Annotated in this window: 102 protein-coding genes, 3 tRNA genes and 3 pseudogenes (1 of these 108 running past the window's edge); 42 read left to right on the forward strand and 66 right to left on the reverse strand. The window is 66.6% G+C overall.

The annotated features are described in order from the left end of the window. The 9 genes and pseudogenes from AC1DN2_RS13175 to AC1DN2_RS13215 all read right to left on the reverse strand — a co-directional run. Positions 1–148, reverse strand: a pseudogene (locus tag AC1DN2_RS13175) (3-oxoadipyl-CoA thiolase); the annotation flags it as partial. After that, entirely contained in the window at positions 145–630 is a 486-nt protein-coding gene (gene pcaC / locus AC1DN2_RS13180; RefSeq protein ID WP_476850664.1) for a 4-carboxymuconolactone decarboxylase, read from the reverse strand. The gene pcaC and the pseudogene AC1DN2_RS13175, both read right to left, overlap by 4 nt. Beyond that, complete coding sequence (locus AC1DN2_RS13185; protein WP_230007407.1) at positions 627–1,445, reverse strand: alpha/beta fold hydrolase; 819 nt, start codon at positions 1,443–1,445, stop codon at positions 627–629. Before AC1DN2_RS13185 ends, pcaC begins: the two co-directional genes overlap by 4 nt. Continuing rightward, on the reverse strand, positions 1,438–2,985 hold the full coding sequence (locus AC1DN2_RS13190; RefSeq protein WP_476850665.1) for a lyase family protein: 1,548 nt from the start codon (positions 2,983–2,985) through the stop codon (positions 1,438–1,440). The genes AC1DN2_RS13185 and AC1DN2_RS13190 overlap by 8 nt, the downstream gene beginning before the upstream one ends. Then, on the reverse strand, positions 2,982–3,572 hold the full coding sequence (pcaG, locus tag AC1DN2_RS13195; RefSeq protein WP_476850666.1) for a protocatechuate 3,4-dioxygenase subunit alpha: 591 nt from the start codon (positions 3,570–3,572) through the stop codon (positions 2,982–2,984). Before pcaG ends, AC1DN2_RS13190 begins: the two co-directional genes overlap by 4 nt. Further along, positions 3,565–4,473, reverse strand: coding sequence for a protocatechuate 3,4-dioxygenase subunit beta (pcaH, locus tag AC1DN2_RS13200; RefSeq protein WP_374706709.1), 909 nt, complete (start codon positions 4,471–4,473; stop codon positions 3,565–3,567). Before pcaH ends, pcaG begins: the two co-directional genes overlap by 8 nt. Positions 4,474–4,514: 41 nt before the next feature. Next, positions 4,515–6,488 (reverse strand): bifunctional sugar phosphate isomerase/epimerase/4-hydroxyphenylpyruvate dioxygenase family protein, encoded by a 1,974-nt coding sequence (locus tag AC1DN2_RS13205; protein ID WP_476850667.1) that lies wholly within the window; start codon positions 6,486–6,488, stop codon positions 4,515–4,517. Beyond that, positions 6,488–7,369 carry a shikimate dehydrogenase gene (locus tag AC1DN2_RS13210; protein WP_230007572.1) on the reverse strand — a complete coding sequence of 294 codons (882 nt, stop codon included), beginning with the start codon at positions 7,367–7,369 and terminating at the stop codon, positions 6,488–6,490. Before AC1DN2_RS13210 ends, AC1DN2_RS13205 begins: the two co-directional genes overlap by 1 nt. 216 nt (positions 7,370–7,585) lie before the next feature. Next, complete coding sequence (locus AC1DN2_RS13215) at positions 7,586–8,428, reverse strand: IclR family transcriptional regulator (protein ID WP_476850668.1); 843 nt, start codon at positions 8,426–8,428, stop codon at positions 7,586–7,588. A gap of 225 nt (positions 8,429–8,653) precedes the next feature. On the opposite strand from AC1DN2_RS13215, the gene AC1DN2_RS13220 reads away from it, so the two are divergent. Then, the gene (locus AC1DN2_RS13220) at positions 8,654–9,970 is read left to right on the forward strand and encodes an MFS transporter (protein ID WP_476850669.1); all 1,317 of its coding nucleotides are present in this window, start codon (positions 8,654–8,656) and stop codon (positions 9,968–9,970) included. 125 nt (positions 9,971–10,095) lie between these two features. Here AC1DN2_RS13220 and AC1DN2_RS13225 read toward each other — a convergent pair whose 3' ends face one another. After that, positions 10,096–11,181 carry an ATP-dependent DNA ligase gene (locus AC1DN2_RS13225; protein ID WP_476850670.1) on the reverse strand — a complete coding sequence of 362 codons (1,086 nt, stop codon included), beginning with the start codon at positions 11,179–11,181 and terminating at the stop codon, positions 10,096–10,098. A gap of 118 nt (positions 11,182–11,299) precedes the next feature. Here AC1DN2_RS13225 and AC1DN2_RS13230 point away from each other — a divergent pair. The 3 genes and pseudogenes from AC1DN2_RS13230 to AC1DN2_RS13240 form a co-directional block, all read left to right on the forward strand. Further along, positions 11,300–11,446 (forward strand): annotated as a pseudogene (locus tag AC1DN2_RS13230) (LLM class F420-dependent oxidoreductase); the annotation flags it as partial. Between the two features lie 71 nt (positions 11,447–11,517). After that, positions 11,518–13,251, forward strand: coding sequence for an alpha-amylase family protein (locus tag AC1DN2_RS13235; RefSeq protein ID WP_476850671.1), 1,734 nt, complete (start codon positions 11,518–11,520; stop codon positions 13,249–13,251). Between the two features lie 152 nt (positions 13,252–13,403). Then, positions 13,404–13,640, forward strand: coding sequence for a hypothetical protein (locus AC1DN2_RS13240; RefSeq protein ID WP_018775353.1), 237 nt, complete (start codon positions 13,404–13,406; stop codon positions 13,638–13,640). Positions 13,641–13,644: 4 nt separating this feature from the next. Here the strand turns inward: AC1DN2_RS13240 and AC1DN2_RS13245 are convergent, their stop codons facing one another. The 3 genes from AC1DN2_RS13245 to AC1DN2_RS13255 all read right to left on the reverse strand — a co-directional run bounded on the left by AC1DN2_RS13245 (position 13,645) and on the right by AC1DN2_RS13255 (position 15,402). After that, positions 13,645–13,971: a MoaD/ThiS family protein gene (locus AC1DN2_RS13245; RefSeq protein WP_476850672.1), complete on the reverse strand. Its 327-nt coding sequence runs from the start codon at positions 13,969–13,971 to the stop codon at positions 13,645–13,647. Between the two features lie 15 nt (positions 13,972–13,986). Continuing rightward, positions 13,987–15,111, reverse strand: coding sequence for a WD40/YVTN/BNR-like repeat-containing protein (locus AC1DN2_RS13250; RefSeq protein WP_476850673.1), 1,125 nt, complete (start codon positions 15,109–15,111; stop codon positions 13,987–13,989). 78 nt (positions 15,112–15,189) lie between these two features. Beyond that, positions 15,190–15,402, reverse strand: coding sequence for a hypothetical protein (locus AC1DN2_RS13255; RefSeq protein WP_028277621.1), 213 nt, complete (start codon positions 15,400–15,402; stop codon positions 15,190–15,192). Positions 15,403–15,552: 150 nt separating this feature from the next. Between AC1DN2_RS13255 and AC1DN2_RS13260 the strand changes: the two genes are divergently transcribed. From AC1DN2_RS13260 to AC1DN2_RS13275, 4 genes are all read left to right on the forward strand, one after another. Beyond that, on the forward strand, positions 15,553–16,050 hold the full coding sequence (locus tag AC1DN2_RS13260; RefSeq protein ID WP_476850674.1) for a universal stress protein: 498 nt from the start codon (positions 15,553–15,555) through the stop codon (positions 16,048–16,050). Between the two features lie 214 nt (positions 16,051–16,264). Further along, complete coding sequence (locus AC1DN2_RS13265; protein WP_230012592.1) at positions 16,265–16,624, forward strand: metal-sensitive transcriptional regulator; 360 nt, start codon at positions 16,265–16,267, stop codon at positions 16,622–16,624. 67 nt (positions 16,625–16,691) lie between these two features. Beyond that, positions 16,692–16,922, forward strand: coding sequence for a heavy-metal-associated domain-containing protein (locus tag AC1DN2_RS13270; protein ID WP_028277624.1), 231 nt, complete (start codon positions 16,692–16,694; stop codon positions 16,920–16,922). 149 nt (positions 16,923–17,071) lie between these two features. Next, positions 17,072–19,309, forward strand: a complete 2,238-nt coding sequence (locus AC1DN2_RS13275) for a heavy metal translocating P-type ATPase (RefSeq protein ID WP_476850722.1) — start codon at positions 17,072–17,074, stop codon at positions 19,307–19,309. A 26-nt stretch (positions 19,310–19,335) separates the two neighbouring features. Here AC1DN2_RS13275 and AC1DN2_RS13280 read toward each other — a convergent pair whose 3' ends face one another. Beyond that, entirely contained in the window at positions 19,336–19,608 is a 273-nt protein-coding gene (locus AC1DN2_RS13280) for a DUF2277 domain-containing protein (protein WP_476850675.1), read from the reverse strand. A 119-nt stretch (positions 19,609–19,727) separates the two neighbouring features. After that, positions 19,728–20,681 (reverse strand): EamA family transporter, encoded by a 954-nt coding sequence (locus AC1DN2_RS13285; RefSeq protein WP_476850723.1) that lies wholly within the window; start codon positions 20,679–20,681, stop codon positions 19,728–19,730. Between the two features lie 240 nt (positions 20,682–20,921). Between AC1DN2_RS13285 and AC1DN2_RS13290 the strand changes: the two genes are divergently transcribed. After that, positions 20,922–21,464, forward strand: a complete 543-nt coding sequence (locus AC1DN2_RS13290) for a CGNR zinc finger domain-containing protein (protein ID WP_230007185.1) — start codon at positions 20,922–20,924, stop codon at positions 21,462–21,464. Between the two features lie 96 nt (positions 21,465–21,560). Here the strand turns inward: AC1DN2_RS13290 and AC1DN2_RS13295 are convergent, their stop codons facing one another. From AC1DN2_RS13295 to AC1DN2_RS13305, 3 genes are all read right to left on the reverse strand, one after another. Next, positions 21,561–21,923, reverse strand: coding sequence for a hypothetical protein (locus AC1DN2_RS13295; RefSeq protein WP_079555031.1), 363 nt, complete (start codon positions 21,921–21,923; stop codon positions 21,561–21,563). Positions 21,924–22,006: 83 nt separating this feature from the next. Continuing rightward, positions 22,007–22,600: a hypothetical protein gene (locus AC1DN2_RS13300; protein WP_028277630.1), complete on the reverse strand. Its 594-nt coding sequence runs from the start codon at positions 22,598–22,600 to the stop codon at positions 22,007–22,009. Between the two features lie 59 nt (positions 22,601–22,659). Then, positions 22,660–24,015 carry an MATE family efflux transporter gene (locus AC1DN2_RS13305; protein ID WP_476850676.1) on the reverse strand — a complete coding sequence of 452 codons (1,356 nt, stop codon included), beginning with the start codon at positions 24,013–24,015 and terminating at the stop codon, positions 22,660–22,662. Between the two features lie 149 nt (positions 24,016–24,164). On the opposite strand from AC1DN2_RS13305, the gene AC1DN2_RS13310 reads away from it, so the two are divergent. Further along, positions 24,165–24,599 (forward strand): DoxX family protein, encoded by a 435-nt coding sequence (locus tag AC1DN2_RS13310; RefSeq protein ID WP_476850677.1) that lies wholly within the window; start codon positions 24,165–24,167, stop codon positions 24,597–24,599. 177 nt (positions 24,600–24,776) lie between these two features. Continuing rightward, a complete protein-coding gene (locus tag AC1DN2_RS13315) occupies positions 24,777–25,751 on the forward strand; it encodes an acyl-CoA thioesterase (protein ID WP_476850678.1) in 975 nt (324 codons plus the stop codon). Positions 25,752–25,761: 10 nt separating this feature from the next. Here the strand turns inward: AC1DN2_RS13315 and dnaB are convergent, their stop codons facing one another. Then, positions 25,762–27,147: a replicative DNA helicase gene (dnaB, locus tag AC1DN2_RS13320; RefSeq protein WP_018775337.1), complete on the reverse strand. Its 1,386-nt coding sequence runs from the start codon at positions 27,145–27,147 to the stop codon at positions 25,762–25,764. A gap of 845 nt (positions 27,148–27,992) precedes the next feature. Here dnaB and AC1DN2_RS13325 point away from each other — a divergent pair. Then, on the forward strand, positions 27,993–28,439 hold the full coding sequence (locus tag AC1DN2_RS13325; RefSeq protein ID WP_476850679.1) for a hypothetical protein: 447 nt from the start codon (positions 27,993–27,995) through the stop codon (positions 28,437–28,439). 3 nt (positions 28,440–28,442) lie between these two features. Further along, positions 28,443–29,015: a hypothetical protein gene (locus AC1DN2_RS13330; RefSeq protein WP_476850680.1), complete on the forward strand. Its 573-nt coding sequence runs from the start codon at positions 28,443–28,445 to the stop codon at positions 29,013–29,015. A 56-nt stretch (positions 29,016–29,071) separates the two neighbouring features. On the opposite strand, the gene AC1DN2_RS13335 is transcribed toward AC1DN2_RS13330, so the two are convergent. Continuing rightward, a complete protein-coding gene (locus AC1DN2_RS13335) occupies positions 29,072–29,527 on the reverse strand; it encodes a TFIIB-type zinc ribbon-containing protein (RefSeq protein WP_476850681.1) in 456 nt (151 codons plus the stop codon). An 86-nt stretch (positions 29,528–29,613) separates the two neighbouring features. Further along, positions 29,614–30,240, reverse strand: a complete 627-nt coding sequence (locus AC1DN2_RS13340) for an FMN reductase (protein WP_476850682.1) — start codon at positions 30,238–30,240, stop codon at positions 29,614–29,616. 140 nt (positions 30,241–30,380) lie between these two features. Between AC1DN2_RS13340 and AC1DN2_RS13345 the strand changes: the two genes are divergently transcribed. After that, positions 30,381–30,803 carry a DUF1801 domain-containing protein gene (locus AC1DN2_RS13345; RefSeq protein ID WP_230009171.1) on the forward strand — a complete coding sequence of 141 codons (423 nt, stop codon included), beginning with the start codon at positions 30,381–30,383 and terminating at the stop codon, positions 30,801–30,803. A gap of 172 nt (positions 30,804–30,975) precedes the next feature. Here AC1DN2_RS13345 and rplI read toward each other — a convergent pair whose 3' ends face one another. From rplI to rpsF, 4 genes are all read right to left on the reverse strand, one after another. Beyond that, positions 30,976–31,428 carry a 50S ribosomal protein L9 gene (rplI, locus tag AC1DN2_RS13350; protein WP_018775331.1) on the reverse strand — a complete coding sequence of 151 codons (453 nt, stop codon included), beginning with the start codon at positions 31,426–31,428 and terminating at the stop codon, positions 30,976–30,978. 17 nt (positions 31,429–31,445) lie between these two features. Beyond that, a complete protein-coding gene (gene rpsR, locus AC1DN2_RS13355; protein ID WP_003800144.1) occupies positions 31,446–31,685 on the reverse strand; it encodes a 30S ribosomal protein S18 in 240 nt (79 codons plus the stop codon). Positions 31,686–31,810: 125 nt separating this feature from the next. Continuing rightward, complete coding sequence (locus tag AC1DN2_RS13360; protein ID WP_018775330.1) at positions 31,811–32,386, reverse strand: single-stranded DNA-binding protein; 576 nt, start codon at positions 32,384–32,386, stop codon at positions 31,811–31,813. Positions 32,387–32,441: 55 nt separating this feature from the next. Next, positions 32,442–32,747, reverse strand: coding sequence for a 30S ribosomal protein S6 (rpsF, locus tag AC1DN2_RS13365; RefSeq protein ID WP_026266755.1), 306 nt, complete (start codon positions 32,745–32,747; stop codon positions 32,442–32,444). A gap of 270 nt (positions 32,748–33,017) precedes the next feature. On the opposite strand from rpsF, the gene AC1DN2_RS13370 reads away from it, so the two are divergent. Further along, entirely contained in the window at positions 33,018–33,701 is a 684-nt protein-coding gene (locus AC1DN2_RS13370) for a DUF1345 domain-containing protein (protein ID WP_476850683.1), read from the forward strand. An 11-nt stretch (positions 33,702–33,712) separates the two neighbouring features. On the opposite strand, the gene AC1DN2_RS13375 is transcribed toward AC1DN2_RS13370, so the two are convergent. The 14 genes from AC1DN2_RS13375 to AC1DN2_RS13440 form a co-directional block, all read right to left on the reverse strand. Next, a complete protein-coding gene (locus tag AC1DN2_RS13375; protein ID WP_476850684.1) occupies positions 33,713–35,026 on the reverse strand; it encodes a M18 family aminopeptidase in 1,314 nt (437 codons plus the stop codon). A 62-nt stretch (positions 35,027–35,088) separates the two neighbouring features. Beyond that, complete coding sequence (locus tag AC1DN2_RS13380) at positions 35,089–35,988, reverse strand: intradiol ring-cleavage dioxygenase (RefSeq protein ID WP_476850724.1); 900 nt, start codon at positions 35,986–35,988, stop codon at positions 35,089–35,091. Between the two features lie 295 nt (positions 35,989–36,283). Beyond that, on the reverse strand, positions 36,284–37,747 hold the full coding sequence (locus AC1DN2_RS13385; RefSeq protein ID WP_476850685.1) for an amino acid permease: 1,464 nt from the start codon (positions 37,745–37,747) through the stop codon (positions 36,284–36,286). A 285-nt stretch (positions 37,748–38,032) separates the two neighbouring features. Beyond that, positions 38,033–38,767, reverse strand: coding sequence for a response regulator (locus AC1DN2_RS13390; protein ID WP_476850686.1), 735 nt, complete (start codon positions 38,765–38,767; stop codon positions 38,033–38,035). Continuing rightward, positions 38,727–40,106 carry a sensor histidine kinase gene (locus AC1DN2_RS13395; protein ID WP_476850687.1) on the reverse strand — a complete coding sequence of 460 codons (1,380 nt, stop codon included), beginning with the start codon at positions 40,104–40,106 and terminating at the stop codon, positions 38,727–38,729. The genes AC1DN2_RS13390 and AC1DN2_RS13395 overlap by 41 nt, the downstream gene beginning before the upstream one ends. 49 nt (positions 40,107–40,155) lie before the next feature. After that, positions 40,156–41,040 (reverse strand): ABC transporter permease, encoded by an 885-nt coding sequence (locus AC1DN2_RS13400; protein ID WP_476850688.1) that lies wholly within the window; start codon positions 41,038–41,040, stop codon positions 40,156–40,158. Positions 41,041–41,043: 3 nt separating this feature from the next. Further along, entirely contained in the window at positions 41,044–41,985 is a 942-nt protein-coding gene (locus tag AC1DN2_RS13405) for an ABC transporter ATP-binding protein (protein WP_476850689.1), read from the reverse strand. Positions 41,986–42,149: 164 nt separating this feature from the next. Continuing rightward, entirely contained in the window at positions 42,150–43,646 is a 1,497-nt protein-coding gene (locus tag AC1DN2_RS13410) for a phosphatase PAP2 family protein (RefSeq protein ID WP_476850690.1), read from the reverse strand. A 15-nt stretch (positions 43,647–43,661) separates the two neighbouring features. Then, positions 43,662–44,849, reverse strand: coding sequence for an MFS transporter (locus tag AC1DN2_RS13415; protein WP_476850691.1), 1,188 nt, complete (start codon positions 44,847–44,849; stop codon positions 43,662–43,664). Further along, a complete protein-coding gene (locus AC1DN2_RS13420) occupies positions 44,846–45,619 on the reverse strand; it encodes a DeoR/GlpR family DNA-binding transcription regulator (RefSeq protein WP_476850692.1) in 774 nt (257 codons plus the stop codon). The genes AC1DN2_RS13415 and AC1DN2_RS13420 overlap by 4 nt, the downstream gene beginning before the upstream one ends. Before the next feature lie 135 nt (positions 45,620–45,754). Beyond that, entirely contained in the window at positions 45,755–47,437 is a 1,683-nt protein-coding gene (locus tag AC1DN2_RS13425) for an ABC-F family ATP-binding cassette domain-containing protein (protein ID WP_476850693.1), read from the reverse strand. A gap of 35 nt (positions 47,438–47,472) precedes the next feature. Then, positions 47,473–49,491 (reverse strand): penicillin-binding transpeptidase domain-containing protein, encoded by a 2,019-nt coding sequence (locus AC1DN2_RS13430; RefSeq protein WP_476850694.1) that lies wholly within the window; start codon positions 49,489–49,491, stop codon positions 47,473–47,475. 72 nt (positions 49,492–49,563) lie between these two features. Continuing rightward, complete coding sequence (locus tag AC1DN2_RS13435; RefSeq protein WP_476850695.1) at positions 49,564–50,220, reverse strand: response regulator; 657 nt, start codon at positions 50,218–50,220, stop codon at positions 49,564–49,566. Then, entirely contained in the window at positions 50,217–51,614 is a 1,398-nt protein-coding gene (locus tag AC1DN2_RS13440) for a sensor histidine kinase (RefSeq protein WP_476850696.1), read from the reverse strand. The genes AC1DN2_RS13435 and AC1DN2_RS13440 overlap by 4 nt, the downstream gene beginning before the upstream one ends. Before the next feature lie 196 nt (positions 51,615–51,810). Here AC1DN2_RS13440 and AC1DN2_RS13445 point away from each other — a divergent pair, with 196 nt between their 5' ends. Both AC1DN2_RS13445 and AC1DN2_RS13450 read left to right on the forward strand, forming a co-directional pair. After that, positions 51,811–52,911, forward strand: coding sequence for an FtsX-like permease family protein (locus AC1DN2_RS13445; RefSeq protein WP_476850725.1), 1,101 nt, complete (start codon positions 51,811–51,813; stop codon positions 52,909–52,911). 43 nt (positions 52,912–52,954) lie between these two features. After that, positions 52,955–53,683: an ABC transporter ATP-binding protein gene (locus tag AC1DN2_RS13450; protein ID WP_476850697.1), complete on the forward strand. Its 729-nt coding sequence runs from the start codon at positions 52,955–52,957 to the stop codon at positions 53,681–53,683. A 3-nt stretch (positions 53,684–53,686) separates the two neighbouring features. Here AC1DN2_RS13450 and AC1DN2_RS13455 read toward each other — a convergent pair whose 3' ends face one another. The 5 genes from AC1DN2_RS13455 to AC1DN2_RS13475 form a co-directional block, all read right to left on the reverse strand. Further along, entirely contained in the window at positions 53,687–55,135 is a 1,449-nt protein-coding gene (locus AC1DN2_RS13455; protein WP_476850698.1) for a phytoene desaturase family protein, read from the reverse strand. Then, complete coding sequence (locus tag AC1DN2_RS13460) at positions 55,132–56,610, reverse strand: glycosyltransferase family 87 protein (RefSeq protein ID WP_476850699.1); 1,479 nt, start codon at positions 56,608–56,610, stop codon at positions 55,132–55,134. Before AC1DN2_RS13460 ends, AC1DN2_RS13455 begins: the two co-directional genes overlap by 4 nt. A gap of 270 nt (positions 56,611–56,880) precedes the next feature. Further along, on the reverse strand, positions 56,881–57,015 hold the full coding sequence (locus tag AC1DN2_RS13465; RefSeq protein WP_263407439.1) for a hypothetical protein: 135 nt from the start codon (positions 57,013–57,015) through the stop codon (positions 56,881–56,883). 752 nt (positions 57,016–57,767) lie between these two features. Further along, positions 57,768–58,352, reverse strand: coding sequence for a histidine phosphatase family protein (locus AC1DN2_RS13470; protein ID WP_028277661.1), 585 nt, complete (start codon positions 58,350–58,352; stop codon positions 57,768–57,770). After that, on the reverse strand, positions 58,353–59,831 hold the full coding sequence (locus AC1DN2_RS13475) for a CCA tRNA nucleotidyltransferase (protein WP_223914879.1): 1,479 nt from the start codon (positions 59,829–59,831) through the stop codon (positions 58,353–58,355). A gap of 171 nt (positions 59,832–60,002) precedes the next feature. Here AC1DN2_RS13475 and AC1DN2_RS13480 point away from each other — a divergent pair, with 171 nt between their 5' ends. The 5 genes from AC1DN2_RS13480 (at position 60,003) to trxA (ending at position 65,993) form a co-directional block, all read left to right on the forward strand. Continuing rightward, entirely contained in the window at positions 60,003–60,551 is a 549-nt protein-coding gene (locus tag AC1DN2_RS13480) for an NUDIX hydrolase (RefSeq protein WP_476850700.1), read from the forward strand. A 72-nt stretch (positions 60,552–60,623) separates the two neighbouring features. Beyond that, a complete protein-coding gene (murJ, locus tag AC1DN2_RS13485) occupies positions 60,624–62,687 on the forward strand; it encodes a murein biosynthesis integral membrane protein MurJ (protein WP_476850701.1) in 2,064 nt (687 codons plus the stop codon). Positions 62,688–62,858: 171 nt separating this feature from the next. Next, complete coding sequence (locus tag AC1DN2_RS13490; protein WP_476850702.1) at positions 62,859–64,394, forward strand: ABC transporter substrate-binding protein; 1,536 nt, start codon at positions 62,859–62,861, stop codon at positions 64,392–64,394. A gap of 278 nt (positions 64,395–64,672) precedes the next feature. Further along, complete coding sequence (trxB, locus tag AC1DN2_RS13495) at positions 64,673–65,629, forward strand: thioredoxin-disulfide reductase (protein WP_028277980.1); 957 nt, start codon at positions 64,673–64,675, stop codon at positions 65,627–65,629. Between the two features lie 37 nt (positions 65,630–65,666). Continuing rightward, positions 65,667–65,993 carry a thioredoxin gene (trxA, locus tag AC1DN2_RS13500; protein ID WP_223914875.1) on the forward strand — a complete coding sequence of 109 codons (327 nt, stop codon included), beginning with the start codon at positions 65,667–65,669 and terminating at the stop codon, positions 65,991–65,993. 4,723 nt (positions 65,994–70,716) lie between these two features. Here trxA and AC1DN2_RS13505 read toward each other — a convergent pair. Next, positions 70,717–70,959 carry a hypothetical protein gene (locus AC1DN2_RS13505; RefSeq protein ID WP_230008313.1) on the reverse strand — a complete coding sequence of 81 codons (243 nt, stop codon included), beginning with the start codon at positions 70,957–70,959 and terminating at the stop codon, positions 70,717–70,719. Between the two features lie 1,460 nt (positions 70,960–72,419). On the opposite strand from AC1DN2_RS13505, the pseudogene AC1DN2_RS13510 reads away from it, so the two are divergent. Then, positions 72,420–73,328 (forward strand): annotated as a pseudogene (locus tag AC1DN2_RS13510) (IS110 family transposase); the annotation flags it as partial. Positions 73,329–73,547: 219 nt separating this feature from the next. On the opposite strand, the gene AC1DN2_RS13515 reads toward AC1DN2_RS13510, so the two are convergent. The 8 genes from AC1DN2_RS13515 to rpmH all read right to left on the reverse strand — a co-directional run bounded on the left by AC1DN2_RS13515 (position 73,548) and on the right by rpmH (position 79,266). Then, positions 73,548–74,822: a ParB/RepB/Spo0J family partition protein gene (locus AC1DN2_RS13515; RefSeq protein WP_476850703.1), complete on the reverse strand. Its 1,275-nt coding sequence runs from the start codon at positions 74,820–74,822 to the stop codon at positions 73,548–73,550. Between the two features lie 67 nt (positions 74,823–74,889). Continuing rightward, positions 74,890–75,957 carry a ParA family protein gene (locus tag AC1DN2_RS13520; RefSeq protein ID WP_275450894.1) on the reverse strand — a complete coding sequence of 356 codons (1,068 nt, stop codon included), beginning with the start codon at positions 75,955–75,957 and terminating at the stop codon, positions 74,890–74,892. An 87-nt stretch (positions 75,958–76,044) separates the two neighbouring features. Beyond that, a complete protein-coding gene (gene rsmG / locus AC1DN2_RS13525; RefSeq protein ID WP_476850704.1) occupies positions 76,045–76,695 on the reverse strand; it encodes a 16S rRNA (guanine(527)-N(7))-methyltransferase RsmG in 651 nt (216 codons plus the stop codon). A gap of 16 nt (positions 76,696–76,711) precedes the next feature. Beyond that, positions 76,712–77,302 (reverse strand): Jag family protein, encoded by a 591-nt coding sequence (locus AC1DN2_RS13530; protein WP_476850705.1) that lies wholly within the window; start codon positions 77,300–77,302, stop codon positions 76,712–76,714. After that, the gene (gene yidC / locus AC1DN2_RS13535) at positions 77,302–78,273 is read right to left on the reverse strand and encodes a membrane protein insertase YidC (protein ID WP_223914872.1); all 972 of its coding nucleotides are present in this window, start codon (positions 78,271–78,273) and stop codon (positions 77,302–77,304) included. Before yidC ends, AC1DN2_RS13530 begins: the two co-directional genes overlap by 1 nt. A 15-nt stretch (positions 78,274–78,288) precedes the next feature. After that, entirely contained in the window at positions 78,289–78,684 is a 396-nt protein-coding gene (gene yidD, locus AC1DN2_RS13540) for a membrane protein insertion efficiency factor YidD (RefSeq protein WP_230009110.1), read from the reverse strand. After that, on the reverse strand, positions 78,677–79,087 hold the full coding sequence (gene rnpA / locus AC1DN2_RS13545; RefSeq protein WP_079552763.1) for a ribonuclease P protein component: 411 nt from the start codon (positions 79,085–79,087) through the stop codon (positions 78,677–78,679). Before rnpA ends, yidD begins: the two co-directional genes overlap by 8 nt. Positions 79,088–79,128: 41 nt before the next feature. Then, positions 79,129–79,266: a 50S ribosomal protein L34 gene (rpmH, locus tag AC1DN2_RS13550; RefSeq protein WP_003800212.1), complete on the reverse strand. Its 138-nt coding sequence runs from the start codon at positions 79,264–79,266 to the stop codon at positions 79,129–79,131. 463 nt (positions 79,267–79,729) lie between these two features. Here rpmH and dnaA point away from each other — a divergent pair, with 463 nt between their 5' ends. The 11 genes from dnaA (at position 79,730) to AC1DN2_RS13605 (ending at position 92,120) form a co-directional block, all read left to right on the forward strand. After that, positions 79,730–81,151, forward strand: coding sequence for a chromosomal replication initiator protein DnaA (dnaA, locus tag AC1DN2_RS13555; RefSeq protein ID WP_018775671.1), 1,422 nt, complete (start codon positions 79,730–79,732; stop codon positions 81,149–81,151). A 585-nt stretch (positions 81,152–81,736) separates the two neighbouring features. Then, positions 81,737–82,861, forward strand: coding sequence for a DNA polymerase III subunit beta (dnaN, locus tag AC1DN2_RS13560; RefSeq protein ID WP_018775670.1), 1,125 nt, complete (start codon positions 81,737–81,739; stop codon positions 82,859–82,861). 99 nt (positions 82,862–82,960) lie between these two features. Beyond that, the gene (gnd, locus tag AC1DN2_RS13565; protein ID WP_223915420.1) at positions 82,961–83,845 is read left to right on the forward strand and encodes a phosphogluconate dehydrogenase (NAD(+)-dependent, decarboxylating); all 885 of its coding nucleotides are present in this window, start codon (positions 82,961–82,963) and stop codon (positions 83,843–83,845) included. A gap of 45 nt (positions 83,846–83,890) precedes the next feature. Further along, positions 83,891–85,117, forward strand: a complete 1,227-nt coding sequence (gene recF / locus AC1DN2_RS13570; protein WP_476850706.1) for a DNA replication/repair protein RecF — start codon at positions 83,891–83,893, stop codon at positions 85,115–85,117. Beyond that, entirely contained in the window at positions 85,114–85,671 is a 558-nt protein-coding gene (locus AC1DN2_RS13575; RefSeq protein WP_223914868.1) for a DciA family protein, read from the forward strand. The genes recF and AC1DN2_RS13575 overlap by 4 nt, the downstream gene beginning before the upstream one ends. A gap of 414 nt (positions 85,672–86,085) precedes the next feature. After that, the gene (gene gyrB, locus AC1DN2_RS13580; protein ID WP_374706707.1) at positions 86,086–88,185 is read left to right on the forward strand and encodes a DNA topoisomerase (ATP-hydrolyzing) subunit B; all 2,100 of its coding nucleotides are present in this window, start codon (positions 86,086–86,088) and stop codon (positions 88,183–88,185) included. Between the two features lie 61 nt (positions 88,186–88,246). Further along, entirely contained in the window at positions 88,247–90,985 is a 2,739-nt protein-coding gene (gyrA, locus tag AC1DN2_RS13585) for a DNA gyrase subunit A (protein WP_476850707.1), read from the forward strand. After that, positions 90,982–91,614 (forward strand): DUF3566 domain-containing protein, encoded by a 633-nt coding sequence (locus AC1DN2_RS13590; RefSeq protein ID WP_243178157.1) that lies wholly within the window; start codon positions 90,982–90,984, stop codon positions 91,612–91,614. The genes gyrA and AC1DN2_RS13590 overlap by 4 nt, the downstream gene beginning before the upstream one ends. 98 nt (positions 91,615–91,712) lie before the next feature. After that, a tRNA-Ile gene (locus AC1DN2_RS13595) sits at positions 91,713–91,786 on the forward strand. Between the two features lie 69 nt (positions 91,787–91,855). Further along, positions 91,856–91,972, forward strand: a complete 117-nt coding sequence (locus tag AC1DN2_RS13600) for a DLW-39 family protein (RefSeq protein ID WP_230006372.1) — start codon at positions 91,856–91,858, stop codon at positions 91,970–91,972. A gap of 72 nt (positions 91,973–92,044) precedes the next feature. Beyond that, positions 92,045–92,120, forward strand: a tRNA-Ala gene (locus tag AC1DN2_RS13605). 58 nt (positions 92,121–92,178) lie between these two features. Here the strand turns inward: AC1DN2_RS13605 and AC1DN2_RS13610 are convergent. Then, positions 92,179–92,547: a cupin domain-containing protein gene (locus AC1DN2_RS13610; protein ID WP_028275348.1), complete on the reverse strand. Its 369-nt coding sequence runs from the start codon at positions 92,545–92,547 to the stop codon at positions 92,179–92,181. 131 nt (positions 92,548–92,678) lie between these two features. On the opposite strand from AC1DN2_RS13610, the gene AC1DN2_RS13615 reads away from it, so the two are divergent. After that, positions 92,679–93,608, forward strand: coding sequence for a DMT family transporter (locus AC1DN2_RS13615; protein ID WP_476850708.1), 930 nt, complete (start codon positions 92,679–92,681; stop codon positions 93,606–93,608). A gap of 54 nt (positions 93,609–93,662) precedes the next feature. Here AC1DN2_RS13615 and AC1DN2_RS13620 read toward each other — a convergent pair whose 3' ends face one another. Then, entirely contained in the window at positions 93,663–94,535 is an 873-nt protein-coding gene (locus AC1DN2_RS13620; protein ID WP_476850709.1) for a glycosyltransferase family 2 protein, read from the reverse strand. Positions 94,536–94,723: 188 nt separating this feature from the next. Next, a complete protein-coding gene (locus AC1DN2_RS13625; RefSeq protein ID WP_476850710.1) occupies positions 94,724–95,722 on the reverse strand; it encodes a hypothetical protein in 999 nt (332 codons plus the stop codon). Positions 95,723–95,877: 155 nt separating this feature from the next. On the opposite strand from AC1DN2_RS13625, the gene AC1DN2_RS13630 reads away from it, so the two are divergent. Together AC1DN2_RS13630 and AC1DN2_RS13635 are read left to right on the forward strand one after the other, a co-directional pair. Further along, positions 95,878–96,423 (forward strand): peptidylprolyl isomerase, encoded by a 546-nt coding sequence (locus tag AC1DN2_RS13630; RefSeq protein WP_026538031.1) that lies wholly within the window; start codon positions 95,878–95,880, stop codon positions 96,421–96,423. A gap of 9 nt (positions 96,424–96,432) precedes the next feature. After that, a complete protein-coding gene (locus tag AC1DN2_RS13635; RefSeq protein WP_230008395.1) occupies positions 96,433–97,302 on the forward strand; it encodes a rhomboid family intramembrane serine protease in 870 nt (289 codons plus the stop codon). A gap of 1,105 nt (positions 97,303–98,407) precedes the next feature. Here the strand turns inward: AC1DN2_RS13635 and AC1DN2_RS13640 are convergent. Both AC1DN2_RS13640 and AC1DN2_RS13645 read right to left on the reverse strand, forming a co-directional pair. After that, entirely contained in the window at positions 98,408–99,013 is a 606-nt protein-coding gene (locus tag AC1DN2_RS13640) for a DNA-3-methyladenine glycosylase I (RefSeq protein WP_476850711.1), read from the reverse strand. A gap of 105 nt (positions 99,014–99,118) precedes the next feature. After that, the gene (locus tag AC1DN2_RS13645; RefSeq protein ID WP_028278234.1) at positions 99,119–99,373 is read right to left on the reverse strand and encodes a cell division protein CrgA; all 255 of its coding nucleotides are present in this window, start codon (positions 99,371–99,373) and stop codon (positions 99,119–99,121) included. A 177-nt stretch (positions 99,374–99,550) separates the two neighbouring features. Here AC1DN2_RS13645 and AC1DN2_RS13650 point away from each other — a divergent pair, with 177 nt between their 5' ends. Next, the gene (locus AC1DN2_RS13650; protein WP_476850712.1) at positions 99,551–100,318 is read left to right on the forward strand and encodes a class E sortase; all 768 of its coding nucleotides are present in this window, start codon (positions 99,551–99,553) and stop codon (positions 100,316–100,318) included. 170 nt (positions 100,319–100,488) lie between these two features. Further along, positions 100,489–101,130: an anthranilate synthase component II gene (locus tag AC1DN2_RS13655; protein WP_028278232.1), complete on the forward strand. Its 642-nt coding sequence runs from the start codon at positions 100,489–100,491 to the stop codon at positions 101,128–101,130. Between the two features lie 63 nt (positions 101,131–101,193). Here AC1DN2_RS13655 and pknB read toward each other — a convergent pair whose 3' ends face one another. From pknB to AC1DN2_RS13690, 7 genes are read right to left on the reverse strand one after another with little or no spacing between them, the layout of a single operon-like run. Further along, positions 101,194–103,167, reverse strand: a complete 1,974-nt coding sequence (gene pknB / locus AC1DN2_RS13660; protein WP_476850713.1) for a Stk1 family PASTA domain-containing Ser/Thr kinase — start codon at positions 103,165–103,167, stop codon at positions 101,194–101,196. A gap of 6 nt (positions 103,168–103,173) precedes the next feature. After that, positions 103,174–105,018: a protein kinase domain-containing protein gene (locus AC1DN2_RS13665; protein ID WP_476850714.1), complete on the reverse strand. Its 1,845-nt coding sequence runs from the start codon at positions 105,016–105,018 to the stop codon at positions 103,174–103,176. Then, positions 105,015–106,472 (reverse strand): peptidoglycan D,D-transpeptidase FtsI family protein, encoded by a 1,458-nt coding sequence (locus AC1DN2_RS13670; RefSeq protein ID WP_476850715.1) that lies wholly within the window; start codon positions 106,470–106,472, stop codon positions 105,015–105,017. Before AC1DN2_RS13670 ends, AC1DN2_RS13665 begins: the two co-directional genes overlap by 4 nt. Then, positions 106,469–107,914, reverse strand: coding sequence for an FtsW/RodA/SpoVE family cell cycle protein (locus AC1DN2_RS13675; protein ID WP_476850716.1), 1,446 nt, complete (start codon positions 107,912–107,914; stop codon positions 106,469–106,471). The genes AC1DN2_RS13670 and AC1DN2_RS13675 overlap by 4 nt, the downstream gene beginning before the upstream one ends. Continuing rightward, entirely contained in the window at positions 107,911–109,719 is a 1,809-nt protein-coding gene (locus AC1DN2_RS13680; protein WP_476850717.1) for a PP2C family protein-serine/threonine phosphatase, read from the reverse strand. Before AC1DN2_RS13680 ends, AC1DN2_RS13675 begins: the two co-directional genes overlap by 4 nt. A 2-nt stretch (positions 109,720–109,721) precedes the next feature. Continuing rightward, positions 109,722–110,204 carry an FHA domain-containing protein FhaB/FipA gene (locus AC1DN2_RS13685; protein WP_018775647.1) on the reverse strand — a complete coding sequence of 161 codons (483 nt, stop codon included), beginning with the start codon at positions 110,202–110,204 and terminating at the stop codon, positions 109,722–109,724. Beyond that, positions 110,201–110,950: an FhaA domain-containing protein gene (locus AC1DN2_RS13690; RefSeq protein WP_223914854.1), complete on the reverse strand. Its 750-nt coding sequence runs from the start codon at positions 110,948–110,950 to the stop codon at positions 110,201–110,203. Before AC1DN2_RS13690 ends, AC1DN2_RS13685 begins: the two co-directional genes overlap by 4 nt. 384 nt (positions 110,951–111,334) lie before the next feature. Between AC1DN2_RS13690 and AC1DN2_RS13695 the strand changes: the two genes are divergently transcribed. Then, positions 111,335–111,417, forward strand: a tRNA-Leu gene (locus tag AC1DN2_RS13695). A 224-nt stretch (positions 111,418–111,641) separates the two neighbouring features. On the opposite strand, the gene AC1DN2_RS13700 is transcribed toward AC1DN2_RS13695, so the two are convergent. Further along, complete coding sequence (locus AC1DN2_RS13700) at positions 111,642–112,334, reverse strand: TetR/AcrR family transcriptional regulator (RefSeq protein ID WP_476850718.1); 693 nt, start codon at positions 112,332–112,334, stop codon at positions 111,642–111,644. A gap of 194 nt (positions 112,335–112,528) precedes the next feature. On the opposite strand from AC1DN2_RS13700, the gene AC1DN2_RS13705 reads away from it, so the two are divergent. Together AC1DN2_RS13705 and AC1DN2_RS13710 are read left to right on the forward strand one after the other, a co-directional pair. Continuing rightward, on the forward strand, positions 112,529–113,917 hold the full coding sequence (locus AC1DN2_RS13705; RefSeq protein WP_476850726.1) for a flavin monoamine oxidase family protein: 1,389 nt from the start codon (positions 112,529–112,531) through the stop codon (positions 113,915–113,917). Between the two features lie 54 nt (positions 113,918–113,971). After that, positions 113,972–114,140: the beginning of a universal stress protein gene (locus tag AC1DN2_RS13710; RefSeq protein ID WP_459383496.1), read on the forward strand. Its footprint extends 791 nt past the window's final position; the window shows 169 of its 960 coding nt (coding positions 1–169); its start codon is at positions 113,972–113,974; its stop codon lies off the right edge, out of view.

Raw genomic sequence — 114,140 nt, forward strand, 5'->3', positions numbered from 1 at the left:
CGATCCGCTCCACGTCCAGGGCCGGGGCACGCTTCACGGATTCGCGGATCACGTGCGCGGCGAGGTCATCCGGGCGGATCCCGGCGAGGCCGGAACCGAACTTCCCGAACGGCGTCCTCACAGCGTCATAGATAAATGCCTGATTCATGGGTTCTTGTCCGTTTCTGCTTCGTCCATGGCTGCGTCGTCCATGGAATGGAAGACCTGCTGGGCGGTCTTGAACGCGGTGTTGGCGGAGGGGACCCCGCAGTAGATGGCGGTCTGGAGCAGGATTTCCTTGATCTCGTCCCGGCTCAGGCCGTTGGTGATGGCGGCGCGGATGTGCATGGCCAGTTCTTCCCAGTGCCCGTGGGCCACCATGGCGGTCAGGGTGACGGCTGAGCGCATCTGGCGGCTGATCCCGGGCCGGGTCCAGATGCCGCCCCAGGCGATCCTGGTGATCATGTCCTGGAAGTCCTCCGTGAAGGAATCCTTGTTGGCGTTGGCGCGGTCCACGTGCGCGGCGCCGAGGACCTCGCGGCGGACTTTCATGCCGCCGTCGTAGATCTCTTGGCTGGTCGCGCCGGGCTGGACCACACCGTTGCGTTCGGGCCCGAGGAGTTCAGCACTGCCGGCTTCGGAGAGAGTCATGCTCCCGCTCCCTGGGACTCGGTCCAGGTGATGAGGCCCTTGAGCAGCTCGGCGACGTGACCCGGCGCCTCGAACGGCGCCAGGTGTGCCACGCCCTCCAGGCTGACGGCCGTGGCAGTGCCGCCGCCGGAGGTGATGCCCGCGGCGACTTCCCCGGCCATCGACGGCGGGGCGACGTCGTCCAGGGCGCCCGCCACAACCTGGGTGGGAACGCGGATGGTGCCGAGCTGGTCCCGCACGTCGAAGCCGGCCAGGGCCTCGCAGCAGAAGGCGTAGCTGAAGCGGTCGGCGTCCCTGAGGCTGTGCAGGAGCCGGCTGCTGAGCTCCGGCTGGCTCTCCATGAAGCCCGGCGCGAACCAGCGCTGCGCGGAACCCTGGATCATCACCGGGGTGCCCTGCGTGCGCACGGTTTCTGCGCGTTCCAGCCAGCCCTCGGCAGTGCCGAGCTTCGCGCCGGAACACTGCACGGAGAGGCTCTTGAGCCGGTCGCCGTGCTTGATGCCAAGCTGCAGTCCGGTGGCGCCGCCGAGAGATACCCCGGCGTAGTGGAAGCGCGCGCCCGGGGCGATCGAATCGACCAGGCCGATTACGGCATCCGCGAGGTCGGCGACCGTGAAGGTCTCCTCCGCCGCGGGCGAGACGCCGTGCCCCGGCAGGTCCCAGGCGATGACGTCGACGTCGGCGCCCAGCAACGTGCCGGCCTGGCTCCACAGCAGGGAGGATGTTCCGAGCGAGGGTCCGACGATGAGGAGGGGCTTGTCGCCGAGTTCGCGCTGGGGCGACAGCAGGACTGCTTTGACGGTGGGTCTAGCCACGGGAAGCTCCGTTCTGGATTTGGTGGGCGAGGGCGCCGGCCTGGCCGGTGTATTCCGGATACGCCGCGAGGATGCGGCGGGAGACCTCAGCGGCCTGGCCGAGGTAGTTGGCCGGGTTCAAAAGTTCCTCAAGCCGGGCGTCGCTGAGCAGCTCCTGCGGGACAGCGGCGCGGAGCAGTGCCCGGTAGGTGTCCGCCTGCTCCGCAGCCGGGGCCAGGAGCGTTTCGTCCACGACGGCCTGCAGCCGCTGTTTCCCGGTCCGGGCGGCTCCCGGGCCGGCACCGGTCCCGTCCACAACGGTCCCGTCCAAGAGCGGTGCGACGGCGGCGTTGACGGCTTCGGAAAGCAGCAGCGGGCCGCCGAGCTCGAGGTTGCGGCGCATCGCTCCGGGGAAGACCGCCATCCCTTCGGCCAGTTCGCGCAGCTGCACCGCGGCGCCGAGGGCCAGGCGCAGCAGCTGGCGCAGGGCCGCCCATTCGCTGTGCCAGGCGCCGTCGGGGCGTTCGTCGTTGAAATTGGCGGCCGCGAGATGCAGCTGCGCGGCCAGGGCCGGGGCCTGCAGGGCGGCGCTGCGGATCAGCACGGAGAGCACGGGGTTCTGCTTCTGCGGCATGGCCGAGGACACGCCGCGCCCCGCGACGCGCGGTTCCGCGATCTCGGCAACTTCGGGCCGGCTCAGGAACAGGACGTCTGCGGCCATCTTTCCGGCCGCGTCGGTCACCGCCGCCAGCGCGTCGCCGAGCGAGGTCACGGCCAGCCGGTTGCTGTGCCAGGGGGCAGGAACGGGAGCGAGACCCAGGCGGGCGGCCAGCCGGTCGGCGAGGTCAAACGGGGACAGCGTCCCCGCGGCCGGCCCAGCGCCGTCAGTGAGTACAGTGCCGTCAATAAGTACAGTGCCGTCAATAAGTACAGTGCCGGAAGCCAGGGTCCCGGCGGCGCCGCCGGTCTGTACCGGCAGTTCGAGGGCCTCGAGCCGGCCGGCCGCGGCGGCCAGCCCGCTGAACCATTGCGCGGCCCGCAGCCCGAAGGTGTAGGGAAGCGAGTGCTGGGTCAGGCTGCGGGCCACACAAAGCGTGTGCCCGTGGGTTTCGGCGAGGCCGGCGAGGGCGGCCGTTGCCGACCGGAGCTCCGCGAGCAGTTCGCGGATGGCCCCGGCGGCCAGCACCATCAGGGCAGAGTCGAGCACGTCCTGGCTGGTCAGCGAGGTGTGAACGGCGCGGACGGCACCGAGTCCGGCGGTGTCCAGGTTCCTGACCTGCTCCCGGAGGTCGGCGAGCAGCGGGATGACGGGGTTGCCGCCGCCTTGGGCCCGGACGGCGAGGTCCGCGACGTCGTACCGCTGCACGTCCGCGGCGGCGGCCACCACCGCGGCGGAGCCGGCCGGGGCCAGGCCAGCCTCGTCCAGGACCGCCGCCCAGGCGGCCTCGACCTTGAGGATGGCGGCGAGCACCGCACGGTCCCCGGTCAGCGCCGCCACCAACGGCGACGCCGACACGGGACTGAGCAGGCCGACGTCGCCGTCGGTTTCGAAGAAGGTCACTTGGAGGCACCCTCGGCGCTGCTGAAATCCAGGAACACGGTCTCGCCCTCGCCCTGGAGGCGGATGTCCCAGTTCAGTCCGCCGTCGGGATCCCGGCGTGCGATCAGGGTCCGGCGCCGGTCCGGGTCAAGCGAGCTGAGCAGCGGATCCTTGGCCAGGGCTTCCTCGTCTTCCGGCAGGTAGACGCGGGTGAACAGGCGGTTCATCAGGCCCCGGGCGAAGACGGCGACGGCGATGAACGGCGCCGCGCCCTCCTCGGTGGGGCCGGGGTTCACCGTGGTGAAGGTGAAGGCGCCGGTGTTGCCGACAGCGCTGCGGCCGAAGCCGGTGAAGGTGTAGCCGTCCCGGACCAGGGAGCCCGTGCGGTGCGGGACCTTGCCGTCCGCGTCGGCCTGCCAGATCTCCAGGATCGCGTCCGGGATCGGGTGCCCGGCGCCGTCATAGACGGTGCCCTGGAGCCGGATGGAACCCGGGGATCCGGGAGCCAGGAGCTCGCGGTCCTTGGCGAAGGGCAGGGCGTAGCCATAGAACGGCCCCACGGTCTGGCCCGGTGTCGGGGTGAGTTTACCCACGGCGTTGCTATTCATTCTCATCGCCTCCTGCGCCCAATGCCTCGTTTTCGGTCCAGGTCCGCTTGGACCCGGTCAGGACGATGTCCCAGTTGTACGCCAGAGCCCATTCAGGCTTGGTCTGCTCGTGGTTGTAGGTGGCCACGAGCCGGTCGCGGGCATCCTGGTCCACGATCGACTGGTAGATCGGGTCCAGCGGGAACAGCTGGTCACCGGGGAAGTACATCTGGGTGACGATCCGCTGGGTGAACTCCTGCCCGAACAAGGAGAAGTGGATGTGGGCCGGGCGCCAGGCATTGAGGTGGTTCTTCCACGGGTAGGCGCCGGGCTTGATGGTGGTGAAGCTGTAGGAGCCGTCCGCGCCCGTGATGCAGCGGCCGACGCCGGTGAAGTTGGGATCCAGCGGTGCCGGGTGCTGGTCACGCTTGTGGATGTAGCGGCCGGCGGAGTTCGCCTGCCAGATTTCGACAAGCTGGCCGGCGACGGGGCGTCCGTCGCCGTCGAGCACCCGGCCGGAGACCACGATGCGTTCGCCGAGCGGCTCGCCGTTGTGCGCGATGGTCAGGTCCGCTTCCAGCGCGTGCACGTCCATGTGCCCGAACGCCGGCGAGTACAGTTCGATGGTTTCCGGATCCGCGTGGTGCAGATCCTTGGTGGGGTGGCGCAGGACGCTGCTGCGGTACGGCGCGTAGTCGAGCCGCGGCTGGGTTTCGGCCGGGGCTCCGCCTTTGAGGGCCTGCGCGTACGCTTCGCCGATCGCCTTCATCTCGGCGCTGAGGTCCGCCTGCGACTCCGCGGCAGTATCCAAGGCATGCGCGGCGGGCGCATACGTCTTTGGTGCGGCCTCCGTGGCTTCGTCGGACACGTCCTCGGTGATCGGGTCGGCGTTGAAGACGTCGAGGTTGATTTCTTCAGGCACAGCAGCCTCCTTTCGTTGGTGTGTTTGTTGTTCGGATGGGGTCAGGAAGTACGGGTCAGCTGGTGCAGGTGGTCGTACTGGACGGCGTGCCGCACCGGGGCGTTCGGGGCGCCATAGCCGTCGTAGGCACCGCGGCGCTCCACCATTTCGAAGAACACGCTGCCCACCGTGGCGGTGTAGAAGTGCAGGAACTCGCCGTCGGCGTCGCGGTCATAGAGCAGGTTGAGCTCACGGAGCGTGGCCAGGAATTCCGGGTCCAGAGCGAACCGGGCGTCGAGGTCCTCGTAGTAGTTCGCGGGGATCTGCAGGAAGTCCAGTCCGCGGTCCCGTGCGGCCCGGGCCGTGGCCACGAGGTCATCCACGGCGAAGGCGATGTGTTCCTGGTAGCCGGGGCGGTGGCCGGTGCCGGCAGTCCCTTCCTGCTGGATCAGCGGGGCCAGGTTCAGCACCAGGCGGACGCCGCGGTCCTGCGTCAGCATCACCTGGGACCGGACCAGCCCGGTGGGGCTGGCCACCTCGGCGAACGGCTGCGGTTCCAGTGCGAGGGCGCTGGTGTAGAAGAGCACGGCCTCGTCGAAGTGCTGCCACGGCTGCGCGAGGTTCACGTGGTCGATCACCGCGCCCGGGTGCTCTGCCGGGTCCGCCGCGGCGACGTCCAGGCCGTCGCCGAATTCCCGGGTCCACGCGGCGGTGCCGTCCGGGCTGCCCTGGCAGAGGAAGATTTCGGTGGAGTCCGGCGCGGCGAAGCCCTGGAAGACTTCCTCGTTGGCCTGGCTCTTGCGCGGAACGGCGGGGGCCTTGAGCTGCTGGGCGCGGGCGGCGGCGATAACGGGAGAGTCGACGTCGAAGCCCAGGGCGGAGATGGCAGGGGCGGCGGGAGCCGGCTGGCCGGTACCGGCGGCAGCGGTCGCTGTGCCGATGGCTGCCGGTTCTTCGTTGATGATCACGCGCGCGTGGCCCATGGTCCACAATTGCACATCCTTCGTGCGATGCCGCCCGTTGAACGCAAACCCCAGCTGGCCCAGCAGGGTTTCCAGTCCGGCGGTGTCACCGGCCCGGACCTCGGCGAAGTTGAAGCCGGCGGGCTCGGCCACGCGGGGAAGCGTGGCAAGCTCCATGGGGTAGCGGCGCCGGGCACCGGACACCGGGCCGGCCGCCCCGCTGGTCATCCCGCCTGCTGCATTCGCCGGGTTTGCCTCGAGCCAGGCGGCGCTCTGCTCTTCGAGCCAGATCAGCGACCGCATGGCGTCGACGGCGGTGCGCTCGACGTCGGCCTGGCGGAAGACGTCGTTGAACACTTCCAGCGACACCGGTCCCGTGTAGCCCGCGCGGACCACGTGGCCCATGAACTTGGCGAGTTCGAACTGGCCCTCCCCTGGAAACACCCGGTAGTGCCGGCTCCAGGACAGCACGTCCATGGACAGCTTGGGGGCATCGGCGACCTGGACGAAGAAGATTTTCTCCGGGTCGAAGGCCTCGATCGGCGCGGTATCCCAGTCCCGGGAGAGGATGTGGAAAGAGTCCAGGCAGGTGCCCAGGTTGGGGTGGTCCACCATCCCAACCAGCCGGTGGGCGTGCTCGTAGTCGTTCACGTACTTGCCCCAGGCCAGGGCCTCATAGGCGACCTTGACGCCGTAGTCACCCGCGAGGTCCGCGAGCCGGGAAAGCTGTGCGGCGCGGAGCTCGTCATCGTCGATCGTGGCGGTGCCGACGTTGGAGCAGAGCAGCATGGTGTCCATGCCCAGGCGGGACATGAGCCGGAACTTGGCGTCCGCGCGGCGCAGGTTGGCGGCGAGCAGGTCCTCGGGAACGCTGTCGAAGTCCCGGAACGGCTGGTAGAGATCCAGGTTCAGGCCGAGGTCGGCGGCCAGCTTCCGGACGTCCTCCGGGCTCAGCGGGGACGTCACGAGGTCCTGTTCGAAGATCTCGACCCCGTCGAAGCCGGCCACCGCGCAGGCCTGCATTTTTTCCCGCAAGGTGCCGGCGAGGCAGACGGTGGCGATCCCGGTGCGCATCAGGCGGGCACCTCTTCCGCGGCCACAAGTTCCAGGAAGTGGGAGCGCATGCGGTCGGCGTCGGCCTGGCGCCCGGTGAAGATCCGGAAGGCGTCCGCCGCCTGGCCCACGGCCATCCGGCCGCCGTCGAGCACCTCGCAGCCCTTGGCGCGCGCCTCGCGGACGAGCTCGGTTTCGATCGGCCGGTACACGATGTCGGCCACCCAGTGCCGGGACTCCACGAGGGACATGTCCAGCGGAACCCCCGGATGGGCGGCCATGCCCACGGGGGTGCAGTGCACCAGGCCGTCGGCCTGCGGCATGAGCTGCGGGAGCTCCGCCGTCGTCCGGGCCGTGACGGTCCGGTCCGGGAAGAACCCGGCGAGCTCGGCCGCCCGGGCGGCGGACCGGGCCGCGTCGGTGTCCACGAGGTCCAGCTCGCGGACCCCCGCGGTGAGCAGGGCGTAGGCGACGGCGGAGCCGGCGCCGCCGGCCCCCAGCTGCACCACGCGATCCAGGGTGGCGCCGGGAAGCCCCGAGGCCAGCGCCGCGGCGAAGCCGGAGAAGTCGGTGTTGTGGCCAATGAAGCGGCCGTCGCGGATCACCACGGTATTGACGGCGCCCAGGCGCCGGGCGTCGGCGGAGACCTCATCCAGGTACTCGAGCACCAGCTGCTTGCACGGGTGCGTGATGTTCAATCCGTTGAACCCGAGGCTCCGGGCGCCGGAGAGCAACTCCCCCACGGCCCGGCCGGGCAGGCCGAGTTCGGTGAGGTCGATGGGGCGGTAGAGGTACCGGAGGCCCTGCACGTCGCCCTCGCGTTCATGCATGTAGGGCGTGAGGGAGGGCATGACGCCGTCTCCCACGAGGCCCACGAGGAAGGACTCTGCTCGATTGCTCATCCAGTTTGCTCCTTTGACAACGGCACTCGGCGGGCTGCGACGCTTGCGGCGTCCGCGGCGGGCCGGGTGATAGGGATTACATTACAGACTTTGTTCACATGTTGCACTGTTGTTCGAATGACGAACATATTATTACGGCGCCGGCTCGTTTCGGCGCCAGCTTTCATGACGCCCGCTTTCATGACGCAGGCTTTCATGACGCCGGCTGGTCGGCCGTCACCGCTGGGGCAGCCGGGCCGACAGCTCGGCGGCCGCCGCCTGCAGCAGCGGCACGAGGGCCACGAGGGCCTCCATGCTCAGGCGGAAGACCGGGACCGCCGTGGCCAGCGAGGCGAAGGCGTGCCCCTGGGCGTTGAAAACCGGGACGGCGACGGCGCGCATGCCGAGTTCGTTTTCCTCATCCATGGTGGCGAAGCCCTGGCGCCGGACCTGCTCGATTTCGGCCCGGAAAGCCTCGCGGTCCGTAATGGAGAGCGCCGTCAGCGGTTCCAGGGGCAGCTCCTCGACGAGCTGGGCGCGGGTGGCGTCGTCGGCGAACGCCACCAGCGCCTTGCCCACCGAGGTGGTATGAAGTGCCCCGAGATGCCCGGGGTCGCTCGTGACCCGGAAGGTCTGCGGGCCGTCCACCTTGTTCACCGTCAGGTGGTGGATGCCGTCCCGCACGGAGAGGATGGTCGCCTCACCCGTTTCCTCGGTCACGCGCCGCAGGATGGGCAGCGCCGTACCCGCGAAGCCGTGGTGGTTGGAGACGCGCTGGCCAAGCTGGAAGACCCTCAGTCCCAGGTGGTACCGGCGGCCGTCCGGCTCGTAGTCAACGAAGCCGTCCCGCGTCAGGGAGCCGAGCAGGCGGTACGTGGTACTGAACGGCAGATCCGCGCGGCGGGAGATCTCCGCGGCGCTGGCGCCCCGCGGCTCGTCGCCCAGGAGGACCAGCAGGCCCAGGGCCTTGCCCACCATGTCCGTCCGCGAGTCCTCCCTGGCGGCCTTGGCAGGCTTCGAAGGGGCTTCCGCCGGATACCCGGAAACGGCGGGAACATCTGTGGTTTGATTCACACTCATGCATCGATGTTCCCACATAGTGAGAGCTATTTCTAGATGGTGATTATTTTTGTTGACAAGTGACTGCGCTCACAGTCATGATTGCTACATCGCACAAGTAGCTTCCACCATGTGGCTACTAGTCCGGGTCTTTCCACGGACCTCCGGCTGCACCACACTTAAGCAAGCGGCAGCCGAGACCTTCCTGATCCATCCGCGACAACGTCGTCACACCAAAGGAACACCATGAGCCACACTGTCCCGTCCACGACGCCGGGTATAACCACAGGAGGGACGCCGAAGAAGGCGGCCCTTGCCAGCTTCCTGGGCAGCGCCGTCGAGTATTACGACTTCTTCATCTTCGGTTCCGCAGCCGCGCTGATCTTCCCGCATGTCTTCTTCCCCGATGCGGACACCAACGCGGCGATCATGTCGTTCGCCACCTTCGGCTTTGCCTACATTGCCCGCCCGGTCGGCGCCGTTATCCTCGGCCACTTCGGTGACAGGATAGGGCGCCGGAAGGTCCTCATGTTCACGCTGTTGCTGATGGGCGCTTCCACCTTTGCCATCGGCTGCCTGCCGGACTTCAAGACGGTCGGCTGGTGGGCCCCTGTCCTGCTGGTGCTGGCGCGTCTTTGCCAGGGCTTTTCCGCTGCCGGCGAGCAGGCCGGCGCCTCGTCCATGACGCTCGAGCACGCCCCGGACAATCGCCGCTCCTTCTTCACCTCCTGGACCCTGACCGGCACCCAGGGCGGCCAGATCCTTGCCGCCCTCGTCTTCATCCCGGTCCTCGCCCTGCCTGACGACATCAAGTACACGATCGGCTGGCGCATCCCGTTCTGGCTCAGCGCCGTGGTCGTGCTGATCGCGTTCTTCATCCGCCGCACCCTGCACGAACCGCCGGCGTTCGAGGAGGCCCAGAAGACCAAGCAGATCTCCAAGCTCCCCGTCGCGGACCTCCTCAAGAGCCACTGGCGCGATGTCCTCCGCGTCATCGCCTGCGCCTTCATCGCCGCCGTGTCCACCGTCTTCGGCACCCTGGCCATCAGCTACGCCAAGAACGTCGCCGGCGTGGACGGCACCACCACCCTCTGGCTCGTCGTCGGCGCCAACTTCATGGCACTGGGCACCCAGCCGCTCTTCGGCATGCTCGCCGACAAGATCGGCCGCAAGCCGGTCTTCATCTACGGCGCACTGTCCAGCGCAGCCCTGACCCCGGTCTTCCTGTTGAGCCTCGAATCCGGCAACGTCGCGCTGATGTTCCTTACGGCAATCGCGTTCTTCTCCTTCGGCTACGCTGCGGCCAACGCAGTCTGGCCCTCCTTCTACGCCGAGATGTTCAGCACCAATGTCCGCTTCTCCGGCCTCGCAATCGGCACCCAGCTGGGCTTCCTGATGGCCGGCTTCGCCCCGGCGATCGTGGCGGCCATGGGCGGCATCCAGCCCGGCGGCTGGATCCAGATCTCCATCTTCACCGCAATCATCTGCCTCATCGCCACCGTCGCGGCGCTGACGGCCAAGGAAACATTCCGGGTCCCCACCAAGCAGCTCGGCCAGCGGTAGCCCCTCACCGGCAGCGGATCTCAACCGCACTTCCGCACAACTTTCCGCACCGCACGACGGCGGCCCTTCCCTTTGGGGGCGGGCCGCAGTCGTTGATGCGTTGAGCGGGTCAGCGGGCTATCCGGTTAGCGGGCGGCGCCCAGTACCGCGGCGAGATCGAACTTCACCGGTTCCTCCAGCTGGTCATAGGTGCAGGAGCGCGGATCACGGTCCGGACGCCAGCGCAGGAACTGGGCTGTGTGCCGGAACCGTTCGCCCTCCATATGGTCATACTTCACTTCCACCACGCGCTCGGGCCGCAGCGGGGTGAAGGACAGGTCTTTGCCGCCGCTCCACCGGCTTCCCTCGGCCTTCCGCGGAGTGCGCGCCCCCTCCTCCTGCCGGGCCCAGGCCCAGGGGTGGTCGTCAAAACCGGTGACCAGCTCCTGCAGCTCGGCAAACAGCTCCGCGCGCCGGGCCATCGGGAAAGCTCCCACCACGCCGACGTTCGCCAGCACCCCGGCGTTGTCGTAGAGCCCCAGGAGCAGCGAGCCGATCCGGTCCGGACCGGAGGTGTGCACGCGGTATCCGGCGAGCACGCAGTCCGCCGTCCGTTCGTGCTTGACCTTGACCATCGCGCGCTTGTCCGGCTGGTAGCTGCCCTCCAGCGTCTTGGCCACAATCCCGTCCAGTCCGGCGCCCTCGAACTGCCGGAACCAGCGCTGCGCCGTGTCCCGGTCGGAGGTCGCGGCTGTGAGGTGGACCGGCGCCGCGCTGGCTGCCAGTGCGCGCTCCAGCTGCCGGCGGCGCTCGGAGAAGGGTTGGCCCGTGAGATCCTCGTCGCCGAGGGCCAGCAGGTCGAACGCCACGAAGCGCGCCGGGGTCTGTTCCGCGAGCAGCTTCACCCGGCTGGCGGCCGGATGGATGCGCTGCTGGAGCGCGTCGAAGTCCAGCCGGTCACCGGAGGCCGCCACCATGATGATCTCGCCGTCCACCACGCAGCGTTCCGGCAGCTCCGACTTCAGCGCCTCGACAAGCTCGGGGAAATAGCGCGTCATCGGCTTGCCGTTCCGGCTACCGATCTCCACCTCGTCGCCGTCACGGAAGATGATGGAGCGGAACCCGTCCCATTTCGGCTCAAAGAGCCAGCCCGTTCCGGCGTCCGGCGACGGCAGGGCCGGGAGTGCTTTGGCCAGCATGGGCGCAATGGGAGGCATCAACGGCAGGTGCATAGCGCCCATTCTTGCGCCGCGGACCCGGGACCGCCAGCCCCACGCTGTGGGTCCTCGCGAGAGGCTCCTCAACTGGGGGCTCCTCGACACGGCCCGGCCCCGGCGGTAAACATGGGTGATGGCTACCATCGGGTTCCACGCCTCGCATGAGCAGATCAGCCCCCGGCGCCTCCTGCAGGACGTTCAACTGGCCGGGCAGGCAGGCTTCGATGCCGCCATGTGCTCGGACCATATTGAGCCGTCGTCCGCCCGGCAGGGCCACTCCTTCGCCGAACACGTCCTCCCCCAGCTCCGCCCGGCGGCGGGACAGGCTCCGGCCGGAACGGACGGTGCGCTGTGAGAATCGCCGAGACCTCGGACCTCTGGTGGAAGAACGCGGTGATTTACTGCCTGGATCCGGAGACGTTCTTCGACGGCGACGGCGACGGCACCGGAGATTTCGGCGGACTGATCCAACGGGTGGACTATCTTGCCGCGCTCGGCATCACGTGCATCTGGCTCATGCCCTTCTACCCTTCCCCGGACCGCGACGACGGCTACGACGTCACCGACATGTACGGCGTGGATCCCCGGCTCGGAAGCCTGGGGGACCTGGTGGAATTCATCCGCACCGCCAACGACCGCGGCATCCGGGTGATCGCGGACTTCGTCATCAACCACACCTCCGACCGGCACCCGTGGTTCGTCCAGGCGCGCAAGTCCGTGGACAACCCCTACCGCGACTACTACGTCTGGCGGAAGGAGACGCCGCCGGACACCTCGGACCAGGTGGTGTTTCCCGGCGAGGAAACGTCCATCTGGACCCAGGACAAGGCCACCGGTGAGTGGTATCTGCACATGTTCGCCAAACACCAGCCGGACCTGAACGTGATGAATGCCAAGGTGCGGGACGAGATTGCGAAGTCAATGGGATTCTGGCTGCAGCTGGGCCTGGACGGCTTCCGGCTGGACGCGGTGCCCTTCTTCCTGGAGCTAGTCGGCGAGCCCAAGGATGAAGCCGCGAAAATCGACCCGCACCAGTACCTGAGCGCCCTGCGCAGCTTCCTCAACCGCCGCCATGGCAGCGCGGTGCTGCTGGGCGAGGTCAACCTTCCATACAAAGAGCAGCTGAAGTACTTCGGCGGCCCTGCCGGCAACGAGCTGAACATGCAGTTTGATTTCCTCTCCATGCAGAACATGTACCTGTCACTGGCCCGGCAGGACGCCCGGCCGCTGGCCCGGACGCTCGGCAGCCGTCCGAAGGTCAATCCCGACAACCAATGGGCCATGTTCGTCCGGAACCACGATGAACTCACCCTGGACAAGCTCAGCGATGCCGAACGCGAGGAGGTCTTCGCGGCCTTCGGTCCGGATCCCGACATGCAGATGTACGGCCGCGGACTGCGGCGGCGGCTGCCCACCATGCTCGGCGGCGACCCGGCCAGGATCCGCATGGTGTACTCCCTGATGTTCTCGCTGCCGGGCACCCCGGTGCTCTTCTACGGCGAAGAGATCGGGATGGGCGAAGATCTGCGCGCGAAGGGCCGCTCGGCCGTCCGCTCCCCCATGCAGTGGGACCACACCGAAAATGGCGGCTTCTCGACCGCCCCGCCGGGGGACCTCGTCGCCCAGCCCGTGGACGGACCGTACGGGCCCGCGCGCATCAACGCCGCGGCCGCGAAACGGGATCCCGATTCGCTGTGGAACTTCATCGCGACACTGATCCAGCGGTACCGGGAATGTCCCGAGCTCGGCTGGGGCAGGTTTGCCCTCATCAAGCAGGCCTCACCGGCGGTGTTGCTGCACCGCTGCACATGGGACGGCTCTACAGTGGTGGTCGCCCACAATTTTGGCGCCGAACCGGCGTCTGTGACGGCCTCGGTGGTCCCGCCGAAAGGCGAGGAAGGCGGCCCGGAGGGTCCGGACGGGAAGGGCGCGGCGGGGCGGTCCTACGCCGGGGCCGTGCTCCGGGACCTGCTCGGCGGCGAGGACATCCCGCTCTCCGACGACGGCGCCTTCGAAGTCCCGCTGGACCGCTACGGGTACCGGTGGTTCCGGGTCGAGCGCCCGGGCGAACGCCAGCTCCCCTGAGGGCGCCCGCAGCCCTGATGGTGGCCGGTATCCGCTGCGCCCCCGAAATCTAACCGGCCCCTTACCGTGCCGAAACGCGGACGCAACATTGGCGCAGGAGACTGGAAGTGCCGGCAAGAGCAGGCACCGACTCCAGTCCAGGAGGCCCCGCCATGTTGAAGGAAGCGAAAGCCCATGTAACCCGCGTCCGCGCGCTCGACCAGCTGCACCGCGGCGACGAGATCGAGGCCCGCCTGCGGGTGGGCCCGAACTACGATGACGTCGTAATCCGCCGGGGCAGCGTTCAGGAAACGGCCCCCGGAATCGGCGTCGTCTGGATCATGGACCGCCACACCGGCATGCGCAAGGCCATCAATGCCGACGAATGCAGCGTCTGGCGGGTCGCCTGAGGCGTCAGCCTCCGGCCACCGACTGGATGATGAGGACTTCCTGGCCCGGCGCCACGGCAGTCACCAGACCCTGCAGCCGCCGGATTTCATTCCCGTTGACGTATATATTCACGTAACGGCGAACACTTCCGGTCTCGTCCCGCAACCGCCGCGACAGCGCCGGATAGCCCCCGGTCACCGTATCCAGCACCCACTCCACCGTCACCGCTGCCTCGGCGGGCGCAGTCAGGATGGACTGCCCGCCGGCGAGCGGTTGGAGGACGCTGGGCAGGACCACGCTGATCGCCGAGTCTGCCGGCATGGCGTCGCCGCTGATCTCGCCGCTGTTCATGCGCTTTTTACCCCTTCACGCCTGCGCCGGGAGCAGGGCAGTGGAGACCACGGCTGCCCGCACGCACAGCACATCCGGCAGGTGCGAGGCGACCTCGGTGAAGTGTTCTCCCTCGTCAGCGCTGGCGTAGACACTGCCGCCGCGCGTCCCGAAGTAGACGCCCGCAGGCTCCGCGCTGTCGACGCTGGCAGCATCACGGAGCACGGCGTTGTACTCGGCTTCCGGCAGCCCGGCATCGAGCCGTTTCCAGTTGGCGCCGGCGTCATCGGTCCGGTGTACGGCCAGCTTCCCGTCCGGCGGGATACGTTCGCCGTCAGCCTTCAGCGGGACCACCCAGGCGGTACCGGCCCTGCGCGGATGCGTCAGCATCACAAAACCGAAGTCCGCCGGCAGCCCTTCGGCGATCGACTCCCACGATTCGGCGCCGTCGTCGCTGCGGTACACGCCGTGATGGTTTTGCGCGTACAGGCGGCCGTCGACGGCGGCGTCGGCCGCGATCTTGTGGACGCACTGGCCGAATTCCGGGTTGGGATCCGGCATGAAGTACGCGGAAATTCCCTTGTTGCGCGGCTCCCAGGAGGTGCCGCCGTCGAGCGAGCGGTAGACCCCTCCGGTGCTCATGGCGACGTGGACTTTCTCGCCCGTGGGGTCGACGACGATCGAGTGCGCCGCAGCGCCGCCATAGCCTGCGCCCCATTCGCTGCGGTGCGGATGGTCCCAGAGGCCGCGGTTGAGCTCGAAGTGCTCGCCGCCGTCGGTGGATTTCCAGACCGAGATCGGTTCGCAGCCCGCCCACACGACGCCCGGGCGGGAGTCGGCGTCGGGATAGATCTGCCAGATCCGTTCCAGGGCGGCGTCGGTGCCGTCGGGGAACGTGATGGCGCCGTTTTCGGGTTCGGTCCAGGATCCGCCGAGATCATCTGAGTGGAAAACCGTGGGGCCCCAGTGCTCGGAGCGGACCCCCACCAGGATCCGGGTCCTGTCATCGCGGGTATCGATGGCGATGCTGGGCACCTCACTCATCAGAAAATGCGGGCCGGACAGCGACCAGTCCTTCCGGTCCCGGCTGGTCGCCAGCCAAAGGCCTTTCTTGGTCCCGATCGCCAGGACGTAACTCTCTGCAGTAGCCATGGGGTCCATGCAACCATCCCCGCCCGAAGGCCGCAACGGTTTTCTCCCGGCGCCCGCCGGCATGCGCTGCCGCGCCGGTGGCATCTTTCAGTCGACGAACTCCGACTGCGTCTCGATGAAGTCCCAGTCCGCGGCCGTCAATACGGCCGCGCCGGCGGCGGACGGCTCAGCCGGACCGGGCCCGCCGGCATCCGCGATTCCCCGCTGCACGGCCTCGGGCAGTTCAATGGTCCGCAGGTTTTCCCGAAGCCATTCCTTGCTCGCCAAATCCAGATCCAACCACCACATGTAGATCTCCACGGCGGCCACCTCCTCCTGTGTTCTTCAACCGTAGGCCCCACCCCCGGGCTGTTCAAGGGAGGCCGCGGCAAACGGCGCCCGCACCCTCCCGGGCCGGCAGACGGGAAGTAAGCCCCTGTTCAGGGCCGCACCCCGGCGCCAGAATGAAGTATGCCTGACGACTCCGCCCACGGCCCGGCGCCCCTCGTGGTGGGTGTGGTTCCGGGACAGCATCCGGAAGTGCTGCAGACGGCGGCATCCCTCGCGAAGTCCCTCGCCGCGCCCTTGATCTGCGCCTACGTGGACGAGGCCAGCTACCTCGTGGAGTGGGACCCGGCGCGGTCCGCGCACCGCCTGTCTCTGCACCCGGACGCGGACGACGCCCGGATCCGGGCCACCGCCCAGGAGCTGCGTTCCGCTGTTGAGGCACTCTGCGTTCCCCTGGGAATCGACTGGACGCTGCGCACCCTGGCCGGGGATCCCGCCCGGGCGATCGGCAGGCTGGCCGCGGACACCAACGCATCCATGATCGTGGTGGGGACCCCCGAACGCGGCATCGGCCACCGCATCTCCGCCGCGCTGAACGGCTCCGTGGCGGCATGGCTCAGCCACCATCAGGAACGTCCGATCCTGATCGTTCCGGGCGTCGCTCCGGCAGGAAGAAAATAAAGCGAAAGTACTTATTCAGAGCGCTGGTGTTACCCCACTACCGGCGAGTAAGCTCGATCTGTAGGCCGGAGGAACGGCCTACCCCAAAGCTGCTCCGGAGTGCGTATCCCCCAATAACGCACTCCGGAGCTCTTTGTTTTACCCAACATTCCACATGCTGCGCCGGCCGGGCCGCGGGCTTGAAACATACCCCTAGGGGGTATATGTTGAGGGCATGAGCGAGTCAGAAGTCCCCGGCACGGCACGTCTGGACACTGTTCCCCTTGACGCCCCGCCCCATGAACACGGCTACACGTCCAACAAGGACGCCTACCTTCGCCGTCTCAAGCGGATCGAAGGGCAGGTCCGCGGCATCGCCCGGATGGTTGACGAGGACAAATACTGCATCGACATCCTCACCCAGGTCGCCGCCGTCACCAAGGCCCTGCATGCCGTGAGCCTCGGGCTCGTCGAAGAGCACATCGGCCACTGCGTTGTCGGCGCCGCCGCCGAGCCAGACCCGGAGCTTCGGGCGGAGGCCATCGATGTCAAAGTCAAGGAGGCCACCGATGCCATCGGACGCCTGCTCCGCTAGTACCCGTACCACCCACCACACCACCGGGCCGGGGAACCATACCCGGCTCAGCGACAAGGAGCACCCCATGGCCCCCGTTTCCACCACCGTCAACGTTTCCGGCATGACCTGCGGCCACTGCGTGTCCTCTGTCAGCGAAGAACTTGAGGCGCTCTCCGGCGTCGAAAAGATCGACGTCGACCTCAACGCCGGCGGCATCTCCACCGTCACGATCACCTCCAACGAAGCACTGTCCTCCTCCGAAATCGGCGAGGCAATCGCCGAAGCCGGCTACCTCGTGGTCGCCAGCGAAGCCTGAGTGACAACAGCGCCGTCGGGCGCAGACACCGGAACGGCAGAAAACCAATCGAGCCAGAAAAGAAGGGCGCCGTGAGCAGCGAGCAGTTGTTGGACCAGCAGTTGTTGGACCGGGCCGGGAGCCGTGTCATTGACCTCGATATCGAGGGCATGACGTGCGCCTCCTGCGTCAACCGGGTCGAGCGCAGGCTCGGAAAGCTCGACGGCGTCGAGGCCAGCGTCAACCTGCCCCTCGAGTCCGCCCGGGTCAGCGTCCCGGCGGACATCACCGATGACCAGATCACGGCCACTGTCGCGGCCGCGGGCTACAGGGCCACGGTCCGGTCCGCCAGGTACCCGGGCACGCCGGTGGAGGACGCAGGACTCCCGGCCGGCACCGAATTTCCGGCCGGCACAGCCGCACCCTCGCTTCGCCCGCGGCTGGTTCTGGCGGCCGTACTCACGGTCCCGGTCTTCGCGATCTCGATGATCCCGGCATTCCAGTTCCCGAACTGGGGCTGGGTGGCCGCGATCCTGGCCCTGCCGGTGGTTGCCTGGGCGGCGTGGCCGTTCCACCGCGCCGCAGCCATCAACGCGCGGCATCTGGCCTCGACCATGGACACCCTGGTATCCATCGGCGTGATTGCCGCCTACTCCTTCTCGGTTGGGCAACTCCTTGCCGACCCCGGCATGACCGAACATCCCGCAGCGGAGGGCATGGGCTCCGGCGGCCTGTACTTCGAGGTCGCATCCGTGGTCACCACGTTCCTGCTGCTCGGCCGCTACCTCGAGGCCAACGCCAAACGGAAGGCGGGCGACGCCCTCAAGGCCCTCCTGGACCTGGGGGCAAAAGACGCTACTGTCCTGCGCGGCGGCACCGAGCACAAGATCCCGGCCGACCAGCTGGCCCTCGGAGACGTGATAGTGGTCCGCCCCGGCGAGAAGATCGCCGCCGACGGCGTCGTCATCGACGGCGCCTCTGCGGTGGACGCCTCCCTCGTGACCGGCGAATCCGTGCCCGTGGAAGTCGGCCCGGACAGCCAGGTCACCGGGGCCACCATCAACACCTCAGGCCGGCTCCTGGTCCGCGCCACCCGCGTCGGGTCCGAGACCACCCTGGCCCAGATGGGCAGGCTCGTCTCCGCGGCGCAGACCGGAAAAGCACCCATCGCCCGGCTCGCCGACCGCATCAGCGCCGTCTTCGTACCGGTCGTCCTGGTCATCGCCGCCCTCACCTTCGGGGCCTGGCTGATTGCGGCCGCACCTGCCGTCAACGCCGGCGAGGTCCGGGCCGCCTTCACCGCCGCCGTCGCCGTGCTGGTCATTGCCTGCCCCTGCGCCCTCGGGCTGGCCACCCCCGTCGGACTGCTGACCGGCACCGGGCGGGGCGCCCAGCTGGGGATCCTGATCAAGGGTCCGCAAGTCCTCGAGGACACCCGGACGGTGGACACGATCCTGCTGGACAAGACCGGAACCGTCACCACCGGCCGCCTTGCCGTGGACGGCGTCCAAAGTTTCGGGCCGCACAGCGAAGCCAAGGTCCTGCGCCTGGCGGGGGCCGTGGAAAACGCCTCCGAGCACCCGATCGCCCGGGCCATCGCCGCTGCGGCGTTGGGCGCGGCGGCGCGCGTGAACAACGACGGCGCCGGCCTCCCCGCCGTCGCCGGCTTCCGCTCCGCACCCGGCGGCGGAGTCGATGGCACGGTCGAAGGACGGCGCGTGGTCGCGGGGCGCACCGGCTGGCTGTTGGAGTCCGGCGTCGCTCCGGCCCCGGCTCAGCGCGAGGCGCTTGGTGCTGCCGAAGACTCCGGCGCCACGGCCGTCTGGGTTGCCGTGGACGGCGAAATCGCCGGAATCATCAGCCTGCGGGACACCGTTAAGCCCAGTTCCGCGGCCGCAGTTACCCGGCTCCGGGAGCTCGGGCTCCGGCCGATCCTGCTGACCGGCGACAACGCCACTGTGGCTGCCCAGGTGGCGGCCGCCGTCGGGATCAGCCCGCGCGACGTCTTTGCCGGTGTGCTCCCGGCGGGCAAGGTTGAGGCCGTGCGGACGCTGCAAGCGGCCGGCGCCACTGTGGCCATGGCCGGGGACGGCGTTAACGACGCCGCGGCGCTGGCGCAGGCGGACCTGGGCATCGCCATGGGCTCCGGCACCGACGTCGCCATCGAGGCAGCCGATCTGACGGTGATGGGCAACGACCTCGGACAGGTGGCGCAGGCGATCGAACTTTCCCGCCGGACGCTCGGCACCATCAAGACGAACCTCTTCTGGGCCTTCTTCTACAACGCCGTGGGCATCCCGGTGGCAGCCCTGGGCCTGCTCAACCCGATGATCGCCGGCGCCGCCATGGCCGCCAGCTCCGTGCTGGTGGTGGCCAACTCGCTGCGGCTGCGCAGCTTCGGAAAGTAGTCAGGCCTTAGGCCGGGCGCCCCGCCTCAGGCCGCGCCATAGCGGATGGCAGCCCTGGCTTTGGCTTTGGCCTCTTCCTCCCCGCGGTCCTTTGACGGGGCGTGGGTCACCAGGGAGTCGAGGAGGTGCTGCGTCGCATGGGCAATCTCATGCACAGCCCGGTTGAAGGCCTCCTCGTTGGCCTTGGACGGCTTGGTGCTGCCACTGATCTTGCGCACGTATTGCAACGCGGCGGCCTCCACCTCTGCGGTGGTGGCGTGGGGTTCAAAATTGTGGAGGGTCCGGATATTTCGGCACATATCTCCATGCTAAGGGCCTTGTGGTGATTGAGGCAGGGTTAGGCGCGTTGTAGGCTGTCGACCAATTGAGATTCCTTCGGGCCCGGGAACGAGGTGCCCGGGGCCGAACGGACAACCGACTACGGCACGGGCTCGCAGTCGTTCGCGTGGTCCAGCGCTGCCGCGCCGGTGCCGGACGGGGCCCGGAGCTCGTCCAGCCGGACCAGCACCACCCCGCCGACGATCAGCAGCCCGCCCACGAGCTGGATGGGTCCGGGCAGTTCGCCGAGCAGCAGCCACGCCCAGATGACGGCGAACAGCACCTCGGTGAGCGAGACAAAGGACGCGACTTTCGAGCCGAGTGCCCGGGCGGCGACAATCCCGGACACGTACGCGACCACCGTGGCCAGGACCACGAGGCCGCCCAGCGCCACCCACCACGGGGTGACCCAGGCCCCCAGGCGGGTGTCGGCCGTGCTGAAGGCCATCGGCAGCAGCCCGGTTGCCGCGGCGAGCCACATGACGATGGCGCCCACCATGAGCCCGCCGGAGGCCAGAAGGATGGGCGGCAGGGTGTCGTTTTCCTTGGCCGTGATGAAGAAATAGATGGCCAGGCACACCGCGGCCGCGATCCCCCACAGCACCCCGATGAGGTCGACTTTGACGGCTCCGGTGAGGTCCAGGACCAGGATCAGCCCGCCGAGGGACAGGAGGGTGCCGGCAATGGTCAGTGGCCGCGGCCGTTTCCGGCTGGCGGCCCACAGCCAGAGGACGATCAACACCGGCGCCAGGTACTCCAGCAGCAGGGCGACGCCGACCGAGAGCCGGGATACGGCGTTGAAATAGAACAGCTGGCAGGCGGCGACGCCGATGAATCCGAACAGCAGCACGGTCAGCCAGTTGTCCCGGAGCTGGTGCCAACGCCCGCGCAAGGAGGGAATGGCGAAGACGGCCAGAATCAGGGCCGCACCGGTAAGCCGGGCCGTGACGGCCGCCCCGGGAGTCCAGCCCGTTTCCAGGAGCGCCTTGGCGAATGATCCGGAGAGCCCGAATACCGCGGACGAAAACAGGGCGACGCCCAGGCCCGATGCCATGAACCCGGATGGTGCGGCGGCCGGCGTGGTGCTCTGCCTGCCGGCCTGCTTGCCGCCCCGTTTGCCTTCGAGTTTGCTTCCCTGCGGGGTGCCGCCCGGCTCGGAGGCAGACCGCTGAGCGGCTAGGGCTCGGACCGGCGTGGCGACGGGGCGCTGGGGGGCAGACACGGGCATTCTCCTGTCAGGAGTAAAGTAGGGTTATGCTCATGACATTACGCCCCGGCAAGGTAAGGAGTCAAGATGGTTTTTGCCCCTGACACGGAAGTTGCCCTGCGTTCTGTGGTCAACCTCATCAACACCGCGGCCAACGGTGAGGAACATTTGGCCACGGTCAGGGATCTGGATGCCTTCCTGGAGGCCGAGGGCTTCACCGGTTCCCGCACCCGGGACGGGGCCGAGCTGGCCAGCGTGCGGCGGCTCCGCGGCGAGCTCGCCGAGCTCTGGCAGGCCGAGGAGTCGGCAGCCGCGGGAACCGTGAACCGGCTGCTCCGGGAGGCCCGGGCGCTGCCCCAGCTGGTCAAGCACGAACCCTGGGACTGGCACCTGCACGCCACCACCCCGGAGGCGCCGCTGGCCGACCGGATGAGTACGGAGGCGGCCATGGCGATCGTGGACGTGATCCGCAGCAAGGAAATGGACCGCCTGCTGGTGTGCGCCGCGGACGACTGCGACGCCGTCGTGCTGGACCTGAGCCGCAACCGCTCGAAGCGCTACTGCGACACGGGAAACTGCGCCAACCGCGCGCACGTGGCCGCGTACCGGGCCCGGAAAGCCGCGTCCTGACGCCGAAGGTGCCGGCGGGAGGGGCCCGCGGTGTCGGGCCGCTGTCAGGCCGGCCTGTCGGGCCTCACCGTGGGGCCACGCTGCCAGGCCTCGTTGCTAGGCCTGCGGGCCGCTGTCACGGGAATCGCCGGGGCCGGCCTCGGGCCGGGGCTGCGCTGACGGGCCGCCATGGCCGGAGGGCGTGCGCTTGGAACTGAGGTTGACGCCGGAACCCTTCCCCAGGTCAGCGGGATTCTCCTTGTGGCTCATGGCCAGCATGGCGGCCACCACCAGGATCACAATAAAGGCGATGCCGGCGCCGGTGAGCGCCAGATCGAACCGGGGCGAGCGGGCGCTGCCGCCCGAGGCGAAGATCAGGACGCCGAAGAAAACCACCACGGCCCAGAACGCGGAGAACATGAGCGGTCCCTTGACCGAGGTCCGCAGGCTGCGGGGCGCTCCGGGTTTCTGCTGTGCCAAGGTGTTTTCCTCCTGCAGCCCGCGCAAATAGCGTGGCTGTCTTGTTACCGCAATTGTTCTACGCCGGGTAGAACCTGTCGGTACTAGTTTACGGCCTCCGCGGAATCGCCCGGAGCATCATGGCGCAGGGTCAGTCCGGACAGCATCCACAGGACGCCGCTGATGATGGCCCCGCCGCCGGCAACGCCGAGGAGGGCGTGCGGGCCGAGGCCGATGAAGAACGGCAGCGCGATCGCAGTGCCCAGTCCGATCACGCCGGAGGCGATCCAGTCACGGGCCAGCACGGACCGGCCGCGGCCACGAATGCCCGCGAACAGCTCCGCGGCGCCGGCCACGCCCAGGCCCAGAGCCGCGATGGTTCCGAAGACGAGCGGGGCGGGGATCAGGGCCACGGCCGCGCCGGCTCCGGCCAGGGCTGCCCCGCCGGCGGAAAGGACTCTGCCAGCGCCTTCCCGCGGGGGGAATCCGGTCTTGGGTACGGTCCAGATCATCACCACACCGGTGGCCAGCAGGTAGAGGCCGCCGGCCCAGCCCATGCCCGATTCTGGCGGCGCCGCCCAGAACACGGTGACCGCGCCAAACACGAGCGCGACGGCCGCCCTGACAAGCACGGGCTTGAAGAGGTCGGCCGCGGCGCGGATGGCAGGGGTCGCGTCAGGCGCTGCGGGAAGAGTCACCCGTCCAGTTTAGTGCGAAGCCGCGGCTTCGCACGCCTGCCGGTGGTGCCTGTCCGCACTCACCGCGCGCCGAGCACCATCCACCGGTCCGTCCTGGCCCGGAGGCCCAGCGTCAGCGCCCGCGCCGCCATGTAGCCGAGTGAGAACGCGGCCCACAGCCAGAGCAATCCCGCGCCGGCACCGGCGTCGGAATAAAGCACGGCCAGCAGCAGCGGCAGGTAGGCAGCGAGGTTGACGACGCCGGCGATCGCCAGGTAGCGGGCGTCGCCCGCGCCGATGAGGACGCCGTCAAGGACGAAGACGTACCCGGCCAGCGGCTGCCCGGCGGCGAGCACCCAGAGGGCGAGGGTGAGTGCCGCCCGGACTTCGGCGTCGGGTGTGAAGAGGGCGCCCGCCCACGGTGCCGCGGCTGCCAGAAGGATTCCGGTCAGGACGCCGAAGCCGACCCCCCACCGGGTCATGGTGCGCGTCAGCGCTCGTGCCGCCACCGGCCGGGCCGCGCCGAGTTCCTTGCCGATCAAGGCCTGGGCCGCGATCGCGAGGGCGTCGAGGGCGAAAGCGAAGAACGTGAAGATGGTCATGGCCAGCTGATGCGCGGCGAGATTGACCGGCCCCTGGGCGGTGACCACCACTACCGTGGCGAGAATCGCGATCCGCAGGCTGAGCGTGCGCAGCATCAGCCAGGAACCCACCCCGGTCAGGGCCCGGATGCCACGCCAGTCCGGCCGCAGGGACACCCCGTGGTTGCGGGCGTTGCGCCGGACGATCAGCACATAGACGGCCGCCATGGCCCACTGCGCGATGCTCGTGCCCACGGCCGAGCCGGTCACGGACCAGCCCAACCCGTAGACGAGGACCAGGTTCAGCGCGATGTTCAGCGTGAAACCCGCGGCGGCGACGATCAGCGGGGTCCGGGTGTCCTGGAGTCCGCGCAGCACCCCGGTGCCCGCGAAGATGAGCAGCATCGCCACGAGGCCGGGCATGGACCCGCGCAGGTAGTCCACGGCAAAGGCATGCACCTCGCCGTCGGCGCCCATCAGGTCCAGGAGCGGGCCCGCGGCCAGGAACCCGGCGACCGCAAGGGCGAGTCCGAGCAGCAGCGCCAACCAGATGCCGTCGCGCCCGGCGGCGAGGGCTTTGGCCAGCTGGCCGTTGCCGATGGCCCGCGCCACTGCCGGGGTGGTGGAGTAGGCGAGGAACACCATCAGTCCGACTGCCGTGTGCAGGACCGCCGATGCCAGCCCGACGCCGGCCAGTTCGGCCACGCCGAGATGGCCCACAATGGCCGAATCCGCGAGCAGGAACAGCGGCTCGGCGATCAGGGCGCCGAAGGCCGGCACTGCCAGGCGCAGGATTTCCCGGCGCTGCCCGGTAGTCGGCGGCGGGGCGGTGGACAGCGGCGGGGAAGGTTGCACGCGTTAACCCTAGCCGGGCCACCGAATCGACCCAGCGCGTCATTTAGTTGACATTTCAACTAAATATCCGGAAGACTGGATCTTGAACGCAACCGAAGCCGCGGCGGCTGAGAGCCGCGACGCCCCCTACTTACGAAACGGTATTTCCCATGAACCAGCCCGCCCTGACCACCTCCGCCCGAACCATCCTGCGCGTCATCGCCGGCTTCCTTTTCGCCGCCCACGGCTGGCAGAAGTTCAACGAATTCACGATCGCAGGCACCCAGGCCGCCTTCACCCAGATGGGTGTTCCGGCAGCCCAGGCCGTGGCTCCCGTCGTCGCGACCCTCGAGCTCGTCGGCGGTGTCGCGCTGATCCTGGGCGTGCTCACCCGCGTGTTTGCGGTCCTCCTCGCACTGGACATGCTCGGCGCCCTGTTCATGGTCCACGCCTCCGCCGGCGTCTTCGTCGCAACCGGCGGCTATGAACTCGTCCTGATCCTGGCGGCCGCCGCCGCAGCCGTGGCACTCGTCGGTGCGGGCACGTTCTCCGCCGACCGCGCCCTCTTCGGCCGCACCGACGCGAAGCTCCGCGTCCTGGCCTAAGGCATCCATGGCATAGCTCACGGCCTGGAGCGCGACGGCGGGCGGTCACCTTTTGGTGGCCGCCCGCCGTCGTGTGTCTCCGGCTTATGGCGCGGTTATGGCGTGGTTGTGGCCTGCAGGAGAGCGATTGTGTCGCTGGCCGGCCGCGCCTGCCGGGCCAATCAGTAAACTCACAATATGAGCGAGAACGCGCCCAATTCCGTGACCCTGCGCTTCCTGGCGGCCCCCACCGATGTCGGCCACAGCGGCTCGGTCGACGCCGGCACCGTGCTCGAGTGGGTGGACAAGGCGGCCTATGCCGCCGCCGTCGGCTGGGCAAAGTCCTACTGCGTGACGGCCTACGTGGGGAACATCCACTTCGCGGACCCGGTCAACAGTGGCGACATGGTGGAGGTCGAGGCCACGATCGTGTACACCGGGCGGTCCTCGATGCATATCCGCACCGTGGTGTCCTCGGGCGATCCGAAGGGCGGACCCGCCACCATGCGCAGCCAGTGCATCGTGATCTTCGTGGCCGTGGGCGCAGACGGCAAGCCCATACCGGTGCCGCAGTTCGTCCCTGAGACGCCGGACGAAATCGAACAGCGGGACCACGCGCTGGCCCGGATCAAGGTCCGCGAGGACATCGTGGAGGCCATGAGCGGACAGGAATATACCGACGCCGGCACGGCCGAGAGCGTGGTGCTGCGGTTCATGGCCGCGCCCACGGATGTGAACTGGGGCGGCAAGGTGCACGGCGGCATCGTCATGAAGTGGATCGACGAGGCTGCCTATGTCTGCGCCTCCCGCTACTGCGGCAAGGACACCGTGGCCGTATTCTCCGGCGGTGTCCGGTTCTACCGGCCGCTGCTGATCGGCCACGTCGTAGAGGTGGAGGCCCGTCTGGTCTACACCGGCACCAAGGGCATGCACATCGCCGTCCACGTCCGCTCCGGAGACCCCAAGGGGCGCGAGCTGAACCTGACCACGTACTGCCTGACGGTCATGGTCGCCCGCGACGAGACCGGCACCTCGGTCCCGATTCCGCAGTGGGTGCCGGTGTCAGCGGAGGATATCCGGCTGCACGCCCACGCCCGCGAACTGCTGGAAATCCGCGGCCGGGCCCCGGGGAACCGGCTGCCCAACCACCTGCTCGCGGCCCGCGACCACTAGCCGGGCGGGGCTAGAAGCCGCCGCCACCGCCGGCGTCGGCGGCCATGTTGGCAAACCGCGAGTAGTGGCCCTGGAAGGCCACCACAATGTCTTTTGTGGGGCCGTTACGGTGCTTGGCGATCAGGATGTCCGCCTCGCCCGCGCGCGGGGACTCCTTGTCATAGACGTCTTCGCGGTGCAGCAGGATCACCATGTCGGCATCCTGCTCGATGGAGCCGGATTCGCGCAGGTCCGAGACCATGGGGCGCTTGTCCTGGCGCTGCTCGGAGCCACGGTTCAGCTGCGACAGCGCGATCACCGGCACCTGGAGTTCCTTGGCCAGGAGCTTCAGGGCACGGGAGAACTCGGAGACTTCCTGCTGGCGGGATTCCACTTTCTTGCCCGAGCTCATGAGCTGCAGGTAGTCCAGGATCACCAGCTTGAGGTCATGCTGCTGCTTCAGGCGCCGGCACTTGGCCCGGATCTCCATCAGCGACATGTTGGGGCTGTCATCGATGAACAGCGGCGCATCGTTCATCCGGCCCATGGTGGTGGCAATCTTGGACCACTGCTCGTCCTTGATGGTGCCCTTGCGGAGGTCCTGGAGACCGATCGTGGCCTCGGCGGACAGCAGGCGCATGGCGATCTCGTTGCGGCCCATTTCGAGGGAAAACATGACGGTCGCGAGGTTGTTCTTGATGGCGGCCGAGCGGGCGAAGTCCAGCGCGAACGTGGACTTGCCGACGGCCGGGCGGGCGGCGATGACGATCATCTGGCCGGGATGCAGGCCGTGGGTGAGTTCATCGAGCTCGTAGAAGCCGGTGGGTACACCCACCATGCCCTCGCCGCGGTGGCCGGAGGCCTCGATCTCGTCCACGGTGGATTCCATGACGTCCTTGAGGACCACATAGTCCTCCGCGGTCCGGCGTTCGGCGACGGCGTAGACCTCGGCCTGGGCCTGGTTGACCAGGTCTTCGACCTCGCCGTCCTGTCCGTAGCCGAGCTGGACGATCTTGGTGCCGGCGTTGACCAGGCGGCGCAACACCGCGCGTTCGCCCACGATTTCAGCGTAGTAACCGGCGTTGGCCGCCGTGGGGACCGTCTGGATGAGTTCGTGCAGGTAGGCGGGTCCGCCGATCCTGTTGATTTCGCCGCGCTTGGTCAGCTCGTCCGAGACGGTCACGGCGTCCGCGGGCTCGCCGCGGCCATAGAGGTCGATGATGGCCTCGTAGATGGTTTCGTGCGCCGGACGGTAGAAGTCCTGGCCACGCAGGATCTCGACGACGTCTGCGATGGCGTCCTTGGACAGCATCATGCCGCCCAGGACTGACTGCTCCGCGGGGATGTCCTGCGGAGGCTTGCGGCTGCCCTCGGCTCCCCGCGTACCCTCGACTGAGTCCAGATGCGTAACTGACAAAACTGCCGTCCTTCATTGTGTGCCGTGGCGGATGTCCGTTCGCCGCGGCGCGTAAGCACTGCGCCTTATGCCCAATGCCCTCGTACCCAGTGCTTTACAGCCAAGCGCCGTATCCCGGCGGGTCAACGCCCAGCCGCGGCGGTGCTCAACGGCCGTGATGCCGAACTGCTGTCATTGCGGAGCTGTGATGCGTACCTGCTGTGTTGCCGAACTGCTGTGATCCCGAACTGCTGTGATCCCGAACTGCTGTGTTGCCGAACTGCTGTGATGCGGGCGGCAAAACCCGGCACATGCCGGCCGCTCTATTCTTACCAGTCAGCTCCGACAGTTCGCGCCGGACCAGCAACCGCCGTTATCCACAGTGCTGGTGCGGCCGCAGGGCGCCGGATCCCGGAGCCGGTGTCCTGGTGGGCACCATCCGGCGACCGCAGGTTTTTCCGCTTCCCACGCCCGATATCCTGCTACGTTATCCGCCGCCGGGGCAGGCACCAACCCGGCCGCTCCGCTGCCCTGTGGATAACCTGTGCACTAGTGCCTGATGCTTGTGCACAGTCTGTGGGTAGAGCTGTGGATAGAAAAAAAGTTAAGCCTGTAATCAGTGCTTGACCTGCGGAAATGTTGCATTCATCTTGTGGACACAAAACAATTTCCGCCAAGCTTCATCCACAGCCTGCACCTTGGAGCTGGGGATACGATGCGGCACAGGAGGCCACATTTGCCGCCCGATACGCACATTTTGTGACCGGATTCATTCCCGCCGAGCCGAATTGACGCCAGCAGCGGCGCACTGTACGCGAGGTGCGGAACATGCTGTGGATAACCGCAATCTGGCATAAGCTCTAATCATGGGCGATGTACTGATAGTCATGTTGCCTGCCCTCATCCTCGCGGCGGTGCTCTGGGCGGCGGTCACGGCGTTGAAGCCGCGGAACCACGGCATCTCAGATGCCGAGCGTTACCAGCAGGAACTGGCGCTCAAGTCCCAGGCCCACTACGCGGCACAGGTCCGGGCTGCCGAGGCCTCCCGCGCCCGGATTGAAGCTACCACGCGCCCCAGCCAGAACTCCCAGCAGCAATCGCAGCAGGCCGACCACGCCCGCTCCGCCCTTTTGGGCCGGGACAGCTCCGGCCACCAGGATGCGTTGTCCGCCATTGGACACCTGAGCCCACAGCTCCTCTTGCAGCTCCAGTCGCTGGCCCACGACGGCCACAAGACGAAGGCCGTCCGGCTGCTGCGGCAATCGACGCGCTCGGACCTGAAGACCGCAAAGAATTACGTAGATCGGCTCTAGCACATGGACTCCCTGCTCATTCCCGTACTGATCCTGGTGCTCGTGGCCGCCGCCGTACTGCTGGCGATACGGGCGTGGAGCCGCCGCGGCGAACGCACCATGCCGGCACCAGCGCCGCAGCCGGACCCCAACTCCGCGGAGCTGGCCCGGACGGCGGCCGACAGGCTCACCGAGGACCAGCACCGGCAGCTCTACGCGCTGATCGCGCAGGGGCAGGCCATGACCGCCATCAAGGTCTACCTCGAGGCCACAGGCGAGGGCCTACGGGCGTCCCGCGACGCCGTCGCGGCGCTGGCAGCCCACCCCCAGCCCTTCCGCGCCCCTGAGCCGGCGCCGGCGGCCGTTCCGGACGACGACGACGTGCCCCAGCGGTTCTCGTACCGCTACCGCGCGATCGCCAGCAAGGGCGATGTCACCCGCGAGGTGAGCAGCAACATGCTCAATGATGAGATCTACGGGAGGATCCGCACCCTGGCCAAGAGCGGCGACACCGAGGCCGCAGCGACCGCCCTGACCCGCCACTCGGATATTTCCATGAAACAGGCCCGGGAATTCATCGCACTGCTTGGCGACTGAGCCCCGCGGGGCCCGCGCCGGCTCCGGGCCACCGGCACGGCCGGGGCCCGGCAGGGCTAGAAGTCGAACAAGTCCCCCAGCCAGCCTTCCTTCTTCTTCGGACGACGGCGGTCATCGTAACGCGGCTGCTCATACCTGGACTGGTCGGGACGCGGACGGTCGCGGCGGTCATCGTACCGGCGCTCGTCATAGCGGCGGTCATCCGGACGCCGATCGTCCCGGCGCGGGTCGAGGTTGTACAGCGGCGGCGGAATGTGGCCAGCAACCGCAGGTGAAAACTCAGCAGGTGAAAACGACGCAGGTGAAAACTCAGCAGGTGAAAACGCCGCAGGTGGCATCGCTGCCGGCGGCAGTGGTTTAGCGGGGACGCCGGCTGCCGGGCCCAACGACTCCGCCGCACGGTCAATGATCTTGTCCAGCTCTCCCCGGTCCAGCCACACCCCGCGGCATTGGGGGCAATAGTCAATCTCCACGCCGCTGCGTTCACTCATGATCAGGTCAATAGAATCCACGGGACATTTCATGTCCCGGACAACGAGCGGGCGGCCGAAAAGGTTCGGACGGCGCTGAATGCCCGGGAGCCCTGCGCCGGGCAGACCTACCGCTGGGCAGCGATCCCGGCCAGCAGCTGCTCAAACGGCAGGGACTCCAGCGCGACCGGCTTCTGCTGCGGCCCTGAGTCCTGCAGCAGGGCGACAAACTCCCCCGCCGCCCGGTCCACGCGCACCGACAGTGGCGAGCCGCCGTCGTCGTTGTTTCCCCAGTCCTGCGGCCCGGCGAAAACCGCGGTGGCGGCGATCCGGGTGCGCAGGTAGGTGAACAGCGGCCGCATCGCGAAGTCCAGCACCATCTGGTGCCGGTCCGTGCCGGCGGTGGCCCCGATCAGCACGGCCTTGCCTTCGAGCGCCTTGGGATCGAGCACGTCGATGAAGGACTTGAAAAGCCCGCTGTAGGACGCGCTGAACACGGGGCTGACGGCGATCAGGCCATCAGAGGCCTCGACGCCGGCAATCACTTCGGCGAGCCGCGGAGCCGCATACCCGGTTACAAAGTTGTTGGCGATGTCCACGGCGAGGTCCCGCAACTCCAGGACCTCGATGTCCACGGCGTAGCCGGCCGCGGCAAGCTGCCGTTCGGCCGAGGCCGCCAGCTGGTCCGCGAGCAGGCGGCTTGAGGAGGGGACGCCGAGTCCGGCGGAGATAACGGTGATACGGCGGGTTTCCACGGAGTGCTCCTAAGTTGAATCCTGGTCAGCAACGCGACTACATGCGTTTGCATCTACCTTTAGAAGCGGCGGGATAGGGGATTTATTCCCGGCCACCCTCCCCGCCTGACAGGAATGTCGCGCTCTGCAAGACTGCCCTCATGGCAGAAAACAAAACGCAGGCAACCGGCGCGTCGGTTCAGGAGTTCCTGGCCGCCGTCGAGCATCCGGTCCGGCGCGCCGACGGGTTCCGCCTGCTGGCACTGATGTCCGAAATAACGGGCGAACCGGCGCAAATGTGGGGTCCGACGATTGTGGGCTTCGGCCGCTACCACTACAAGTACGCGAGCGGCAGGGAGGGCGATGCCGCGGCGGTGGGCTTCTCCCCCAGGAAATCCAGCCTGTCGCTCTACGGCCTGACATATGGACCGGAGGCCGCCGAACTCCTCGGCAGGCTGGGCAGGCACAAGCTCGGCGCCGGCTGCCTGTACGTCAACAAGCTCGACGACGTCGACGAGGCCGTGCTCACCGAACTCGTCCGGCTCGGCTACCGGCATGTCACCACGGCGCTGCACCACGCCTAAGGGGATCCGCCCCGCCAAAGCAACGCGGGGTCACCTACGGCCCATGACGCCGTCCAACATGGACCGCAAGTGACCTCGTGTTGGGGTTAAAGCAGAAGGCCCCCGCCTTCGGTCCTCAGAGAGGTCCGGAGGCGGGGGCCTTCCAGCAGTTCAGGACTGCAGCCGGTGAGGGCTACTTGCCTGCGACTACGTCGAGTTCGATCACAGCGGAAACGTCGTCGTGCAGACGGACGTTTGCCTGGTAGGAACCGGTCGACTTGATGTGTGCCGGCAGTTCAACCTTGCGCTTGTCGATGCGGCCCAGGCCTGCGGCCTCAACAGCGTCGGCCACGTCGCCCTGCTTGACGGTGCCGAACAGGCGTCCGGTTGCGCCAGCCTTGACGACCAGCTTGACCGGCTTGGCGGAGAGTGCAGCAGCCTGCTTCTGAGCGTCTTCCAGGGAAGCGTGCTCGCGGGCAACGCGGGCAGCCTTGATGGACTCAACCTGCTTCTCGCCACCCTTGGACCAGGTCAGGGCGAAGTTGCGGGGCAGCAGGTAGTTACGTGCGTAACCGTCCTTGACCTCGACAACGTCGCCAGCAGCACCGAGACCGGTTACTTCGTGGGTCAGAATGAGCTTTGCCATTTTAGTTAATCCCTTCCTTAGCCGCGGCCAGCGCCGGAGTAAGGCAGCAGAGCAACTTCGCGGGCGTTCTTGATTGCCTGGGCGATCTTGCGCTGTTCCTGCACCGTGACGCCAGTGACGCGACGGGCGCGGATCTTTCCGCGGTCGGAGATGAACTTGCGCAGCAATGCTACGTCCTTGTAGTCGATGACAGTGATGTCAGCGGCCTTCAAGGGGTTGGACTTTGGTTTGGGCTTACGGAGTTCAGCCTTAGCCATCGTGGAGCTCCTATTCGATGGAGCCCGTGGATATTGATCCACGGGATGGTGGTGATCCGGCGCAGTCTGCACCAGACCGCCTTGCGGCGGCCAGTCGGTTTTCGTTGCCGGACCTTAGATGTTGTTTAGAAGGGAGGTTCGGAATCCGGGCCGTTGCCCCAGCCGCCGCCCGCATTGCTGACCCCGGGCGTGGCCCACGGGTCTTCCTGCGCGGCGGGCTGGTTGCCGCCCCATGTCCCACCGGTGTTGCCGCCCTGGTTTGCACCCTGGCCGCCACCGAATCCACCGCCGCTGTTGCCGCCGCCGAAGCCACCCTGACCACCCTGACCGCCGGAGCGCTGGGTGCGGTTGACCTTGGCGTTGGCGTAGCGCAGGCTCGGGCCGATTTCATCGACCTCAAGCTCGATAACGGTGCGCTTCTCGCCTTCTTTTGTTTCGTAGGAACGGCTCTTCAAGCGGCCGGAGACGATAACGCGCATGCCCTTGGTCAGGGACTCGGCGACGTTTTCGGCTGCTTCGCGCCAGACCGAAGCGCGGAGGAACAGGGTTTCCCCGTCCTTCCACTCATTGGACTGCCGGTCGAAGGTGCGGGGAGTAGAAGCGATGGTGAAATTCGCTACGGCCGAACCGGACGGTGTGAACCTGAGTTCGGGGTCATTGGTGAGGTTACCGATAACCGTGATAGTGGTTTCGCCTGCCATCTACTGCCTCCTTGTGCGTTCCTGCGGGGATGAAGATTGAAGGTTGGCCGCTGAATTACTCAGCAACAACTTTCTGCTCTTCGGGGCGGGTGATCTTGGTGCGCATGATGGTCTCGTTGAGACTCAGCTGGCGGTCAAGTTCCTTGGCGGTAGCCGGCTCGGCGGTGAAGTTCACCACGGCGTAGATACCTTCGGACTTCTTCTGGATTTCGTAAGCCAGGCGACGACGGCCCCAGATGTCAACCTTTTCGATGGTTCCACCATCGTTGGTGATGACGTTCAGGAACTTCTGAAGCGACGGCTCAACGGCACGCTCTTCGACCTCGGGGTCGATGATTACCATCAATTCGTAAGGACGCATATGTGAACCCACCTCCTTTGGGCTAAGCGGTTACGGCATTTCCGTAACAGGAGGTTCATTTGCGGTGTCATGCCTGCCCGGCCGCCGGAACGGAGGCAGGGCGCAGCACAGACTTCAATAGCTTAGTGCATGCGGGCCGGAATCCGCGATTCCGTGCCTCCACCGTACGGCCCGGCGGCGTGGCCGGGAAGAGCGTCGACGGCCATGTGGATAACCGCCACACGGCCAGCGTTCAGTCGGGGGGCGCATCGGCTGTGCCATGATCTGAAAATGCACACCAACCCCTCGTCAGCCGTGCCGCCGCCACTCCGCCGCAGCCGTCTCCGCTTCGCCGCCATGGTGCTGTTGGGGCTACTCGCCGCCGGGGCGGCCGGAATGTCAGGGCACTGGGTGCAGGCTCCCACGATTGGCTGGTGCGCCGCCGCCTTGACCTACGTCGTCTGGGTCTGGCTGGTTATCGGCCGCCTCGACCCCGCGGACACGCGGTTGCACGCCACAACGGAAGACCCGGCCCGGAGCACGACGGACCTGCTTATCCTGGCCGCCAACGCCGCCAGCCTGGCGGCGGCGGGAGCGGTCATCGTGGATTCGCACAACAACACTGACACCCTCTCCAGGATTGCCGGCGGGCTGCTCGCGGTAGTCTCGGTGGCGCTGTCCTGGACCCTGGTCCAGACGCTGTTCACACTGCGGTACGCGGAGCTGTACTACGGCACGGGCGCGAGGGCAGGCTCCCGGGTGGGCGGCATCGACTTCAACCAGAGCCGGCCGCCGCAGTACACCGATTTCGCCTACTTAGCCACAAGTCTGGGCATGACGTACCAGGTATCGGACACCGCGCTGCAGAACCATGGCATCCGGGCCGAGGCCCTCAAGCACAGCCTGCTCTCCTACCTCTTTGGGACCATCATTCTGGCAACCACCATCAACCTCGTAGTCGGCGTCGCCGCGTAGGGCGCCAGGCGTCAGGCCGCCGTCCGGAAGAACGTCCGGGTCACCGCGGCCAGCCGGTGCGGGTCCTCGACGCCGCACAGCTCGCGCGCCGAATGCATCGACAGCAGGGCGACCCCGACGTCGACCGTCCGGATTCCCAGCCGGGTGGCGGTCAGCGGGCCGATCGTCGACCCGCACGGCATCACGTTGTTGGAGACGAATTCCTGGTACGGAATACCGGCGTCGGTGCACAGCCGGGCCCAGAGGGCGGCGCCGGCGGCGTCGGTGGCGTAGCGCTGGTTGGCATTGATCTTCAGCAGCGGACCACCGTTGAGGACCGGCCGGTTGGCGGGATCGTGCCGCTCGGGATAGTTCGGGTGCACGGCGTGGCCGGCGTCCGCGGAGACGCAGAACGACGCCGCGAAGGCCTGCCGCCGCTGGCTTGCAGAGGCGCCGAGTCCGTCCGAGATCCGCACGAGGACGTCTTCGAGGATGGGCCCGCACGCCCCGGACCGGGACGCCGAGCCGATTTCCTCGTGGTCGAAGGCGGCCAGCACGGCAATCGGCGCACCGTCCGGCACGGGTGTGGCGGCGTGCGCCATCAGCGCCGTGAGCCCGGCGTGCGTCGCGGAGAGGTTGTCGAGCCGGCCGGAGGCGAAGAATTCGCCCCTGGCGCCGAACACCGCCGGCGCCTGGGTGTCTGCGATGACGACGTCGTACCCGCCGATCTGCGCCGGATCCACCTCGGCATTGGCAACGCGGTCCGCGAGGAGTCCGAGCAGGTCCTCGCCGGCGGGATCGCCCAGGCCAAAGACCGGATTCATGTGCTGCTGCTTGTCCAGGGCCAGGCCCTCATTGACGGCCCGGTCCAGGTGGATGGCGAGCTGCGGGAAGCGCAGCAGCGGGCCGGTGGCCGTGAGGTGCTGCGTGCCGTCGCGCATGACGAGCCGGCCGGCGAGCTGGAGTTCGCGGTCCAGCCAGGAGTTCAGGAGGGGTCCGCCGTAGACCTCGACGCCGGCCTGCAGCCAGCCGAACTTGCCGGTGGTGGGCTTCGGCTTGAGTTTGAAGGAGGGCGAGTCCGTGTGCGCGCCGAGGATGTTGAAACCGGTGGTCGGTCCGGCGCCTGCCGGCACCACCCAGGCGATGAAGGCGCCGTCGCGGATCACGTAGAACTTGCCGGCGGCGGCCGCGGGCTCCGGCCAGGGCTGCAGTTCGTCCAGGCCGGTGAAGCCCGCCGCGTCCAGCCGGCGCGCGGCCTCGTGGACGGCGTGGAAGCTCGACGGCGACGCGCTGACGTACGCGCCGAGGTCCTGGATGTGCTCTGCGGCAGTGCTCGGTGTGGGCATGGCTCCGAGTCTAGCCCGGCACGCACGGGCCCCGGGGGCCGCGGTGCCGGGCGACGCCGCGCCTAGACGGTGACGTTGAGACCGGCGGCGTAGCCCGCGGCCACCGAGCCGGTGATGGTGGCCAGCTGGTAGATGCCGCCGTCGTTGCCGAACACGTTGTCGGACTTCAGCGTGGTGCGGGGGAAGTTCTGCGCGCTGGATTCGTACCCGGCCGATGCGTAGACCTCCTTGCACGCGGCCTCGGTCAGCGCGATCTGTGACACCGCCAGGACCTGGCCGGCCGCCGTCGCATTGTTCATGGACTCGAACACTTCGAAGTGGATGTGCGGCCAGCGGCCGTTGTAGGCGCCGGGGTAGATGGTCTTGAACGTGACCTGGCCGTTGGCGTCGGCCTCCTGGACGCCGCGGAGGTAGTTCTGGTTCTGAAGCCCCGAATCGTACATGGAGTATTTGCCCTCGCGGTCACAGTGCCAGGCGTACACCGCGGCACCGGCCAGCGGGGTGCAGCCGTTGGCGTTGTCGAGAAGGGTCAGCGTGACGGTCAGCGGTACGCCCTCGGCTGTGCTGGTGGAGGTCCCGAAGCTGGATGTGATGTCCTGACGGACCACGCCGGATGCCTCGAGGACGTTGGGTCCGTTGGAACCGTCACCGGGGTAGGGGCCGGCGGTTTCCTGCGGGATTTCGACCCCGCACTCGGCGATCGCCCGGGTGAGCGTCGGAGTGGCCGAGGCCGACGCGGCCGAGGGCGCCGGGGCTGTTGCCGCCGAGGTCCCCGCGGCCGACGTCGAACTGCCGCTGGTGCCGCTGGTGCCGCTGGTGCCGCCCGGGCTGCAGGCCGCAAGGGCTGCGGCCGTTCCCGCGCTGAGGAACATGCCCAGCGATCGGCGGCTGACGAGGGTGGAGAGATCGAATTCCAGGCCGCGGTCGTGGTTGGGGTGCGGCTCGTGCGGGGGCTGCGGCATTTTTGTCATGACCCCATCGAACCCGGCAGCGCTATGGGCTGGCTAGTCCCTTCCTGTGACGCGGCTGTGCCCCGGCACGCATGGACATGCCCTCCCCTCGGCCCGGGGACGCGGCTGTGCCCCGGCACACATGGACATGCCCTCCCCTCGGCCCGGGGACTGGGCATGCCCCCCGGCACGCATGGATATGCCCTCCCCTCGCGCCGGGCAGTGGACATGATGGCGCTATGTCCAGTGGTGGGCGCAGGGGGAGGGCATGTCCGGTGGTGCGGGACGGCCGCGGGGCCTTCCGGGGCTACGACACCGGGCGGGCGCCCACTGTGGCGTCTTCAGCGCCAGGCTCGGCGTCAACCGGGGTGGCGTCACCGGCAGGCGCCTCGCCGGCACCTGTTTCGGGAACAGCGGCCTTGGCACCGTTCCTGCGGTAGCGAATGACCCCGATCCCCACGACGACGGCGGCGAGAGCCAGCGAGAGCAGCAGCGATTCCCGCGTGGATTCCAGGATCACCATGCCGATCAGCAGGGCCACGATGCTCACGATCGACACCCAGGTCAGGTACGGGAAGAGCCACATTTTCAGCTGGAGGTCCTTGGCGGCGGCGCCCATGCGGCGGCGCAGGATCAGCTGGGAGGTCGCGATGACGAGCCACACGAACAGCGCGATGGCGCCGGAGGTGTTGACCAGGAACAGGAAGACCGTGTCCGGGGCGACGTAGTTCAGTCCGACGGTAACGAAGCCGACCACGGTGGAGGCCAGTACCGCGGCAGCGGGCACGCCGCGCTTGGAAATCCGCATCCACGACTTGGGGGCGTCACCGCGGCGGGACAGCGAGAACAGCATGCGGCTTGCGGTGTAGAGCCCGGAGTTCAGGCAGGAGAGCACCGAGGTCAGCACCACAATGTCCATGATGGTTCCGGCGCCGGGGATGCCGAACAGCTCAATGACCGCGACGTAGGGGCTCTTGGCGACGGAAGCGGAGTTCCAGGGCAGCAGGGTGACCACAATGGCGATGGAGCCGATGTAGAACACGAGGATGCGCCAGACAGTGGACTTCACGGCCTTCTTGACGGCATCGACCGGGTTCTCGGATTCGCCGGCGGCAATGGTGGCAATTTCCGCGCCGAAGAACGAGAACACCACCACGAGGATGCCGGCCAGGACGGCGCCGGGGCCGTTGGGCATGAACCCGCCGTTGCCGATCAGGTTGTCCAGGCCGGGCGCCGGAACGCCGGGGATGAGGCCCAGGATCGCGGCGACGCCGAAGAGCAGGAAGAGCACGATTGCCGCGACCTTGATGGAAGCGAACCAGAACTCGAACTCGCCGAACGACTTAACGGACCCGAGGTTGGTCAGCGTCAGCAGCACCATCAGGGCAAGCGCCCACACCCACTGGTCAATGCCGGGGACCCAGCGGTGCATGATCGCTGCCCCAGCCGTTGCCTCGATGCCGAGGACAATGATCCAGAACCATGCGTAGAGCCAGCCGATGCTGAACCCGGCCCAGCGGCCCAGGGCCTTGTCCGCGTAGGTGGAAAATGAGCCGGTTTCCGGGTTGGCCGCGGCCATCTCGCCCAGCATCCGCATGACGAGGATGACGACGAGTCCCGCCGCGGCGTACGCAACCAGGATGCCGGGGCCGGCCTGCTGGATCGCCGCACCCGAACCGACAAACAGTCCGGCGCCGATCACTCCGGCGATGGCAATCATGGACAGATGCCTGGGTTTCAGGGATTTTGAAAGCTGCTGGTCAGCGGGCATGGAAGCGCCGTCCTTCGTGGGGGGTTCAGGCCCGCTCGATGCCGGCACGGAATCGAATCCATGCTGTGCGGCGGACCACAATGTCGTTTCACACTAGACCGCGCGGCGGACCGTCCGTCTTGTGCAGTCCCACAAATGACGGCGGGTCAGACCGGGCCATCACCCAACGCGAGGGCCATAGGGTCAACCAAAGTTGCCTCACGGGCAATTCGGCAATGTGCCTGAAACCACTGCTTCAGGTACTACCTGCCGGTAACCTGCCTTGCGGCGGCAGGGCGGCGGCGGTCAGTAGTCCGCGTTGCTTGGCACCACGAGGCCGGTCTCATATGCGTACACCACGGCCTGGACGCGGTCGCGGAGGTGGAGCTTGGTCAGGATCCGGCGCACATGCGTCTTGACGGTGGCCTCGGACAGGAAGTATCGGTGCGCGATTTCGGCATTGGAGAGTCCCTCCGCCATCGCCCCGAGCATCTCGTTTTCGCGGGGCGTCAGGTCTTCCAGCAACGGATCCCGCGCCGGGCGTGCGGGGCTGCCGGCCTGCTGGCCGCCGGCGCCGCCTGTCCCTGCAGGATCCGTGCCGCCTGCACCGCGGACATAGGTCTCCAGCAGCCGCTGCGTAACACGGGGTGCCACCACGGCGTCGCCGCTGGCCACCACCCGGACCGCGCTGACCAGTTCTGCCGGCGCCACGTCCTTGAGCAGGAACGCAGAGGCCCCTGCCCGCAGTGCTGCAAAGGCGTATTCATCGAGGTCAAAGGTGGTCAGGATGATGATTTTGGCGTCGGAGCCCGAGGCGGCGATCGCCCGGGTGGCCTCGATCCCGTCCAGCACCGGCATCCGTACATCCATCAGGACGACGTCGGGCGCGAGCTCCCGGACGTGGCGGACCGCTTCGGCGCCGTTGGATGCCTCGCCCACGATGCGCAAATCGTCTTCACCCTCCAGGATGAGGCGGAAGCCCATCCGAAGCAGCGGCTGGTCATCCACCAGCAGGACGCGTACCGGCGTGTTGTCGGACATTGTTCCCCCTTGATTCCGTGGCATTCTCGCCGTTGCAGTTCAGTTCCGCGTGCACGCGCCAGCCGCGGTCACCGGCGCGCCCGGCGTACACGGTGCCAGCGTAGATCCTGGCCCGCTCCCGCATCCCGGCGATTCCATGCCCGGTGCCGAAGGAGTCCAGTGCGTCAGGCTTCGCCTGCGCGCCGGTCCCGGGAGCCCCCGGGTCAACGGTGCCCCTGCCGTCGTCGAGCACTTCAATGGTGACGCGGGAGCCGTTCCGGACAATGCTGACCTCCACCCGGCTGAGGGCGCGGCCGTAGCGCAGCACGTTGGTCAGCGACTCCTGCACAATTCTGTAGACGGTCAGCTGGAACGCCGCATCGTCGGGCAGGGACGGGCCGGTGTGCGTGTAGTGCAGCGGCAGTCCCGCGGTGCGGAAGCCCTCGAGCAGTTTGGCCAGGCTGCCCCCGGCCACCAGCGGCTCGCGCGGGGCATGTCCGGTGGGGGCGTCCTCGCGCAGCACGCCAAGGACGCGCCGCATGTCGGCCAGCGCGGTGCGCCCGGTCCGGGAGAGTTCGGCCAGGACGCCGGCGGCGCGCTCCGGATCCTTCTTGACCACGACGGCGGCGCCGTCCGACAGGCTGATCATGACCGTCAGCGAGTGCGCCACGACGTCGTGCATTTCGCGCGCGATCCGGTTCCGTTCCGTGACCGAGCCCAGCTGCTGGGCCCGGGCGGCCCAGGCCGCGATCTCGTGCTCGTGCTCGCGCCGCTGCCGCACCGAGATCCCGATCCCCGTAGCGATCACATTCGAGAGCGCGATGCCGATGCCCGCCGCGATGCCCGTCAGCAGCTGGAAATTCTCCGGTGTGCGGACCGCCATGTCCGGGAGCCGGCCGTCCAGCGGGCCGACGGCCAGCAGGAAGTACAGGAGCAGCAGCGGAGCGGTGGTCAGGGCCAGTGCGGCGAGGGCGAACCGCCGGGTGCGGACGACGGCGACGGCGTACAGCGAAAACCAGAGCCCGGCGGAGACATTGGACCCCCAGGGATGCAGGAAGGTGACCGCCAGTTCCAGGGCCCCCACAACAGCCGCCACCCGCACCGGATACGCCCGCCGGAAGAGCAGGACCGGCGCGGCCGCGGCGAGCAGCACGGCCACCGGCCAGTCGCCGTGGATGACCGATTCGGCCGCCGTGGGCGTGACCAGGACCAGGTAGCAGAGCACCACCAGGACGTCCATGACCCGCGGATTGGCCAGCAGGTAGCGCCGGAGCCGGCCGCGGCGGCGGGCCGTGAGTTCAGCAAGGGACGCGTCGGCCGGTCCGGCCGGCGCGTCCCTGACAGGTACCGCATCGATCATGCTCTGAGCCTAAATGCTGAAGGGCTTGAACGCTGCCCGTGGCGCCGGCCTAGACGTCCCGCCTCTTGAGCAGGACGGCGGCCAGGAGCACCGGGATGACAACCCAGGCGCCCAGCACCAGGGCCGCCTGCCAGGCTTCGAGGGTGTCCGGGATGTGCTCCACCGCGGTCAGCGGATCCACGGTGTTGCCGGGCAGGTACTTGCGGGCCTCCACGAAGAAGTCGCCCGGAATGAGCTGGAACGCGATGGGTGCCACGAAGAACAGTCCCACCAGGCTCATGATGCCGCCCGCCGAGTTGCGGATCAGCGTGCCCAGCGCCATGCCGATGGCCGCGACCGCCGCCACGTAAATGCTGTTGACAAGGAGCAGCTTGACCGACTGCGGGCTGCCCAGGTCCAGGCCCAGGCCGTAGTTGTCCAGGATCGGCACGGATACGAATCCGGCGGCCAGGGTGGATGCGGCGGTGACGACGAAGGAAGTCACCACCACCACCACGAGCTTGGCCGCGAACGCGGGGATGCGTTTAGGCACCGCCGCGAACGTGGACCGGGCCATGCCCGTGGTGAACTCGGAGCTCATCAGCAGCACGCCGAGGGAGCCCAGGATCAGCTGGGCGAACGCGATGCCGGAGGTGGGCACACTGACGGCGATGTCGCCGCCCTGGGCCGCGAGCCTGGCCCCGACCTCCGGGTCCCGGGCCGCGGCCTCGGAGAACTGGCCCGTCCCCCAGGCCGAAAGCGCCCCGAACCCCACCATGACCACCACTGTTGAGCCGAGCAGGATCAGCGTGGAGAGCAGGGTGCGGAACTTGATGAATTCGGAGTTGAGGACCCGCAGGAAGCTGGGGCCGGGGCCGGAACTGCTGCCGTTTCCGGACCGCTGTGCGTCGGCGCCGCGGCGCGAGGGCGTGGATTCAACGGTTGTGGAGCTCATGGCTTAGTTGCCTCCGGCTTCGACGGGAACGGCGCCCGTGGTGATCAGCGAGTGGTATTCGACCTCATCCTTGGTCAGTTCCATGTAGGCCTCCTCGAGGCTGGCCTGCAGCGGGGTGAGTTCGTAGATCATGACGTGGTTCTCCAGCGCCGCAGTGGCGATCTGGCGCGGGTCCAGGCCTGTGACTTCGAGGAGTTCGCGCTCCTGGACCTCCACCGAGACCCCGGTCCCGGCCAGCAGCTGCATGAGCCGGTCCGACTGGTCGGTGCGGACCCGCGTCCGGCCCTGGCCCTTGCCGGTGATGATCTCCTGGATCGGGGCGTCCGCAATGATCCTCCCGCGGCCGATCACGATCAGGTGGTCCGCCGTGACGGCCATCTCGCTCATGAGGTGGCTGGAAAGGAAGACCGTGCGGCCCTCGGAGGCCAGGTACTTCACCAGGTTGCGGACCCACACCACCCCCTCCGGGTCAAGGCCGTTGACGGGCTCGTCCAGGATGACGGTCTGCGGGTCGCCCAGGAGGGCGGCGGCGATGCCCAGCCGCTGGCCCATGCCGAGCGAGAAGCCGCCGACCTTCTTCCTGGCCACCTCGGCCAGTCCCGTCATCTCAATGACTTCGTGAACCCGTTTCTTCGGGATGCTGTGGGTCGCCGCCATGGCCAGCAGGTGGTTGTAGGCGGAGCGGCTCGTGTGGACTGCCTTGGCATCGAGCAGCGCGCCGACGTCGCGCAGTGGGGCGGCGTGCCCGGTCAGCGGGGACCCGTTGACGGTCACCGAGCCCGACGTCGGCCTGTCCAGCCCCATGATCATGCGCATGGTGGTGGATTTTCCGGCCCCGTTCGGACCCAGGAAGCCGGTGACCCGGCCGGCTTCGACGGTGAAGTTGACGCCGGCGACGGCGGTCTTGTCGCCGTAAACCTTGGTCAGGCCTCGTGCTTCGATCATGGAAGCGTTCCTTTGCGTAGCGGGAGATGATCCGGGGCACCGCAGTCACGGGCCCGTCTGCACACCACGCTACCGAGGCAAGCTGCGTATTTCGCCGGTCTCAGGGATGATTCAGGGGCTAATCAGGGTAGTCCGGGAGGATGACAGGGGTTGGATGACGGGGTTCAGCCGAGGGGCGAGTAGTAGGTCAGCGCGCCGGGGCGGACCGTGAATTCCACCCGCCGCACCCCGGGCATGACCTCTCCGTCGACGGCGAGGACCATGGGCCCGTTCCCGGGTTCCACCGTGATCCGGTCCGTTTCGCTCAGATGGGTGATCCCGGACGTGGCCACGGTGCCCGTGAGCACGGCCCAGAGCAGGCGCAACCGGGCGAACGGCTCATCGGCAGTGATCATCCGCAGGTCCAGGACACCGTCCGCGAGTACCGGGCGCACCAGCGGCGCGTGGTCACGGGGGTAATAGCGGCCGCGGCCGATGTACAGGATCCACAGCCGGTGCCGCACCCCGTTGACGATCAGCGTGGTGGGGGTGCCGGCCGCGAAGGTCCGGAACATGGCCACCACTCCGGCCAGGGGTTTGCCCAGTGCCGGCTGGAGCTGCTCCCGCCGGCGGACCAGGTTCGGGTAGAGGCCGATGCTGGCCGTGTTGAGCATGATCAGCTCGAGCTGCTCCGGGCTGTCGGGGAGCCCGCGCTCGACACTCACGTGGCCGACGTCGGCCACGGCGGCCTCGCCGCGCGACGCCGCCTGCACGGCGTCCGCCAGGGTGGGGGTTCCGGCGTCGCGGGCGAAATGGTTCAGCGTTCCGCCGGGGAGCACCAGCAGCGGAAGGGAACGTTCGACGGCGGCGGCCGCCGCGGCGCCCACGGTTCCGTCGCCGCCCCAGACGCCCAGGGCCGCAATGCCCGGTCGGGTCGCGACCTGGGCGATGCCCGCGTCGACGGACTCACCGGGCCCGATTTCCTTTATATACGCCTTAGGGAATACTTTTTGCAGGGCGTCGACAGTCTCGTCAGCATAGGACCCGCCGAGGGTGTTGACCGCGATGCCGAGCCCCTGGCCGTCCGGTAATTCCGCGGCCGGGGCGGCGCCGCGGCTGGTTTCCGGGAACGGCGGACGGACGGGCCACCACTTCCGCGTCACCATGGCCGCGCCGGCGCCGATCGCGGACCCGAACAGCACATCCGAGGGCCAGTGGGCCCCGGTGTGGACCCGGGAGTAGGCCACTCCGGCCGCGAGGGGGGCCAGCGCCGCACCGAGGGCCGGGCGGACCATGCCGACCCCGAGTGCGAAAGCCACCGCGGAGGCGGAGTGTCCCGACGGCATCGACGAACTCGTCGGCTGCGGGTTCACGAAGCGGAAGACCGGAAGGTGTTCGGGCAGGGGGCGGGCCCGGGGCAGGAGGGTCTTGAACACGACGTTGGTGACCGCCGAGGCGGCGCCTTGCGCGATGAGTCCGTGCACCGCTGCCCGGCGCGTCTTGCCGGGCACCAGGGCCATGGCTCCGGCAACGCCGAACCAAAGTTTGCCCTTGTTGGCGGCGGCGGACAGACGGCGGAAGAAGTCGTCATGGCCTCCTCCCGGCAGATTGGAGACGGCGCGCACCAGTTTGCGATCGAATTTCGACAGGCGGCCGGGGGCCTTCCTCAGCATGGTTCGCATTGGACCACCATACTGCTACCTCGCGGGCAGCGGCTTCGCGGCTCCGGCGAGGACCAGCGCCACCACAATCGGAATCCCGATCGCCAGCAGGGCGGTCCTGACACCGGTGAAATCGCCCAGGTAGCCGAGCAGGGGCGGCCCGGCGAGGAAGGCAATGTAGCCCAGTGTGGACACCACGGACACCCGGGCGGCCGCCTTCTTGGGATCGTCCGCGGCGGCGGACATTCCGATCGGGAACGCGAGGGCCGCCCCCACGCCCCAGAGCACGGCGCCGGCGGCGGCCAGCCAGATGGTGCCGGCGAACACGAAGAGGCAGAGGCCCGCGGTCGCCGCCGCCATGCTGGCCCGCAGCACGGCAACGCGGCCGTAGACGTCGATCGCACGGCCACCGAAGAAGCGCATGGCGGTCATGGCCAGGACGAACGCGGCGAACAGCAGCGCCCCCGTGGACTGTTCGGCGCCCAGGCCGTCAACCGCGGCCTTGGCAATCCAGTCGTTGCCGGCGCCTTCGGTCAGGGTGGCGCCGAGGACGACGACACCGATCAGCAGCGTGCGCCCGTCCCGCCAGGCCGAACCTGCGTTGCCCCGGTCCGCGTCCCCCGCGGCGGGTGCCTCGGCAGGCAGATGGGGCAGGAAATACCGGGGGGCCACCGTGGTCAGGACGGCGACGACGGCGGCTATGACCAGCAGGTGCTCCGGGAGCCCGACCCCCAGGGTGGATAATCCGGCGCCGATCAGGGCACCGACGAACGCGCCGCCGCTGAAGGCCGCGTGGAACTGCGGCATGATGGTGCGCCCGAGCCGGTGTTCGACGTCGGCACCTTCAATGTTCTGCGAAACATCCCACAGCCCGACGCCTATCCCGAAGAAGAACAGGGCAATGGCAGTCCCCGGGATGGAGGCCGCCATCAGGGAGAGCGCGACGCCGACGCCGGCCGCCGCGGCCACGAGTCCGGCGCTGCGGACGGTGTTGGCGGTGCCGATCCGGCCGACGACGAACCCGGCCGTCGGCAGGGCGATCAGCGAACCGACCGCGACGCACAGCAGCAGGGTTCCCATCTGGCCCGCGGTGATCTGCAGGATCTCCGTCACGGCCGGGATGCGGGCTGCCCAGCTGGCGAAAACTAATCCGTTGATCCCGAAGACAAGGAAAGTCGCCCCGGTGGCAGCCTTGAGTTGCGGGACGGTTGCGGTACTGGTCATACGATCACTGCTTCCACCGAGTGCTGGGCGAGTTGGTCAAGTTCTTCAGGGCTGAGCTGCCGGTCGGTCACGATGGCATCCACGGCGTCCAGGGATGCGACGAGGGCGACGGCGGTGGCGTTCCATTTGGCGTCGGCACAGGCGACGATCACCCGGGCGGCGGATTCGAGGCCGGCGCGTTTGACTGCGGCGTCGTCGAGGTCGTGGGCCAACAGCCCGTCCTTGAGGTTCAGGGCGCAGGGCGTGACGACGGCGGTGTCGAAGCGCAGCGAGCGGATGTTGGATTCCGTCATCGGTCCGCGGAAGGAAAGTTCGCCGGGGACGAGGCTGCCGCCGGGCATCAGGAGTTCGGGGCGGCGCCCGGCCGGACCGTCGTCCGCGGACAGCGCGGTGACGGACCGCAGCGACATCGGCATGATCGTCATCTCACGCTGGCGCAACTGGCGGGCGATCTCCGTGGCGGTGGTGCCGCTGTCCAGCCAGACGTGTCCACGGTCCGCGAGCATGGCCGCCACCCCGGCGGCGATCCGCATCTTGGCGGTGTGGTCCTCGAGTTCGCGTTGCCCGTAGTGCGGGTTTTCGCCGCCGAAAACGAGGCTCTTGGCTCCGCCGTGGACCCTCCGCAACACGCCGTGCAGGGCCAGGATGTCGAGGTCACGGCGGATGGTGGCGCCGGAGGCGCCGCAGGCGGCCATCAGCTCGTCCACCGTCACATGCTCCCGGTCGCGCAGCAGTCCGCCGATCAGGCGGTGCCGCTCATCAGTGTTCATGCTCAAATGCTAACGTTTTGTGATCACTTAATCATTTGTTGCGCGTCTCAAATAGCAACGCGGGGTCACTTAGCGCCCATAACCGCCCCCGGAATGGGCGGTATCTGACCCCGCGTTGCTGACCCCGCGATGGCTCTAGCGGGCGCGCTCGACGCGCTTTTCGTCCCAGACCGGTTCGGCGGACTCGTAGACCCTGCCGTCGGAGCCGAAAACCAGGAAGCGGTCGAAGGTTCGGGCGAACCAGCGGTCGTGGGTGACGGCCAGGACGGTGCCCTCGAAGTGGTCGATCGCCCGTTCCAGGGCCTCGGCCGAGTGCAGGTCCAGGTTGTCCGTGGGCTCGTCGAGCAGCAGCAGCGTGGCCCCGGAGAGTTGCAGCAGCAGGATCTGGAACCTCGCCTGCTGGCCGCCGGAGAGGGATTCGTACTTCTGCTCGGACTGCGCCGCCAGCCCGTAGCCGTCGAGGGCCCCGGCGGCGGCTTCGCGGCCCATGCCCGAGCGGTGCTCGTCGCCCCGGTGCAGGATTTCGAGCAGGGTCTTACCCAGCAGGTCGGGCCGGACGTGGGTCTGGGCGAAGAATCCGGGCCGGATCCGGGCGCCGAGTTTCACGGTGCCCTCGTGCGGCACCTCGGCGATCTCGACGTCGGACACCGGCAGGTGCTCCCGCTCGGGATCCGTGCCGCCGGTGGCGAGCAGGCGCAGGAAGTGGCTCTTGCCCGAACCGTTGGAACCCAGGACGCCCACCCGGTCGCCGAACCAGATTTCGGTGGAGAACGGCTTCATCAGGCCGGTCAGTTCCAGTTTCTCGGCCACGACAGCGCGCTTGGCGGTGCGCCCGCCCTTGAGCCGCATCTGCACGTTCTGTTCGATGGGAAGGGCCTCGGGCGGGCCGGCTTCGAGGAACTTCGCGAGCCGGGTCTGCGCCGCGTGATAGCGGTTGGCCATGTCGGAGCGGAACGCGGCCTTGTTCTTGTACATGTTGACGAGTTCCTTGAGCTTGACGTGCTCCTCGTCCCAGCGCTTGCGCAGTTCCTCGAAGCGCGCGTTCCGGTCGGCCCGGGCGTCCACGTAGGACCCGAAGCCGCCGCCGTGGATCCAGGCGCCGGCGCCGTTGATGCCCGGTTCCAGGGTGACGATGCGGCCGGCGGCGTTGTTGAGCAGTTCACGGTCGTGGCTGATGAAGAACACGGTCTTCTTCGAATCATTCAGTTTGGCCTCGAGCCAGCGCTTGCCCGGAACATCGAGGTAGTTGTCCGGCTCGTCGAGGAGCAGCAGTTCGTCGGGGCCGGCGAAGAGGGCCTCGAGGACCAGCCGCTTCTGCTCGCCGCCGGACAGGCTCGACGCCGGGCGGTGCTGTGCCCGGTCGAAGGGCAGTCCGAGGGCGGCCATGCAGACCTCGTCCCAGACGGTTTCGACGTCGTAGCCGCCGGCATCCCCCCAGTCCACGATCGCCTGGGCATAGGCCATTTGGGTGGGCTCGTCGTCGTGCTCCAGCATGGCGAGCTCTGCCTCGTCGACGGCCCGCGCTGCGGCGGCCAGGGCAGGCGGGGCGGCGGAGACCAGCAGGTCGCGGACCGTGGACTCGTCCCGGACCTGGCCCACGAACTGGCGCATGATGCCCATGTTGCCGGACCGGCCGATCACGCCTTCGTCCGGGACGAGATCGCCGGAAATGATCCGGAACAGGGTGGTCTTGCCGGTCCCGTTGGGCCCGATCAGCGCTGTCTTGGTGCCGTCCGGGACCTTGAAGGTCACCCCGTTCAGCAGCTGGGTGCCGTCGGAGAGGAAGTAGTCGATGCCGGATACGTCAATATGAGCCACGCGTTCAATCTTCCCACGGCCGGGAAAGCGTCCGCTCAGCCGGCCCGGGTCAGGAACTCCTTGAGCAGCGGCCCGGAGGTGGTGGCCCCGAGTCCGCCGTCCTCGACGAACACGGCGACGGCGAGGTCACCGTGCACGGCCACGATCCAGGCGTGCGTCTTGGGCGGGGTGTCGTTGCCGAACTCGGCCGTTCCGGTCTTGGCCCCGACGGGCTCGCCCGGGACGGAGGCCAGGAACCCGGCATGACCGCTGGTGACGACGGCCCGCATCATGTCAGCCAGTGCCGCGGCTTCCGCTGCAGTTACCGGCTTTTCGACGGCCGTGGCCGGTGCTGGGGCCGACGGCGTCGCGTCACCGGAGGCCGGGGCAGCCGGCGACGTGCCGGCTGTAGCCGTTCCTGTGGGGGCGGCGCCCTGGGCATCTGGGGGACTGTCGCCCTCGTTCGGATTCAATACCAGCTGGGCGGCCACCGGGGCTCCCTTGGCAACCGAGCCGGCCATGACGGCGGCGGCCAGGGGGGACAGGAGCACTTTGCCCTGGCCGATCATGGAGGCGGCATGTTCGGTTCCTTCGGCCTCCCCGGGGACGGAGCCGAGGAATGCGGCCGCGCCGAGCGCAGGTGCTTCAACTGCCACGCCCAGGGAGGTCGCGGCGGATTCGAGCTGTGCCTGGGTGACGGTGTCGCGGGCGTTGATGAACGCGGTGTTGCAGGAGTGCGCAAAGGCGTCGCGCAGCGTCACGGACCCCAGGGAGGACTCAGGGTATCCCTCGGCGTTCTTGAAGGTGCGGCCGTCCACCGTGAGGGTGGGCGGGCAGTCCACCTTGGAGTCGGGCGTCATGCCGTTGCGGAACATGGCCAGGGAATCGACCATCTTGAAGATCGATCCAGGGGCATACTGTCCCAGCATCGCGGTGTCGTAGCCGTTGCTGCCCGGCCCGGAGGCGGCCGCCAGGACGGCGCCGCTGGAGGGCCGGAGCGCCACAATCGCCGACGCCGGGCCGACCTTGCCGAGGACGTCTTCCGCAAGCTGCTGCAGCTTCGGGTCCAGGGTGGTTTTCAGCGGGGTGCCTTCTTTTATCTCAGTCTGAAAAAGTACGCGGCGTCCCTCGTTGGGCAGAGCCTGCTTCTCTGCGGCGGTGAGGCCTGCTTTCTCGGCGAAGACCTGAATGCCGTCGCTGCCGCGAAGCTGCGCGTCGTATTGCTGTTGCAGGCCACCGGTGCCCGTGGTGTCCCCGGCTTTGAGTGCGCCGTTCGATTTTTCGATCTGTTCTGCATTCGCCTCCGCTGCCGTGCCCAGCAGGGCGCGGGCGAAGGTGCGGTTTGGTGCCAGCGGAAGGGAGTCGCGGATGGCACGGGCGCCGGGAATCTCACCGATCTGAGCGTCGGTGATGGTCCGTCCTTCTTCACGCAAAGTGATGGCGGCAACGAACGCCTCGGGGCCGGCCGCCGCGACCTGCTGGCCGTACGCCGCAGGGTCGACCCCCACCAGTTGGGCAAGCTTGGTGGCGGAATCGGCGGCGTCTGCACCGCCGAGCGCCGGCTTGTCGATGCCAACATTGACCACGGGCCGGTACGTGACCAGCGGGACCCCGCCGGCGCCCAGGATGTCGGCGCGCGACGGCGAATGGGTTGCCGAGCCGACGAGCTCGCCTTCGGCCAGTTCGGGGACCAGGGTGGCCGGGTTCCAGACCGTCAGCCATTTGTCGCCGGACTTCTTGAATTCGGCGAAGGTGGTGTACTTCCACTCTTCGGAGCCGATCTTCCAGCGGTAGTTGAGCGGGACCGTGGCCTTATCGGACTCCAGCGTCAGTTGGCCGCTGTCCACTGCAGGCCGGGCCGGGTCAAGCCCCTTGAATATTTCCTTGAGCTGGTCGTTGGCGGCACCGGAGTCCTTGCCCTCAAAGGCGACGGATCCGACGTCGAGCGCGGACACCGCGGAGGCGAGCTGTTTGGCAGCGCTTTCGGCGCCCTCACGGCCGTCGCCGCAGGCGACCAGCGAGCCGCCAAGAACAAGGCCCACAAGGGCCAGTGCAAGTTTTGATGAGTTCCCCATGGCGCCCATTATGCCCCGGGCCACCGACAATTCTGTTGTCACATAACACCGTCACCTGCCCGCCGGGGACGCCTAGGGCCGCCGGATGATCCTGCGCTGCGCTGCCACGGCGATCGCGGCGGTGCGGTTGTCCACGCCGAGTTTGCCGTAGATGTGCACCAGGTGCGTCTTGACCGTGGCCTCGGAAATGAACAGCTGCTTCGCGATCGCCCGGTTTCCCATCCCGGTGGCCAGCAATCCGAGCAGCTGGACCTCGCGGGCGGACAGGGCGGGCTCCGGATTCCTGATCCGGCCCATCAGCCGGGCCGCGACCTCGGGGGCCAGCGCGGTGCCGCCCGCCGCGGCAGAGAGCACCGCCTGGCGGATCTGGTCGGGCGGTGCATCCTTGAGCATGTAGCCGCTGGCGCCGGCCTCGACGGCGGCCAGGATGTCGGCGTCGGAGTCATAGGTGGTCAGGATGAGCACCGGCGGCGCCGGCTCGCCGGCCTCTCCTGCCTTGATCCGGCCGGTGGCGGTGACGCCGTCCATGCCGGCGCCCATCTGCAGGTCCATGAGCACCACGTCCGCGGGCTCGCCCAGGGTGTGGAGCCTGGCCAGTCCGGCCAGCGCGGCGGCGCCGTCGGCGGCCTCGGCCACCACTGTGATGCCCTCCAGATCACCCAGCATTGCCCGCAGACCGGCCCGGACCACCGGGTGGTCGTCCACCAGGAACACCCGGATGTTGTTCATTTCCGGTCCCCGCGGGCCGGCGCCGGCGCGGCGTTGGAACCGGGTGCTTGGCCCAGTGGCAGCCGGATGGCCACCACGGTTCCCTCACCCGGGGCAGACTCGATGTCCAGCTGCCCGTGGAGGGCGGCCACGCGGTCCCGCAGCGACGTCAGACCATAGCCGGACCCGTCCGGACGGGCCGGCAAGGCCAAGGGGTCGAATCCGGCGCCGTCGTCGTAGATGTCCATGGCCACGTCCGGGCCGAGGAAGGAAAGGGTGACGACGGCGGTGCCCGCCTGCGCATGCGCCCGCACGTTGGCCAGGCTCGCCTGCGCGGCCCGGAGCAGGACCGTCTGGTGGGCGCCGGGGAGTTCCAACGGCACGCCTTCGACGTCGAGGCGGCAACGCAGCCGGGCACCCCGCGCCGCGGTCTCCGCTTCGGTCGTTTCGCACAGCCGGAGAAGTCCGGCCACGAGAGAGCCGTCCTCAAGATCGGGGGACTGCAGGGCCCGGACGAAGTTGCGGGCCTCTGCCAGGTTGGCGGCGGCCGTGTCCCGGACAATGCGGAGCCTGTCCCGTGCCACGGCGGGTTCGCCGTCGTCCAGGGCCTTCTCGGCCGCGCGCCCCATCAGCACAATGCTGGACAAGCCCTGGGCGAGGGTGTCATGGATTTCGCGGGCCAGCCGGGTCCGCTCGGCCAGGGTGCCGGCATTGTGCTGGGTCCGGGCGAGTTCGGCACGGGTGCGGCGGAGCTCTTCGGCCGCCAGCCGCTGGTTTTCCGCCTCCAGGAACAGTGCCCGGTAGGCCAGCCCGGTGACCACAGCGAAGGCTGCGCCGAAAACGGGCCCGAGCACCATGGGCAGCTGCAGCCCCACGCTGGCCGGATCCGCACTGGCCAGATCGGGAGACGCGGTACCGCCGTTGTGGAACCAGAGCGCCGCAATGACAAACACTGTGCTCAGTGCGATCGCCGGCAGCGCCAGCCGGCGCCGGAGCACGTGCAACTGCAGGAAGAACAGCGGGAAGGCCAGCCAGACGAAGTCGGCACTGGCCCAGACCAGCAGCAGCCAGAGGAGGCAGACGCCGCCCAGCCACCAGGCCGAGTAGGGCCGCGGATCGAACCGGGACCGGCGGGCGGCGTGCCGTTTCTCCAGCACGGTGCCCGCGAGGTAGAACGCGGCGAGCAGCACGGCCAGCAACAAAGTGATCCACTCCTGGCCCGTGATGCCGCCGGCCAGGAGCCGGAGCAGCGCCACCAGGAGCAGCACCGCAAAGCCGACGTGCAGGCTCACGCGAAGGACGCGCAGAATGACGGCCGCCCCGGTGGGCTCCGTGCCCGGCGCCGGTGCGCCGGCATGCCCAGCGCCCTTGGGTCCTGTGCCGTTGTGGACCGTGTTGCCGGCGTCGCCCTCCATGCTTCCAGCGTAGTGCCGGTGCGGCGGGGCTCCTGCGGAAAACGGCCCGCCCCCGGCGGAATCAACCTTTTGGTTGATCGCAGGGCCGTCCGACCGGTGCCGGCGGTCCAACCGGGCGGCCGATGCCCTGGAGCCCGGCGGAGGGAAGGCTGGAAGCAACGCCACAAGCGCCTCAAACGACACCACGAAGGACACCATGTATCTCGCCATCCGCGATATCCGCTTTGCCAAGGGACGGTTCGCCCTGATGGGTGCGGTCGTCGCCCTCATTACCCTCCTGCTCGTCATGCTTTCCGGACTGACGGCCGGCCTCGGAAACCAGTCGACGTCGGCCCTCGCCGCCCTCCCGGCCGACCAGCTGGTCTTCGGCGCCCCGGCCGGGAGCGAACCCAAGGCCTCGTTTACCGAATCCGAGGTCACGCGCGCCCAACAGGGCCTGTGGTCGGCGCGCGACGGCGTCGCCCGCGCCGACGCCGTTGGGATCAGCCAGAGCCGCTTCCAGGCACTCGGCGCCGGAGGCGTGCCGGCACACACGGCAAGCGTTGCGGTCTTCGGCACCGAGCCCGGCGCAGGCCTGGCTCCCGCCCCGCTGGCAGAGGGAACCATCGCCGTCGGAGCCGGACTGGCGGAGGACCTGGAGCTCAGCATCGGCAGCCACGCCTCGGTGGGCGGCGCCGACCTCGTGGTGACGGCCGTCGTGCCGGAGCAGTGGTATTCCCACACCGGCGTCGTGTGGACCACGCTGGCCGACTGGCAGAAGCTGGCGCATACCCAAGACGCGGACGCCGCGACGGTGCTGGCCGTGACATTCGACTCCACGTCCGGAACAGGGGTGGATCTCGGTGCCGCCAATACCGCCGCGGGAACCGTCAGCACCACGATCGACGGGTCCTTCCAGGCCCTCGGCTCGTACAAGAGCGAGAACGGCTCGCTGCTGCTCATGCAGGCCTTCCTCTACGGCATCTCAGCCCTCGTGATTGTTGCCTTCCTGACGGTCTGGACGGTCCAGCGCACCCGGGACATCGCCGTTCTGAAGGCACTGGGCGGGTCCGCCCGCTACATCCTCCGGGACGCCATGGCGCAGGCGGCCCTGGTCCTGCTGGCCGGCGCGGTGGCCGGCGGGCTGGCCGGTGTGGCCGGTGGAGTCCTCGCGTCGCAGGCGGCACCGTTCCTCCTCACGCCCTGGACAACGCTGCTGCCCATCGCCGGAATCGTGCTCCTGGGCCTGGCCGGGGCAGCCCTCGCGGTCCGCAGCGTGGCCCGCGTCGATCCGCTCATCGCCCTCGGCGGCAACTGAGCAGCCCCGGCCCGCCCCACATATTCCTAGAAAGGCATATCTCGTGAACTCAACCCTGAACAACACCGCCCTGAACCTCGTCAACGTCACCCTGGAGTACCCGGACGGAGACGGCACCCTCAAGGCCCTGGACTCCGTGAGCCTCAAGGTGAACGCAGGCGAATTCGTGTCCCTGATCGGCCCCTCAGGGTCCGGCAAGTCGTCCCTGCTGGCCGTCGCCGCCACCCTGGTCCGGACCACCGCCGGCCTGGTGGTGGTCGACGGCGAGGACGCCGGCGGATTGCCCGACTCCGGCCGCACCGCACTGCGGCGGGACAAGATCGGCATCATCTTCCAGCAGCCCAACCTCCTGCCCTCCCTCACCGCGGTCGAGCAGCTCGTGATCACCCAGCGCCTGCGCGGCGGGACGGCGCGGGCGGCCGGGGAACGCGCCGCGGCTCTGCTGGACCTTGTCGGCCTCGGGCATGCCCTGGCAAAACGGCCGCACCAGCTCTCCGGCGGCCAGCGCCAGCGCGTCAACATTGCCCGGGCACTCATGGGCAACCCTGCCGTGCTGCTGGTGGACGAGCCGACGGCAGCCCTTGACCACCAGCGCAGCGAAGCGATCATCCGGCTGCTGCGGCAGGTCACCGACGAGTTCAGCGTGGCAACGGTCATGGTCACCCACGACACCGATTTCGTGCCGCTCACCGACGCCGTCGCGAGCATGCGCGACGGACGGCTGTCCGCCAGGGCGGCGACGGCGGCCGCTGCGGCGCCGCGTCGGGGCTAGCGGCTAGGGGACCCGGTATCCGAGGTCCGGGACGCCGAGACCGAACATGTCCTTGAGGGCATGCCGGGCGGCGTGGAAGCCGGGCATCCCGGTGACGCCGGGACCGGGCGGGGTCGACGACGAGCACAAGTACACCCCTGGCAGCGGCGTCCGCCAGGGCACCGGGCTCAGCACCGGCCGCCGCAACATGCCCCAAAGGTCCATGCGGCCTGCGCCGAAGTCCCCACCGACGAAGTTCTCGTCGTACGCCGCCAGCCCTGCGGCCGTGGTCACCTTGAACTGCACCACCACATCCCGGAACCCGGGCGCGAAGCGCTCCAGTTGCGCCATGACCGCATCGCTCATGTCCACAGTGGAACCGGCCGGAACGTGGCAATAGGTCCACAGGATGTGCCGGCCGGCCGGCGCGCGGCCGGCATCAAAACGCGAGGGCTGGGATACCAGCACGTAGGGCCGGTCCGGATGCCGTCCCGAGGCGACCAGGCGCTCCGCTTCGGCGGTTTCCGCCCGGGTGCCGCCCACGTGCACCGTCCCGGCATCGGCGAGGCCGTCCGCCGCCCACGGCACCGGTCCGGAGAGGATGAAATCGACCTTGCAGGAAGCGTTCCCGAAGCGGAAGGACGCCAGGGCGCTCCTATAGCGCGACGGGAGCCGGCCCTCCGCCAGGTGCAGCAGCGCGGGGGGTGCCACATCCAGCAGCGTGGCCCGGGCCGGCGGCAGCTCCGCGAGCGATGTGATCCGCCTGCCGGTCTCGACCACCCCGCCATGGGCCTCGATGTCAGCGGTCAGCGCCCGGGCAATCGCGGCCGATCCGCCGCGCGGAACCGGCCAGCCGCCGGCATGGCCCAGGGCGCCCAGCATCAGCCCGGCGCCGGCGGCGGTGATCGAGGGCAGCGGCGCCACGGCATGCGCAGCGACGCCGCTCAGCAGTGCGGGAGCCAGGTCCTGGCTGAACCTCGCATTCCACAGCGGCGAGCCTTGTTCGAGCGCCCGGAGGCCGAACGCGGCGGCGGCCAGGGGATCTGCCGGAATCCGCAGCAGCTGGTTCAGGGTGAGGTCCGCGACGCCCTCCACCCGCCGCACGAGGGGCTCCATGAGCTGGCGGTAGGCGGCGCCGTCCCTCCCGAGTTCCGCAACGGTGCGGTCCAGGGAACGGTAGGCCAGCGCCGCGCGGCCGCCGTCGAGCGGGGATCCGTACGAGAGCTCGGGCACCTCCAGGGGCACGCGCCTGGACAGCTCGAACCGGCGGAAAAAGGGTGAGGCCAGAACCATGGGGTGCACGGCCGAACAGACGTCGTGGAAGTGGCCCGGTTCCATCAGTTCGGCGGTGCGCAGTCCGCCGCCGGGTGTGGCGGCCGCCTCGAACACGTGGACTTTGAGTCCGGCCCGCGCCATGGTCACCGCCGCGGCCAGCCCGTTGGGGCCGGAACCGACGACGGCGACGTCAGTCATGCGCTGTGGCTTTCCGCCACGGCACGCTTCCGCCACGGCACCAGGGACGCCGCGGGCCGGCGCAGATCAATCCGCAGCCAGTCCGGTGCACCGTCGAAGGGGCCGCCATGCGGATCATCGATGCGGTGGCGGCGGATCACGTCGCTGGACGGATCCCAGATGTCCCAGGCGACACGGGCCATCAGGTACGCGGTGGCGAGCATGTGGGCAACCACGGCCAGGACGTAGTAGGGCATGTCGATGTTGTGCTGGGTCGAGCCGCCGCTGGTTGCCTGCCCGAGGTACATCCAGATGGCGCCCCAGTGCAGCGCTTCGATGGCTTGCCAGATGACGAAGTCACGCCAGCGGGGCCGGGCAAGGGCGATCAGGGGGATCAGCCACAACACGAACTGGGGGGAGTACACCTTGTTGGTCAGGATGAACGCGGCCACGATCAGGAACGCCAGCTGCGCGATCCTCGGCCGGCGGGGTGCCGTCAGTGCCAGGACCGCAATCAGGATGCAGGCCAGGAGAAACAGGTCCAGTGCCAGGGAGTTGATGGCCGCGGCCTCAAGCGGATTCCAGCCCAGCCGGGCGGCCACCAGGTTGTAGGCGAACCAGGGCGAGCTGTAGCCCGCCGGCCGCTCCTGCGTGAACTGGTAGAAGTACTTCCAGCCGTCCGGATTTGCCGCGGCTGCCGGGACGTTGACCGCCAGCCAGGCCGCGGTTGCGGCACCGGCCGTGATCAGCAGCGCCCGGATGCGCCCGCTCCGGAGCGCCAGCAGCAGGACGGCGCCGAGGATCAACAGCGGGTAGAGCTTGGTGGCCGTGCCCAGGCCGATGAAGATCCCGGCGAGGACGAGCTTGTTCCGCGCAAAGAAGTACATGCCAAGAGCCAGCATGCACACGGCCCACATGTCCCAGTTAATGACGCCCGCCAGGACAATGCCGGGGGCGAGGGCAACCATCGCCGCGTCCCAGGACCGCCGGCGGTTCGTCCGCGCCGTGGCCAGCACGGTGATGATCCAGACGGCGGCGATCAAGGTGGCGTTGACGTCGAAGTAGCCAAGGACGCGGGGATCGTCGGTGCCGGCGCCGGGCACCAGAAGTGCGGTGGCACCCGCAATCAAACCCATCAGCACGGGGTACTCGAAGAGGCTTCCCGGGGTAATGAAGGGGAAGGCGCCATCGCCGAGGCCGCGGTTGCGGAACAGCTCCGGAAAGTCCGAGTAGCACGTGGCGTAGAACTGCCCGGGTGTTTCCCAGCCGTTGGTGCGGCAGAAGTTCTTGAGCAGAATCCCGGCCAGGGCGGCGAGGACAGTGAGGATGACCAGAACACGATCCACCGTAAAGAATCCCGGCGAAACGATCCCGGGCGCCGAGCGGTGGCCCAAGGGACCGCCTACCAGTTCCGTGAAGTTTCGGAGAAAAGGGTCGCTGCGGCTCGGGATGACCAATCGGACCCGTTTGCGCTCCGGCGGCTTTGTCTCCTGCATGACCTTGAGCTTACCGGGGGACATTGACCCGTGCCGCGCCGCGGTCTTCGCTGGCACGTCGTATCGGAGCCGCCACAACGGCTGGCCACGAAGGGATGCTTAAAAGGGGGAGCCCGTGCGGCGACGCACGGGCTCCCTGGGATCGGTTCCAATGTCAGTCATCAGGTCCTCCTTCGCTGCGGACAGTCCTGCCGGCAACGGGCTCCGCCCCTGCACGGGACTAGTCCATGCGCCGGTGGCGGAAATGTCCGGCCGTCAGCAGATCGGGCGTCAGCGAATCAGGCCGGCCTGATGCATGGCGAGGAACGTGTCGTCCCGCCTTTGGTCCAGGAGTTGGCCGTTGAAGCGTGTCGACTCCCTGCGGCTCAGCTTTCGGAACAGGACCGTATAGAGCTTGTTCATCATGGTTCTTACCTCCCCTCGGGGACTCGATCGGCGCGCCCTGGTGGCGGGCAGGGCTGTGCGGTGGGCAGGAGCGGTGGTTGCGGTAGTCACAGGGACCTTTCGTTGGTGGGGATTGAGCCGCCTTGGTTCAATGGGGCGAACAGGAGGCAGCAGGAATGGGCGGATGAACGGGCCGCCGTATTTTGGGCGCGACAAATAGAGCGCTGGATGCAGGGAATTCGAATAACCGGTTCCGGGCGTGGCAATTAGCCCGAAAATCCCTGGCCTTAATTAGGCCGGAATTCCGGATAGGAAAAAGTTATTCGATGGAGAATGGCCCCTGGACGCGGTAGCGCCGAAACCCCAACAAGAAGCTGGGTTCCGAACTATGGGGAGGCTGCGCAACCGCGTGGTTCCGCCTGTTCAGGCTGCCGTCATTGGGCTTTCCGTCATGGAAGGCCAACTGCCGCGGGCCCCAGGCTGCATTGCCTGGGACGGGAAAGCGGTCAGGAAACAGTCAGTCCGACATTTGGGCGCGGGTCAGCGAACGAGGCCGGGTTGGCGGTGGTGGAGTACATCCATCCGCTAGTCAAAGTAATCATCATTTTCCCAACCTCCTTTTCTGTTCTGCCGTGGCTCCGGCTGACAGGCCGGGCGACGCGCGCCGTGACCCCGGCAAGTCGCCTTGGGGTCAGAAATAAAAATACACTACGAATGCGGCAGTTGCCTACCGAATTCATAAACTTTTTTTAACTTTGTTTTAAAAACCGGTTTTAGAGTCCCCAGCGCACGATTGCCGGTGTCTTCTTATCCCATCCCAGTGTGCAGACTTTGGCGGTCCCCAACACGAAATGCCGGCCCTCGCGGGGGTCCAATCCGAGCCACCGGGCGGTCAGGATGCGGGAGAAATGCCCGTGCGCGACGATCAGCACATTGTCCAGGCCCGATTCGAGCACCCGGGCCACGATCTTGTCCGCGCGGGCGGCGACGTCGTCGAGCGCTTCACCATTGGGCACGCCGTGCGTCCAGATCAGGTATTCGGGGTTGTCCTTGCGGATGAGGTCCGAGCTGATGCCCTCATAGTCGCCGTAGTCCCACTCCACCGCCAGCGGCTCCAACTGGGCGTCGGGGTAGCCGGCGAGTTCGGCGGTCCGGCGGGCGCGGCGCAGGGGTGAGGTCAGTACGAGGTCGAAGTCGACGGTCTCGAGCACCCTGCGCGCCTCCACGGCCTGCTGCTCGCCTTCCACCGTGAGGGGCATGTCCGTGAGACCGGTGTATTGCCCGCTCTTGGACCACTCTGTTTCACCGTGCCGCAGGATCCACAGTTGGGGGCGGGGGCCGTTGGATGGTGCAATCACTTAGGACTCCTCAGTGGTGGAGAGTTCGGCGCCGGCGGGCGCCGCCTCGGGCTGTGCCGCCCACCAGTCCCGCAGGCGGGATTCGGCGACGGCGGGATCGAGCGGGCCGTGCTCCATGCGTTCTTCCAGCAGGAATTTGTAGGCGCGGCCCACCACGGGACCGGGCTTGAGACCAAGCAGCGCCATAATCCGGCCGCCGTCCAGGTCCGGGCGGACGGCGTCGAGGGACTCCTGCTCCCGCAGCGCCGCAATCCTGTCCTCGAGGTCGTCGTAGGCGAAGGACAGCCGGTCCGCCTTGCGCTGGTTCCGGGTGGTGACGTCGGAGCGGGTGAGCCGGTGCAGGCGCTCCAGGAGGGGACCGGCGTCGGTGATGTAGCGGCGCACCGCGGAATCGCTCCAGCCGGCCTCACCGTAGCCGTAAAAGCGCATGTGCAGCTCCACAAGCCTGGCCACGGCCTTGATGGTGTCGTTGTCGAAGCGCAGCGCCTTCATGCGCTTGGCGGTCAGCTTGGCGCCCACCATGTCGTGGTGGCGGAAGCTCACTGCGCCGCCCGGTTCAAAGCGGCGCGTGGCCGGCTTGCCGACGTCGTGCATGAGGGCGGCGAACCGCAACACGAAGTCCGGGCCGGGAACCGGGCCGTCCGCCTTCGACTCCAGCGCTGCTGCCTGTTCCAGGACCTGCAGCGAGTGCTGGTAGACGTCCTTGTGGCGGTGGTGTTCATCGGATTCCAGGCGCAGGGCCGAGACTTCCGGCAGCACCAGGTCCGCAAGTCCGGTATCGACGAGCAGGTCCACGCCGGCCCGCGGTTGCGCGGCGCAGATGAGCTTGATCAGTTCATCGCGCACGCGTTCGGCCGAGATGATGCTGATCCGTTCAGCCATCCGGACCATGGCCTCGCGGACGTCGGCGTGCAGCGACACCCCCAGTTGGGCCGCGAACCTCGCGGCGCGCATCATGCGCAGGGGGTCGTCGGAGAAGGACGTTTCCGGCGGCCCGGGCGTGTTGAGGATCGAGGCGTGCAGGTCGCGGACGCCGCCGAAAGGATCGACGAGCTCCAGCATGGGCAGCCGCAGGGCCATGGCATTGATCGTGAAGTCCCGCCGCAACAGGTCATCCGTCAGGGATGTTCCGAAGGCCACTATCGGCTTGCGGGACTCCGGATCATAGGCGTCGGCCCGGTAGGTGGTGATTTCGATCTGGAAGTCGTCCTTGCGCATCCCGATGGTGCCGAAGGCGCGCCCGATCTCCCAGTAGTTGTCCGCCCATTTCTTGATCAGGGCAACCGTCTGGTCCGGAGTGGCGTCAGTGGTGAAGTCCAGGTCGGGCGAGACCCGGCCAAGAAAAAGGTCACGGACCGGCCCGCCCACGAGGGACAGCTCGTGGCCGGCGTCCACGAAGCGCTGCCCGAGCTCCAGAACCACCGGATCCACCTGGAAAGAAACGGTGTGGGAGTCAGTCTTGTGATGTGCGTGCGCCATAGTTACTTAAGCTTGTCAGAAAACCGCGCCAGCACCACACCGGAACCCGCAAGGATCCGGCGGGTTCGTCACGATTGCGCACGAACCGGCGCGGGCCGACTTTCCCGGCCGTCTACTTTCCGGCCATGTTTAGGTCATCAACAGCGGGCAAGAGTCGTTAGAGTGGACCTCATGGCCCATCCCGTACCGAGCGCTCCCGGCAGGAGGACAAACGCACCGTTGCCGTCGGCAATAGGTGCCAACGTCGCGCCTGTCCAGCACACGGGCCAGGCCTCCCTGCCCACCGTGGAGGAAATCTCCGCCGGCGGCGTCGTGGTGGACATGTCCGACGCCGACCTGCGGGTAGCGATCATCGCGCGCCTTAACCGCGGCGGACGTCTCGAGTGGTGCCTGCCGAAGGGCCACCCGGAAGGCAAGGAAAGCAACGAGGAAGCCGCGGTCCGCGAGATCGCCGAGGAAACCGGGATCGAAGGCAGGATCCTGGCACCGCTGGGAAGCATCGACTACTGGTTCACCGTGAGCGGGCACCGCGTCCACAAGACCGTGCACCACTACCTGTTGCGGGCCACCGGCGGGGAACTCACCATCGAAAACGATCCGGACAAAGAAGCCGTGGACGTCGCGTGGGTTCCGATCCAGGAGCTGGCGCGCAAGCTGTCCTTCCCCAACGAACGCCGCATCGCGGATCTGGCCAAAGAAGTCCTGCCGGAAGTGCACTAGAGGGATCGAAACCTCGCCGGTGCGGCCGGTCACGTCCACGGATAGCGACTAATGCCCCGCGCGGGTGAGACGATGAAGACGATGTCATCAGCCAAACCCGCCCCCGTACCCTCCGGCCCCGCCGATTCCAAAGCTGCCCAATCCGGAGAAGCCCGTTCCAGCGCCGTCATGGCTGCCGGAACCCTTGTTTCGCGTTTCCTGGGCTTCGCCAAGACCTGGATGCTGGCCGCCGCCCTGGGCCTGGGCTCGACGGTCAACGACACTTTCATCAACGCCAACAACCTTCCCAACCTGATCTTCCTGCTGGTGGCCGGCGGGGTGTTCAATGCTGTTCTGGTGCCGCAGATCATCAAAGCCAGCAAGGCGCCGGACAAGGGAGCGGACTACATCAGCCGGCTGCTGACGCTGGCGGTGCTGGTGCTGCTCGTTCTCACGCTGCTGGTCACGCTCCTGGCGCCGTCAGTCATTCAACTGACCACCCAGGGCTACTCGCCGCAGCAGAAGGCCCTCGCGGTGTCGTTCGCGTTCTGGTGCCTTCCGCAGATCTTCTTCTACGGCCTGTACGCCCTGCTGACCCAGGTCCTCAACGCCCACGGGGCCTTTGGACCCGCGATGTGGGCGCCAATCATCAACAACGTCGTGGCGATCGCCGGGCTGGGCATGTTCATCGGCATCATGGGGTCCAACGCCACCAACCCGCACACGATCGACAACTGGGGCCCGTTCCAGACCATCCTCGTCGCCGGGTTCTCCACAATCGGCGTCGTCACCCAGACCGCCGTGCTGCTCATCCCCGTGTTCAGGCTCCGGCTGGGGCTGCGGCCGCGCTTCGGCTGGCGCGGGGTCGGTCTGGGCCATGCCGCGAAGCTGAGCGTCTGGACCCTGGCGACAGCCGCCGTCGGGCAGTTCGCCTTCCTTTACGTCATGCGCATCGCGACGATCCCGGGCGCGGAACGGCTCCGCCTCCAGCAGGCCGGGGATCCCGCGGCAGCCTTCATTCCGGGCAACGCGGTGCTGGAGGTGGCCAGCCAGCTGTACCTGCTGCCGCACTCCATCATTGCCCTGTCCCTGGCCACCGTGCTGTTCAACCGGATGACCCGGGCGTCCCAGGACGGTGACCGGGCCGCCCTGCGAAACGCGCTCTCCCACGGGCTGCGGACCATGGCCGTGGCAACCGTCTTCGGCGCGCTGGCGCTCTTCGCGCTGGCCGGACCGCTGGGCATGTTTTTCTCCGGCAACAATCGCCTGGACGGCGTCATGCTGGCCCAAACCCTCACGATCCTGGCCCTCAGCACCCCGTTCATGAGCGCCAACTTCATGATGTCGCGGGTGTTCTACGCCAATGAGGACGCACGGACGCCGTTCTTCATCCAGCTGGTCCTGGCGCTGGTCAACCTGTCGGCCGCGTTCGCGATCCAGTTCCTGCCGTTCGATCAAATCATCTTCGCCATCGCGATCCTCTACACGGCCGGCAACATCCTTTCCGTGATCGTCAGCGCGACCTTCCTGCGCCGGCTCCTGGGCCACCTCGACGGGCCCCGCATCGCCAGCTCCTACATCCGCATGGGGTATGCGGCCCTGGGTTCCGCCCTCGCCGGAGCTGTGGCGTTGTGGCTGCTGGGCAGCTACAACCCGGACGGCTACGCCTGGAGCGACCGGACCGCCGCCCTGGTGACAATCGTCGTCGTCGGTCCCGTCATGCTGGCCGCCTATTTCCTGCTGCTGAAGCTCTTCCGGGTCACCGAGCTGCAGGACCTCCTGCAGCCGCTGCTTGGGCGGCTCCGGCGCAGCACCGCCGCAGGGCCCGGCACGGGGCCGCAGGCAGACGGCGCGGCGGAGGTCCGGAGGGCACCGGAGCGGGCCACCGTCTCGGTGGATACGGGCCTGATTCCGCGAATTTCCGGCGAGTTCGACGCCGAGTCGTTCCGTGCCGGTCCCGACATTCGGGAAGAGGACTCGTTCCCTTACGGCCGTCCCGCTGGCCCGGAGGGCGGTTACCTGCCGGCAGAAGACCTCCCCAGCACCGCGCAGGGCGGCTTGGGCAAGGGCGATGTTCCCCTGCCGGGCCGCCGCACCTACCAGGGGCCGGCCGGCCACAACCCCTACTTCCCGTTTGGCGGGAAAAAGAAAAAATGATCCCGGCTCCGTTTCGAACTGCCGTGCTCACGCGGCCTGGACAGAGCATCGGCTAGGATCGAAGACTAACAAGGGAAGTTGCGGACCAGCGGTCAACCGGCTTACCGGAGGGCACACGGTCGCTCTCGGAGTGACCACGTCGGCAGGTCCCGGACAGTCTAGGAGGAGCCCGTGTCCCACCCGATCGATGTCGGATCAGTACTCGGTGGCCGCTACAAGGTCACTGCCACCGTACTGACCTCACATGACCAGGATCTGGTGCTGGACGGTGTGGACCAGGTGCTCAACCGCCCCGTGAGCATACTCGTCGCAGGCCCGGGCAACGCCGACCAGGTGGCCCAGAGCGCCCGTGAAGTGGCCACGGGCGAACGTCCCGGCAACGTGCAGATCCTCGATCTTGGCGTCAGCGACGCCACCACGTACCTGATCACCAACCACACCTCGGCCGCGGATCTGCTGGATCTTGTGGTCTCTTCCAACCCGCCGTACGTCGAACCCTTCTTCACGGACACGCTGGGCAGCGAGATCTTTGGGCAGGCCCGCTCCCACGAACCCGAAACCTACGACGGGCTTTACGACGACGAGGAAGTCGACGCCGGGTACATCAACTATGGCCAGGCCCAGGGCACAAACGCACAGCCGCCGGCTTCTCCGGCACCGCCCCCCGCGGGAGTACCGTCGCGGCCCGCTTCCGCTCCTGCTGCCGCGGCAGCAGCCGCGGCGGCCGCCAGGGCACCCACAACCGCACCGCAGGAGACGGCGGCGCATTCAACGGCGCCGCAGCCCGTCCAGAACGGCTCGCCCCGCCAGGCCGAACCGGCAGCGCAGCAGCCCGCAACCGCCGCGGCACCAAAAGTTTCCTTGTGGTCCGACGACGACTACACCGGTGACGATCACCGCGGCGGAGAGCACCACGGCGGCGCAGCCGCGGCTGCCGGAGTGGCTGCTGCCGGCTTCGACTCGGCGGATCGGGCTCCGGGCAACTTCCCCGCCTCCGCCCGTGCCGCCGTCGACCAGGATGAGGACGAGTACGAGTACGAAGACGAGGACGAGCCCAACCGGGAGCCGCGTTCCATGCGCTGGCTGGTGGGCGGGCTCCTGGCTGCCGTGCTGGTGGTCGGCCTGATCTTCGCGGTCACCAACCTTGGCAGCCTCTTCAAGAGCAGCCCGCAGACCAACGCCGCAACCTCCGCCTCCTCCAGCGCACCGGAACCGTCCACCGCGCAGCCGTCGTCGACCGCCACCGAGGCGCCGGCGGCCGGACCGCCCGTCATCGAAGACGTGACGCGACTCGGCAACTTCGATTTCGCCGGAAATTACGACTCCGACCTCGTCAAGACTTTTGACGGCAACGGCGCGAGCTTCTGGTCAGACATGGAATTCGCGACGGACGACTGGGGCGGACTCGCCTCCGAAGTTCCGCTCGTGGTCAAGCTGAAGGACCCTTCCAAGGTCTCTTCCGTCACTCTGAGCCAGTTGGGGGCCTCCGGTGGCAACATCAGCGTCTTCACCAATGACAAGCCGACCCTGGACGGTGCAAAGCAGATTGGCAGCAACAGCTTTACGTCACCGGACCTGACCATGCCGCTGTCTGAACCCGTCACGGCGCAGTACGTGATCGTGTCCATCAAGAAGCTTCCGAAGCTGGCCGCACCCAAGACCCGCTATGGGTACGGCCTGCGCTTGGCCGAAATCAAAGTCCAGTAACGGCCCTGCGCGGCTGCCGCTGCGCCCAAAGGCGGCGGCTGCGCTCTAAGGCTGCCGCTGCGCCCTAAGGCGGCTGTCGTGCAGCGGAGGCCTTGCCCGCCGGTTGGCCGGTAATCCGGGGCCGTCTCCGGCCCCGACCCCGGCAAACCGGTACCCTGAGTAGTGGTGTTGCTCCGTGACGCCCATTTCGGCCGGAATATTCAATGCCCGGCAATAGTTGTGCCATGTGGCCGGCCATCGCGGCGGGCGCATCGACAAAGGAAGAGGTTCACCGTTCAGTGAGCAACGCAGAAAACACTGCCTCCGAAGTACGTGATGTCATCATCGTCGGCTCCGGCCCGGCGGGCTACACCGCAGCGGTGTACACGGCGCGCGCGAACCTGAAGCCGCTGCTCCTGGCAGGCTCGGTTACGGCTGGCGGCGAACTGATGAACACTACGGACGTGGAGAACTACCCAGGGTTCCCCGACGGCATCATGGGCCCGGACCTGATGGAGAACTTCGAGAAGCAGGCCGCCCGTTTCGGCACGGAGATCCAGTTTGAGGACGTCACCGATTTGGACCTCGACGGCGACGTCAAGACCGTCACCATCGGCACGGGGGAGACCTTCAAGGCCCGTTCCATCATTCTTTCCACCGGTTCGGCCTACCGCGAGCTCGGCTTGCCGAACGAGAAGAGGCTTTCGGGCCACGGTGTGAGCTGGTGTGCAACCTGCGACGGTTTCTTCTTCAAGGATCAAGACATTGCCGTCATTGGCGGCGGCGACTCCGCCATGGAAGAGGCCCTGTTCCTCACCAAGTTCGCCAAGTCCGTCACGGTGGTCCACCGCCGCGATGCCCTCCGCGCTTCAAAGATCATGGCTGACCGCGCCTTGGCCCACGAGAAGATCAACTTTGTGTGGAACACCGGTGTGGAAGACGTGTTGGGACAGGACAAAGTCACCGCATTGCGGTTGAAGAACCTGGTGGACGGCACGGAATCCGAACTGGCCGTAACCGGAGTATTCGTGGCAATCGGCAACGATCCCCGCACCGATCTGGTCAAGGGCAAACTCGAGCTGACCGCAGAGGGAACCATCGCCGTGGACGGCCGCACCTCGAAGACCAGCGTCCAGGGCGTCTTCGCTGCCGGTGACGTCATTGATCCGACCTACCGCCAGGCCATCACAGCCTCCGGTTCCGGGTGCGTGGCCGCCCTCGACGTCGAGCACTACCTCGCAGATTTCCACGCCTAACCGGCGCGCAGCAACCAACGGAAGAGAGACAAAGGTTATGAGCAACGCAAAAGACGTAACGGACGCCAGCTTCAGCACTGATGTACTGGCCTCCGAGAAGCCCGTCATTGTCGATTTCTGGGCCGAATGGTGCGGCCCCTGCCGCAAGCTCGGTCCGATTCTTGACGAGATTTCGGTCGAGTACGGCGAGAAGGTTGATGTGGTCAAGGTGAACGTTGACGACAACCCGGCCATCGCTGCCGAGTACGGCATCACCTCCATCCCTGCCGTGTACCTGTTCCAGGGCGGCGAGGTCAAGGGCACCGTGATCGGCGCCCGGCCCAAGCAGTTCTTCGAGAAGGAATTTGCGGACGTCCTGTCCTAGGCTGACCGAAAGTGGCCCCCGCTTCTGGCGGGGGCCATTTTTTTGTTGTGCTCCACGGCCCACGATCGGGGAGTAGGACTAGGCGGACAGCCCCTAAATCTGCCATGACCGGTTTTGCAACCTTGGGTGGCTGTCTATCGGATTGGTTTTTTGGTCTGCTGGCTGACAATTCCTCTGGGCGCCGCCGGCTTGTGAAATGGGCTATCCCTCGGCCGGCGAACTGCTATTCGTGCTGACAGTCACAGAAGGTGTTTGGCCGTTGCTTAGGGGACGCCACCCTCTTGTTTCACGTGAAACATGATGACCGCTGCACCCCCACTTATCAGTTCGGTGCGCGATGTGAACCTGTGCGTAGACACAGCGGGTTCCCAATAGAACATCACAGTCGATTTGCGTTGCCTGCGTGTATGCCGAGGATTGGTTGCCCAAATTCCACCGAAGCACCATGCGCCATGTCGCGTAATGGACGTGTTTCACGTGAAACATCCAACTTCCAGAGTCATGAAGTTTGGGACGGCTTTCGGATGAGTCCGGACTCGAAAAGCACTCCAACACTCGTGGCCCGCCGCGGGGGAGTCTACGGTAGAGGTCTCACCTATACCAGGTTCGTGGTTTTCTGACGGGAAGGCTTCCGCCGATACTGCCGTTAAGGCGGCGCCGCACTCCGCTGCCGCCCCGAGTTCGGGCAGGGTCAGGGCCCTCCTGCCAGCGCAACACGCCATGACTGCTCCTGCACGTCCGCCACGGGTCCGGGGAGAGTTGGGGGCCACCCGGGTCCGCCGCAAAATAGTAGACTAGTCGGCGGGTGACCAGGACTGCGATCGACTGTCTCTAACACACACATTCGCCCCGTTTTCCAAGAACGGCGATCAATGCCGGCCAGTCACGACCGGCCGTAGCCACCGGCCGCCCGGTTCGGACCCTGTTTCACGTGAAACAGGTGCGTACGTCGCAGCTGCCGAATTGTCCGGCCCACCTCCACGCTACCCATGTTTCACGTGAAACGGGTGTGCACGTCGCGAGAGTGCCGACTACTTCCGCCCACCTCCGCCGCGCCGATGTTTCACGTGAAACACCCCTAGTCGCAATCCATAAATCGCAACTTGGAGCGAAGTAATAGTTAACTCTTCGATAATCCTCTGCGGTTACCAATTCAGCGTGCCCATTTCCGCAGGAAAAGAGGTCGGTGGGACGCAAAGATGCGCTTGACGGTCTGCGCCTCCCTGCTGGAAAGGCCCGGCCCAACCTTGGCCGAGCGGCCCCAGGGACGTTGGCCTGCGCCCGTGAACGCCATCGTTCCTCGCCCTAACGCTCGCTCCAGCACCGCCGGCTCCGACCCAATTTCCGCACAACAGACCGGATTTCGTACGGTTCACCGGATCCGATCCCGTCCCAACATCTCCAGACCGCCTAGTTTCACGTGAAACATGTCGGCGGACCAGAAACAGTCTGCGGCGAAGCAGACCCAAGATTCCCGTCCGTAGCCACCGAGGGGGGAACGGCCGCCAACCTTCAGGCCTCTGTGACCCGCCGTATGTGGGGAAAGGCGAACGTGGGTGCCTTTGAAGCGGCGTGCAGTGCGCCCCGGAACCGGCGAGGGGACTTGCCTGTGCTCAGCCGCCGGAGCTTGGGGCGGAGTGTTCATGGGCGTTCTCGGCCGCCCGCCTACGACCATGGGCCTATGTTGTCTGATTTGAAAGCGAACCGATGATCAATTTCGGATCGCTGCGGCAGTCAGTCATCGAATGAACACGCCCCGCCGCCGTTACGGCCGGCGCAGTTCCCGCACCCTGCGCGGCGTGGGACGCACGGAACCGGTCCTGCATTCCATAGGGCACCCGACCAAACAGGGCCCGGCTCTGAGGCGATTCTGACGGTTAGGTCCGACATTTTGTCCAATCCATGGCTCGTCCCGACAATTGGACCGTCGCAGCCTCCGGTCCGCGTCCTACGCCCCTGTACGAGTCGCTGCTCCGCTTCACCGAGGTTCCTGTCCAGGGCCACTCCGGCGGCGGTCAAGGTCAATCGTGCAGTGCCTGTTCAGAGTTCGTGGGCTGATCGGTTCATCAATCACCATCACCGTTCAGCCCGCGGCATGATCTTGTCCCCGCTGATCAATGCCCACTGTCTCCGCCCAGGCCCGGTTCGGTCTCAGGCTCCACTCAAGCTGCATTGGGCTCGCCCAAACTCCTGTGCCGTTAGCGGCTGGTCGCCCCATTTTGCTCTAGAGGGGACCGGATTGGGCCGGCTCTTGTGTCCCCGGGTAGGGTCCATTCGGCATTCGCGGGACAAGAAGATCGCACGCCTGCTCTCATGAAGTCTTGTTCTCATGAAGGTTGGTGTCTGTGCCCTGACAGCCGCGGCGCAGGAGGTTCGATTCCATGGCGGCAAGACCAAGGACACGCAGGTCCAGCCGCGAAGCTGCCCCCGCCCCGGCAGGCACCGCAACCGACGCTGCCCGCTATGGATGTCCTTCGAGCCCTCGGCGTCTGTCCGCAATTCCCCACTCTCATAGTGACCGGTGCAGGCCTTCCGACCGTCAATCCACGAGCCATCACGACCGCCGACCTGGGTACCAAGCGGAGGTCGGCGGTGGCCGACACCCAAGCATTTCCGGTCTGTCCAGCGGCTATAGGATCCGGAGCTCATTCGATATCCACCAGTTTCTCCACAGAAGTTATTCACATAGTTATCCACAGGTGCTGAGAGATTATTCACATGCCCTTCCTGGTGAGCGGCCGAGCGCGGTCGCCCCTCCGGCACCGGTCCTCTGACCAGCCACCCGCCGTGCCGGGGATAGGTCCTGGACCCCAATGAGGAACTCCGGCTCGCAATCAGGTCTTCGAGCGTATATCCCTGAAAAATTAACCGTAGAACGTCGATTTAGTACATCTTCGCGGATGCTTCGACCATCGTCGCTGCACACCATAATCATGTTTCACGTGAAACGGACAGTGGGCCCTCAAAGGAGGTTCGGGGCAGTTGTCACGGCAGCAGCTCGTACAAGAATCTGGCGTCCCTAGCGGGCTGCCGTCAGTCACTAATCCACAAAGTTATCCACAGCAATATCCACCGCCCTATCCACCGCGCCATCGACCGGCCGCTGGCTAATACTCGGGCCGGAAGCGGCCCCGCGAACCTCGCCTGGATGCAGCTTTGACCTGCGGTGAAGTAACCTCCGGACTTGTCATCCCAGGGCGGCCGGGAGCTGCAAATCCAGGTGGGTCGAACCAAAACCCGTCGAGCGCCGGGACCGCCGACGTGTCATTGCATCGCCCGTCGCGCCGGCCGAAGCCAGCTTGTTCCACAGCGCAAGGCGGACTTCAAGAAGACCAGGGGAGCGGAGTCACTGTCCCAAGGAACTCTCCCGTCCCACGTCCAGGGGATCGTTTTGCCGGGCCGAGATGCGACGACGGCACCCGCTGAATCGATGGGCTTTGCCGGGCAGCTCACATGCTCTGAGCTCGGAGACCTTGGCGGGCCTCACGCCCTCGCTGGGTCTGTCCGGTCGATCATCTTTCCACTCCGGTCCTCGCGGACCCGCCGTGTCCGTTGGCCGATGCCAACACGAAGAGGCTCGTCGACAGTGTGTTTGCCATGCGTTGTTTGCATTGAGACGGCCCTGGACTTGTCCTGACTGATGCATTGCCTGTCGACCCGGGGATTCGGATGAGGGAGGCACCGGACTGCAAAAGCGGTCGGGTCGGTCGAGCCCGCACAGTTGACACGCGCAAGCACGAGTCCCGAACCCAATCAGATTGGTCCGGATGCAGACCTTCCTTCTTTGCGGTTTGAATCCCTCCGGTTGCCGCACCAACTTACGGGTCCGGTGCGATCAGCGGATTGGATCCTGCAGGCAACTGCGCCCTGGTGCCCGGGGCGACGAACCTTACCGCCCGAAACACACTGGTCCGGGGGAGCGGACCCGGCGCTGGTAGCCGTGTAGTTGGAACATGCAGCAGCTCGGCTGCTTCCCTATAATGGCGGCTGGATGCCCACACAAGAGCCATCCCGACAGTTCCAGCCAGGCCGAATCCACAGGAAGGCGTGGTCGGCGTCTGGGATCAATCGGCACGACCCCGGCCCTACTTCACATGGCCTCCGCTTCCCTTCTCGCGGGTGCGTCGCGCGGCCTGAGCTCCTGCCGGAAGACTCCTTCCAACACACTGCAGCAGGATCAGCCGGTGTGCAGCAGTACAGGATCTGCACTGCACTCTCATCAAGCGGGTACTGGCAAGCCGGCAGGTGCGTCAGCAGCGGCACAGTGTGGGGGGCCCGCGAGGCGTCCGGTGTGCTGTTCCGGATGAGGGGAGCCGTGTCCGGAGTGCCGGAATAGACCCCCAGAGTGCCATCTCGGCTATTGGATAAGGCGTCGGGCTCACCGGAGGAAGCTGAAAAATGCGGCAGGAACAGCACACCCGCCGGGGCCCCAAGGAGATCAGGCATGCCTGGCACGCCGGCATGCCCCATGGCGCATGGTTACAGCTGGATGCGGCGATGGGACTGCAGCAGAACGTTGGCGGTCATGGCACCCGGCTACCTGGGTGGGGAGGATGCGTGTCAGGGTCCCGGTTCCCTTTGCCCGGGTCCCGGCAAACTGACAGGCACAATCATGTACCGAATGCGGAATCGGGGACGTGGGTGCAAGCCGGCGAAAGGGGTGAGCGGCAAGTTAGCGGGGGAGTCGAAGGACGCAGACATCCGCAAAGCGAGGCAGTTCCGGTCAGCTTTCGCGATCAGACTCCCACAAGAGGTCTTCAACAATGCGATCGAGACTACATGCTTCCTGTGGCGCCGAGGCCAGATCACCGTCCGCATCACGGCCCGCGTCCGTTCCCGCGCCAAGGTCGGCGTCCAGGTCTGCGCCGTCGACTTTGTCCCGATCTTCGTCCACGCCCACATCGAGACCTCTGTTGAGGTTCGCTTTTCGAGGCGCGTGTCCGGCGCCAATTTCTACCGTAACCACCGGAACGTTCCTACAAAGCCATGGCCCGAACCCGACGAAGCAGCAAGCAGACCAAGCTGCCGGCCCGCGCGCGAACCCACGGTTCAACCCACTTCAATTTTCGTTCACGGAAGCTGCCCCCACGACCCGTGATCGTAAGCAGCGAGAGAGTGCCGCCGGCCTCCGCCAGGACCGGACAGTGCCGTATTAGAGCATCCCGAGGCGTGCAAGGCTTCGGATGCCCTGCAGCCTGCTTAGCCTTCGTTCAGCCAACCACGCGGGCATACAACGCAGTAGCGGCGCCATATGACGCTTTCAGAGGCGCCCAGGAGCAGGTGATCCCGCAGAGACTGGGAACGGTACAACAGTCGCTCCGAGGTTCGTCCGTGGCTGCGGCGAGCTTGCTCCGCCACCAAGCAGCAGCCGCGCCGTAGTGAGCCGCTTCTCCTGCTTCGCACCGGCATGGACCAATGTGGTCGCATGGCGCACCCGCGGCCGGCCCGGCCGACAGGCAAAAGTGGGCCATAGCTGTGGGTCGATTCCTTGCAAGGGGAAGCCGAACCATCATGACGCAGACGGTGGACCCTTGGTCAAACGACTGGTCGGCACCCCAGTCCACCGGCATTGCGCTGACCACCTACGGCGCAATGGCCGAGCCGGATCGCCAATCCGCAGGCGGACTCGCATGGGCAGGGATGTGGTCCGGCTGCCGGATTGACGACTGCGCAGCGGTCTCCAACCGCTGGCCGGATTCATCTGCCCTTTTGTCTCCTCACATAGGTGCCCAGCCTGCCTGGCGTTCGATGGGGCAAGGCGCAGATTCGCGGCCCCGTTTCACGTGAAACATTGACGGACCACTCCAGCCCAGATGGTCAGTGAGCTCTGGAAGGCGGCGAAGATGGCTGTTGCTGACTAGCGCGATCGCAGCGGCACCGGCAGAGAGGGGGCCTTTCCGCAACAACGAGAACCGTGCAGCTGCCATTTATGCTCGGTGTGGCCGTTCCATGCGATCAGAAGCTCCACCCACGGAACGCAGCAGAGTGGACGGTACGGCCACCGGAAACGCATCGGACTCCACGCTCAGGAAGCTCCGCCCCAGTCAGGGACACCCGCCTGCCCAGCACCAGCCCGTCGTTCCGCACGTGTCCCTCGGTCTCGCCCAAGCAGGGCCGGCGATGCTGACGATTTCCACAGAAAGACCACGGCACTGCGTCGGCCCCCACCCACGGCCGCAACCCGCGAGAGCCCGGGCCAGGACGGAAGCGAGAGAGCCGCCGGAACTAGTCGGCGCCACCGGTGCCGCCACGTTACCTTTTTCGTAGCCCGTTCCTGTTGCAGGATGAGGGTGTGCTGGCCTGCCAACCCCGGCATGATTGCCGCCCCCAGTCGTCAATGATCCGGGGGGTGTTGTCACCGGGATCCGGTAGGTGCCGGAGAGACCTCTAATAGAGGCAGGACAGTTTGGGATCGTCGTGCGTAACGTGGATGCGGGCTCTGACACCGCGGACAGTCCAGCACAGGTATCAGCTGCTGCGACGGGGAGGTACAGGTGATCGGAAACCACGAAAGCATTGATGTCTTCATCGGCCTGAACGTCGGCAAGGCCGAGCACCACGCCGTTGCCGTGGACCGGGCCGGAAAGAAGCCCTTCGACAAGTCTTTACCCAACGACGAGGTCCGGCTGCGCGAAATACTGGCCTCACTGAACAAGCACGGCAGCATCCTGCTCGTGGTTGACCAGCCTGCCACGATTGGTGCGCTGCCGGTCGCGGTCGCACAGGCCGACGGTGTCACCGTTGGATACCTGCCCGGGCTGGCGATGCGCCGGATAGCTGACCTGCACCCTGGCGAGGCGAAAACCGACGCCCGGGACGCGTTCATCATTGCCGACGCGGCCCGGACCATGCCCCACACACTGCGATCCATCCAGATCGCCGACGAACAGCTCGCTGAACTGACCATTCTCTGCGGCTTCGACGACGATCTGGCCAAAACAGGCAACCGCAACGTCGAACCGGATCCGCGGCCTGCTGACCCAGATCCACCCCGCTCTGGAGCGTGTCCTGGGCCCGCGACTGGACCACCCGGCAGTGCTGGACCTGCTGCGCACCTGGCCCACCCCCGAAGCCCTCCGCCATGCCGGCCGGCGCCGGATCGGAAACCGGCTCAAAAAGCGTGCACCCCGGATGGGCGAACGCCTTGCCAGCGAAATCATCGACGCACTCGGCCAGCAAACAGTAACCGTCATCGAGACGAACGCGGCCACGATCGTGCTGCCCCAACTGGCCCGGATGCTCGCCGACATCCGCGAGTCCCGGGACACCGTCTTCACCCGGGTCGAGGCCATCGTGGAGGCCTCGCCCGCCGCCGTTGCGACACCCTCTACGCCATGTTGCGCGACGGCACTCTCTACGAACCACGGCTAAACCCCAGCGGCTTGACGAAAACCATAGAGGCACCCCCCGCAACTCTCCGGCAGTGGGCGAACACGGCAGCGCCGAACTCGGCACCACCGAATTCGCCGGCACCGGCAGCATCGGTAGAGACAAAGAAGGGAGGGTCTGTTTCACGTGAAACAGACCCTCCCGGAGGACTCAGCGAGTCGCGACCTAGCTGGGAGCTCCCGGCGTGAGGACGTCCATGATGCGGTTCAGGTCCTCGACGCTGGCGAACTCAATGCTGACACGCCCCTTGCGGGCACCAAGCGAAATCTTGACATTAGTATCAAGGCGGTCAGACAGCGACGACGCCAGGTAATCCAGTCGTTCGTGGCGGGCTCCGGCCCGCGGGATGTTGTTCTTGGCCGGCGAGGCGGGGCTCTGATACAGGGTCACAGCTTCTTCGGTCGCCCGGACCGACATGCCTTCTGAAACAATCTTCTGCGCCAAGCGTTCCATGGCCGCGGCGTCAGGAAGTGCCAGGAGTGCGCGGGCGTGCCCTGCGGAGATGACATTTGCCGCAACCCGGCGCTGCACCAGCGGGGGCAGCTTCAGCAGGCGCAGGGTGTTGGAAACCTGGGGCCGCGAACGTCCGATCCGGTCCGCCAGCTGCTCGTGTGTGGTGCCGAAGTCCTCGAGTAGCTGCTGGTAGGCCGCCGCCTCTTCGAGCGGATTCAGCTGGCTGCGATGCAGGTTCTCCAGCAGCGCGTCGCGAAGGAGGTCGTCATCGGTGGTGTCACGGACAATCGCGGGGATAGTTTCCAGGCCTGCGGCCTGTACTGCACGCCACCGTCGCTCACCCATGACGAGCTCATAGGGTTCGCCACCCTCTTCGGTTGAGGTACGGACCACAATTGGCTGGAGGACGCCAATTTCCCGCACAGAGTGCACCAGCTCCGCCATGTCATCCTCATCGAAGACCGAGCGGGGCTGCTTGCGGTTGGGATGGATGTCCGTGACCGGGATTTCGGCAAATCTGACGCCGGGCACCTCTACGAGGTCAACAGTTCCCTCGTCACCGTGCTCGGGCGTGGAGTCAAACGTCAGCTGTTCGCCGGCGTCGGATGCGGCCGCCTTGGCAGCAGCGGTCGCCGGCTTGGAGGCAGCCGACTTTCGGGCGGGGGTTTTCTTGGTCACGGCGGCGCCAGCTGCGTCGGCTTTGTCGGCAGCAACGTCGGCTCCGGCAACAGCGCTGGTTGCTTCAGTGGTGTCAACCGTGAGATCAGCGGAATCGTCGGCCTTGACAGGTGTGGACTCCGGCTCCTTGGCCAGCGCGGCCTTGGTGTCCGCGAGCGTCTCGGCGTCGGAGGTCTTTTTTCGGGCTTCAGGGAAGAAGAGGTCCACGGGCCGGGATGGGGCAGCACCGCTTCCGGAGGCGTTAGCCGCGGCGGAACTTGGAATGAGTGCGCCAAGTCCACGGCCGAGGCCGCGTCGCTTATCGCTCATGGATAAATCCCTCCAGTGGAAGAGCCGGGATTCACCTGGCTCTGGTTAGTGCAATTCTTGAAAGATTCTAACGTTCCGCGATTTCCGCGGCGGCTTCCAGGTAAGACAGGGCACCGCTGGAAGAAGGATCATACGTCATGACAGTTTGCTGGTAGCTCGGCGCCTCGGAAATACGGACCGACCTCGGCACCACAGCGCCGAGCACCTGCTTCGGGAAGTGTTCCCGGACCTCGGCTGCCACCTGGGCGGCGAGGTTGGTGCGGCCGTCATACATGGTCAGCAGAATAGTGGAAACAACCAGATCAGCGTTCAGGTGCTTCTGGATCATCTCGATGTTCTTCAGGAGCTGGCTGAGGCCTTCGAGGGCGTAGTACTCGCACTGGATCGGGATGAGGACTTCGCCGGCCGCACAGAACGCATTGACCGTCAGGAGCCCGAGGCTCGGCGGGCAGTCGATGAAGATGTAGTCCAGCCGCTCCTCGCCATTCTTGGCGCGCTCCTTGGAGTACACATCGATTGCGCGGCGCAGCCGCTGCTCGCGGGCCACCAGGCTGACGAGTTCAATTTCGGCACCGGCAAGGTGGATGGTGGCGGGCGCACAGATCAGGTTGTCGATGTCGGGGCACGGGGCCACGACGTCCTTCAGCGGGACATCATTGATCAGCACATCGTAGATGCTGTCGACATCGGCGTGGTGCTCGATTCCCAGGGCGGTGGAGGCGTTGCCCTGCGGATCGATGTCGATGACGAGCACGTTCAGGCCAGCGGCCGCCAGCGCGGCGGCGATGTTCACGGTCGTCGTGGTCTTGCCGACGCCGCCCTTCTGGTTGGAAACGGTGAAGATCCGGGTTTTCTCCGGTTTGGGGAGCTGCCGGCCGAGCAACCGCTCGCGGCGCTTGTTTTCGTGTGCGAGTTCGCGGGCGATGGGACTGGAATCGTCGATGGAATCCAGCACGTTCCCCGTGTGCGGAAGGGATGTTTCACGTGAAACACCGGCCATCCCGGTCGTCTTCGCAACCGAAGCCGTGTGATTTCCGGAGTAGTCAAAAGCTACTGCAGGAGCCGTAAACGCCCGTGCGGACCCCAGGGACACAAACGGCGGGATCCGTTGTGTGGAGGCTTCGCTACTGCTCACTATGACACGCTCACTCTCATTCGGCTCTTACTGCCGGTTACTAGCCTAACCTCTTCCCCTCAGACTCCCCGGGCACCGGGGCCGGTGCTAGGTAATCTTTTGAGGCTTGTTCACTACGATTCGCACAACGGTGGTGGGTTCCTCAAGCAGGTCTTCACCCACCACCACCACGGACGTCTGAATGCCGCCCAGTTTGCGGATAACCTTGGCGGCCTTTTCGATTTCCTCGCCGGCGCTGCGTCCCTTGATGGCGACGACTTCTCCCTTGCCGGCCAGGAGCGGAATGGCCAGCCCGGCGAGATTGGACAGCGCGGATACGGCGCGGGCAGTCACGACGTCGGCGTTCACGAGTCCCACTGCGAGTTCCGCGCGGGTGCGCATGATCGTGACGTTCTGGAGGCCAAGATCATCCACCACCTCCTGGAGCCAGATGACGCGGCGCTCCAGTGGTTCGATCAGCGTTAGTTCCAGATCCGGCCGCGCAATGGCCAGGCACAGGCCAGGCAGGCCGGCGCCGCTGCCGACGTCGGCGACATGGCTTCCGTGGGCAATCTGGCTCTCAATGACGGCGCAGTTAAGCACGTGCCGGCTCCAAAGCCGCGGCACCTCACGGGGCCCGATCAGGCCCCGCTCGGTCCCGGACGTCGCCAGGTGCTCGACGTAGCGTTTCGCCAGTTCCAGGCGGTCGCCGAAGATGGACTCTGCTGCCTTGAGTTCCGGGGCGGTAATTTCAACCATCAAGCTAGTCAACGGTTCAGTCTGCGGAGACAACGATGTGCCGGTCGGCGCCTTCGCCTTCGGACTCGCTCACGAGTCCCAAATCAGCGACGGCGTCATGCACGATCTTGCGTTCGTAGGCGCTCATCGGAGCCAGGGCAACTGCCTCACCCGAATCCTTCACAGCGGCGACGGCGTCTTCAGCGATCTTCTGCAGGTCGCCGGCGCGCTCGGCACGGTAGCCGTTGATATCCAGCACCAGGCGGGAGCGGTTCTCCGTCGCGGAGAGGACCGCGAGCCGCGTGAGCTCCTGGAGGGCCTCAAGGACTTCGCCGTCACGGCCCACCAGGCTGTCCAGCCCGGCGGCTTCCTCTTCGGCGACGATCGAGATGTAGGTGCGGCCGTTGCGGACCTCGATGTCGATGTCGCCATCAATGTCCGCGATATCCAGCAGTTCCTCGAGGTAGTCCGCAGCGACGTCGCCTTCTTCTTCGAGGCGGCTGGCGGAAACACTCTTGCCGGTGCCGGTCTCCGCACCCTGTGACGAGTCGTCGTCCGCGCTCTGGGCGTCGTCCCGGTCGTCGTCAAACTCGGCGGAAATAGCGTGTTCGGTGCTCTCGGCGGACATTACTTCCTCTTCCTGTTCTTGCGTTGCGGCTGGACGCGCTGGGTCTTGGCTTCGACGGCGGCCGCGGCGGAGGCTTCGGCCTCGGCGTCGACCTTCTTGCCGCCCAAAAGGGGCAGGGCGGGCAGGCCCTTGGCTGCCCGGCGCTCGGCGAGAGCCTTGGCCGCCGGCGATCCCGGCGTAGGCATCCGGCGGATCACGAAGAACTGCTGTCCCATGGTCCACAGGTTGGTGGTGGTCCAGTAGATCAGGACGCCGATGGGGAAGTTAATACCGCCCACACCGAAGACGACCGGCAGGATGTAGAGCATCATTTTCTGCTGGCGCATGAACGGGCTGGCCAGGGCCTCTTCGGACATGTTCTTGGCCATGATCTGCTTCTGCGTGATGAACTGCGAGGCCGTCATGGCCAGGATCATCACGATGGAGAGGATCCACACCGACATCTGGTTCCCGCCGCCGCCGTGGAGCAGGGAGGCGGAGAGCGGGGCACCGAAGATGGTGGATTCGTCGAACTGCTTGACCTGTTCCGGGCTCATGGCGCCGATGCCCTGGCCGCCCGCCTTAGCCGAGCTGATGCCGGAGAGCACCTGGAAGAGCGCAAAGAAGAAGGGCATCTGGATCAGCATGGGCAGGCAGGCGGAGAACGGGTTGGTGCCGTGCTTCTTGTACAGCGCCATCTGTTCCTGCGCCATGGCCTGGCGGGAGAGCTGGTCCGTCTTGCCCTTGTACTTGTCCTGCATTTTCTTCAGGTCCGGCTGCAGGAGCTGCATCCCGCGCTGGGCCTTGATCTGCTTGACGAAGACGGGAATCAGGGCGGCGCGGATGACCAGCACCAGCCCGATGATGGCCAGGGTCCAGGTCCAGCCGCTGGCCGCCGGCATGCCAATGGCGCTGAGTCCGTCATGGAAGCCGACCATGATGGCTGAGACCAGCCATTTGAACGGGGCCAAGATTGTTCCAAAGATGTCCATACGATTCCCTATTCGTCAGGCCGCAGTGCGGCCTTCTCCATCAGGCTGAGCAGCCAGGTATATGTCCGGATTGTTCAGCACAACAATTGTGGGGGTGCGGCCCGCGGGCCATTCCCGATGCCCGGCGGGGACATGGTCCACACCACCGGCATTCCATGGATGGCAGCGCAACAGGCGCCTCGCAGCGAGCCAGCTTCCTTTCACCGCGCCGTGGACGGTGATCGCTTCAAGGGCATAGGCCGAACAGCTGGGGAAAAAACGGCAAACCTGGCCGTACAGCGGTGAGATCACCTTGCGGTACGCCAGGAGCAACAGGATGAGGACATCACGGGGCAGGTTCCAGACTGCCCGGCCCAACCATGCTGCTGCGGATCTTGCAGGAGGGACGACGGCGGCAGTTGAGTTACGCACGCGGGGTCCCTTCCTGTGTCGTCTCGTTAGAACCTGGTGAAGCAGCCTGCGAAAGGCGGTTGCCCAGCCTTTTCATGGTCGTCTCCAAAGCGGCGTCATAGTCGGCAAGCAGCTGGTCCCAGCTGGCTCCCGCTGCGGCGGGCAGGGCCCGGACCACAATGGCGAACCCGCTGCCGTATTTCTGCAACGACAATGCACCGGCTTCTCTCAGTCTCCTCTTAACGAGGTTCCTGACAACAGCGTTCCCGACACTCTTGGAAACGATGAATCCGATCCGGCTTGGTTCATCGGCAGCGAGAGCTGCCGCATATAACACTACGTTCCGGCGTCCATTGCGGACACCGGAACGTACAGTTGTTGAAAAATCGGTTGATGTCCGCAGACGGTTCCTGGTGGCTAGCACCGTTCAACTCGCACAGGGATATGGACCGACGAGTCAGTTATTTAGGCCGACAGTTCGGTGCGGCCCTTGCCACGACGGGCTGCCAGGATGGCACGGCCGGCACGGGTACGCATACGAAGGCGGAAGCCGTGCTTCTTGGCTCGACGGCGGTTATTCGGCTGAAAAGTCCGCTTGCTCACGTTAGTTACTCCAGTGGATCAAAGGTGCGCCCACCCGATCAAGGGGAAGAACTGGCCGACGCTAAGTTTTGGTATGTGCCGCTTCCCTCGTATCTCACACGACGCTGGGCGTCAGGAAAGATGCAGATGAGGCGAAAAGCGTACACATGGGACTTCACAACGTTAGGGCTTGCCAACCTCCCGAGTCAAACCGGGGACCGCTCCGCACGCTATCCCCAGCTGTGGCTAACTGCTCCCGCAGCCTGTGGATGAAGTGCGTCACGCGCCCCATTTCAGAACCACAACGGTGTAATTATCCACAGGACTGAACCCAGCTATCTTCTGGCGTTTTCATCCCCTACAGTGTCTCAGTAACCCCTTATCCACGGACTGTGCATAACCCTGTGGATTGAGCCGGCCGGTGGACAGCTCCGGACCGCGTGGATGCACGTAATGCAGGCCAGCAAGTTTGAGGAACTGATTGATGACAGTAGACGAAGCCAACCAAGCCAACACTGTCGGAAGTTCCTGGCGGCGGGTAGTGAGCCTCCTGGAGAACGACCACCGTGTCTCTCCCCGGCAGCGCGGCTTCGTCATCCTCGCCCAGGCGCAGGGGCTCATCGGTTCCACCCTGCTGGTAGCAGTTCCGAATGAGCTCACCCGCGAAGTGCTGCAGACCCAGGTCAAGGAAGCCCTCGACGACGCGCTCCGCAGCGTGTTCTCCGACGAAATCCGCTGCGCGATCGACGTCGACACTGATCTGGTGCCGCTGCACACAGAACCCGAACCCGCCGTCGAACTTTCCTTGGCCGCCGACCCGACCGTGGAGTTGAAGCCGCAGCCGATGCTGCCGAGCACCTCGCATGAATTCGGCCGGCTGAATCCGAAGTACGTTTTCGACACCTTCGTGATCGGTTCCTCCAACCGGTTCGCCCACGCAGCCGCCGTGGCAGTAGCCGAGGCGCCGGCGAAGGCCTACAACCCGCTGTTCATCTACGGGGACTCCGGACTCGGCAAGACCCACCTGCTTCACGCGATCGGCCACTATGCGCGCCGGCTCTACAGCGGGATCCGGGTCCGCTACGTCAATTCCGAGGAATTCACCAACGACTTCATCAACTCCATCCGCGACGATGAAGGCACCAGCTTCAAGACCACGTACCGCAACGTGGATGTGCTGCTGATCGACGACATCCAGTTCCTGGCCGGCAAGGACCGGACGCTGGAGGAGTTCTTCCACACGTTCAACGCCCTGCACAACAACAACAAGCAGGTGGTCATCACCTCGGACCAGCCGCCGAAACTGCTCGCCGGCTTCGAGGACCGGATGAAGTCGCGCTTCGAATGGGGCCTGCTGACCGACATCCAGCCGCCCGAACTGGAGACCCGCATTGCGATCCTCCGGAAGAAGGCCCTCAGCGAGGGCCTTTCCGCGCCGGACGATGCGCTCGAATACATCGCCTCCAAGATTTCCAGCAACATCCGCGAACTTGAGGGAGCCCTCATCCGCGTCACGGCGTTCGCCAGCCTGAACCGGCAGCCGGTGGATGTGGCCCTGGCCGAGATGGTGCTCAAGGACCTGATCACCGACGACGGTGCCCAGGAAATCACCTCTGCGCAGATCCTCACCCAGACAGCCGACTACTTCAAGCTCAGCATGGAAGAACTCTGCAGCAAGTCGCGCACCCGCACGCTGGTGACCGCCCGGCAGATCGCGATGTACCTGTGCCGGGAGCTGACGGACATGTCCCTGCCCAAGATCGGACAGGAGCTGGGCGGCCGCGACCACACCACCGTGATCCACGCCGACCGCAAGATCCGCGAACTCATGGCCGAGCGTCGGGTCATCTACAACCAGGTGACCGAGCTGACCAACCGGATCAAGCAGCAGCAGCGCAATTCCTGAGCCATCGGCCGGCGCACTCATACCTTATTAACAGGGCCCTGTGGACAACCCTGTGGATACTTAAGGGGACAACCGCGGTTAATGGGCTTAAAACCCTTAAGGCACCTGTGGATTGGCCAGTCGGCCAAAAATCTTGTCCCCATCCACACCCTGTTTAAAACCTGCTCCGCCCACAGTCCATGAACAGGGCTTAACCGCGGATTCGCACGGCAGGATCGAGTTATCCACAGTTTCCACAGCAGTTATTAACACTACTAATCCCAAGAAAATGAAATTCCCTCAAACAACAATCTCCTTCCCACCTCCGAGCAGCGCCCAGGCCCGTTCCGGACCGGCGCAGGAGACCGGCCCCGCGAACAACACCGATGTAACCCGGGGATGGGAGAAACGCTCACCTTGGGGCTAAGCTGTCTGCAGTGCGTCCGTCCCGGACATCTTTTGTGGTTCCTACCGGGCCATGGGGCCCGGGTGGGCGGACGATTCCCTTGTTGACGGAATTCGGCGTCCCTGCCGACGTCCGCCGCAGCTCGAGCAGTTTCAGCGATTTTCAGCACTAACAGCAGCAATGAAAGGCGGCACCCTTCCGTGAAGTTCAGAGTCGAACGGGACGTCCTGGCAGAAGCCGTGACATGGACCGCCCGGTCGTTGTCTCCGCGGCCGCCCGTTCCCGTACTTTCGGGCCTGCTCCTGAAAGCTGAAGCCGGTACCGTTAGCCTGTCGAGCTTCGACTACGAGACCTCCGCGAGGCTCGAAATCCCCGCTGACATCAGCGCCGAGGGCACTATCCTGGTATCGGGCCGCCTGCTCGCGGACATCTGCCGCAGCCTGCCGTCCGCCCCCGTCGAGGTCGAAACCGACGGCAACAAAGTGACGCTCACCTGCCGCCGAAGCAGCTTCCACCTGGCCACGATGCCCGAGGCTGAATACCCGCCGCTGCCGGCCCTGCCGACGATCAGCGGCACCGTGCCCGGCGATTCGTTCGCCCAAGCCGTATCCCAGGTGATCATCGCGGCCAGCAAGGACGACACCCTGCCGATCCTGACCGGCGTGCGGATGGAAATCGAGGACGACCTCATCACCCTCCTGGCCACCGACCGCTACCGCCTGGCCATGCGGGAAGTCCCCTGGAAGCCTGCGACGCCGGGCATCTCCACGAGCGCCCTGGTCAAGGCCAAGACCCTCAACGAAGTGGCGAAAACCCTGGGCAGCAGCGGCGATATCAACATCGCCCTCGCCGACGACGACAGCCGGCTGATCGGCTTCGAGAGCGGCGGCAGGACCACCACTTCACTCCTGGTCGACGGCGACTACCCGAAGATCCGTTCGCTCTTCCCGGATTCGACCCCCATCCACGCCACCGTGCAGACCCAGGAACTGGTCGAAGCCGTGCGCCGCGTCTCGCTCGTGGCCGAACGCAACACGCCTGTCCGGCTCGCGTTCACCCAGGGCCAGCTGCACCTGGACGCCGGCACCGGCGAGGACGCCCAGGCCTCCGAAGAGCTCGAAGCCCAGCTGTCCGGTGAAGACATCACCGTGGCCTTCAACCCGCACTACCTGATCGAGGGCCTCAGCGTCATCGAAACCAAGTTTGTGCGGTTCTCCTTCACCACCGCACCCAAGCCGGCCATGATCACTGCCCAGCAGGACGCCGAGGGCGAGGACCAGGGCGACTACCGCTACCTCGTCATGCCCGTCCGGCTGCCCAACTAGCCCGTCATTGCCGTGCCCCGGACCTCCGGAGCACGGCACCTGCGGGCCATCACGGCCGTCTCCAACGAAGCACCCCAGCGCAGAAAAGAGTTCATCCCCGTGCACATCGGACTAATCGGCCTTGGAAAAATGGGCTTCAACATGCGTGAACGGCTTCGCAACGGCGGGATCGAGGTCACCGGGTTTGACCGCAACCCCGACGTTGCCGACGTCGCCACCCTGGACGAACTCATCGCCGCCGTCCCGGCGCCGCGCCTGATCTGGGTCATGGTCCCCTCGGGCGAGATTACCGACGCCGTGATCACCGAACTGGGCACTAAGCTCGACGCCGGTGACCTCGTGATCGACGGCGGCAACTCCCGCTTCACGGAAGACCAGAAGCACGGTGCCGCGCTGGCCGAAAAGGGAATCCGCTTTGCGGACTGCGGCGTGTCCGGCGGGGTCTGGGGCCTCCAGAACGGTTACGGCCTGATGGCGGGCGGCGATGCCGCGGACATCGAACGGGCACTCCCCGTCTTCGATGCGCTTCGTCCCGCAGGTGAGCGGGCCGACAGCTTTGTGCACGTCGGCGGCGTCGGCGCCGGCCACTACGCCAAAATGGTCCACAACGGGATCGAATATGGCCTGATGCAGGCTTACGCCGAGGGGTACGAGCTCCTGGCCGCCAAGGAGATCGTCGCCGATCTTCCCGGGACATTCCGGGCCTGGCAGAAGGGAACGGTTGTCCGCTCCTGGCTCCTGGACCTCATGGTCAAGGCCCTTGACGAGGATCCCGGACTGGAATCGATCTCCGACTACGTCGAGGATTCGGGCGAAGGCCGCTGGACCGTCGAGGAGGCCATTGCCAACGCGGTGCCGGCCCCGGCGATCACGGCTGCGCTGTTCGCCAGGTTCTCCTCCCGCGAGGACAATTCGCCGGCCATGAAGATGGTCTCGGCGCTGCGCCACCAGTTCGGCGGCCACGCGACCCGGCCGGCCAAATAATCCTGCCCGGCCACTTGATCCTGCCTGTGAAGTCCTGAATCCCGCGTGTACCTAGAAAAGCTCTCGCTCACCGATTTCCGCAGCTACGCCCAGGTCGATCTCAGCCTTGAGCCCGGAGTCACCGTGCTGGTGGGTTCCAACGGCATCGGCAAGACCAATCTGATGGAAGCGATCGGGTATCTGGCCACGCTCAACTCGCACCGGGTCAGCACGGACGCGCCGCTGTTGCGGTTCGGTGCCGAGCGGGCCATGATCCGGGCCAAGCTGGTCCGTGGCGAGCAGTCCACCGTGCTGGAGCTGGAAATCAACGCGGGCCGGGCCAACCGCGGCCGAATCAACCGGAGCAATCCGGTCCGTGCCAGGGACCTGCTCGGGATCTGCCAGACGGTGCTCTTCGCGCCAGAGGACCTGGCGCTGGTCAAGGGCGATCCGTCCAGCCGCCGCCGGTTTCTGGACGAGCTCCTGGTCAGCCTCATGCCGCGCCACGCCGCGACCAGGAGCGACTATGACCGGGTCCTGAAGCAGCGCAACGCGCTGCTCAAGTCGGCCCGCGCCGGAAAATTCAGCACCGGCCACGAGGCAACGCTCGATGTCTGGGACCAGCACATGGCCCGGGCCGGGGCTGAGCTGCTGCACGCGCGCCTGGAGCTGGTGGACCGGCTGCAACCGCACCTGAAAAATGCCTACGCGCAGCTGACCGACGGCTCCAAGGAGGCCACTGCGGTGTACCGTTCCACGCTGCAGGACAGCCTGGACGACGACGGCGCCACCTCAGGACCAGCGGATTCCAGGCCTGCGGACGGAACCGCAGCCGATGAGGCCGCGCCGGCGGAAGACCTGCGCCTGCTCTCCGTCGAGCAGCTCACCGACCGCTACATCCAGGCCTTCGCCGCAGCCCGGCGCAAGGAACTGGAACGGGGAATTTCGCTGGTCGGGCCACACCGCGACGAACTTGAGCTCGTGCTTGGATCGGCGCCGGCCAAGGGCTACGCCTCCCACGGGGAAACCTGGTCCATGTGCCTGTCCCTGCGCCTGGCCTCCTACTACGTCATGCTCGACGATGCCCGCACGGGCGGCTCGCCCCCGATCCTGATTCTGGACGATGTCTTTGCCGAACTCGACGTCCAGCGGCGGCGTAAACTGGCGGCAATAGTATCCGGCGCCGAGCAAGTGCTGGTCACTGCCGCCGTCGAGGACGATATCCCGGCAGAGCTGACCGGACGGCGGGTGAAGGTCATCCCGGGAGGAATCGATGAGCAGGAAAATCGATGAATAAGGATACCGACGGCGGCCTGCAGCCCGGCCGTGACCCCGACGATATCGATGCCGCGCAGGCCGCATTGAACCGGATGCGCGACGCCGCCGCGGCCCGGGGCGAAATCCGCCGAAAGGCGCCGCCGCGGCCCGGCAGTACCCAAAAGCCTGCCCGCAGCGCTGGAACCCGAGGGTTCTCCCAATTCCACGGTACCGGCAGGGATCCGTTGGGCCTCGGAAAAGTCGTGGGACGCCTCGTGGCCGAACGCGGCTGGAGCTCGCCGGTGGCCGTCGGGTCCGTCATGGCGCAGTGGGCCGTGCTGGTGGGCCCGGAGATCTCGGCGCACTGCACTCCCGAGAGTTTTACCGACACCACCTTGCATGTGCGGACCGATTCCACGGCTTGGGCAACCCAGCTGCGGCTGCTCAGCAGCAGCCTGCTGGAAAAATTCCGGACCGAGCTTGGCGATGGCGTCGTCACCAGCATCCAGGTGCTCGGACCCGCCGCCCCGAGCTGGCGCAAGGGCCTCCGGACGGTCAACGGCCGGGGTCCCCGCGACACGTACGGATAGCCCCGGCCCAATGGCGGGCACCGGATCTGAAGCACTTCTTGCAAAAACCCTTGAAAAATCCGCAAGCGGCGTGTAGGGCGCTTGAACCTCCCGGAGTCGTATAGGAACCCTAGGGCTGGACCCCGAAAGCCTTGCAGGGGGAGCCAGCGCCCTCCCAGCGGCACTTTCCCGCCCGTTTGGCGCCCTGGAATGCAAGTTTGGCCCCTATAACACGATAGAATCGGTGTAGATAACTGGGCGCCGGTGAAGCGTTGACTGAGTCCGTTTCCGACGCAATTTCAGCGTGCGGCGGACGGGATCCCCAAGTCAGCGGAAACACCCGGCGTCGTCAGTGACGTGCCTGTTGGCAGGAGCCTTTTCCACGGAAGGGGCAACCGCCGGCCTTCAACGAACATAGAGGAGTCGAAAGCGCCTGTGGCTAACGACAATGCAGAGATCCCGGCAGTGGAAGACGTAGCGGAAGCGGTGGAACAAGAGGCTGCGGTGGCGGCGCCGTCGGGGACCGCGACATCGCGCGAATACGGCGCCAGCGACATCACCGTACTTGAAGGCCTGGAAGCTGTCCGGAAACGTCCCGGCATGTACATCGGCTCCACCGGCCCCCGCGGCCTGCACCACCTGGTCTATGAAGTGGTGGACAACTCGGTGGACGAGGCCCTGGCCGGCTACTGCACGCACATCGAAATCGTGCTGCAGGCCGACGGCGGGGTCAAGGTGGTCGACAACGGCCGCGGCATCCCCGTGGACATGCACCCCACCGAGCACAAGCCCACCGTGGAAGTCGTCATGACGATCCTGCACGCCGGCGGCAAGTTCGGCGGCGGCGGATATGCTGTCTCCGGCGGCCTGCACGGCGTCGGCATTTCGGTGGTCAACGCACTCTCCAGCCGGGTCGACACCGAGGTCCGCCGCCAGGGACACGTCTGGCGGATGTCTTTCGCTGACGGCGGCAAGCCGCAAGGCGGCCTGGTCGAGGGCGAGGAAACCACCGAGACCGGCACCACCCAGACGTTCTACCCCGATGCCAGCATCTTCGAGAGCACCGACTTCGACTTCGAAACACTGCGGGCCCGCTTCCAGCAGATGGCATTCCTCAACAAGGGCCTGCGCATCACGTTGACGGACGAGCGCCGCGCTCCGGAGGAATCGTCCGAGGACGACGACCTGGACCTGGACACCGTCCCCACCGAAGGTGAGATCGCCGCGGAATTCCACACCGTGGTCTACCAGTACGACGACGGCCTGCTGGACTACGTCAAGCACCTTAACTCCGGCAAGAAGGTTGATGTGGTCCACGAGGACGTCATCGCCTTCGAAACCGAGGACACGGAACGGCACATTGCCCTGGAAATGGCGATGCAGTGGACCAACGCGTACTCCGAAAGCGTCCACACCTACGCCAACACGATCAACACGCATGAGGGCGGCACCCACGAAGAGGGTTTCCGCGCCGCGATGACTTCACTCATCAACCGCTATGCGCGGGAGAAGAACATCATCAAGGAAAAGGAAGACAACCTCACCGGGGACGACATCCGCGAGGGCCTGACGGCAGTCATTTCCGTGAAGCTCTCCGAACCGCAGTTCGAGGGCCAGACCAAGACCAAGCTCGGCAACTCCGAGGTCAAGGGCTTTGTCCAGCGCGTTGTCACGGACGGCCTGGGCGACTGGCTCGAGCGCAACCCCGGTCCCGCCCGGGACGTCATCCGCAAGGCGATCTCCGCAGCCCAGGCGCGCATGGCCGCCCGGAAGGCCCGGGACAACGCCCGCCGCAAGAGCCCGCTGGAATCCTTCGGCATGCCCGGCAAGCTGTCCGACTGCTCCTCGAAGAACCCGGAGAGGTGCGAGGTCTACATCGTGGAGGGTGACTCGGCCGGCGGTTCCGCCAAGCGCGGCCGCAACCCGGAGACCCAGGCCATCCTGCCGCTGCGCGGCAAGATCCTGAACGTCGAGCGTGCCCGGCTGGACAAGGCGCTCGGCAATGCCGAGGTCCAGTCCATGATCACGGCATTCGGCACCGGCATTGGCGAGGACTTCGACATCGCCAAGCTGCGCTATCACAAGATCGTGCTCATGGCCGATGCCGACGTCGACGGCCAGCACATCACGACGCTGCTGATGACGCTGCTGTTCCGCTACATGCGCCCGCTGATCGAAAACGGCTACGTCTACCTCGCGCAGCCGCCGCTGTACCGGATCAAGTGGTCCAATGCCCCGCACGACTACGTCTACAGCGACCGTGAACGCGACGCGAAGCTGCTCTCGGGCCAGGCCGCCGGCCGCCGCATCCCCAAGGACAACGGCATCCAGCGCTACAAGGGCCTCGGTGAAATGGACTACACGGAACTGTGGGACACCACCATGGACCCGGACCACCGGACCCTGCTGCAGGTGACGATGGACGATGCCCTGGCGGCGGACCAGATCTTCTCGGTCCTGATGGGCGAGGACGTTGAATCGCGCCGAAACTTCATTCAGCAGAACGCCAAGGACGTTCGGTTCCTGGACATCTAGAGGGCAGTCAAGCCCCGAATATGCCCGGACTGATATATACCTGAAACGGAAAATATAGACTATGAGTGACGAAACACCAGAGGTGCCGGCCGGCTCCGAGCCCGTCCTTGAAGGCGCCATCCTCGATGGCGACGTACTGACCGACCGCGTCGAGCAGGTGGACCTGCAGACCGAAATGCAGCGCTCCTACCTCGACTACGCCATGGCTGTGATCGTGGGCCGTGCCCTGCCGGATGTCCGCGACGGTCTCAAGCCCGTCCACCGCCGCGTGCTCTATGCGATGTTCGACGGCGGCTACCGCCCGGAACGCTCCTTCAACAAGTGTGCCCGCGTGGTGGGCGAGGTCATGGGCCAGTACCACCCGCACGGCGACACCGCGATCTACGACGCCCTGGTCCGCCTGATCCAGGACTGGACCATGCGCTACCCGCTGGCACTGGGCCAGGGCAACTTCGGCTCGCCCGGCAACGACGGCGCGGCCGCCCCGCGGTACACCGAAACCAAGATGGCGCCGCTGGCCATGGAGATGGTCCGGGACATCGACGAGGAAACCGTCGACTTCCAGGACAACTACGACGGCAAGAACCAGGAGCCGACCATCCTGCCGGCCCGGTTCCCGAACCTGCTGGTGAACGGTTCCTCGGGCATCGCCGTCGGCATGGCCACCAACATCCCGCCGCACAACCTCCGTGAGGTCGCCGACGGTGTGCAGTGGTACTTGGCCAACCCGACCGCCAGCCGCGAAGAGCTGCTCGAAGAGCTGATCCAGCGCGTCAAGGGACCGGACTTCCCGACCGGCGCCACGATCCTGGGCCACAAGGGCATCGAGGACGCCTACCGCACGGGCCGCGGCTCCATCACGATGCGCGCCGTGGTCAACGTCGAGGAACTCCAGGGCCGCACGTGCCTGGTGGTCACCGAGCTGCCGTACCAGGCCAACCCGGACAACCTGGCCATCAAGATCGCCGAACTCGTCAAGGACGGCAAGATCTCCGGCATCGCCGACCTCCGCGACGAGACCTCGGGCCGCACCGGCCAGCGACTGGTGATCGTGCTCAAGCGCGACGCCGTGGCCAAGGTGGTGCTGAACAACCTCTACAAGCACACCCAGCTGCAGGACAACTTCGCCGCCAACATGCTCGCGATCGTCGACGGCGTGCCGCGCACGCTCAGCCTCGATGCCTTCATCCGGCACTGGGTCACGCACCAGATGGACGTCATTGCCCGCCGCACCCGGTACCGGCTGCGGAAGGCGGAGGAGGAAGCGCACATCCTGCGGGCCCTTCTCAAGGCGCTGGATGCGCTCGATGAGGTCATTGCCCTGATCCGTGCGTCCACCACCACCGAAGCGGCCCGCGACGGGCTGATGGAGCTGCTGGACATCGACGAGGTGCAGGCCCGGGCCATCCTGGACATGCAGCTGCGCCGGCTCGCCGCCTTGGAGCGCCAGAAGATCCAGGACAAGCACGCCGAACTTGAGGCCCTGATCGTCGAATACAACTCGATCCTGGCCTCGGAGGAGCGCCAGCGCGAGATCATCAGCACCGAACTCTCGGAGATCGTGGCCAAGCACGGCGATGACCGCCGCACCAAGGTCCTGCTGGGCTACGACGGCGACATGTCCATCGAGGATCTGATCCCCGAGGAGGAAATGGTCGTCACCATTACCCGCGGCGGCTACGTCAAGCGCACCCGCAGCGACAACTACCGCTCGCAGCAGCGCGGTGGCAAGGGCATCAAGGGCGCGCAGCTGCGCGGCGACGACGTCGTCGAACACTTCTTCGTCACCACCACCCACCACTGGCTGCTCTTCTTCACCAACCTGGGCCGGGTCTACCGCGCCAAGGCGTACGAGCTCGTGGAAGCCGGCCGCGACGCCAAGGGCCAGCACGTGGCAAACCTGATGGCGTTCCAGCCGGACGAGCACATCGCCCAGGTGCTGGACCTGCGCGACTACCAGCACGCCCCGTACCTGGTGCTCGCCACCAAACGCGGCCTCGTCAAAAAGACCCGTCTGGAGGACTACGACACCAACCGGTCCGCCGGCGTCATCGCCATCAACCTGCGCGACGGCGATGAGCTTGTCTCGGCCCAGCTGGTGTCCGAGACCGATGACCTCATGCTGGTCTCCCGCAAGGGCCAGTCCGTCCGCTTCACCGCGACGGACGATGCGCTGCGCCCGATGGGCCGTGCCACCTCGGGCGTGACCGGCATGAAGTTCCGCGAGGACGACGAACTGCTGGCGGCCGACGTTGTGCAGGACGGTTCGTTTGTCTTCATTGTCACCGAAGGCGGCTTCGCCAAGCGGACCGCTGTGGAGGAATACCGCCTCCAGGGCCGCGGCGGCCTTGGCATCAAGGTGGGCAAGTACCAGGAAGAACGCGGCCACCTCGTCGGGGCCCTCATTGTCAACGAGGAAGACGAAGTCCTGGTGGTCATGGAAGGCGGCAAGGTGGTCCGCTCGTCGGTCAGCGGCGTGCCGGCCAAGGGCCGCGACACCATGGGCGTGATCTTTGCCAAGCCGGACAAGAACGACCGCATCATCGCCGTCGCGCGCAACAGCGAACGCGGGCTCGAAGTCGAGGAACCGGCCGAAGGTCAAGATGCCGGTGAAGACACCGGCGAAAATACCGCAGACGTGACCGAAAATCGGGCATCCACGCCCGATGACGTAACGTTGGCTGAAGATGGCGGACTGCATGAGGAGTCCGCAGCGGCAGAATCAGTACCGGCCCCGGAGTCAGATGAGTCATCAGGCAATGCCGAGCTGGACGAAGACAATACCGGAGGTAACGAGTGAGTAATTCCGACTCATATCCCAAGCCGAGCAGCGGCGTGCCGAGCGGAGTGCGGCAGCCCGCCGCCGCACCGCGCGTAGGCGCCCCCTCGCGTCCGCAGCAGCGCCCCGGCGTGTCCGGCGCAGCCACGGGAACGGGCCAGCGGCCCGCCGCACCCGGCCAGCGCCCCACGGTCCCCGGCCAGCGCCCAGCCGTCCCGGGGCAGCGCCCCGCCCAGTCCGGCGGGCAAGGCACTGCCGGGCTGATCAAGCCCGCTCCCAAGGCCAAGGTGCGCCGTGCCCGGCTGCTGGTCAGCAAGGTGGACCCCTGGTCCGTGCTGAAAATGGCCTTCCTGCTCTCCGTAGCGCTGGGAATCGTCACCGTCGTGGCGGCGATCGTGCTCTGGACCGTCCTGGACCTGACCGGGATCTTTGACCAGGTGGACAGCCTGCTCGGGACCCTCGCGGGCTCTGAAGGCGGCGGCTTCGAATTGAAGAAGGTGGCATCCCTGGGCCAGGTGGCGTCATTCGCCACCATCATCGCCGTGATCAATGTGGTGCTGCTGACGGCGTTGTCGATGCTTTCGGCGGTGCTCTACAACATTGCCGCGACGCTCGTCGGCGGCATCGGCGTGACCCTCACGGACGACTAATTCCCGTACTTTTCCGCGGATTCCCGCGGAAAAAGGCCTCGATTTGAGATCGGGCCGGGATGTGCTGTACAGTCATATCTCGGCCCGATGAGGCATCGGGGCGTATAGCTCAGGCGGTTAGAGCGCTTCGCTGATAACGAAGAGGTCCCAGGTTCAAGTCCTGGTACGCCCACGGAACCTGTACTGGTTCTGGCAGAGGTTAGTGAAGGTTCGTCCATGACAGAACCGGAACGGGGTGCATGTGAAGAAGTTGCTGGTTATCGCAGCCACGGTCGCAGGCGTCCTCCTCTACAGGAAAGTGCAGGAATCCGAAGCCCGGAAAGTGGTCTGGAGCAATTCAACCGATACGGTTGACTAGCCCGGAATCTGGGGATGGAAGCTGGAAACCGGCTCTCCGGACCTAGGGTATGATTGTCTGGTTGCTTCTTATGGGGGCATGGCGCAATTGGTAGCGCACCTGCTTTGCAAGCAGGGGGTTCGGGGTTCGAGTCCCCGTGCCTCCACCATAGGAAAAGCCCCGGACAGCGGAAACGCTGTCCGGGGCTTTTTTCATGCCTTCCCCACTCACTCCTTCGGCTTGGCGTAGTCCGCCATCCCTTGCCAGTCGATATACACGTAGGGCTCGTCGCCGAGGACCCAGGCGTCGTGGCCCGGCGGAATCACACCGAAGTCGCCGGGCCCGAATTCGAGTTCTTCGCCGTCGTCCATGACGACCTTGATGCGGCCGGAAATCGTGTAGCCGGTATGGCTGGCCATGCAGCTGTCAGTTTTGGCGATCGGCTTGACGTGGTCTGACCATTTCCAGCCCGGAAGGAAGGTGGCCCGTCCAACCGGGCCGGCCTCGAGGTTGACGAGATCCACCTGACCCATGCCCTCGGCAACGGGGCGCGTCTCTTCGGGATTGTCCAGGCTCTTGCGGATCATTGACGCCATGATGGTCTCCTTCTTCGATGATGGCGAGACCGGTACGTGAGACCGCGCCTTAAGGTTGGCACCGCGGTATGCACCCGTCAAGGAGCAGCGGCCGTAAGGGCCCCTGCTGTCCGTCCCATTAGTGTTGGAGCGTGAACTTCTTACTTGCGGCCGTAGGCGTGCTGGGCGTGGCCTCGTCGGGGCCCCTCATTGCCGCCACGCTGGGCGCCACGTCGGTCAGTGCCCTCGCCATCGCTTTCTGGCGCAACGCCATTGGAGCAGTCGTGATGGCCGGTCCGGTTGTGGTCCGCAACCCCCGTCAGTTCGGAAAGGTGACCGGAGCCGAGTTCCGCTGGTCGCTCGCCGCGGCGGTGGCCCTGGCCCTGCACTTCGCGTGCTTCATTACCTCCCTGCAGCTGACGTCGGTCGCGGCGGCGACGGCGCTGGTGTGCCTTCAGTCAGGCTGGATCGCGATCTTCCAACTCTTCCGGGGAGTCCGGTTCCGCTGGCCGGTCCTGGTAGGGCTGGGGCTCGCCTTCGGCGGTGTCGTGACAATCACCGGTTTTGATATGGGTTCCTCGCCCGAGGCGCTTGTGGGCGATCTCCTGGCCGTCGCCGGCGGCGCCCTGGCGGGCATCTACACGCTCGCCGGAGGCAAGGCGCGGCAGAGCATGGGCACCGGCGTCTATACGACCCTGTGCTACGGCATGTGCGCCGCGATTGTGGCGGGGATGGCGCTGTTGGCTGGACAGCCGCTGGCAGGGTTCGAAGCCACCGGCTGGCTGGGGATCCTCGCCATTACCGTGTGCGCACAGCTGGTGGGGCACACCGCGTTCAACTATCTGCTGGCGACCATGAGCCCGCTGCTGGTGTCCATGATCATCCTGCTGGAAATCCCCGGAGCGGCGCTCCTGGCCGCAGCCTTCCTGGACGAGACGCTGCCGGCCGGAACCTACGCGGGGCTGGCGATGATCCTGGTGGGGCTCGCCGTCGTGGTCCTGGGGCAGCGAGGCTCACGCTCCGCCCGGAGAACGGGCGAGGGAGCCGGTGAAGAGCGGCTGGCGGAGCTCGGCACCGACTAGGCCGCTCCCGGCGGCCGCATCTCCCGGTGGCCGCGTGGCCGCCGTCATTGGCCGCTAGTGGCCGCCGCGGCGGGCCGGCTGGGGAACGTTGACCGTGTGGATGGCACGGAGCAGTTTCGCCGGGAAGTAGACCGAGAAGAAGACCACCATGGGCGCCTTCAGTGCCATCTTCTTGACGTTGTGGGCCTTGTAGGTGCGGTCAAAGCGCGTCACGTAGTAGCGGTAATCCCGCGGCGAGTCCTCCAGCCGCCGGGCCGACATGCCCGAGATCATCTGCGGCCAGTACTGGATCCGGAGCTCGTGGTCGGCCAGGTGCAGCGACAGATCGATGTCCTCGTGCATCTCGTCCCGCTCGTCGCGGCAGGCTTCTGTGCGGATGGTCTCCCAGGCCGAGCGGCGCATTGCCATGTTGGACCCGAAGAGGAAGTGATACTGGTGCTTGGCAAGCCTGAGCATCAGTTGGCGCATTTTGTCGTCGGCCTTGAGCCCGAACCGGCGCATGGGCATGTCGTAATAGACCACCGGACCGGTCGCAGCGTGCACAGACTCGTCGGCGAAGGCTTTCTGCACCTGCTCCACCCAGTCCGGTTCCAGCACGGAATCGGCGTCGATCCGGCCGAGGATATCGCCCGTGGCATGGTCCAAACCGAAATTGCGTGTGGGGATGAGCCCCTGGTCGCGGTCCTGGCTGAGCAGGATGATCGGGCTCTCCGGATACTCCAGCTGCATCTGCCGCACGATTTCCGCCGTGCGGTCCTTGGACAGGTTGTCCACCACAATGATTTCGTGGGCGGGCACCGACTGGTAAACCGCGGCGATCAGACACTGCCGGATGACGCTTTCCTCGTTGTACGCCGGGATGACGATAGACACAGCCGGCGGCGGAGCAAGGAGCAAGGCATCCTGGGGTGATCTATGGGGTGACATCACCACAAATTTAGCATCTAGCCTGGCGTTTCAAGCCGGACCGTGACGTGCCTGCGGAGGCCGCGTCAAACAAAAGGAGGGATCCCGCACCGTGGCGGAATCCCTCCTTGGGAGAGTGCAGGTCACCTGCCGGCAGCGGGACTGCCCGGCGCAGGGTCTCGACTCAGCCGGCCTGTGCCGGCCAGGTTCTACTTGCCGGGCTTGTCTGCGCCGTTGTTCAGGCTGGGCGCGATGTTGCGTACGGCCGTTTTGGCGTCGGTGGCAACCTTGTCGGCGGCCTCAGCGGCGTTGCCGGCGGCGTCCTTGGCCGTTTCCGTGGCTTTGTCCGCCGCGGTGGCTGCGGAATCGGAAGCCTCCTTGGATGCCTCAGCCGCGGAGTCCGCTGCCGCTACAGTCGCGGAACCGGCCTTGTCGGCGGCGTCCTTCAGCGATTCGCCGGCCGGGGCGGCCGTGGGGGCGGGCTTTACCGGCGTCGGTACCTTCCAGGGGTCCTCCACCGGCCTGGACGCCCGCCAGGCGGCGACACCGGCTGCAACGGCGGCAGCGATGATGCCGAAGATCAGCAGGCCGCGGTGCTTGGGCTTCTGCTGCTTGGCGAGCTTGGCATTAGCCGTCTTGGTGACCTCATTGGCGGCCGCCTTGATGTTCTTGCTGGCGTTCTTGCCTGCCTTCTTGGCGTGTCCCTTGACGGCCTGGGCCTGCGTCTGGACGCCGGTGACAACACCGGAATCAACAAGCTTCTGTGCGACGGCGTCCACGTGGGCCGGGGCGTTTTCCAACGTGCGGTGGACGGCCACGGAAGCCTGCCCGATCTGGTCGGAAAGCCTGGGCAGGTACTCGACAACAACCCGGTCGCGTGCATTGGCGATGACCGGGGCTGCCTTGTCCACAGCTTCGTGCAGGCGCGGGGTAGCGCTGTCCGCGGCATCGTGGATCCTCGGCGCCAGCTGGGCCAGGCCATCCTGAAGGCGGGGAGTGACAGTGGCAACGCCGCCGGCCAGATTGTGGGCCGCCGACTTGAGGCCCTCCTGGATCTTGGGAGAGGCGGTGTCCAGTCCGTGCTGCAGGCGGGGAACAGCCCAGTTCACGGCAGCCTCAACCCGCGGGGCCGCCCAATCCTTGGCGCTGTCTACTCCGGTGCTGACTGACTGCTCCAAGTCACGGGCAATACGATCCGTTTTCTTCACAACTACCTCCCGATTAATGTGACGGTTCTGCTGTTAGCCTACGTGTCTAGGAACGCACCGGCTATTCTTCAGGCCGATTTCCAGTGGATTTCACCCAGCGCGGAACTGACTGTGCGGCCCTATGCGGGCGTAGCCGTCATGGAAGAATGGGCCCTATGACTGCCAACGCAACCGCAAAAGCCACTATCCACACGAGCCTCGGCGACATCGTCGTCAACCTCTTTGGCAACCACGCGCCGAAGACCGTCGACAACTTCGTCGGGCTGGCCACCGGTGAGAAGGCCTGGACCCACCCGGAAACGGGCGAGGACAAGACCGGCACGCCGCTCTACAACGGCACCATCTTCCACCGCATCATCAAGGACTTCATGATCCAGGCCGGCGATCCGCTGGGCCGCGGCACCGGTGGACCGGGCTACAAGTTCGACGATGAGATCCACCCGGAACTGACTTTCAACGAGCCGTACAAGCTGGCCATGGCCAACGCCGGCGTCCAGATGGGCCGCGGCACCAACGGCTCGCAGTTCTTCATCACCACCATCCCCACCGGCTGGCTGCAGGGCAAGCACAGCATCTTCGGTGAGGTCGCCGATGACGAATCCAAGAAGGTCGTCGACGCGATCGAAGGCGTCCGCACCGGCATGGGCGACCGCCCCGTCGAGGATGTCACCATTAACAGCATTGACATCGAAAAGCTCTAACCCACCACCATGAGCTACGGAATTCCGGCGGCAGAGCCGTCCGCAGAGGTCCCGGTATGCCCCAGGCACCCGGACCGGCCCGCCTATGTGCGTTGCCAGCGGTGCGGGCGCCCTGCGTGCCCCGACTGCCAGCGGGCGGCCGCCGTCGGATTCCAATGCGTTGACTGTGTCAACGAAACCAAGCGCACGACGCCGGCCGTCAGGACCGTCTACGGCGGCGCCGTGACCGCCGGCAAACCCGTGGTCACTTACGTGATCATCGCGCTGTGTGCCCTTGTCTATGCGCTGCAGTGGATAGTCCCCAACGACGGGATTTACCAGCAACTGGCCTACGCTCCCGCCCTGACCGGCGTTGAACCGTGGCGGATGCTCACCTCGGCGTTCCTGCACTCGCAGGGATTCCTGCTCCACATCGTCCTGAACATGTACACGCTGTGGATATTCGGCCAGATCCTCGAGCCGCTGCTGGGCCACGCCCGCTTCCTGGCCATCTACCTGCTCTCGGCCGTCGGAGGCTCCGTCGGCTTCCTCCTGCTGACCCCGGTGTATCCGCTGAACGGCCCGGTGGGCCTCGTCGGCGCCTCCGGCGCCATCTTCGGCCTGTTTGGCGCCCTGCTGGTGGTCCAGCGCCAGCGCGGCGGCGAAGTCCGCCAGCTCCTGGTCCTGATTGCCATCAACGGCGTCATCGGCTTCATGGTCCCGCAGATCGCCTGGCAGGCCCATCTTGGCGGCCTCGTCACCGGCGCCCTGAGCGCCGCCGTGATTGCCTACACCCCCCGCGGCCCGCGGCAGACCCTGCTGCAGGCCATCGGCCTGGCGGTGGTCCTGGCCCTGGTGATCGCCGTGTCCGTCGTGCGGATGGCCGGCGCCGGCGCTTAGCCCGCTCCTGCCGAAGTCCCCGGCCGCAATCGGCCGTAACCGGCCGGAATTGAACGCCCGGCCCCTTCACTCTTTTGCAGTGTTTCCCTCGCTGGTGTTCCTTGGCTGTTCCCTCCGCTTTGTGGGTCTTTCCCCCTATACACCCGGGCCGCGCCCCGAACCTGAATTCACAGGTGCGGATCCGAGAGTTTTCCACAGCGGTTATCCACATTGTTAATAACTTACAAGCGTGTAGTTCACTGTGACGACCCGGTTCTGACCGCCCGGGCTGGCGATTATCCAGCTTGCAGGCGATGCTGCCGACCCGATCTCCACACCTGTGGATAACTTCTGTGGGTTGCCCTGTGAGTAAGTGGACAACTGTGCCCGCCCAGGCCCTGTTGCCTGGCGCCGGGCGGCACCAGCCCTGTTCCGGCCGTGCGCCGCGGGCACCCCAGGGAGTACTCCACAGAACGGTGCCACGGGCACACCAGGGACCGGTGCCTCAGGACCTCCAGGCGGCGCCGCGTCTCCCCGACGTTCTCCCAGCGCCGTCGCCCCCACAGGGCCCGCGCGCGGCGGCGGCAGGTCGCGACGGGCCGTGGGACGGCCGCGGTGTGTGTTTCAACAGGGTTATTCACAGTGTTAATAACTTGATGGTCTGAGCATCCGCGGGATTCAACCCGGCTCATGGCCCGGCAGAGGGGGTTGCGGCTCCGATGCGCCGGCTGTTATCCCCAGCTGTGGATAACTTGTGGGTAGTGGGCTGTTATTAAGTGGATAACTCGTCCGGTGCAGCTGTGGTCGGGACGGGCCACAACGGCGGGCGGGCGGCCTGCCCCGAGGCTGCCGTGAGCCGGCCGTGCGGCGGGACCGCGGTGCCATCCGCGGCCTGTTGCCGGGATCAGGGAACTTGTCCACAGGAAATCCACACTGTTAATAACTTACAGCAGTGTAATTCAGGACCGGCCGGGGATCTCAACAGTGGCTTTGCGCCCCGCTGTGGCCGCCGAACCCGGCTGAACCGCATGAAGACCCGGAAACTTATGAACAGTGTGGATAAGTTTCCCCAGACTTGTGCACAGCCGTGGATAATGAGGCGGGACCTCGCCGGGTCACCGCCGGGTCACTGCGGCCAGACGCCCGATGACCCGCGCCGGTGGCTGTCCAGCAGATGGGTGTCGACCATTCCGATGGCCTCCATGAGCGCGAACATCGTGGTGGGCCCCACGAAGGCGAAGCCCTTCTTGCGCAGCGCCTTGGAGAGCGCGACGGACTCGGCCGAGGTGGTGGGGACCTCATCCAGGGAGTTCGGCCGGGGTGTGGCGGGCGGCTGGAACGCCCATACGAAGTCAACCAGGCCGCCGTCGTCCCTCAACGCCAGAGTAGCGCGGGCATTGGTGATGGTTGCCTGGATCTTCAGCCGGTTCCGGACGATCCCGGCATCGAGCATGAGCCGCTCCACATCGGCGTCCGTGAAGCGCGCCACCAGTTCCGGGTCGAACTCCTTGAACGCCGCGCGGAAAGCGGGCCGCTTGCGCAGGATTGTCGCCCACGAAAGCCCCGCCTGGAATCCCTCGAGGCTGATGCGTTCGTAGAGGCCCTGTTCGTCCCGGACGGGCATGCCCCACTCGGAGTCGTAATACTCGCGCAGCATGGGATCCACGGCGGCCCACGCCGGCCGCGCCAGTCCGTCGTCGCCAATGGTCGAGCCGTTTACTGCCGGGGTCATCTGGATTCCTTCGCTGGGCCGGGACTAGTGCTGTGGGTTAACGGCGACGGGCCGGCACACTGTGTGTACCGGCCCGTCAGGGATCTGCGCCGCGCGGGCCTGGTGTCAGGAACGCCAGCGTGTGGTCATCAGGAAGCCGATGATCGCGATTCCGAAGCCGGCGACGATGTTCAACGAGCCCCAAGCCTGAACCGGGAAGGCGCCCTCTGTGATGTAGAACGTGATGATCCACAGCAGGCCAATGATCATCAGGCCAAACATGACGGGCTTGAACCAGACCGGATTGGGCTTGTAGGCCTCCGCGGCAGAAGTCTGCGGGGCCACACGGGCAGTCCTTTTACGCGGCTTCGACTCGGGCACTGATCCTCCTTGGCGGGCTGGAACAAGAGCGGCCAACGTGGCTTGGTATCCTGCAGGAAGCGAGCCCCCGCCGGCCAACGTGCTCTTGGTCGAGCTTGAATTCTTGTGTCGCACAATTCTAGCTGTAGTTCCGGCCACGCCGGGGACCCGCGCAACCGTCCTGGAGGAGAACCCGCAGTGCTGGAGTTGGAGCAGGAATCCGGCCGGACGGCGCGCAGCCGCCGCGGGCTGCTCCTGCGCTCCATCCACGTCGCGGGCGAGCTGCTCCTGACCGTGGGCGTCATTGTCCTGCTCTTTGTAGCCTGGCAGTTGTGGTGGACGAATGTGGCCTCCGACGCCCGGCAGCGCGAGGCGGTGCACGACTTTGCCCGCGGGATTGGAACAGCCGCTCCCGCAGCGCCGCCTCTGCCGTCGGCTGTTGCCCCGGATCCCGCCGACGCGCCCGAACCGGCCGAGGGCGCGACCATCGGCATCCTGTATGTTCCCCGTTTCGGCGCCGGATACACGCGTCCAATCGTTCAGGGAACCACTCCGGCGGTGTTGGACACTCTGGGCATCGGGCACTATCAGGGCACGGCCATGCCAGGGGCTGCGGGAAACTTCGCCCTGGCAGGGCACCGGCAGACCCACGGCGCCGTCCTGGACCATATCGACGCCCTGGTGCCCGGGGACCGGATCTACGTCCAGACCCGTGAGGGCTACTATGTCTACGTGTTCCGGAACAGCCAGACAGTCCTCCCCTCGCGGACCGATGTGCTGTTGCCGGTGCCGATGCGGCCGGGCGCCGCGCCGACAGAGAGCTACCTGACCATGACGAGCTGCAACCCGCGGTTAGGCTCCGAGGAACGTCTTGTGGCCTACGCCCTGCTGGAGCGGTGGCAGTCCCTTTCGGCTGGACCGCCCGCTGAAATTTCCCGGGCGGCCCGCGCGGCCGGGGAAGGCTGACGAATGTATGGCTGGCTTTTCCGCCGCCTTCCCGGGCCCTTGTGGCTCAGGATTGCGACCGCGCTGGTGCTGGCGGCCGGAGCACTGGTATTGATGGTTCAGTTCCTTTTTCCCTGGCTGGCGCAATTCACCCAGTTAACAGATTCAACGATTGGTTCGGCAAGGCACCCATGAGCACAACGAAGATCCTGGTCGTAGACAACTACGACAGCTTTGTCTACACCCTGGTCGGCTATCTCCAGGAGCTCGGTGCGGAGACCACCGTAGTCCGCAACGACGACGTCACGCTCGCCGAGGCGATCGAAATGGCCGAGGCGCGGGACGGGGTCCTTATCTCTCCCGGTCCGGGGAATCCAGCCGGGGCCGGCGTCTGCATTGAGCTGATCAAGTGGTGCGGCAGCCACGACAAGCCCATGCTGGGTGTCTGCCTGGGGCACCAGGCGCTGGCGGAGGCCTACGGCGGAACCGTGACGCACGCTCCCGAACTGATGCACGGCAAGACTTCCCTCGTCGAACACCATGGAACCAGCGTCTTTGCGGGGCTCCCGTCGCCCCTCACGGCCACCCGCTACCATTCGCTGGCCGCTGTCCGCGAGAGCATCCCGGAGGTCCTGGAGATCACCGCGGAAACGGGCACCGGTGTGGTGATGGGCCTGCAGCACCGCACCGCTCCGCTGTGCGGCGTCCAGTTCCACCCGGAATCCGTCCTGACCGAAGGCGGCTACCAGATGCTCGGCAACTGGCTGGAGTCGCTGGGCATGGCGGGCGCTGCCGAACGGGCAGCGGACCTGAGCCCGCTCATCAAGCACTGACCCGGCAGGCACTGGAAGCTCGGGCGCGGCGGTAGCCGGCACCTTAGGTTTTTCCCGACCGGGTTAGGGGAACAGTCCGCCCAGGGCCGCGTCCTCTTTGGACGCGCTCTTCGTCGGCGTCGGCGTGGGCGACGGCGGGGGCGGCGGCGGCGCCGGTGCCTTCGCCACGGTCACGGTAATGGTCTTGCCCTGTTCGACGAGCGAATCCGCGGCATCGGCCTGGCCTGTCACCTTGCCCGGAGCCACCTGGGAGTTCTCCACCTCGGTGGCCTTGAGCACCAGGCCCTGTTCCTTCAGTTTCGCCTCCGCCTCCGCCAGCGGCAGCCCGATCAGCTGCGGCACAGCCACCTTGCCGGTGGAGACGACGATTTCGACCGCGTCCGCCACGGCCACAACCTGGCCCGGGGCCGGGTTGGTGGTGATGACAATGCCGACCGGAACGGTGGGGTTGTTGGACATCTTGGTGGTGAGGGCGCCAGTCAGCCCCGTTTGGTGGAGAAGATCGCGGGCTGCCGCCTCGGTCCGGCCGGGCAGGTCCGTCGGGATGGTGATCGCGCTGGGGCCCTCGGAGATGTTGAGGATGATGTCCGAGTTGGCGTCCATGGAACTCCCCGACGTCGGCACGGTGCCAATCGCGGTGCCTTTGGGAATGCTCTCGTGCTGCAGCCGTTGGAGCTGTGGCTTGAAACCTGCGTTGTACAGCCTTTGCAGGGCCTCTGATTCCGTCAGGGACGTCACCGTGGGAACCAGTACCTTGGTTGCCTGCGGCGGGGCCTGATTCATGAGGTTGTACAGCCACAGGCCGCCGCCGGCCAGCACCAGCAGTGTGAGGACCACGAGCGTCGCGATCCAGGTGCGGCGGCGCGTCTTCTGGCGCGGGGTGTGCTCGCGTTCGACCGGCAGCGCCAGCGGCAGGCTGCCGGTGTCCGCAATGCCATAGAGTTCGGTGCCAGCCGGCTGCAGCACTTCCTCGTCGTCGGGTATTTCTTCGGCGGGCCGCAGCCGGCCGCCGGGGGAATCGTCGAGGAACTTGGCGCCGGTCAGGGAGAAAGCTGCCGTGGGCGCCAGGGGGTCGTGCCGGGGAACCTCGTTGGTGGGGTCGGTGGGGGCCTCGCTGGCGGACGGCGCCGTCACCGGAACGCCGCTGCGCGCGGCCCGCAGGGCGCGGCGGAAGGCGGCGGCGTCCTGGAAACGGTCGGCGCGGTTCTTCTGCAGGGCCTTCATCAACACGCTGTCCAGCGCGGCGGAGACTTCGGGATTGAGGCTGCTGGCGGGCTCGGGGATCTCGCGAACGTGCTGGTAGGCCACGGAGACGGGGCTGTCGCCGATGAAGGGCGGCCGGCCGGTCAGCATCTCGTAGAGAAGGCATCCGGCGGAGTACAGGTCGCTGCGCGCGTCGACGGCTTCGCCCCGCGCCTGTTCCGGGGACAGGTACTGCGCCGTGCCGACGACGGCCTGCGTCTGTGTCATGGTGGCGGACGAATCCGCAATGGCGCGGGCGATTCCGAAGTCCATGACCTTGACGCTGTTTGAATCGGGGCAAAACATCACGTTGGCGGGCTTGATGTCGCGGTGCACGATCCCGGCCTTGTGGCTGTAATCGAGCGCGGACAGCACGCCCAGGGTGAAGTCGATCGCCTGGTCGATGGTGACGTCCTTGGCCCGCACCATGTCGCGGATGGTCTTGCCGGAAACGAACTCCATCACGATGTAGGGCACCCGGACGCTGTCGTCGTGGTCACCGGGGACCGCGTGGTCCCCGGTGTCGAAGACAGCCACGATCGAGGGGTGGTTGAGTGCCGCGACAGCCTGGGCCTCGCGCTTGAAGCGGGCCTGGAACTGCGGATCCCGGGCCAGGTCCGGGCGCAGCAGCTTGACGGCCACGGTACGTCCCAGCCGGGTATCGAGGCCGCGGAAAACATCCGCCATGCCGCCACGGCCGATCAGCTCACCCAGCTCATAGCGCCCGCTGAGGACGCGCTGCGTGTTCGCCGGGCGTTCCTCCCTGTGCGACGGAGTGCGGGGTGTATTGCTCATGATCGTTTAGGGTCCGGACTTGGTAGCTGAAGGTGAAGGGGATGCGGCCGTGGCCTTGGCGAGGTGGTAGGTCACGACGCTTCCCGCGGTCACTTTGGACCCGGAAGGAGGCTGCGAGCTCACGAAAGTGCCCGGATCTTCCTTCTTGTTCGTGGGACTGACGTCGGCTCCCTTGGCCCAGCGCAGCCCGGCGTCCTGGATTGCCTGCTGGACTTCAGCCTCGCTGGCGCCCGCCTTGATGGACGGGACGTCGACCATTTCCGGGCCCTTGGAGTAGCTGACCGTGATGGTGGTGCCCGGCTGGACGGCACCGGAGGGATCGATGTTGGTGACGGTGCCTGGCGTCGCGTCGTTGACGACCTCGACACCGGTGACTTGCAGCCCCTTGCCAATCAGCTCATTGCGGACATCGTTGTACGGCCGCCCGAGGTAGGCGTCCGGGATCAGGTTGACCGCGGCCGGGGTGGATTCGGTGGGTGTCGCTGAGCTGGGCGTGGGGGTGGGGGTCTCGGTCGGGGAAGCCGACGACGCCGACGGCGTGGCACTGCTCGGTTTCGCGATGCTGGACGTGGCACTGCTCGTGGCCGGACCCTGCGAGGGGAAGAGGCTGCCGGCCTGGCTCAGGACCACACCGACCAGGGCGAACACCACCAGCAGGATCAGCGCAATCAGCGGCCACGTCCACGGGCTGCGTCCGCGGCGCTTCGGCTCCTCCTCCGGCTCGTCGTAGTCTTCTTCCTCCTCTTCCTGCACCCAGCTTCGCTCGGCCGCCAGGGCATCGGCGCGGTTGAGAGCGTTGCGGGCGCCGTAGCCGCTGGCTGCGGCAGCGCCTGCTGCCAAGCCCGCGGCTGCACCTGCACCGGCGGCGCCCACGACGGGCAGCGCGGACGTCGCCGACGTCGACTTGTCCTCTGCGGCGCTGGAGCCAATGACGCTGGTGGCCGCTGTGGGGACGTCGACGGGGGCCGTGATGGGCCCGGTGGCTGCCTCGAAAAGCAGCATGCCCGGTACGGCTGCGTGTGCGGCGGCGATATCACCGTTGCGGATGGCCTCGGCCGCCTCGGACAGCTTGATGGCGTCGGCCGGGCGGTTCTTCGGATCCTTGGCCAGCATGGACATCAGCAGGGCGCGGACGGGTCTGGGCAGCGTGTCCGGCAGGGGCGGAGGCGCATCGTTGACCTGGGCCAGCGCGATGGCGATCTGGGATTCCCCGGAGAACGGCCGGTGGCCCGTGAGGCACTCGTAGCCGATGACGCCGAGGGAGTAGATGTCCGAGGCTCCGGTGGCAGTCTGCCCCGTGGCCTGTTCGGGTGCCAGGTACTGGGCGGTGCCCATCACCTGGCCGGTCTGGGTCAGCGGAACCTGGTCGGCCAGGCGCGCGATGCCGAAGTCGGTGACCTTGACGCGGCCGTCGGGGGTGATGAGCAGGTTCCCCGGCTTGATGTCGCGGTGCACGAGGCCCTGGGCGTGGGCGACTGCCAGGGCCCGCGCCGTCTGGGCGATCATCGAAAGGGTGCGGTCCGGGGAAAGCACCTGTTCGTGCTCGATGATGCTGCTCAGCGGCTGGCCCGGAACCAGTTCCATGACCAGGTAGGCGGAACCCTCTTCCTCGCCGTAATCGAAGACGTTGGCGATGCCCACGTGGTTCAGCAGGGCGGTATGGCGTGCCTCGGCGCGGAAGCGCTGCAGGAAACCGGGGTCGCCCGTGTATTCCTCCTTGAGCACCTTGATGGCGACGATGCGGCCAAGGATCAGGTCTTTGGCTTTCCAGACTTCTCCCATGCCGCCGATCGCAATGCGCGTGGTCAGCTGGAATCTGCCGCCGAGGGTGATTCCCGAAGTAGGCCTCACTTATTCAACACCGCCTCAAAAATCTTCTTCGCGTTCGGACTGGTTAGGTTTGCGCCAGTGGTGATGTCTACGCCTTCCATGACGATGGTGACGGCCACTTGCGGGTCATTTGCCGGGGCAAACCCGGTAAACCAAGAATTGTTCAGGCCGTTGCCGAGTTCCGCGGTACCGGTCTTGCCGGCCACCTGGACACCGGGCACGGCCGCACGGTGTGCGATGCCGTCGTCGACAACGCTGACCATCCACTCGTTGATCTGCCGTGCGATCTCCGGAGTCGTGGCGGTGCGCAGGGCCTGGGGTTTCGGTTCGTTGATCGTCCGCAGGTCGGGGGCGCGTACGGCCTTGATCAGGTTCGGCTGCATCTGCACTCCGTCGTTGGCGATCGCCGCCGTCATGGTGTTGATCTGCAGCGGCGTGGCGCGGACGTCGCGCTGGCCGATCGAGGACTGCGCCAGCCCGGCGTCGTCCAGCGGTTCGGTCGGGAAGAAGCTTGGGGCACTGTCCAGCTTGAGCTGGTCGCCGAAGTCCTGGCCGAAGCCGAATTTCTCCGCCTCGTCCGCGATGGCTTTCTGCTTCAGGTCCAGGGCGATGCTGGCGAACGGTGTGTTGCATGACTGCTGCAGGGCAAACGCGAACGACGCCGTCGTGCGCGTGTAGCAGTTGCCGCCCGCGTAGTTGGGCAGCTTGTAGTCGATGCCGGGGAAGGACATCTCGGCCGGGTTGGGCAGGTCGCTGTCCTTGTTGTACTTGCCCGATTTCAGCGCCGCAGAGGTGTCGATGAGCTTGAACACCGATCCCGGTGCCAGCAGCTCGCCCGTGGGTCCAGAGACGTTCTGGTTCAGGTTGATCCCGGGGACCTGGTTCAGCTCGGTGTAGTTGGCCTGTTCGGCGGCAGCGTCCTGGGTGGCAATCAGGTTGGGGTCATAGGACGGTTTGGACACCATGGCCAGGACCGCGCCGGTCTTCGGGTTGGTGACCACGATGTGCCCGCGAATGCCGTCCGGGATGAGGTCGTACGCCAGCTTCTGGAGCTTGGGGTCCAGGGTAAGCTCCACGGACGCGCCCTTGGGCTGGTTGCCGAGGAACAACTGGCCCACCCGGTCCAGGAACTGCTGGTCCGAGCTGCCGGCCAGGACATCGTTCATGGACTTCTCGAGTCCGGTGAGGCCGTAGTTCTTGGAGAAGTAGCCGGTGACGCCCGCGTAGAGTTCGGGCTGGGAGTAAGTCCGCTGGAATTTGCAGCTTTCCGTGGCGGGCACGGACTCTGCCACCGGGGTGCCGCCGACAATGATCGCACCGCGGTCGTTGCAGTAGTTCTGCAGGATGGCGCGCCTGTTCCAAGCGTTGGCCTTAAGCTCGTCGGCGCCAACCACCTGCACATAGCTGAGCGCGCCGAAGATCAGCACGAACATCGCGATGGCGGCAATCCATGAATTGCGGATGGCCTGGTTCACAGCTGTTTCACCGCCTCGGTGGGTGCGTCGGGACTGTTACGGGGATCCGGCGCCGGTTTGGCAGGCAGCACGGGGAAGTTCTTGCGCGCACCGGGTTCCTGGCCGGGCGGCAACGGCGTTGTATCCACCGGGCCGCGCGCAGAGTGCGAAATCATGAGCAGCAGACCCACAATGATCCAGTTCGCCAGGAGCGAGGACCCGCCGGCAGCGAGGAACGGCGTCGTAAGTCCGGTCAGGGGGATCAGGCGCGTCACGCCGCCGATCACCACAAAGCACTGCAGCGCGATCGCGAAGGAGAGCCCGGTGGCGAGCAGTTTGCCGAACGCGTCACGGGTGCCCAGCGCGGCGCGGAAGCCCCGGGTGAACAGCAGCAGGTACATCAGGACGATCGCGAAGACGCCGATCAGGCCCAGTTCCTCACCAAAGGAGGCGATGATCATGTCGCTGTTGGCGAAGGGGACGAGGTTGGGCCGGCCCTGGCCGAGGCCGGTGCCGACCAGGCCGCCGTTGGCCATGCCGAACAGGCCCTCGACAATTTGGAGGCTGCCGCCGAACTGCCGGCCGTAGACCTCATCGGTGAACGCGTTGAGCCAGCCGTCGATCCGCAGGGCCACGTGCGAGAACACGCGGGCAGCGACGACGCCGCCGACGGCAATCAGCACGAGGCCGATGATCACCCAGCTGATGCGGCTCGTGGCGACGTAGATCATGACGAGGAACAGGCCGAAGAACAGGATCGAGGATCCCAGGTCACGCTGGAAGACCAGCACGCCGATGCTCACGAGCCAGGCGGTGATCATGGGGCCCATGTCCTTGAACCGCGGGAACTGCACCGGGCCGATCTTGCGGCCCGCCAGCAGGATGAGGTCCCGGTTCGACGACAGATAGCCGGCAAAGAAGATGGCCAGCGTGATCTTGGCGATTTCACCCGGCTGGAAGGTCATGGAACCGATCTTGATCCAGACGCTGGCACCCAGGACCTCTCCGGCGGAGACGCCGGGAACCAGCGGCAGGATGAGGAGCACGGCGCTGATGGCCAGGGAGATATAGGTGAAGCGGCGCAGGATCCGGTGGTCCTTGAGGAACCAAATGACCGCGATCGCGACCGCCATGGCCACCAGGGTCCAGCGCAGCTGGTTGTTGCCGGTGTCTTCGCCCACCCTGTCCAGCCGGTGGATCATGGCCAGGCCCAGCCCGTTAAGGGCGACCACGAGCGGAAGTATTACCGGGTCGGCATATTTTGCGCGGAGCCGCAGCACCACATGGAAGGCGAGGGCGGCCAACGCCAGGAGTCCGGACTGGAACCAGAAGTCGGTGTCAAACGCTTTTTGCCGGTCCACGCCCACGAGTGCCTGGGCACCAATCCCTACGGCGAGGGCGAGGACCAGGAGGACAAGCTCCACGTTTCGTCGTGGCCTGGGCACGGGGTCGATGGGTGTCATTTGGCCCCCTCGCAATTCGTAGTCGGGGTGGCGGATGGCGACGGCTTGGCCGCTCCAGGGGAGGCTGTGGCACTTGGCGACGCCGTGGAGCCCGGCTTGGCCGTGGTGCCGGGGGAGGGGGTGGCACCGGCGGCCGTCGCTGCGGGGGACGGGGTGAGGCATTCATCGGCCGGGGCGGTCGTGCCGGTGCGTTCCAGGTTTTTGACGATCCGCTGCGCGTCGTAGAGGTCGCGGGCGGGCACAGTCTGGCGCACCCGCTGCTGCGAAAATTCGGGAAGGTCGGACATCTTGATATCGGTTACCGCTTCGAGAGTGGAAAGCTGGATGGGTCCGAGACGCTGGGAGACGCCGTTGAAGATGGCCACATGCTGATCGTGTTCGCCGATGTAGTAGCGCGTCTGGGTCCAGGCGTAGCCAAGCCAGAGTCCGACGGCCAGCAGCGCGACGATCGCGGCGGCAATGGATACGGTAAGCCACCGGCGCGGCCGTCCGGCGGGCCTGAAGTCGTCTGCCTCCTCGCGGTCCTGTTCGGACTTGTGCGTGAGGACCGTGGCCGCGCGCCGGGCCACGGTGCGTCCGGCGATGGAAGGAATGGACCCTGATTCCGCTGCTGCGGCGGCGGCCCCGACAAGTTCGTGCGGGCGCATGGAGAGTTCTTCCCGCAGGACTTCGGCCGAGAGGTGTTCGCCCAGATGCGGGTCGGTGGTGGTCTCGGGTTCCTTGCCCTCGGCGGCCTTCTGTGTGGCGGCGGCCGGCGCCGTGCCGTCGGCCGGGGACCCTGGGGCCGGGTCGGCCGGCGGCCCCGAGGCTCCTGCCGCGGCGGCCAGCGCGTCGGGCCCGGTGTCCTGGGCGGAGTTGTCCTTCTTTACGGACTCGTTTACGGACTCGCCGGGGGTTTTCGCGGCACCAACGGTGCTGCCGGCCAGGGTCCCGGCCAGGGGTCCGGCCGGGGCGGGCGCTGACGTCCCGGCGGCCGCTGCGGGCGCGGGTACGACGTCGACGGCGGCGGTCCGGACGTCATCGCGTGTCGGCTCGGCGATGTCGAGTACCACCACGGTCACGTTGTCCGGGGCGCCGGCCTCCAGCGTGAGTTCAATCAGCAGTTCGGCGCATTCGCCCAGGTCCTTCGTCTCCCGGACGGTGCGCTCCACGACGTGGCCGGCCACATAGTTCAGGCCGTCCGAGCAGAGCAACCATCGTTCCCCGGCCTGGACTGCCAGTGTGTCAAGATCCAGCTCCGGGCTGGCATCGACGTCGCCCAGCACGCGCATGAGGACGTTCTTGTGCGGATGCGTTTCGGCCTCTTCGGGGCGGAGCCTGCCCTCATCGATGAGCCGCTGGACAAAGGTGTGGTCGACACTGACCTGTTCGAAGTCGCCGTCGCGCAGCCGGTAGGCCCGGGAGTCGCCGATGTGGGCGAAGTGGAGCTTTCCTTCGGCGAGGAGCAGGGCCGTGACCGTGGTGCCCATCCCGGCGAGCTTGGGATTCATGTGCACCAGTTCGGACAGCAGGGAGTTGGCCGTCTGGATTTCGTCGGCGAGGACGGTCCCGGCGTCGCCGTCGTAGTCGTCATGGTCCAGGTGGATCATGTCCAGGACGGTCGCGGCGGAGGCGACGTCGCCGCCGGCATGGCCACCCATGCCGTCGGCAACGACGGCGAGGTGCCGGCCGACGTAGGCGGAGTCGTCATTCTTGGCGCGTATGCGGCCGACGTCTGACCGCGCGGCGTAGCGCATGATGAGCGGCCGCTTCGGGGCAGTTGGCTTGCCTTCGGCCCTGTCTGCGGGAAATTCCGGGGCAGCCACGGCTACGGCCTCAATTCGATGACCGTCTTGCCGATTCTCACGGGGACGCCCAGCTCCACCGGGAGGGCCCGGGTCAGCTGCTGGTCTGCCAGATACGTGCCATTAGTGGAGCCGAGGTCCTCGATGAACCAGCGGCTGCCCTGCGGGAACAGGCGGGCATGGCGGCCCGAGGCGTAGTCGTCCTCCAGGACCAGGGTGGCTTCCTGTGCCCGGCCAAGGAGGATGGGGCTCGCCGCGAGGGCGATGGTGGTGCCCTTCAACGGTCCCTCGGTCACGATCAGCTGGCGGGCCTGCTGTTTGACGGGGGCGGGCGGCGGTTCGGCAAGGGAAGGATTCTTGCGCACCTGGCGTGCCGTGGGGGCACCGGCCGCCGCCTTGCGGCCGATCATCAGGTCTCGGCGCATGGCCGAGACAATGCTGAAGATCAGCACCCACAGGAGGATGAGGAACCCGAAACGCAGGGCCGTGATGGTCAATTCGCTCATGCGTGGCCGCCTGGGTGGGCGGGCAGTAGGCGGAAGATGATTTTGGTTCGTCCCATCATGATCGTGGCGCCGTCAGCAAGATCCGAACTGCCCACGATCTTTTGGCCGTTGACGTAGCTGCCGTTCGTGGAGCCGAGATCGATCGCCTGGGCCGTACCAGGCCCCGTCCGGATTTCCAGGTGGCGGCGCGAAACGCCGGTGTCGTCAATAAGGATGTCTGCTTCGGAGGACCGTCCGAGGACGATTGAGGGCGCGTTCAGCGAATAGCGCTGGCCGTCGATGTCCAGCACAGGCTGAAGCTGCGCCGGCTGGCGTGTCGGAGCCGCGGGTACGTTGCCGTGAATACCCGGCTGCGCCGGGACGGAAGGGGCGGAGGCTTTCTCGGTCCGCGAGGTGATGTCGAAATTCCCGGCGCGGTGCTCCTCATCGCGGCGGAAACTGATCCGGACCGGGCCCTGGAGGGTGTAGCCCTGGCTGCGGACATGGTTGATGACGACGTCGCACAGTTCCTCCGCGAGCGGTGTGCCCCATTCCTGGGCGCGCTGGAAGTCCTCGCTGCTGAGGAGTACGTCAAAAACGTTAGGGGCCAGGGTGCGTCCCGCGGCGATCGTGATGGCCTTGTTGTCCACCTCGGTGCGGAGGCGGCTCGCGATCTCGACAGGCTCAACCTGGGCGCGGGAACCGGTGGAGAAGACTCCGCGGACGGCCTTTTCGATGCCGCGCTCGACTTTGTCCAGCAATCCCATGGTCCTTCTCCTTTCCTGTTGGCTGCGGGGCAGCGTTCGTTCCGGAACTCGGTTTCCAACTTTTGCGAGCCCGCGCTCAGCGGACACTCCTACATCAGATACTACTGGGCGTGTCTGGGAATGGCCTCAACGGACGCCGCCGGGGCGACGTCAAAATGAGTGCCCGCCGCGCCCTGACGTGCGCGGACACCGCCGCCGGGACTGCCGCGGCGGGTCCCCGCTTGACGCCCGGCCGCGGGGCAAGCGTGGCCGGCAAACGACCCCATTCAGGGGGCTCTGGGGCTCGATTGGTGTTTTCCGGCAATTGTCCGTTATGCTTGATCTCGCTGCTTTTACGAGGTTGGCGGTCCGGGAAACCGGCCCTATCCGAGTGGAAGAAGTTGCGCGCGAGTGGCGGAACGGCAGACGCGCTGGCTTCAGGTGCCAGTGTCCGAAAGGGCGTGGGGGTTCAAATCCCCCCTCGCGCACGCAATCGAAAGAACCCCGGTCTTGGACCGGGGTTCTTTTGTTTAACCCGCACGGGGGCAGCCGGCGTCGGGGTTTCCCGGTTTCCCCACATTCGAAGGCTTGGCCCGGCGTGTTGCGCCGACACACCGGTGTGGGGCGGCGCCGGTCCGTCAAAAGTGGGGAAACTCCGCAGCAGCGGACTCCGCAGCAGCGGACCACGCGGCAAGAGCACGCGGCAAGACCGCTAGGCTGCCCGCAGTGCCCCGAGCCCGGCGAGGAGTGCCTCGAGTCCCAGCTTGAAGGCGACGTCGGCCGGTTTTTCATGGCCTTCCTCGGCCAGGCGCTGGACGGCGGCGGTGAAATGCGGTGTCGACGCGGCCATGGTGCCGGAATCGAAGATGTCCGCGGGTGCCGTGACGTCGTAGGCGGAGCCAAAGATGAACGATTCGATCGCGACAATGGCCGGGACAATGCGCTCCTGCGGAAAGCCTGCGCGGCTGAAACCGGCACTGACGGCCTCATACATGGCCAGTGTCTTGGGCGCGTCGGTCACGGGCAGTACGGCAATGACGGGAATCAGTGGGGTGTGCTTGGAAAATACGTCGCGGTAGCTCCAGGCCCAATCCCTCACGGCCTGTTCCCAGTCCCCGGCCTCGAAGGCGGTGACGTCCACGAACGAGGTCAAGTGGTCCTGGACGAGGACCAGCACGTCCCGTTTGGACGAGACATGGTTGTACAGCGCCGAGGGAGCCACGTTGAGGGTCCGCGCCAGGGCAGCCATGGTGAACCCGTCGTAGCCGCTCTTGCCAATCAGCTGCAGGGCCGCCACGGTGATGCCGTTCTGGTCCAGCACTGCCGCGGCGGGCCGTCCCGCACGGCGGCGGGGCCTGGCTGCGGGGCCGTGCGGATCGGCGGGGGCGCTGGTTGCTGCCGTCATTCCGGGCCTTTCTTCTCTGCTTGGCTTCTCAGTTTGGCTGGCGGGTTCGGGGTGAGCCCGTTCTGCCCCTACTTTACGGGCGAAATTCATTAGGCGGAGGGTCTTCCCCGAAGCGTGTGGAAGGTCTATCATTCTAAATGAACGCCATTCATTTTGTGGTCCGCATCACTCTAGCGGCCACGGGGAGGAACATCATGCTGGAACTTGACCGCGACGTCGTCATCGTAGGAGCCGGCCCGTCAGGCTTGACCGCCGCCCGCGAGCTGAAAAAGGCCGGACTCAGTGTGGCGGTGCTCGAGGCGCGGGACCGCGTGGGCGGCCGGACCTGGACCGACACGGTTGACGGGGCCATGCTCGAGATCGGCGGCCAGTGGGTTTCGCCGGACCAGACCGGGCTCCTGGGGCTCCTGGATGAGCTCGGACTGCAGACCTATTCCCGCTACCGCGACGGCGAATCCGTCTACATTGGCGCGGACGGCAGGCGCACCCTGTACACCGGTGACACCTTCCCGGTCAGCGAAACCACCGCCGTCGAAATGGACAAGCTCACGGCACTGCTGGACTCCCTGGCCGCGGAGATGGTTCCCGAGGAGCCGTGGGCCCACCCCAAGGCCCGCGAGCTGGACACCATCTCCTTTCACCATTGGCTGCGGCAGAACTCAACAGATGAGGAAGCCTGCAACAACATCGGCCTGTTCATCGCCGGCGGCATGCTGACCAAACCGGCCCACGCCTTCTCCGCCCTGCAGGCCGTCCTCATGGCTGCCTCGGCGGGGTCCTTCACCAACCTCACGGATGAGGACTTCATCCTGGACAAGCGGGTTGTCGGCGGGATGCAGCAGGTTTCGCTGCTGCAGGCCGCGGAACTGGGCGACGACGTCGTCCTCGGCAGCCCGGTCCGCACCATCAACTGGGCCAATGACGCGAGCGGAGGCTACCGTGTCACTGCCGTCTCCGACCGGGCCACGGTGAACGCACGTTTCGTCATCATGGCCGTGCCGCCGAACCTCTACACCCGGGTGTCCTTTAACCCGCCGTTGCCCCGCCGCCAGCACCAGATGCACCAGCACCAGTCACTCGGCCTGGTCATCAAGGTCCACGCCGTCTACAGCAGCCCGTTCTGGCGCGAAGACGGCCTGTCCGGAACGGCCTTCGGCGCCGGCGCCATTGTGCAGGAGGTCTACGACAACACCAACCACGAGGACCCGCGCGGCACGCTGGTGGGCTTTGTCTCGGATGAGAAGGCCGACGCCATGTTCGAGCTCAGCGCGGAGGACCGCCGCCGCGCCATCCTCGAGTCGATTGCGTCCTTCCTCGGCGAAAAGGCCCTGGATCCCGAGGTTTACTACGAGTCCGACTGGGGTTCGGAGGAATGGACCCGGGGGGCTTACGCCGCCAGCTACGACCTTGGCGGACTGCACCGCTACGGCAAGGACCAGCTGACGCCGGTCGGGCCGATCTATTGGTCCTGCTCGGATCTTGCGGCCGAGGGCTACCAGCATGTTGACGGCGCCGTCCGGATGGGGCAGCTCACGGCGGCCCGGATCGTCGCTGCTGCGGACCGTGCGTCCGTCGCCTCGTAGAAAATCCCAACAATTCAGTTGAATGCAGTCCAGTTCAGTTAGGAGAGCGGCCAGATGCGTTACGTAGTGGGGTATTCAGCCAATGCCAGGGGCCATGATGCGGTCAATCTGGCCGTCTCCCTGGCGCTCGGGCGGGGGGCGAGCCTGGACCTTGTGCTGGTGGTGCCCGAAGTGCAGCAGTCCGGGCACGCCCTCGCGCCGAAGGCCGGCTTCGAAAATCTGC

Source organism: Arthrobacter sp. 01L42, assembly GCF_056400005.1.

What these genes read in the sequence shown, in the direction of transcription:
- pcaC (WP_476850664.1), bottom strand. Translation starts at nt 630, where the DNA reads ATGACTCTCTCCGAAGCCGGCAGTGCTGAACTCCTCGGGCCCGAACGC.
- pcaG (WP_476850666.1), bottom strand. Translation starts at nt 3,572, where the DNA reads ATGAATAGCAACGCCGTGGGTAAACTCACCCCGACACCGGGCCAGACC.
- AC1DN2_RS13205 (WP_476850667.1), bottom strand. Translation starts at nt 6,488, where the DNA reads ATGCGCACCGGGATCGCCACCGTCTGCCTCGCCGGCACCTTGCGGGAA.
- AC1DN2_RS13210 (WP_230007572.1), bottom strand. Translation starts at nt 7,369, where the DNA reads ATGAGCAATCGAGCAGAGTCCTTCCTCGTGGGCCTCGTGGGAGACGGC.
- AC1DN2_RS13215 (WP_476850668.1), bottom strand. Translation starts at nt 8,428, where the DNA reads ATGAGTGTGAATCAAACCACAGATGTTCCCGCCGTTTCCGGGTATCCG.
- AC1DN2_RS13220 (WP_476850669.1), top strand. Translation starts at nt 8,654, where the DNA reads ATGAGCCACACTGTCCCGTCCACGACGCCGGGTATAACCACAGGAGGG.
- AC1DN2_RS13225 (WP_476850670.1), bottom strand. Translation starts at nt 11,181, where the DNA reads ATGCACCTGCCGTTGATGCCTCCCATTGCGCCCATGCTGGCCAAAGCA.
- AC1DN2_RS13240 (WP_018775353.1), top strand. Translation starts at nt 13,404, where the DNA reads ATGTTGAAGGAAGCGAAAGCCCATGTAACCCGCGTCCGCGCGCTCGAC.
- AC1DN2_RS13245 (WP_476850672.1), bottom strand. Translation starts at nt 13,971, where the DNA reads ATGAACAGCGGCGAGATCAGCGGCGACGCCATGCCGGCAGACTCGGCG.
- AC1DN2_RS13250 (WP_476850673.1), bottom strand. Translation starts at nt 15,111, where the DNA reads ATGGACCCCATGGCTACTGCAGAGAGTTACGTCCTGGCGATCGGGACC.
- AC1DN2_RS13260 (WP_476850674.1), top strand. Translation starts at nt 15,553, where the DNA reads ATGCCTGACGACTCCGCCCACGGCCCGGCGCCCCTCGTGGTGGGTGTG.
- AC1DN2_RS13265 (WP_230012592.1), top strand. Translation starts at nt 16,265, where the DNA reads ATGAGCGAGTCAGAAGTCCCCGGCACGGCACGTCTGGACACTGTTCCC.
- AC1DN2_RS13270 (WP_028277624.1), top strand. Translation starts at nt 16,692, where the DNA reads ATGGCCCCCGTTTCCACCACCGTCAACGTTTCCGGCATGACCTGCGGC.
- AC1DN2_RS13275 (WP_476850722.1), top strand. Translation starts at nt 17,072, where the DNA reads ATGACGTGCGCCTCCTGCGTCAACCGGGTCGAGCGCAGGCTCGGAAAG.
- AC1DN2_RS13280 (WP_476850675.1), bottom strand. Translation starts at nt 19,608, where the DNA reads ATGTGCCGAAATATCCGGACCCTCCACAATTTTGAACCCCACGCCACC.
- AC1DN2_RS13285 (WP_476850723.1), bottom strand. Translation starts at nt 20,681, where the DNA reads ATGGCATCGGGCCTGGGCGTCGCCCTGTTTTCGTCCGCGGTATTCGGG.
- AC1DN2_RS13290 (WP_230007185.1), top strand. Translation starts at nt 20,922, where the DNA reads ATGGTTTTTGCCCCTGACACGGAAGTTGCCCTGCGTTCTGTGGTCAAC.
- AC1DN2_RS13310 (WP_476850677.1), top strand. Translation starts at nt 24,165, where the DNA reads ATGAACCAGCCCGCCCTGACCACCTCCGCCCGAACCATCCTGCGCGTC.
- AC1DN2_RS13315 (WP_476850678.1), top strand. Translation starts at nt 24,777, where the DNA reads ATGAGCGAGAACGCGCCCAATTCCGTGACCCTGCGCTTCCTGGCGGCC.
- AC1DN2_RS13325 (WP_476850679.1), top strand. Translation starts at nt 27,993, where the DNA reads ATGGGCGATGTACTGATAGTCATGTTGCCTGCCCTCATCCTCGCGGCG.
- AC1DN2_RS13330 (WP_476850680.1), top strand. Translation starts at nt 28,443, where the DNA reads ATGGACTCCCTGCTCATTCCCGTACTGATCCTGGTGCTCGTGGCCGCC.
- AC1DN2_RS13345 (WP_230009171.1), top strand. Translation starts at nt 30,381, where the DNA reads ATGGCAGAAAACAAAACGCAGGCAACCGGCGCGTCGGTTCAGGAGTTC.
- rplI (WP_018775331.1), bottom strand. Translation starts at nt 31,428, where the DNA reads ATGGCAAAGCTCATTCTGACCCACGAAGTAACCGGTCTCGGTGCTGCT.
- rpsR (WP_003800144.1), bottom strand. Translation starts at nt 31,685, where the DNA reads ATGGCTAAGGCTGAACTCCGTAAGCCCAAACCAAAGTCCAACCCCTTG.
- AC1DN2_RS13360 (WP_018775330.1), bottom strand. Translation starts at nt 32,386, where the DNA reads ATGGCAGGCGAAACCACTATCACGGTTATCGGTAACCTCACCAATGAC.
- rpsF (WP_026266755.1), bottom strand. Translation starts at nt 32,747, where the DNA reads ATGCGTCCTTACGAATTGATGGTAATCATCGACCCCGAGGTCGAAGAG.
- AC1DN2_RS13370 (WP_476850683.1), top strand. Translation starts at nt 33,018, where the DNA reads ATGCACACCAACCCCTCGTCAGCCGTGCCGCCGCCACTCCGCCGCAGC.
- AC1DN2_RS13375 (WP_476850684.1), bottom strand. Translation starts at nt 35,026, where the DNA reads ATGCCCACACCGAGCACTGCCGCAGAGCACATCCAGGACCTCGGCGCG.
- AC1DN2_RS13380 (WP_476850724.1), bottom strand. Translation starts at nt 35,988, where the DNA reads ATGCCGCAGCCCCCGCACGAGCCGCACCCCAACCACGACCGCGGCCTG.
- AC1DN2_RS13385 (WP_476850685.1), bottom strand. Translation starts at nt 37,747, where the DNA reads ATGCCCGCTGACCAGCAGCTTTCAAAATCCCTGAAACCCAGGCATCTG.
- AC1DN2_RS13390 (WP_476850686.1), bottom strand. Translation starts at nt 38,767, where the DNA reads ATGTCCGACAACACGCCGGTACGCGTCCTGCTGGTGGATGACCAGCCG.
- AC1DN2_RS13395 (WP_476850687.1), bottom strand. Translation starts at nt 40,106, where the DNA reads ATGATCGATGCGGTACCTGTCAGGGACGCGCCGGCCGGACCGGCCGAC.
- AC1DN2_RS13400 (WP_476850688.1), bottom strand. Translation starts at nt 41,040, where the DNA reads ATGAGCTCCACAACCGTTGAATCCACGCCCTCGCGCCGCGGCGCCGAC.
- AC1DN2_RS13405 (WP_476850689.1), bottom strand. Translation starts at nt 41,985, where the DNA reads ATGATCGAAGCACGAGGCCTGACCAAGGTTTACGGCGACAAGACCGCC.
- AC1DN2_RS13410 (WP_476850690.1), bottom strand. Translation starts at nt 43,646, where the DNA reads ATGCGAACCATGCTGAGGAAGGCCCCCGGCCGCCTGTCGAAATTCGAT.
- AC1DN2_RS13415 (WP_476850691.1), bottom strand. Translation starts at nt 44,849, where the DNA reads ATGACCAGTACCGCAACCGTCCCGCAACTCAAGGCTGCCACCGGGGCG.
- AC1DN2_RS13420 (WP_476850692.1), bottom strand. Translation starts at nt 45,619, where the DNA reads ATGAACACTGATGAGCGGCACCGCCTGATCGGCGGACTGCTGCGCGAC.
- AC1DN2_RS13430 (WP_476850694.1), bottom strand. Translation starts at nt 49,491, where the DNA reads ATGGGGAACTCATCAAAACTTGCACTGGCCCTTGTGGGCCTTGTTCTT.
- AC1DN2_RS13435 (WP_476850695.1), bottom strand. Translation starts at nt 50,220, where the DNA reads ATGAACAACATCCGGGTGTTCCTGGTGGACGACCACCCGGTGGTCCGG.
- AC1DN2_RS13440 (WP_476850696.1), bottom strand. Translation starts at nt 51,614, where the DNA reads ATGGAGGGCGACGCCGGCAACACGGTCCACAACGGCACAGGACCCAAG.
- AC1DN2_RS13445 (WP_476850725.1), top strand. Translation starts at nt 51,811, where the DNA reads ATGTATCTCGCCATCCGCGATATCCGCTTTGCCAAGGGACGGTTCGCC.
- AC1DN2_RS13455 (WP_476850698.1), bottom strand. Translation starts at nt 55,135, where the DNA reads ATGACTGACGTCGCCGTCGTCGGTTCCGGCCCCAACGGGCTGGCCGCG.
- AC1DN2_RS13460 (WP_476850699.1), bottom strand. Translation starts at nt 56,610, where the DNA reads ATGCAGGAGACAAAGCCGCCGGAGCGCAAACGGGTCCGATTGGTCATC.
- AC1DN2_RS13465 (WP_263407439.1), bottom strand. Translation starts at nt 57,015, where the DNA reads ATGATGAACAAGCTCTATACGGTCCTGTTCCGAAAGCTGAGCCGCAGG.
- AC1DN2_RS13475 (WP_223914879.1), bottom strand. Translation starts at nt 59,831, where the DNA reads ATGGCGCACGCACATCACAAGACTGACTCCCACACCGTTTCTTTCCAG.
- AC1DN2_RS13480 (WP_476850700.1), top strand. Translation starts at nt 60,003, where the DNA reads ATGGCCCATCCCGTACCGAGCGCTCCCGGCAGGAGGACAAACGCACCG.
- murJ (WP_476850701.1), top strand. Translation starts at nt 60,624, where the DNA reads ATGAAGACGATGTCATCAGCCAAACCCGCCCCCGTACCCTCCGGCCCC.
- trxA (WP_223914875.1), top strand. Translation starts at nt 65,667, where the DNA reads ATGAGCAACGCAAAAGACGTAACGGACGCCAGCTTCAGCACTGATGTA.
- AC1DN2_RS13515 (WP_476850703.1), bottom strand. Translation starts at nt 74,822, where the DNA reads ATGAGCGATAAGCGACGCGGCCTCGGCCGTGGACTTGGCGCACTCATT.
- rsmG (WP_476850704.1), bottom strand. Translation starts at nt 76,695, where the DNA reads ATGGTTGAAATTACCGCCCCGGAACTCAAGGCAGCAGAGTCCATCTTC.
- AC1DN2_RS13530 (WP_476850705.1), bottom strand. Translation starts at nt 77,302, where the DNA reads ATGTCCGCCGAGAGCACCGAACACGCTATTTCCGCCGAGTTTGACGAC.
- yidC (WP_223914872.1), bottom strand. Translation starts at nt 78,273, where the DNA reads ATGGACATCTTTGGAACAATCTTGGCCCCGTTCAAATGGCTGGTCTCA.
- dnaA (WP_018775671.1), top strand. Translation starts at nt 79,730, where the DNA reads ATGACAGTAGACGAAGCCAACCAAGCCAACACTGTCGGAAGTTCCTGG.
- AC1DN2_RS13575 (WP_223914868.1), top strand. Translation starts at nt 85,114, where the DNA reads ATGAATAAGGATACCGACGGCGGCCTGCAGCCCGGCCGTGACCCCGAC.
- gyrA (WP_476850707.1), top strand. Translation starts at nt 88,247, where the DNA reads ATGAGTGACGAAACACCAGAGGTGCCGGCCGGCTCCGAGCCCGTCCTT.
- AC1DN2_RS13610 (WP_028275348.1), bottom strand. Translation starts at nt 92,547, where the DNA reads ATGGCGTCAATGATCCGCAAGAGCCTGGACAATCCCGAAGAGACGCGC.
- AC1DN2_RS13620 (WP_476850709.1), bottom strand. Translation starts at nt 94,535, where the DNA reads ATGTCACCCCATAGATCACCCCAGGATGCCTTGCTCCTTGCTCCGCCG.
- AC1DN2_RS13630 (WP_026538031.1), top strand. Translation starts at nt 95,878, where the DNA reads ATGACTGCCAACGCAACCGCAAAAGCCACTATCCACACGAGCCTCGGC.
- AC1DN2_RS13635 (WP_230008395.1), top strand. Translation starts at nt 96,433, where the DNA reads ATGAGCTACGGAATTCCGGCGGCAGAGCCGTCCGCAGAGGTCCCGGTA.
- AC1DN2_RS13640 (WP_476850711.1), bottom strand. Translation starts at nt 99,013, where the DNA reads ATGACCCCGGCAGTAAACGGCTCGACCATTGGCGACGACGGACTGGCG.
- AC1DN2_RS13655 (WP_028278232.1), top strand. Translation starts at nt 100,489, where the DNA reads ATGAGCACAACGAAGATCCTGGTCGTAGACAACTACGACAGCTTTGTC.
- pknB (WP_476850713.1), bottom strand. Translation starts at nt 103,167, where the DNA reads ATGAGCAATACACCCCGCACTCCGTCGCACAGGGAGGAACGCCCGGCG.
- AC1DN2_RS13675 (WP_476850716.1), bottom strand. Translation starts at nt 107,914, where the DNA reads ATGACACCCATCGACCCCGTGCCCAGGCCACGACGAAACGTGGAGCTT.
- AC1DN2_RS13685 (WP_018775647.1), bottom strand. Translation starts at nt 110,204, where the DNA reads ATGAGCGAATTGACCATCACGGCCCTGCGTTTCGGGTTCCTCATCCTC.
- AC1DN2_RS13690 (WP_223914854.1), bottom strand. Translation starts at nt 110,950, where the DNA reads ATGGGATTGCTGGACAAAGTCGAGCGCGGCATCGAAAAGGCCGTCCGC.
- AC1DN2_RS13700 (WP_476850718.1), bottom strand. Translation starts at nt 112,334, where the DNA reads ATGACGGCAGCAACCAGCGCCCCCGCCGATCCGCACGGCCCCGCAGCC.
- AC1DN2_RS13705 (WP_476850726.1), top strand. Translation starts at nt 112,529, where the DNA reads ATGCTGGAACTTGACCGCGACGTCGTCATCGTAGGAGCCGGCCCGTCA.